Raw genomic sequence first — 113,286 nt, forward strand, 5'->3', positions numbered from 1 at the left:
GCGAACGATCCGGCTCCCCGCCTCCGTGGTGAAGCTACCCGCCGCTCCGCGCCAAAAAATCCGTTGGCCCAATCGCTTTTCAAGTTTTGAAATACGCGTACTAACCACTTGCTGGGAGACCCCCAAGTGTTGAGCGGCTTTATTCATCCCCCCGTACCGAACTACGGCAAGCACTGCATCAACTGTAAGCGCGTCGGGTACGTAACCGCGTGGGACTGGAAAAATTTCATCGCTACGGTTATTTGGCGTGGGGTACATTTTTTTATTGTAACCCCGATAGGTTTCTGCGCTCTCCCGCTTCGCCGAGGCAGTGCCTAGCCTGAAACCCATGTTAAAAATTCACGATGAGATAAAACTCCCACCTCTAGGCCCTGCCTGGGCTGGTTCACTCATGGGCCTATCGATCTCATCGACCCTTATCAACATTCATCTGACGCCAGTTGTGGGTAGGCTGCCCGCCGCATTCATGCTTGGGATTGCAACCTCTCTAGCCCTAGCGCTCTTGATCGGTTTCTTGAGAAACCGCGTTCCTGGATTTGACTCCACTGACATGCCAGCGTGGGGTATGGCTTCAATGGGCATCCTCGCCTTGGGGAGCGCCTACTCCAGTGTTTTCACTGCTTGGACAATCCATGCGCTGTGCTGGGGAGTAGGAACTGTCCTTGGCGTCGTTACCTGCCTTCGATTTCTCCATTTCCTTATCGTCACACGCCCCTCTGGGCCGGCATTTACCTGGGGATTACCCCTCGTAGCACCCATGGTGGCCGCCACGTCCTCAGCGCAATTGACACCACATGCTGGCGAGTGGGCTTCGGTAGTCCACGGTATCGGTGTGGCCTGCTTTGTACTGGCCTGGACTACCGCGGTACCCACGTTTACCTTCGTCTACCTGCGCACTTTTCCAAAGCTTCCCACCAGCTTCGCCGCCACTGCTTGGATCCCGCTCGGCTTGGTCGGCCAGTCCACCGCAGCTGCGCAGCTACTCGCTGGTGACAAATTGCTCACTGGTGATCAATGGCGCCTTCGAGCTGCGGTCTACGGCGCTGCGATGCTCAGCCTCGGCGTCCCGTTAGCGGTTTATGCCATCACCAAACACTGGGGGGCAGTCTTGGGTAGCACTTCAATGTCCTACAACCCCTCGTGGTGGGCCAGTACTTTTCCTGTAGGCACGTGTTGCCTCGGTAGCCATGCCGTGTCCACACAGAGCGCTCCGCTGTCGTGGAACGTGGAATGGTTGGATACTGTCAGCGCCGCCTTGCTAATTCTTCTTCTTGTTCACGTCATGTGGGCGACATTGGGTGCTGCCGCAATAACTTGGATGAGAACTCGCAGCTCGTAGCGTTAAGACTTCTACACCCCTAGACCACAACCATCCAAATAGCTACCATGTGCACCACCGCCGCGGCAATCGTCGCGGTGTGGAAGTGCTCGTGGTAGCCGTACCAGCGGGCGTTGCGCCCCGGCCACTTGAAGCCGTACATGAGCGCACCCACTGAATAGACCACCCCGCCAGCAAACAGCAGCCACACCACGGCCGGGCTCGCGGAGTGCCATAGGTTCGGCAACAGCGGCAGAATGAGCCAGCCCAGTACCAGGTAGACCACCACATCCAGCCACCGCGGGTGATTGATCCACACCAGGTTCAGGACAACACCCATGATGGCGCCTACCCACGCCGCGGTCAGCATCCATAGCGCCTGGGTCGGCTCCAAGACGATGGCACACAGCGGCGTGTACGTCGCGGCGATAAAGACGGAAATGGTGGCGTGGTCCGCCCGGCGCCACCACTGCACCGCCCGCATGGTCACCCACGGCCAGCGATGGTACAGCGCTGAGACCGCGAAGAGGCCCACGACGCCCACGCCGTAGACCGTCACCGCGAGCCCCTGCCACCACGGCAGCGTCATCCACGCGAAGGTGATGAGCACCGTGGAAGCAATCACGGACAGAATGGCCGCGAAGAAGTGTCCCCAGCCGCGCGTGAGCGGGCGCGGACCGCGGTCTGCCATCCAATAGCTCCGCTGGATGAGCTGCTCCATGGTGCTGTCCTGGCGCACAGGGGCTTCTGCAACGGGAGGTTCGTGCCTGGAGGAAATGTGAGTACTGGGTGCGTTCATAGTGAGGGGCCTTGCCTTGCCTGAGATGCGGGTCATGCGCATAACGCATTCACCCCCAAAACTTACGTAACCGTAAATATACGGCTGAGCGCCGCGGCAGACAAGGGCGAAGCGAAAGTTTCCACGAAATTTCCACCGATATTTAAAGTTCGCGGGTGCTAACCCCGTAAACTACGCACATTATGTTTTCCTCTGTCTCAATTTCTCGCCGCGCCGCGGCAGTGTGCGCGGCTGCCTTGGTGGCGTTGGGGGCGGCGTCGGCAAGCACCGGCTCTGCCGCCGCCCAGTCCAGCACGATCGGTGAGGCTTCCTCGCGCGTGACCAACCCGCAACCCTGGCTTGGCAACAAGCCTTTCATCACCTCAAAGCGCCACGTGCACGGCAACCACTGGGTGGTGGACGTGTGGTCCCCGGCCAACCGTGCGGTGATTTCCAATAACGTCCTCCTCCCCGCAGGTGATAAGCCCCGGCCCTCCTTCTACCTGCTGCCCGGCGTGGAGGGCGGCCAGGCGGGCATGAATTGGATGACCCACTCCGATATCGGCAGGTGGGCTGTGGGCAAAAACGTCAACGTGGTGATGCCACTCGGCGGTGCCTACTCCCTCTACACCGATTGGAACGCCGACGATCCCATCCTGGGCGTCAACAAGTGGAACACCTACATGACCACTGAGTTGCCGCCGCTTATCGACGCCGAATTCCACGGCACCGGCCGCGATGCCATCGGCGGCATTTCTTCCACCGCTGGTGCCGCACTCGACATCGCCGGCCATGCCCCGCAGCGCTACAAGGCCGCTGCCTCCTATTCCGGCTGCCCGGTGCGCTCCGGCGCGATTGGTTTCCCCACCTCCACCGCGATGATTGCCTACGGCGGCGGCTCCTCCCTCAACGCGTGGGGTCTGCCAGGCTCCCCGCAATGGCTGGACCACGACCCCAATGCTAACCCCGCTCGCCTGCGCGGCGTTGAAGTCTTCGTAGGCTCCGCCTCCGGAACGCCGGGCCCCATCGATGGCACCACCAACCCCGCCCAGTGGCTCGGGCCCCACGCGATAGAGATGGTGGCCAACCAGTGTTCGGAGGAATTTACACGCAACGCCCGCAAAGCCGGAGTGCGCGTGAACCGCTACTTCAGCCCCTACGGTTCACACACCTTCAACCTTTTCTCCCACCAGATGAAGCTGAGCTGGGATCAGACTATTGCCCGCGCTATCGGCGCCTAAGTTTTGACTGGTTGTCGCTTCACTGCAGACGCAAGCCCCCTTCATCACCACGACCACGGAATATACCCACTGTAGGTTTTGATTCCACTAACCCTCAGCTAAACAACTAGATCTTCAAAGTTCACGTTTGCCCGAAAAAAGGGATTGACGCATGTCAAGATTCTGCGGTAAAATTTTGGTTAATAGTTCATCCCGCCCGGTTCCCTTCGGAAACACGGAGTGGGCTGGATCTCTATTTGCGCAGTGTCGCCAACACTGTCGCCGTGGCAACACATCCCACCTCTAGATTGGCTTTTCATGTCTTCTACGCTCAAGCCAGCAGCGACCATTGGCGAACACATTCTTCGTCTTCAAAGCCGCGGCATGAAGATCGACAGAGGATCATGGCGCATTTGCTGCGGACCGTGTCTCCCGGAACCACGTGGCCTGAAAAAGTAGTGGCCTTGTTAAATGAGCACTTCCTCACCAATCCTCTTGTCGAAAAAGCCAGTATCGGTGTTCACGGCAACTGGGATGGAGAAACACTTTAGATGACTCAGAAAACGGAAAAAGCCCGGCCGAAGCCGGGCTGATGCAGCGTCAACGCTGCTGAGCGGAACTGTGTGTTTTACTCTACGACGGAGTTGGCACCCACCGCGTGACCAAAGAGCAGCGGCAAGGTAGCAGACCAAGCCTCGCGCAGCGCGGCGACGGCAATGGATTCTTCGCCGAGCTCCAACTCGCCCGTATCGGTGGTTTCACCGACGACGACGGCCGGCACGCCGCACTCCTCAGCGCGGTGCAGCAGGGTGTCGACGCGGTCTGCGGTCGTGGCGACGAGCACGCGGGAGGCGGACTCGGAGAAGGCCGCCACGAAGGCATCCTCATGCACCTTCGACAGGTCGAGCTTCAGGCCGGTACCGCTATTCTTTGCCATCTCAAACGCAGTGACGGCAAGGCCGCCCTCAGAAATGTCGTGCGCTGCGGTCACGCCCTCATTGCCCACGAAGAAGTCCGCGAGGCGCATCTCATTGGCCAGGTCCACCTGCGGCGGCAGGCCATTGAGTCCTGTATCCGTGTTGGCTTCATCGGCGCTGACCTGCTGCCAGATGGAGCCGCCGAATTCGTCCTTGGTTTCACCCAGCAGGATGAGAACCTCCGGCTCGTCCACGCGGCCGAGCTCGTTACCGATGGACTTGTGAACGTCATCGATAACGCCGAGGACACCCACGACGGGCGTCGGCAAGATCGGCTCCTCACCGGTCTGGTTGTAGAAGGACACGTTGCCGCCAGAGACGGGGATGCCGAGTTCCACGGCGCCATCGGCAAGGCCATGCACGGACTCACGGAACTGCCACATGACGTCCGGGTTCTCCGGGGAACCGTAGTTAAGGCAGTTGGTGATGGCGACGGGGCGGGCACCGGTCACAGCAACGTTGCGGTAGGCCTCCGCCAGCGCCAGGCGCGCGCCCATGTTCGGATCCAGCTTGGTGTAACGGCCAGACGCATCCGCGGAGACGGCCACGCCACGGCTGGTTTCCTCATCGATGCGCAGCACACCGGCGTTGGCGTGGTGGGACTGCACGGTGTTGCCGCGCACATAGCGGTCATACTGATTCGTGATGAAATCGCGCGAGCACAGCGCCGGGGAGGCCACGAGTTTCTTCAGGGTCGCGGTAAGGCCTTGCTTCTCGACGCCCTGGAATTCCTGCAACGCATCCTGCCATTCCGGACGGGCGTAGGGGCGATCATAAACCGGACCCTCGTTCGCAATGGTGTGGGCCGGTGCGTCGACGACGACCTCGCCCTGGTGGCGGATGATGAGGTGCTTGCCGGTGGTGACCTCACCAATCTCAGCGCAGGTAACGTCCCAGTGCGCACAGATTTCCTTGAACTTCTCCACGTTCTCCGGGGTCACCACGGCGCACATGCGCTCCTGGGACTCGGAGGCGAGGATCTCCGCGGCGGACATGTCCTTGGCGCGCAGCGGCACGTTGTCGAGGTTGATCTCCATGCCACCGTCACCGGAGGCAGCCAACTCGGACGTGGCGCAGGCCAGGCCCGCACCGCCCAAGTCTTGGATGCCGACGACGATGCCGGACTTGTACAGGTCCAGGCAGCACTCGATGAGGACCTTTTCTGCAAACGGGTCACCGACCTGCACGGCCGGCAGCTTACGCTCCGCGCCGTCCTCGAAGGTGTCAGAGGCCAGCACGGACACACCGCCAATGCCGTCCAGGCCGGTGCGCGAGCCGAAGAGCATCACCTTGTTGCCCGTTCCCGAGGCAAAGGCCAGTTTGAGATCCTCCACCTTCAGGGTACCCACACACAGGGCGTTAACCAGCGGGTTTCCAGCATAGGACTCGTCGAAGACGGTTTCACCACCAATGTTGGGCAGGCCCAAGCAGTTGCCGTAGTGCGAAATACCGTCGACAACACCGGGGAGAACGCGCTTGGTATCGGGGGCATCGGCAGCGCCGAAGCGCAGCTGGTCCATCACGGCAATGGGGCGAGCACCCATGGCCATGATGTCGCGGACGATGCCGCCCACACCAGTGGCCGCGCCTTGGTGCGGCTCCACGTACGAGGGGTGGTTGTGGCTTTCGACGCGGAAGGTCACGGCGTTGCCGTCTCCGATGTCGACCACACCAGCGTTCTCACCAATGCCAGCAAGAATCTTCGATCCCATCTCCTCGGTCATGGTTTCACCGAAGTAGCGCAGGTGCGTCTTGGAAGACTTGTAGGAGCAGTGCTCCGACCACATCACGGAGTACATGGTCAGCTCGGCGTCGGTAGGACGGCGGCCCAGAATCTCGCGGACGCGGGCGTACTCGTCGTCCTTGAGGCCCAGGTCGCGGTAGGGCTGTTCAATATCCGACTGCTGGGTAGCCTGCTCAACGGTGTCGTTGTGTACGGTCATGGTTTCTCCTTGTTCCCTTTCAGCCGCCGGCGATTTAGGCCCTGGCCAGGGTGTTGATGGCGGACACAAACAAGCCCAGACCGTCGGTGGACGGTCCGGTCAGCAGATCAATAGCGTGCTCTGGGTGCGGCATGAGGCCCACGACGTTGCCGGCCTCATTGGTGATACCCGCAATGTCATTGATGGAGCCATTGAAGTTCTCGGTGTAGCGGAAGACCACGCGGCCCTCGCCCTCGAGGCGCTCCACGGTTTCGGCGTCCGCCTGGAAGCGGCCCTCACCGTGCTTGGCGGGGATAAGGATGCGCTGGTTCTTTTCGAACTCGCTGGTCCACGCGGTTTCCGCGTTCGCCACCTCGAGGTACGTGTCCACGCAGTGGAAGTGCAGGCCCTGGTTGCGCGTCAAAGCGCCCGGCAGCAATCCGGCCTCAGTCAGAATCTGAAAGCCGTTGCAGATGCCGAGCACCGGCATGCCTTTATTTGCTGCATCGACGACCGCACGCATCACCGGAGCCAGTGCCGAAATCGCGCCGGAACGCAGGTAGTCACCGTAGGAGAAGCCGCCAGGAACCACGACGGCATCGACGCCGCGCAGGTCTTCATCCGCGTGCCACAGGGACACCATCTCGGCGCCGGCGGTGCGGGCGGCGCGGGCCGCGTCTACGTCATCAAGCGTGCCCGGGAAGGTAATAACGCCGATCTTCATTACTGGATGACCTCGTAGTCCTCGATGACGGTGTTCGCCAGCAGCGTGGAAGCAACCTTCTCCATCTCCTCGGCGCTCACGGAATCATCGACCTCGATTTCAAAACGCTTGCCCTGGCGTACGTCGCTGACCCCAGCAACCCCCAGGCGCCCCAGCGCGCGAACGACGGCCTGACCCTGCGGGTCCAAAATCTCGGCCTTGGGCATGACATTGACAACTACACGAGCCATGAAAATTTTGCCTTACTGTGCGTGAGTATGGGTGCCCTGCCAGTGTATCCCCCAACCCGGACAGTTTCGGAATCTTCAGGGGGTGAACACGCACTAAACGCCTCGAGAATTCTTGAGGAATCGCACCTTAACTCCCAGCTCGCTCTCAGCTCTCCGGTGTCGCACCAGCTCCCCAGCAGGTAGAACGAGATGCACAATCACTCATCTCCCCGACTCAAGGATTGTCTCATGCATCTCAAGCGAATTGGCTCGCTCGCCATCGCCGCGCTGGTTTCCACCTGCGTGGTAGTCCCTCAGGCCACTGCCGCGGTGGATGGCTCCACCGCTGTCATCTCCGAGGTCTACGGTGGCGGCGGCAACAAGGGCGCCCCCTTCACCAACGACTTCATCGAGCTCTACAACCCGACGGACTCTGCCATCGACCTCACCGGCTGGTCCGTGGAGTATTTCTCCTCCAAGGGCAACTCCGGCGGGAAGACCGCCCTGTCCGGCTCCCTCCCCGCCGGCGGCAACTACCTTATCCAGGAAGGTGGCGGCGGCAATGGCGATCCTCTGCCATCCCCAGATGCGGAGGGCAGCCTGAACATGTCCGGCTCCAAGGGCTCGGTCAAGCTGTACGACGCCTCCGGGGCCGAGGTTGACGTGGTGGGGTACGGCGCGGCGTCGATAAGCGAAGGCTCTCCCACCCCCGCCCTGAGCAACACGACCTCCGCACAGCGCAACGCAGCCGGCGCGGACACCGACGACAACTCCGCTGACTTCGGCACGGGCACCCCAACACCGAAGTCTGCAGGCGGCGACACAACCAACCCTGAACCGCCAGCCCCAGAACCACAGCCGGACCCGGTCGAGCCGGGCGCGACCGTGGCCATCCCAGAGATCCAGGGCACCGGCACGGAGTCCCCGCTCAAGGGCCAGAACGTCACCACCCAGGGTGTTGTCACCGCCGTGTGGCAGGGCGAGAAGTCCCTCAATGGCTTCACCATCCAGACCCCGGGAACGGGCGACGCCGCACCGGCAGACGCCTCTGAGGCTGTCTTCGTCTACACCGGCGGCACCGGCTTCTACCCAAAGATTGGGGAATCCGTCGAGGTCACCGGTTCCGTCGACGAGTACTACGGCCAGACCCAGGTGGTCCTGTCCTCGGGCTCCGTCCTCGAGACTGCACTCGATCCCGTAACCCCGCTTGCCATCGATGCCCTGCCGGAGGGCGACGAGGCTCGAGAGAAGCTCGAGTCCATGCTGCTCAAGCCGGGCGTGCACACAGTGACGGAAAACTACGGCCTTAACCGCTACGGCGAGTTGGGCCTGGCCCCGGGTACGGAGGCACTGCGCCAGCCCACCGACAAGTTCGCGCCTGGCTCCCCGGAGATGCACGCGCTCGAGGAGTCCAACGCTGCGAAGTACGTCATCCTGGATGACGGCTCCACCCGTGACTTCACCCGCGATGGCGCCTCCACCAAGCTGCCGTACATCATGCAGAACGGTTCGGATGTGAAGACCATCCGTACCACCAACCAGGTGGAGTTCGCCGAGTCTGGCGTTATCTTGGGCTACGGGCACGACCAGTGGCGCTTCCAGCCCACCACGCTGATTACCGGTGACTCCGCCACCGCTGACCTGCCCATTACCTGGGACCCAGCCCGCCCAGAAGCCCCGCAGGTAGCCGGCGATTACACCGTTGCTGCGTTTAACGTCCTCAACTTCTTCATTAACCTTGGTGAGGACAACGGTGCGAAATCCTACAAGGACCGCTTTGGCAACGGCGTGGGTTCTGACAGCGGTACGTTCCGCGGCGCGTGGTCTGCCTCCGCATTTGAGGACCAGAAGGGCAAGATCCTCACTGCGCTGGAAGGACTCGACGCCGATGTCATCGGCCTGTCTGAGATTGAGAACGCCGCCAACACCGTGGGCGGTTCCTACGATGACGCCGTGAAGTACCTCGTGGGCGAGCTCAACTCCCGCGCAGGTTCCGAGGTGTGGGATTACGTCAAGGCTCCGGCAAACTCCGCGGCGGACACGGATGTCATCCGCACTGCGATCATCTACAAGAAGGACCGCGTCGAGCCAGTAGGTGAGGCCACCTTGCTGGAGGACGAGCGTTTCAAAGGCACCGCCCGCACCCCGCTGGCTGCCGAGTTCGTGCCGGTGCAGGACAAGTGCGCTGCTGAAGGTCCGGATTCCTTCGTTGTGGTCACCAACCATTTCAAGTCCAAGGGTTCGGTAGCTAACGGCGACAAGGACACCGGCGATGGCCAGGGCAACAACCCCAACGTGCGCAATGCCCACGCCCAGGCTGTCCTCGATGGGTTGGCGAAGCAGCCGCAGTGGCAGGAGAAGGCCACCTTCGTCATGGGTGACCTGAACACTTACTCCAAGGAAGACGCCATCTCGATCTTCCGCAACGCGGGCTACACCATCCCGGTCGAAGAGCTGAACCCGGAGTCTGAGTGGCAGGCCGTCGCGTCCTATCAGTTCTCCGGCCGCATCGGCTCCCTCGACCACATCTTGGCCAACGAGCACGTCAACGCGCAGGCTGCGCAGACCTGGAACATCAACTCCGACGAGCCGATTGCCATGGAGTACTCTCGCCGCAACTACACCGGCGGGGACGTCTTTGAGTCCGATAACCCGTACCGCTCCTCCGACCACGACCCGGTCAAGGTGGGCTTCAACCTCGGCACCGTCGAGCGCTCCGCTGACCAGCTTCAGGGCTGCGACACTCCCGAGCCCAAGACCGTTGCTGACGTCGCCGTGCTTGACGACGGCACCCTCGAAGTCACCTACACCGACGGCACCACCAAGAACCTCGGCAGCGTCGCCGGCCCGAAGGGTGACAAGGGCGATAAGGGCGATGCTGGCAAGGACGGTAAAGACGGCCAAGACGGTAAGGACGGCGCCCAGGGTCCGAAGGGCGATAAGGGCGATAAGGGCGATGCTGGCAAGGACGGTAAAGACGGCCAAGACGGTAAGGACGGCGCTCAGGGCCCCAAGGGCGATAAGGGCGACGCTGGCCAAGACGGTCAGGACGGAACCGATGGCAAGGACGGACGTGGCATTGAGTCCGTAGCGACCGACGAGAACGGTAACCTCATCATCACCTACACCGACGACACCACTGTCAACGCCGGCAAGGTTGTTGGTGCCGACGGCAAGGACGGCGTCCAAGGTCCGAAGGGCGATAAGGGCGACGCCGGCCAGAACGGCAAGGACGGAACCGATGGCAAGAACGGCCGCGGTATTAAGTCCGTGACTACCAACGACGAGGGTGACCTCATCATCACCTACACCGACGACACCACCGAGAACGCCGGCAAGGTTTCTGGCCCGAAGGGCGACAAGGGTGAGCCGGGCAACGACGGCCGCGGCATCGAGTCTGTTCGCATCAACGACAAGGGTGAACTCATTGTGACGTTCACTGATGGCAAAGAGCAGAACGTTGGCAAGGTCGTCGGCTCCGATGGCCAGGACGGTAAGGACGGCGCCAACGGTAACGATGGCGACAAGGGCGACGCCGGCCAGGACGGTGCCGACGGTAAGGACGGTGCCGATGGTAAAGACGGTGTCGACGGTAAAGACGGTGCCGACGGTAAGGACGGCCGTGGCATCAAGTCCGTGACGACCAACGACAAGGGCGAGGTGGTCGTCACCTACACCGACGGCACCTCTGAGATTCTCGGTACCCTCGCCGGCGCGAAGGGCGACCAGGGCACGCCGGGCCGCGATGGCTTCGATGGCGCACCAGGCCGCGACGGCACCGACGGCCGCGATGGCGCAAACGGTAAAGACGGCAAGGATGGCCGCGGAATTAAGTCCGTGACCACGAATGCCGACGGTAACCTCGTTATCACCTACACCGACGGCACCTCAGAAACCGTCAAGTCCGGCGACAAGCCAGCCGCCCCAGCAGGTGGTTCCTCTGTGAGCGAGCGCTGCTTGCCGACGGTCCTCGGCCTCACCATCCCAGCAGCACTCGCCATTCCGCTGGCTTTCCTCGGCAGCTTCGGCGCAAAGCTCAACATCCCGGGACTTGAGCCGGTGAAGAAGCAGATTGAGTCGATCACTCGCAACATTCCACGCGAGGCTCAGTACGCTGCTGGTGGCATCGGCTTGCTCGCTGCCCTCGGCATCATCGCCGCAGCCTGTGCTCCAACCGAATCTGAATAAAGCGCTCTCCTGAGTTTAATGTGTGCGTTTTGTATGTAAGCCTTGGACTCAAGGGCATTTTTCTCCTCGCGTAACGGACATTTCGTGTGGATTTAGGAACGCCCGACCCAGCCTTTTCTTACGTCTAGGCTGGGGTTCCATTCGTTGTCGATGTGGGCGTCGTATGTGGCTGGTCGCCGTCTGGGTGGCCGCGCCGTTTGAGTTCTTCTTTCGCCCAGGCAGCGCGTGGTGCTTTTTCTCCTTGGCGTCCGAAGTCTTGTTACTTGGCTAACTCCAGTGGCGCTACAGGTTCTTCGGTGTGGGTATCGAGCCACCGGTCTGAAGGGTCCCAAGTTTTGTCGTCATGGATAAGCTTTAAAGTCATGCCCGGAGACAACACGTCCATATAGCTCCCGCAGAGAAAACCAACCCCGACTACCCCACCCACGAGGTTGGCAACCTATATAGGATCCCCAGCGCAGCCGGCCAGTCGGACCCGATGAAACAAGAGGCCACCCCTCCCCTATTTGGGGGAACACGAGGCAACATCAAACCGCCTGACGGTTGCACGGCCCTTTTCGATGCCTCATAATTCACTGCAAGGTGAATGGGAATTACCCCAGTTCACCCCACACATCATCATCTCTCACCTGCAAAGGACACTCATGAAGTTCTCTCTTCGGAAATCTACTATCACAGCAATAGTGGCTGCAATAACCTGTCTGTCCCCCACCGTAGCAAATGCTCAAACCCAAGCATTTCACGACTCTGTGGTGGGCGTGTCAGAAACAGGCGAGGAGCTATTCCTGCCAATTGCAACTGATAACGATGACCTCAACTCTGGCACGGAGGCAGTTGGACTTTCCGGATTTCCAAACACGGCGACCTCCCAAGACCGCGAAACCACGGTAGGGACTTACTCGATTATCGGTACCGATGATCGGCAAAAGGCATCTCCCAACCCGGCTATCGTCCAGATCCAGCGAGACGGCTTCAACCATTGTACTGGCTGGATGATTTCACCAGATACTCTCATTACGGCGGCCCACTGCCTTTACGACGTAGATGAGCAGAGATGGACTCCAAAGCTCATTTTCCGTCCATCCGATTGGAGCCAGTGGTCTTACACCTTTGCATCCCAAAAGTGGGTATCTGCCAAATACCCGACTACAGAGTCCGCCGATCATGACTGGGGAGTTGTAAAGTTCTCAAAGCCGATTTCTTCCAGCTGGTTTGGAATTAAACCGAGCGATACTTCTTCCGCTTTCTCCGGGCAAAAAGCAACTGTCACCGGATTTCCAGGAGAAAAAGGCGAGGGTCTGATTCGCGACTACGGACAACTGTGGACAATGAGCGGAATCCTTCAACCAGGGACCCAAACTCGACTCTGCTATAACTTGGACACCACGGGCGGACAAAGCGGTTCGCCGGTCTATACCACAGACAACGCTGCCATCGGCATTCACACGCATGGCATCAGCGATCTCGGCTGCCCTGAAAACAGTGCCCTACGTATCAGCCCAAGCATGCTAAATACCTTCAATGACATTAAGGAGATCCAAAACAATGCAACCACAGATCCCGGTTCCAGCTCAGGTTCAAGCTCTCATTAATAACCCCAGTAATCTTCTGGGACTCATTGGTACCGTTCTGGGCATTATTTCCCTAGTTGTTGCAATCAGTGTCGGCCAAGGTCTCCCCGACGATGGGCAGGCCACGCCTAATGAAGGAGAATCAACGATTCAAGTTGTAACCTCCAGTGGTAACCCGGCAGGCGAATGTAAGCTTATTGGTCTTTCGCAGGAAAAGGTACACACGACTAATGCCAATGGCGTGTACTTCTACGGGTTGGAGCCTGGTTCGCATACCATCAACGCATCTTGTTCAGGGCTTTCCAGCCTTTCCTCCGCGCGAGTGCTCGAGGGAAGTCAGGAAGTAACTGTGAATGACGAGCCGGTAATGGTAAAGATTGTTGTTAAGTAGATTGGCCCTAACTTTCTTGGTTCTAAAGAGCTAAGAGAAACACGCGTGTGCCCCCAGGGAAACCTCCTGGGGGCACACGCTTTCAATGAACCACACCTAATTTGAGAGGGAACCGTACTTTCGTACGCGCCCGTATGAGAAGCTGGCGCATTTAATGACAGCAGCAAAACAGCATTTTCAAACAAATGAACGCTTTTAAACCTCTGCCCCAAGAGCACCAAACGCTTATCTGCATGTGTTTACACGGGCAGTTGGCTGTAAACCTGTAAAGACCCCATCACCTTCAATGCACATCGCGATGATCTGTTTGAAGTTAGCCACAAGAACTGGCTTTTCCAAGTAGAAGTTGACGCAACACCACCGAGTCGTGGCGTCTCCAACACCCCATGTAGTACCGAGTACGCGCTAGACGCCGCCAACAGTGCAGCCAGACCCCCGCCAGCATTACTGACGGAGCTTCCTGCCACTTCCTCACTGACCCGCGACGCCGGAATACTCGCTAAGTTCGTACGCACAGCACAACGAAATCTATCTCAACAGCGGCCCCACAAATAACCCAGACGAACTTCTAGGCTTAGACACCAGTCTCAAAGAACGGCTGGAAGGCTCGTCTCTGTTCAGCCAGGTCAAGCCCCTCATCATGAGGGGCTTTTCTAATTCCGGTTGCGGGTGGGGACTAGAAACCTACGTCCACTAGATTGCGCTCGTGAAACGCGCAACCAGCACACCCGACCGGTTCGCACACTTACACCGCGTCAACGTCGGCCACACCCGCCTACCAGAAAGGGGTGGTGGGCTATTCTGTTGCGACCGGTTATTTGGTAGCAGTGTCGTGACTATCCGCGTAGTTGGTACCGGTGTTCCGCATACCCGGTACTGCATGGGGGTTTCGGGGTCAGGCCCTAGCTAAAGTCTAAGCCTCACTATGCAGGTGTAAAACAATGGCTAATCCAAGCCAATGTTACGGCCAAGATGTAGGCGCAACCCTGCGTAACTATAGGTCGTACCCGAAGGGGCGGGAGCCTAACCGGCAATTCGCTTATAGCGGAATACCTGGCGACAGTGATATCGACACGTAATCATTGGTCTTGAGTTTTCCCTCGTGGTCACTGTCCTTGATTCCGCGCCAGATCACCGACAGAGTTAATTCCGAGCGAGTATCCCGCTAGGCTGTATAACTAAGTGAAATAACAGTCATAGACTTAAATGGGTTAACTGATAGACTTGATTCGAACTATCCTTTTTCTCACGAGTCCCAGCAAACTGCTCCTACTAGATACCAAGGTCTTAACATCTGATGCAGATCACTCACCTCCGAATTAGTGGGTTTCAGTCTTTCGGCCCAGTACCGACCACTATCGAACTAAATGATCTCACGTATGTCCTTGGCCCAAATGGGGCAGGGAAGACGGCTGTTCTCGAAGCATTAGCACGGCTCTTCAGCCCGCTCCCTTCACAGCGCAAAATTCAGCGAACCGATTTCCATATTGAAAGTGGACGAAACGCGGTCGAGGTGCATGCTCAATCACCAGAGCTTTGGATTGAAGCCGATATTGAAGTATCAGAATCTGGGGACGAAGGTGACCACCCCTCAGTGCCTCCGAACTTCGCACATATGCGTGTCGTCTCCGAAGATGGGGTGCCCCAAATTCGTGTCCGATTAACGGCCAAGATTGCCGAGGACAATGTAATCGAAGAGAAGCTTGAGTATATCCTCGAGACAGATACGGATGGAAAGCCTACTCGACGAACCGACATGTCTAGGTTCGATCGTGCCAACATCGAGGTGCACTATTTGCCTGCCCGTCGAGACCCAGCTGAGCAGATTGTCTACACCACGTCATCGCTCTTGGGGCGAGCACTGCGAGCAGCAGATTGGACCACAGAACGTGACACGCTTGTAGATCTTTCCAAAGACTTAACTGATGAATTGACTGACAATGCAGCTGTCATAAGTATCGACTCGAAGCTTGCGGAACAGTGGTCAGGATTACATTCAGGAACCTTCCTTAAGGATCCCGCCGTTACTTTTGGTAACGGGGATCTCGAATCCGTCCTCCGCCAGCTAACAATATTATTCACGCCATCACCAGACGATTCTCCCGTGCCTTTCGATCGGCTTAGTGACGGCCAAAAATCGCTGCTTTACATTTCACTGGTACTGGCATGGCAGAAACTAGGGCGGGAAGTTCTGAACGGCAAAGAGACCGCATTTGATCAACATCGACTTCACCCACCTGTGCACACAGTTCTCGCACTCGAAGAACCAGAGAACAGCCTTGCTCCTCAGTATCTCGGCCGCATCATTCGGCAGATTCGTAATGCTACTGAAGGAAGGGATTTACAAGCTCTGATTGCTACACACTCACCATCCCTTCTTCGCCGCGTCGAGCCCGAAGATATCTGCTTCCTCCGCCTTGATGCCAAACAGCAATCCCAGGTACGACGAATTGTTTTGCCACGGACGGATGATCTGGCGGCAAAATATGTCCGTCAGGCCGTTTTAGCTTTCCCTGAACTCTATTTTTCGAGATTGGTAGTCCTGGGAGAAGGGGATAGCGAGCAAATTGTTCTTCCGCGCGTTCTAGCTGCTGCTGGTATTGCCGAAGATGATGCCTCTGTATCAGTGGTACCACTCGGTGGCCGTCACGTTAACCATTTCTGGCGTCTGCTAACGGAACTGCAAATCCCGCATGTAACGCTGCTGGATCTGGACTCAGGCCGTTACCAGGGAGGTTGGGGGCGCATTAAGAACGCCCTTAACAAGTACAACGAGTTCCACCCTGGAACTTTTGATGAAACAAAAATCAACAATCTCCCAGCATGGAATCATGACGTTGACTTCCCCGTTTTCGACGATTTCTCTTTTTCACGGGGCGAGGGGCCTGTCTATGCGCTTGAAGAGAAAGGGGTCTACTTTTCACATCCAGTTGACCTCGACCTAATGATGCTTGAATCGTTTCCTGATGTCTACGGAGTTAACAGCGCTACAGCCCCTGATGATGAAGTGATTACGGCGGTCCTTGGCAAGTCCCACGTTAACGAAAATCATCTCCCCTGTAACGTCCGTAACTTGTTCGAAAATTACCACCACTTTTTTAATCTTAAGAGCAAACCCGCCACCCACCTCGAAGCGTTAGCTGCGTTGACGGATGAACAACTTTTGGAAAACCTTCCTGAGGTACTGCAGCGTTTAATTTCGAAGGTGGAAAGCATTCTGGAAGAGCTTCCAGAATGATCCAGCCACACGATTGGACGCCCGTTGGCGGATTGCAACTCGAACCCAACGCATTAAAAGCCGTCAAAGAGACCACTACAAACGTCGTTGTGATGGCTGGGCCTGGTACCGGGAAAACAGAACTACTAGCTCAGCGCGCTGATTTTCTGTTCCGCACAGGAGCTAGCAGCTATCCAAAACGCATCCTCGCGATTTCGTTCAAAGTGGATGCAGCTCGCAATCTACAGAGTCGCGTCCGACTTCGGTCTGGTTCTCAGTTCGCGGCTCGGTTTGACAGCTTCACATTCCACGCGTTCGCTAAACGCCTCATCGACAATTTCCGACCAGTACTTACTGGGGCCGACGCGCTCAACGCTGACTACCGCATTGATGAAAACGAGAAGATCCTCCACACACAAATTACCTTCAACGACTTAGTTCCACTCGCGCTGACAATCTTGAAGAAAAGCGCGTATGCGCGCGGAGCGCTGCGACAAACCTATAGCCATGTCTTCATGGATGAGTTTCAAGACGCCACAGCGGACCAATACAACCTCTTGAAAAGCGCCTTTACTGATACCGGCGTACAACTCACCGGAGTTGGCGACACTAAGCAACGGATCATGGGCTTTGCAGGTGCACTCGAAGGCGTTATGGCAGATTTCGCTACTGATTTCAGCGCGACGACACTGCAGCTTTACCAAAACTTTCGATCGAAACCTCAACTTCGTCGGATGCAGAATCGGATGATCCGAGAGATGGAGCCGACGGCGGCCATTCCAGCAGCGCAGATTCTCGGGAAAGGAGGTGTCGTGAGAGTCTTTCGATTCCACGACGACGAGGAGGAAGCTGCCGCCGTTACCAATATGATTGGCCACTGGCTCAGTCAAGGAGTGCCCCCTAGTGAAATCGCAGTAATTGTACGACAACAGCCCCACCTTATTGCTGGACTCCTGGGGAAACACTTCACTGCAGACGGCATTCCCTTTCGCAACGACCAGCAGTCCCAGAATCTTACTGCTGAACCTGCCGCCGCTTTGATCCTCAACTTTTTGTATGTTGTCGCAGACGATGGGCGCCCCGATGAATATTCGACACTAATGCACATGGTCTCCCGCGGCGCCAGTGACAAAACTGATGGAGTGCAGGAAAGTAAATTACGGACATTCTTGAGCGAAGTGCGTGCGGAAATACGCACTACAGGATTCGATGCATCTAACTACTCCTCTTGGAGACTGCTCATTAATCGCTTTTTGGAATTCATTACGCGGCCAGCACTTATCGCACTCTCCCCGTCTTACCATCACGGACAACGGCTCAATGACGTTATTGACGAAATCTCTAATGCGTTCAAGCGTGAGTTGACGGTAGATGGCAGCCCCGTAGCAGGATTGAACCGCCTCTCGGAAAACAATGCGGTCCGGATACTGACTATCCATAAATGCAAAGGCCTCGAGTTTGAGAAGGTAATCACACTCGGAGTTGAAACCCAATTCTACCGGGGTTCAATCGAAACCGTGAGGTCTGAGTACTTCGTTGCGATCTCACGCGCAAAAGATGAACTTGTTCTAACTGCGACACATCATCGCCCTAAGCCTGATGGGGCAAACTTATATTGGAAAGAGAAATCGACGCCTTACAAAGAATTGCTGGAATACGCCGCTGGCCTATAAACAGATCATGAACAGACTTAAGGCTCTTAATGCCGGAAGTGACGCAGACTATTTATTCATTGCTTACGCTTGTGGCTCATGAACTCTCATAACCTAACTGACGAAAGTGGATCATCATACCTGACGCCCGCTTGGCAATGAGTATGAGTGCGCCAGACATATTTCAGATGTTACGCAAAGCCGGAGCGACCCTTAAAAGGCCCTTCCGGTTTACGGGTGTGTTTCCATACATGTTCATCGACTCCGAGGATGCGAACCCCGTCTAGGTGGCAGGGGTCGCTGTAGATAAGCTGGCGGCAGGCGTCCAGTGCGACTTTATTGACCAGGTCCCAGCCCACACCGAGTGCTTTGGCGGTAGCTGACACACTCATCCGGTCAATAGCAAGGCGCTGCAAGATCCAGCGGGTGACCCGGTGGGTGAGCTTGGCGCCGTCATCCGCGCAGGTTAAAGATTCTTGGAAGATCTTTCTCTTACATGAGGTGGCTGTGCACCGGAATCTAGGGACTTTTACGTGCAGCCTAGTGGGGAATCCGACGACAGGAAGATCAACGAGTCGACGGGTGGTGTGGTCGCGCAGCTTTCCTGGCTGTCCGCAGTCCGGGCACACGCCGATAACGGCTACTGGTGTGGCCTCAATGATGGTCAGTGGTCCGGCGTCAGCGGCACCGGTGATGGCAAGACCGATTTCCGCGGTACGGCAGATAGTGTCGGCGACGAGGTTTCCAGTAGGCTTCACAGTACGGGTCCCTGGTGGGTTTAGATGGTTGTGTAGGAACTTTCATCTTCACACCAGGGACCCCTATATGTTGTGGTGACCCGCTGAACCCGTCGTGTTTCTACTTCACCCCGCTACGCACCCCGAAACCGGAAGAGCCGCTTTGAGGTGTAGTCTAAAAATCCGACAAAACGACTGAATCGGGAAATCCGGCAGCGCACCGACGTTGTAGGAATCTCCCTTAACCGCAGTTCTGAAATCCGCCTGATCGGTTCTGTGCTAGCTGAACAGCAGGATGATTGGATCCAGCAAAAGCGCTACATGTCGCTGGCGAGCTTGGAACAAACCCGAAACCTCATAGCCGCCAACACCTTCAATGCTAGTAGTACGAAGACCGTCGAAGAAGCAGCCTAATGAACTGACACCAACCTCGAGTCGGACCCCAACACCGCCCCGGACACTATCCTCGATTTAGAAAGAACAAACACACTTCCACAGGCCTAACCCTCTGGCAACGCACAAACTATTCGGCGTGCGTAAAGACGGAATAATCAGCAGGACGAGCGCCTGCGGCAGCGGCCCGTTCGGCGGCCTTGAGGAAATCAGAGACGACCTTACGGTCATCGAGATTGCGGCCGGAAATCGAAAGGCGCACGGTATTGCCGCGCACGGCGGAGCGTTCCGCGGCGCGGATGATGTTGCGGCGCCACCACTTCGCCGAACCAAAACCCTCACCAAAGGACAGGTTGCGGGCTTGGTGGAGCTCGCCGGAGCGCAAGTCATGGATACCTCGGGTGGAGGCGGCGAAGTCGAAGTCAAACTCGGGAAGGACAGCGAGCGTGCCTTCCGACATGCGCCAGCGCGGCGGCGCAAAGATAGTGGGCTCGAAGCCAATCTTTGCCATCTGCCGCGTCGCCCCCTTCAGGCGCAGGCGTGCCTCGTGCGCATCCAGGTTGGCAAACTCCGCGCGGCGGCCCTGAACTGCTTGGTCGAAGCCGTTGAGAATGAGCACTCGGCCCGATTCAGCTTGCTCCCGCAACCACGACTGTGTCGCCGAATCCTTAGCCAAGTGCCAGTTGCCATCAATGTGCGGCGCCACAAGCAACGAAACAGGAATTGTGGCTTTATCGAGCTGCTTGAGCAGACCGGAGGCCTGGCTTCGGGTGTCATCAAAAATACTGGAAATCGAAACCAAAAGGTGGCCATGCATAAGAAAAATTATCGCACAGCCACCGCGCCGCCGCGCGCCGAGTGGGGGTGAAGCTTAAGCCTCCGCCCCCGTCGCTTGGTTGATGAGCCACGCATACTCAAACGCGCTCTGCTTCCACTTGGCATAGCGGCCCGATACACCGCCATGGCCGGCGGCCATCTCAGTCTTGAGGAGGAACTCGCCGCCGGTAGCGGTGCTGCGCAGCTGCGCCACCCACTTCGCCGGCTCCACGTAGAGCACGCGGGTGTCGTTCAGCGAGGTCAGCGCCAGAATATTGGGGTACTTCTGCGGCGCAATGTTCTCGTACGGCGAATAGGAAGCCATGTAGTCGTAGACCTCAGGGTCGTGGTACGGGTCGCCCCATTCTTCCCACTCCACCACGGTGAGCGGCAGCTCCGGCATGAGAATCGAGGTCAGCGGATCCACAAAAGGCACGTTGGCCTCGATGGCCTTGAACCTGTCCGGCGCCATGTTGGCCACCGCGCCCATGAGCAGGCCACCGGCGGATCCACCTTCCGCCACCAAGGTCTCCGGCGTGGTCACCCGGCGCGCGATGAGGTCATCGGCCACCGCGATGAAGTCAGTAAACGTGTTCTTCTTGGACAGCATCTTGCCGTCGTCGTACCAGGTGCGGCCCATCTCGCCGCCACCGCGCACGTGCGCCATGGCAAAAATCATGCCGCGGTCCATGAGGGACAAACGGAAGACCGAGAAGTACGGGTCCATGTTCGCCTCGTAGGAGCCGTATCCGTAGAGCAACGTCGGGTTCGGCTGCGTGCGGTCCAGGTCCGCGTGGTGCACGAGGGACACCGGCACCTGCGTTCCATCCGGCGCCTGCGACCACACGCGGTAGGCCACGTAGGAGTCCGTGTCGTAGCCGCCTGGGACCTCCTGCTCCTTGAGCAGTGTGTACTCGCCGGTGACCACGCGGTAGTCAAAGAGCTGCGCGGGCTGGATGAAGGAGGTGTAGCTCACGCGCAGCACCGGCGCATCCCACTCGGGGTTGCCGGCCACACCGACGGTGTAGAGCTCCTCGTTGAAGTGAAGCTCGCTAAAGCGCGCCCAACCTTCCCGCACGTCCATGACGGCCGCGCGGCCGATACCACCCCGGCGGTAGCCCACGACTATTTGGTCGCGGTAGCAATCTACGCCCTCGATGCGCACGGAGTCATCGTGCGGCATGAGGACGGTGAGCTCGCGCAGGGCCGGAAGCTCGTCAGACACGGCGCAGTAGCCCAGCTCAAAATTGGGGCCGGTGACGTTGTGGGTGACCACCCAATAGTCGGTGCCGCCAACCACCGCATGGTCGACGTCATAGTCCACGCCGGTCTCGCGTTCCCACAAAAGGCGGAACTTGCCAGTCGGGTCCTCTTGTTCCAAGACCCACGCCTCACTCGTCGTCTTCGACCCAGAGACAATCATGAGGTACTTATCGCTGCGCGTGGTCCCGATTCCCAGGCCGAAGCGCCCGTCCTCCTCGCGCATGACCACCACGTCCTCCGACTGCGGGGTACCCACGCGGTGGCGCCACACGGTGTCGGGACGCCAGGCATCATCAACCGTGGTATAGAAAATGAACTCCTCCCCTGCCCAGACGGCACCGTAGAAGATGCCCTCGAGACGATCCTCCAACAGCTCCCCTGTACGCAGGTCCTTGATAAACAGCTCAAAGCGCTCATCACCGGCCACGTCGACGGAATAAGCCAGCAGATCCCCGGAATCGCTCACCGTGGAGGCACCGAGGGCAAAGAAGTCATGGCCTTCGGCGAGCGCGTTGACGTCGAGAAGCACCTGCTCTGCCTCCGGCGCACCTTCCTCCGGGATGGTGGGTGGGATCCACGGATCGGAACCTTCCGATACCGGGATACGGCAGCTGTAACCGTATTCCTGGCCCTCCTCGGTGCGGCCGTAGTACCAGTACTTACCGCGGCGCTGAGGCACGGACATGTCCGTCTGCTTGATGCGGGACTTGACCTCAGTGAAGATGTTCTCGGTCAAGGTGTCCAGGTGCGCGGTTTGTTCTGCGGTGTAGGCGTTCTCCGCCTCGAGATATTCGCGGGTCTCCGGGGAGTCTTTCTCGCGCAGCCACTCGTAGTTGTCCACGAAGCTGCGGCCGTGGAACTCACGGGTGATGGGGCGCTGGGCGGCGATGGGCGGGGTCATCTACAGAGTCCCTCCAGACAGGCGCTCATAAGCCTCGATGTAGCGGGCGCGGGTGGCAGCGACGACGTCGTCCGGCAGGCGGGGCGGGGTGGACTCCTTGTCCCAGTCCGTGGAGGTTAGCCAGTTGCGCACGTACTGCTTGTCAAAGGAGGGCTGAACCTTGCCTTCCTCGTAGGAGTCGGCGGGCCAGTAGCGGGAGGAGTCGGGGGTGAGGACTTCATCAGCCAGGACGAGGGTGCCGTTCTTATCGACGCCAAACTCGAACTTCGTATCCGCCAAAATAATCCCCTTCGCCTCAGCGATGGCAGCGGCTTCCGAATAGATGCGCAGGGTGGCGGCGCGCAGCTCCTCGGCGCGCTCGCGGCCGAGCTTGTCCGCGACGACGTCGAAGGACACGTTCTCATCGTGCTCGCCCTGCTCCGCCTTGGTGGCCGGGGTAAAGATGGGCTCGGGCAGGCGAGAGGCCTCAACCAGCCCCGCGGGCAGCGCCACGCCGCACACGCTTGACGACGCCTCATACTCCCGCAGTCCCGAACCCGTCAGGTAGCCGCGGGCGACGCACTCGAAGGGCAGCATGTCGAGCTTGCGCACCACCATGGCGCGGCCGAGGACCTCCTCGGGGATGCGCTCATCATCGAGCGGCCCAGCGAGGTGGTTAGGGAAGTCGATGGCGTCGAAAAAGAACTTCGAGGTAGCAGTAAGCACGCGGCCCTTGTCTGGGATGGCGGGCTCCAGGGCGAAGTCGAAGGCGGAAATGCGGTCGGAGGCCACCATGAGCAGGGTGTTGTCATCGATGTCGTAGATGTCACGCACTTTGCCGGAGGCGATATGGGTGTAGGAAGAAAGTTCTGGACGCATGACATCCATCCTAGCCCCGTCTACACTGCATCCAGACACCTCCCTATCCCCGGTCCCCGAGGAGTTTTGCCTGTGCGCACCCGCATGATGTCCCTTGTTACCTCCGTTGCCGTCGTGTGCGGCGCTCTCTGCGCGCCCGCAGCGCAGGCAGCCGATACTTCCGTGCGGGAATCCGCCCACGGCCAATGGCTCTGCGCGGTGGAGCCCTCCGCTTCCGACCGCGCCCTGGCGCACGAGGTTCGCGAGAGCTACATCGACACCGTGCGGGCCACCTCGCAGCAGGTGCAGGCGCAGTTCCCGAAGCTGGACTTCTCCGGGTTCACCTCGCAAGACGTACGCAAGGTGCCGGGTTACACGGCGACGGTGGCCGCGCTGAGCAAGGCCGGCTACACCGGCGCGGACATGCTCATCATCCTGGTCGGCGCGACGGCCCCGGAGGCCCTGGTGCGAGACGAAGACGTGCTCGTCCCGGAGGGACGTGAGTACTCCCTCAACGCTGTCCTAGCGCGCGCCGAAGACGGGCCCGCGCCGTTGCTCTCCAGCGGCACGCAGTTCAGCCCACAGCTCCGCCAGGCGCTGCGGGACAACGAGGACCCCACCGCGGTAAACGCCTTTAACGCCGCGCAGGCCGGTGCCTTCGAGCAGTGTGCGCAGGACCTGCGTGCGCACGGTGCGAAGGAGGGCATTCAGCCGGTGCCGGAGCTGACCATCCCGGGCCAGACCACCCAGGAGCGCGGCTCCTCGACGGGTGCCGCAGTCCTCGGCGGCATGCTGGCGCTCGCCGTCGTTGTGGTCGGCGGCTACATGGTGATGAACGGGCAGGCCATCGCCCCATTCGGCGGCTTTGAGGTGCCGGTCCTGCAGATCCCGGGGCTGGGCTAGTGGGCCAGCCCGAGGACCCCGAGGACAACGAACTGGAGCTTCTCGTCAGCGACGAGGGCGCGCTCCTCTTAGGCCCCGAGGCCGCCCTCGCGCAGCTCAGCGATACCGAGTCCGCGGCCGCGCCGCGCGCCGTGTCGCCCACAGCACTTCGCCGCGCCCGCCAGGCGTGGGGCGCAACGCGCGGTGCGCTGGAGGGTGCTGCCCGGGGTGCTATCGAGGGCGCTAGTAAGGGAGCCGCCGACGCCGGCTCCTCCGGCGCCCACGGCCCCAACGAACGCTAGTGCACCGCTAGAGGATTTCGCCCGGCGTGTAGGCGGCGGCCTGCGGGTGCTGATCCGCCAGCGCCTTGATGCGCCCCAGCACGTGGTTGACCTGGGACTCGGCGGCGCCGATGAAGGCGTGCTTGTCCGCGAGGGCATCGGACAGCGCGGCGGCATCGAGCGGGAGGCGCTCGTCCGCAGCAAGGCGCTCAACCAGGTCCTGCTCCCCGCCGTTCTCGCGCATGTTGAGCGCCACGGCCACGGCGTTTTCCTTGATAACCTCGTGCGCGGTCTCGCGGCCCACGCCGGCACGCACCGCCGCCATGAGGATACGGGTGGTGGCCAGGAAGGGCAGGTAGCGCTCCAGCTCGCGGTCAATCATCGCCGGAAAGGCACCGAACTCCGCGAGCACGGTAAGGAAGGTTTCAAACATGCCGTCGATGGCAAAGAAGGCGTCGGGAAGCGCCACGCGTCGCACCACCGAGCAGAACACGTCGCCCTCGTTCCACTGCTGGCCCGACAGGTCCGCCACCATGGTGAGGTAGCCGCGCAGGATGACCTGGAAGCCGCACACGCGCTCGCAGGAGCGGGCGTTCATCTTGTGCGGCATGGCGGACGAGCCGACCTGGCCTTCCTTAAAGCCCTCCGTGACGGTCTCGTTGCCGGCCATGAGGCGAATCGTGGTGGCCAGGGAGGAGGGAGCCGCACCGAGCTCCACGAGCGCGGAGAGGGCGTCGAAGTCAAGGGAGCGCGGGTACACCTGGCCCACCGAGTTGAACACGCGGGAAAAACCGAGGTGATCCGCAATGCTCGTCTCCAACGCCGCCAGCTTGTCCTCGGAACCACCCATCAGATCGAGCATGTCCTGCGAGGTGCCCATCGGCCCCTTGATGCCGCGCAGCGGATAGCGGCCAAGGAGTGCTTCGACGCGCTCGATGCCGAGCAGCAACTCGTCGGCAGCCGAGGCGAAACGCTTGCCCAACGTCGTGGCCTGCGCGGCAACGTTGTGGGAACGGCCGGCCATCACCAGGGTCTGGTACTGCGCCGCGCGCTCGCCAATGCGCGCCACGACCGCAATGGCCTTATCGCGCACGAGCTCCAGCGAGCGCAGGATCTGCAGCTGCTCGACGTTTTCCGTCAGGTCGCGCGAGGTCATCCCCTTGTGGATGTGCTCAAAGCCAGCCAGGGCGTTGAACTCCTCGATGCGCGCCTTGACGTCGTGGCGCGTGACGCGCTCGCGCTGCGCGATGGAGTCCAGGTCGACGCGCTCCACCGCGGCCTCGTAGGCGGCGATGGCCTCAGCGGGGATGTCGACGCCGAGGTCCTTCTGCGCCTTCATCACCGCAATCCACAGCTGACGCTCCAGGATGATCTTGTGCTCTGGGGACCAGATCTCCGCCATGTCGGGGGAGGCGTATCGGGTGGATAGGACGTTAGAAATGTTCTTCTTTTCAACCACGCCGCCATTATTCCACGCCGCGGGGCGTGGATGGAACTAAATGCTGATTTCTCCGCGGGCGGCACGCGCGCCGATATCCGTACGGAAAAAGCCGCCCTCGAGCTCGATGCTATCGAGCACCTCGTAGGCCGCCGCTCGCGCCTGGTCCAGCGTGGCGCCGTGGCCAAGGACGTTGAGCACGCGGCCGCCGTTGGAGACCACCGCACCCTCCTTGAGGGCAGTGCCCGCATGCAGGATTCGCGTCGGATCCTGCAGGTCCGGGGAGGTGATGACGTCACCCTTACGCGGGGAGGCCGGGTAGCCCTCGGCTGCCAGGACCACGGTGACCGCGTAGCCCTCCTGCCACTCCAAGGGAGCAAGCTCCGCCAGGTGTCCCGTAGCGGTAGCGTTGAGGACTTGGCCCAGCGGGGACTTCAGCAGGGAGAGCACGGCTTGGGTCTCCGGGTCGCCGAAGCGGCAGTTGAATTCCACCACGGCCGGGCCCTCCGCGCCCCACGCCAGGCCGGCGTAGAGCAGGCCGGAGTACGGGGTGCCGCGGCGGACCAGCTCCCGGGCGACGGGGGTGCATACTTCGTCGACGATGCGCTGGACGCCTTCCTCCGGCAGCCACGGCAGCGGGGTGTAGGCGCCCATGCCGCCTGTGTTGGGCCCCTCGTCGTTGTCGTAGGCGCGCTTGTGGTCCTGGGCGGGCAGCAGCGGCACGACGGTCTCGCCATCCACGAGGCAGAACAGGGAGATTTCCGGCCCGTCTAGGAAGGATTCCAGCAAGACCGGGTTGCCGGCGGCCAGGACGGCGTCGACGTGCGCGCGGGCGGCGGCTCGGGATTCGGTGACCACCACGCCCTTGCCGCCGGCTAGGCCGTCGTCCTTGACCACGTAGTGCGGGCCAAAGCGGTCGAGGGCGGCCTCGATGTCTGCCTCGGCGGCGCCGGGCGCGATCTGCTCCGCGCGGGCGGTGCGCACTCCGGCGGCGGACATGACGTCCTTGGCAAAGGCCTTGGAGCCCTCGATCTGGGCCGCGCTTGCCGACGGCCCGAAGACCGCAATCCCGCGCTCCCGCAGCGCGTCCGCCACGCCGTTGACCAGGGGCACCTCGGGTCCCACCACGACGAGATCCGCGGCGATGTCCACCGCGAGCTCCGTCATTCGTGCGGGGTCGCCCACCTGGGAGTACTCCGGGTGCACGGTGGCCACCTGCGCGTGCGCCGGGGAACCGGGCGCGACGTGCAGGTCGGTCACGGATGGGTCTGCTTTCAGGCCGGTGAGCAGGGCGTGTTCGCGGCCGCCCGAACCGATAACGAGGATACGCATGCCGTCCATCTTAACGGGCGGTAGCCTAGGGGCCATGTCTTCCGTATTTACCAAGATCATCAACGGCGAGCTGCCGGCTCGCTTTGTCTACCGCGACGAGACCTGCGTGGCGTTTTTGTCCATCGAGCCCCTGCGCTACGGCCACACCTTGGTCGTGCCGGTGGCGGAAGTAGACAAGTGGACGGAGCTCGAGCCCGAGGTGTGGGCGCACCTCAACAGCATTGCGCAGGAGATCGGCAGCGCCATCAGCACCGCCTTCGACACGCCTCGCGCCGGCTACGTCATCGCCGGATTCGACGTGCCGCACACCCACATCCACCTCTTCCCCGCTGAGAAGATGGAGGACTACGACTTTGCCAAGGCCTTCGCGGCCGACGCCACCGACCCCGCCGCCATGGACGAGGCAGCCGCCCGCATCCGCCAACACTTGGGCACCGACGAGGACGGCCGCCGCAGCTAGGCCTCGGCCGACTTAGGCAGGCAGACGGTAAACACGGAGCCGCGGCCGAGCTCGGACTCCACGGAGATGGAGCCGCCGTGCTGCTCCACCAGAGATTTCACGATGGCCAAGCCCAGGCCCGAGCCGCCGGTGTCGCGGGTGCGCGAGGTATCCGCGCGGTAGAAGCGCTCGAAAATGTGAGAGGCGTCCTCGGGGGAGATGCCCTTGCCGTCATCGGCGACGTCGATAAGCACATGCTCCGCGTCGTCCCGCAGGGTCAGCGTCACCGACGCCTCCGGCCCGCCGTGGCGGATGCCGTTGGAGACCAGGTTGAGCAGGACTTGGTGCAGGCGGTCCGCGTCGCCGTCGACGATGGGGATGTCATCGGCGGCGTTGTTGACCTCGATGGTGCGCCCGGCAAAGGCCGCGTGTGCCGAGGAGCCCACGGACAGCACCAGCTCCAGCATGTCGACCTTCCGCATGTCCAGGCGCGAGCCCTCGGCGCGGGTCAGGGCCAACAGGTCCTCCACCAGCAGGGACATCCGCTTGGACTCCGCATCGATCTTTTCAAAGACAAACTCCGGGTCCTGTGTGGCGCCGGAGCGGTAGAGCTCGGTGTAACCGCGCAAGCTCGTCAGCGGGGTGCGCAGCTCGTGGGAAGCGTCACCCACGAAGCGGCGCATCTGCGCCTCCTTTTCCTGGGCGTTGACCACGGAGTTCTGCAGCTGGCCCAGCATGACGTTGAGTGCTGCGGCGAGCTGGCCCACCTCGGTATGCAGCGGCCACTCCGGCACACGTTTGTCCAAGTTGCCCGCCGCGATTTGGGAGGCTGTTTTCTCCACCACCCGCAGCGGCCGCAGCGCGCGGTGGATGAGCCCCATGCCCACCAGCGCGATGATGAGCAGCACCATCGCCGCGATGATGACCTGCACGATGGCTAGTCCCTTGAGGATGGAATTCTCCGTGGTCATGTTCTTGCCCACGACCACCACCGAGCCGTCCGGCTTCATCTGCGCCACCACGCGCCATTCGGTGTCATCCTGCGTCGAGCTCACCGACGTCGGCTCGCCGCCGATAAGCACGTCCTTGGAATCGGGGAGGTTCACCGTCGGGCCTGTGGACAAGATGGTGCCGTTGGGATAGTACGCAATGGCCACGTAATCCGTCGGTGGGCGGCGGCTGCGGTCCTGCGTGTAGAGGGCCTCGTCCAGGTTGCTGGCCCAGGAGTGGAGGGCGTCATTAAGCTCGGTGTCCACGCGGGTATAGAGCACGTTGCGCATGATCGACGACACTGCCAGCGCCGACGTGGCGAGGCCAATGCCGGACACCAGCACCATCAACACCAGCAGCCAGGTGCGCAGCGGGAGCGCCTTGGGGCCGCGCCGGCGCCGCTGGGGCGGCTCGACCGCGACGGCCGTGCCGGGGTCCGAGGATGCAGATTCGGGGTGGCTCATACTTGCCGAGCCTACGAGCGCGGCATGCGCAGCACATAACCCACGCCGCGGACGGTGTGGATCAGCGGGGTATCACCGGTGTCGATCTTGCGGCGCAGGTAAGAAATGTAGGACTCCACCACGTTGCCATCGCCGCCAAAGTCGTAGTGCCACACGTTGTCCAGAATTTTGGCCTTGGAGAGCACGACCTCGCGGTTCTGCATGAGGTAGCGCAGCAGGTTGAACTCGGTGGGTGAGAGCTCCACGATCTCACCGCCCTTGGTGACCTCGTGCGTGTCGTCGTTGAGTGTCAGGTCTGCGTAGGACATGGTGGCGCTGCCGTCCTGCTCTTCGGCGACACTGCCGCGGCGCAGGATGACGCGCAGGCGGGTGATGACCTCTTCCAGACTAAACGGCTTGGTCACGTAGTCGTCCGCGCCGATGGTCAGGCCGTGGATGCGCTGGTCCACGGAGTCCTTGGCGGTGAGGTACAGGACGGGGCCGTCGAGGCCTTCGCTGCGCAGCTTGCCCAGAAGCTCAAAGCCGTCCATGCCGGGCATCATGACGTCCATGATGTAGGCGTCCGGGTTAATCTCGCGCGCGATGCGCAGGGCCTCGTTGCCGGAGTTAGCGCTGTGCACGTCGAAGCCCTGGAACTTCAGGGATACCGTGAGCAGCTCTACAATATTCGGCTCGTCATCGACGACGAGTACCTTGACCTCTTTTGACTCTTCCATGGTCCCGCTTTAGTCCTTTCTCCGCCGCGCTCCGGGCACCTCATTGGGCCGCCCGTGGCGCGGGCTCTCTACAGAATTCTCACTCAGAAAGAAAAGTATGGCACTGCGCCTTCCCAGCCTACTGAGCGGAATCTGTACGTGTGCTGTGAACTCCGGAGGACGACGTCAGCGGGGGTGCTACTCCCACGCCACTGCGCTAAGGTCCATCCCCTCCGCCTTCGCTTGGGCCTCAATCAGCCGGCGCAGGTAGGCAGCATGACCGCGGTAGGCCTCATCGAAGCGCGGGTCCTCGCAGTACATGCGGGCCAGGATGACCTGCTTGGAGCGGGTGGCGGGGTACCACTGCGCGATAAACGCCAAGTGCTTATCGACGATCTCCCGCGCCCTCTCACTACCCTCTTCCACTCCAGCTTCGGCGGCGCCCTCGAGCTCGCGGGCGAAGTTCTCGTGGTTTACGGCCGCCTCGTCCCACTCCGCCGTTCCCATGTTCTCCGCGGTGGCGGCGCTAGCGGCCCACTCCGCACTGTTTCCCCACTTCTGACAGGCTTCCTCGCGCAGCTGCGGCCACTGCTGCCCCAGCTTCTCTACCTTCTGGCTCGCGGTGAGGTTCTTGTCCATCTCGGTCTCCTTGATTAGTCGGTTCACTGCCTGCAGCATCTCGTCGACGTCGGCACGCCGCTTCTGCAGAGCTGCTTGCTGAGCGCGGAGGCGATCCACGGCGGATGCGGCGGGCGCCTGCAACAGCTCAGCGATGTCCTTCAGCTCGATCCCAACGCTTCGATAGATCACAATGTCCATGCCGCGCTGCAGGTCATCCTCCGTATAGAGGCGGTGGTCCCCCACCGTGCGCCACTGGGGGCTCAACAGCCCGATACCGTCCCAGTGCCGCAATGTGCGAGTGGTGACTTTGAGGAGGGCGGCCGCCTCGCCGATGCTGTACTCGTTGTCGTCCGTGCTCATGACACGCAGCTTAGAAGTTGTCGTCGCGGCAGGTGCAAGGCGAGAGCTTTTAAGCATGACAAACCCCCGCCCGCCCACGGCAACACGTGCGCTAAGGGGCAAGGCGGGGGTTATCGACCGAATGCGTAAAGGGCCGCTTAGAAGTCCTGCGGACGCGGAATGTTGCGCAGGTTGGACTTTGCCATGGTGAGCATCTGGCCCACGCCACCGTCAAAGACGGTACGGGTGGCAGCCTTGGAGAAGCCCATGAGCTGCTCGAAGGTCAGCGTCGGCGGCAGGGAGAGGGCGTTGGGGTCCGTCACGACGTCGATCAGCGCCGGCCCGTTGTACGCCAGCGCCTGCTTGATCTGGCGCGGTGCGTCCTTCGGATCCTCGATGCGGAAGTGCTTGATGCCAGCGCCTTCTGCAATCTTGGCAAAGTTGACGTGCTCGTGGTCGGTCTCGTGCTCCGGCAGGCCCTGGACCAGCATCTCCAGCTTGACCATGCCGAGGGAGGAGTTGTTGAACACGAACATCTTCACCGGCAGGTTGTGCAGCTTCACGGTAAGCAGCTCACCCATGAGCATGGACAGGCCGCCATCGCCGGAGAAGGTGATGACCTGGCGGCCCGGGTTCGCAGCCTGGGCGCCGATGGCCATCGGCAGGGCGTTGGCCATGGTGCCGTGGCGGAAGGAACCGATCTGCTCGCGCTTGCCGTTGGCGGTGATGTAGCGCGCGCCCCACACGTTGCACATACCGGTATCCACGGTGAAGATGGCGTCCTCATCGGCGTTCTGGTCAATGAGGTCGGCCACGTACTCCGGGTGGATCGGGGTGTGCTTGTCCACGTTGGAGGTGTAGGCCTCCACGACGTGCTCCAGCTTGTCGTAGTGCTTCTTGAGCATCTTGTCCAGGAAGGAGCGATCCTTCTTCTCGTCGACGTGCGGGAGGATGTTCTCAATGGTGGCGGCAACGTCACCGGTCACCGGGTACTTGATGCGGGTGCGGCGGCCGATGTGGGAGCCGTCGATGTCGACCTGCGCCACGTTGGCATCCGGCAGGAAGTCGTTGTACGGGAAGTCGGTGCCCAGCATGATGAGCAGGTCAGCCTCGTGGGTGGCCTCGTGGGCAGCGCCGTAGCCGAGCAGGCCGGACATGCCGACATCGAAGGGGTTGTCGTACTGGATGTACATCTTGCCGCCGAGGGCGTGACCGATCGGGGCCTTGATCTTCTCCGCCAGAGCCAGGACCTGCTTGCGGGCGTTCTTCACGCCGGCGCCCACGAAGAGCGCAACGGTCTTGGCCTCGTTGATGGCCTGGGTCAGGGCTGCGGCCTCGGCCGGGTCCGGGAAGACGACCGGGGAGCCGGAGGAGATGACGGAGGAGGTGAAGGTGTCATCCTCTGCCTCCTGCATGGAGACGTCACCGGGGATAACCAGGACGGACACACCGTTGCCCGCCATGGTGGACTGGATGGCGTGGTGCAGGACAACGCCGCCCTGCTCTGCGGAGTTGACCATCTCGCAGTAGCCGGAGCACTCCTGGAAGATAGCCTCTGGGTGGGTCTCCTGGAAGAACTTGGAACCAATCTGGCGGGACGGGATGTGGCTAGCAATGGCCAGCACCTTGGCGCCGTTGCGGTGGGCGTCGTACAGACCCTCGATGAGGTGGGTGTTGCCCGGGCCGCAGGAGGCAGCACAGACGGCGAGCTTGCCGGTGGTCAGGGAGTCCGCCTCAGCGGCGAAGGCGGCAGCCTCCTCGTTGCGGACGTGAACCCACTCGATGGAGGAGCGGCGAACCGCGTCCACGATCGGGTTGAGGGAGTCACCCACGAGTCCGTAAATGCGCTCGACACCCTGGGCCACCAGAGTGTCGACAAACTGTTCAGCGTAGTTACCTGCCATGTTTACCTAACCTCGATTTCTAACTCTATTTCTTGAACACTCTCCAGTGTTCCCCTCCACAAGGGCATTTCGCCACCTTAACGCTCATTTCTCACGTTAGAAAATCTTTGTGACCTTAACAACAAACCGCGCGTTCTGGCGTTGAAACTGTAACGACCGTTCGCTATAGTTTCCGGCATGTCAGAGTCAGGAACGCCGCACACCACCCTGCCCCCGTCAGCCCACAGGTCCGCCCGCACCCGCACCTCCGCCGAGGCACTGCGCTCCTCTGCCCTGCGCCGCTGGTCCTTCTTCGGCGTCGTGTCGCTCGGCCTGCTCATGATTGGCCTGGATAACTCCATCCTCTACACGGCCCTGCCCACACTCTCGGAGCAGCTGCATGCCAGCTCGCTGCAGCAGCTGTGGATCATCAACGCCTACGCCCTCATGATCGCCGGCCTGCTCCTGGGCACCGGCACGCTCGGGGACCGCATCGGGCACCGCCGCATGTTCGTCATCGGCCTGTGGATTTTCGGCCTGGCCTCATTGACCGCCGCCCTCGCACCCGGCGCGTGGGAGCTGGTGGCCGCCCGCGCATTCCTGGGCATCGGTGCCTCCATCATGATGCCGGCCACCCTGGCCCTTATCCGGCTGACTTTTGAGGACGAGATTGAGCGCAACACCGCGATTGGCATCTGGGGCTCCATTGCCGTCGTCGGCGCGGCGGCCGGGCCCACCGTGGGCGGCTTCCTCCTCCAGCACTTCTGGTGGGGCTCTGTCTTCCTCGTCAACGTGCCCATTGTCCTCCTCGCGCTCGTGCTCACGCCTTTCCTCGCCCCGCCCAACGTGGCGAACCCGGACAAGCACTGGGATTTCCTGTCCTCCCTGTACGCGCTCATCACCCTGGCGGCACTGGTGCTGGTCATCAAGACCGCGGCCAGCTCCCACCCGCACCTCACGCTCATCGGCGGAGCGCTCGCCGTCTTCCTCCTCGGCGCCACTCTGTTTACCCGCCGCCAGTCTAAGCTCAGCGATCCGCTGCTCACCTTCGATGTCTTCCGCTCCCCCATCTTCACCGGCGGCGTCATCGCGGCGGGCGGCGCCATGTTTGGCCTCTCCGGGTTGGAGATGACCACCACGCAGAAGCTGCAATTGGTGGACGCGCATTCGCCGCTCGAAGCAGGTCTTATCATTTCCGTGATCGCGCTGGCGGCACTTCCCATGTCCGCCCTGGGCGGAGCGAACCTCCACCGTTGGGGGTTCCTGCCGATCATCTCGGGTGGATTCGTCCTCATGGCTGCCGGCGTATCCGGTGCAGTGTGGGCAGGACACCACGAGCACTTCGCGGTCTATCTTGCTTGCCTCTTTGCCACCGGTCTCGGGGCTGGGCTGGTCATGTCGGTCTCCTCCACCGCCATCATTGGCGCGGCGCCGGCTTCGCGCTCGGGCATGGCCGCGGGCGTGGAAGAGGTCTCGTATGAGTTTGGCACGCTGCTCTCCATCGCCGTGACGGGCTCTGTGGTCCCCCTCCTCTTCACCTCCAACGCCTCAGAGGAGGTGCGGCAGGTTGGTCTGGACGCGCTGCACGACCCTGCACTGCGGGAGACTGCTGCCGGCGCCTACACGGAGGCGTACCTGACCACCGCGGCCGGGCTGGCCGTGGCGATGCTGGTCTTCGCCGCGCTCACCGCCTGGTGCTTCCGCACCAACCCCACCTCGGGAGGTGCCAATGCCGCGCACTAGCAAGAAGGAAAATGTTCTCGACGCAGCACTGGGCATCATCGAGCAAGACGGCGTCCACGCGTTGACCTATGACTCCCTGGCGGCTGCCACGGGCATGAGTAAGTCCGGGCTGATCTATCACTTCCCTACCCGGCACGACCTGCTCGTGGACTGTCACCGGCTGTGCGCGCAGCGCTGGGAGGCGGAGCTAGTGGAGCTGTCCGGCGGCAAGACTGCAGACGAGCTCACGGAGCGCGAGCGCTACCGGGCGGCGATTACGTCGATGGGCAAGCACGATCCGCTCATTGAGCTGCTCATGACCATCCACGCCCAGTCGCACGCGGACTTCCAGGCGGTGTGGCGGGACGTCGATAGTCGCTGGCTTCCCAGCCCCGACACGGAGGATGAGTCCGTGCTGCTCGCGGCGGTGATTGGCAACGGCCTGTGGGTCTACGACCACCTCACCGAAAGGCCCCTGCCTAAGGGGAGGCGCCGGGCGCTTATCGACGTCGCCCTGGGACACCTCAACACATAATTTGAGCTGGAGACGAGACTTGAACTCGCAACCTACGCATTACAAGTGCGTTGCGCTACCAATTGCGCCACTCCAGCACCGCGGATGATCCGCTACCGGAATGGTACCCGAGCCACCCCCAAGCAGAGAAAGCCGGGGCACATTACGCCCCGTGCGCAGCGCAAAAGCTTACGGTCTCCCGCGCCTGTGGAGGGGGATAGTCACTGGCAGGTGCATAAATTGACGGCAGTTACTAAAGTGCTGGTTTACCTAGCCCAGAACTTGTAGAGGTCTTTCTTTTTCGTGTCTGTACTCTCCTCGTTGCGCCAGCGCCTTAAGAGCCGCTCGTCGCGCGTAGCCACCATTGACGCCGCCAAGGCCGCGCCGCCTCCTTCCCCGCTCGCCCCGGTCGACCTCACCGACCCCGCACAGGTGACAGGCGTTATGGAGATCGCGGCGCGCGTGGGCGAAATTCTCATCGCGGCGGGCACGGCCAACACGGACGCCCAGGCGCAGATCCACCTGGTGGCCTCCTCCTACGGTCTGCACTACTGCCATGTGTCGATCTTGATGAACACCATCACGATTCACACGTCGATGGGCACCGGCCCCCACCGCCGCAACCTGCACGTCTTCCGCGTCGCCCCGGGTATCGCGGTGGACTTCACCAAGCTCTCGGCCGTGGATCGCCTCATCCACTCCATCCACTCCGGCGCCACCCCGCCGGCGATGGCGGAGAAGATCCTTGATGACATCGACGCCATGCAGAACCCCTACTCCAAACCCACCATCATTACTGCGTGGGGAGCGATGGGCGGCTTCATCGCTGTCATGCTCGGCGGCGACCTGTTGGTCGGCGTGGTGACCTTCCTGATCACCATGCTGAGCATGGGAACAAACATGTTCCTGGCTAACTACCGCCTGCCGCCCTTCTATCAGAACATTGTGGGTGGCTTCCTCGCCGTGGTGCCAGCCGCCATCCTCTACAACGTGTTTGCGCAATTCGGCATCCAGATGCTTCCCTCCCAGATCATCGGTTCGGGCATCATCGTGCTGGTAGCGGGCCTTACCTTGGTGCAGTGTCTCGTCGACGGCATTACCCGCGCCCCCGTTACGTCCTCCGCCAAGTTCTTCGAGGCCATCATGGCCACCGGCGCCATCATCGCCGGCGTGGGCCTGGGCATTCAGGTGGCGGGGTGGCTGGGTTTTAGCCTGCCACCGCTGGCCACGCTGGCCCCGCCGGTCTATCACAAGATCCCACTGCTCGTGGTGTGCGGCGGTATCGGTTCTGCAGGCTTTGCGCTGGCCCTCGGCGCGCGGTGGTCTGAGGTCACCATCTCCGGGCTCACCGCTGCTGCCGGTATGGTCTTCTACTACTTCGTGATCGTGCCCTTCGGCGTCGGCCCAGTGGTCGCCTCCGGCATCTCCGCCGTGGCGGTGGGCCTGGCCGGCGGTTTGCTCTCCCGCCGCTACATGATGCCGCCGCTTATCACCATGATTGTGGGCTATACCCCGATGCTGCCGGGCCTGACGCTGTACCGCGGCATGTACGCCATGCTCAACGAGCAGATTGTTACCGGCCTGACCAACCTGGCCAGCGCCCTGGCAATCTCCGGCGCGCTGGCGGCTGGCGTGGTCTTTGGTGAGCGCGTGGCGCGCCGCCTGCGCCGCCCGCAGTACTTCCGCCCCTACACCGCCTTCAAGCGCCTGGGCACCTTCTCCTTCTCCCGGGCGACCCGCCTGGCGCAGCGCGCCCGCATTCCGCGCGTACCCATGTCGCCCTTCGCCCCGCGCCACAACCTGCCGGCCCCGCCGCCGGAGTACGGCCCCAAGCCGCCGACCCCGGCCCAGCAGGCACGCTTCCAGCAGGGCGACGCCGTCACGGAACCCATCACGGACATGTGGCCGGTCACCACTCAATTCCCGGCCCAGCAACCAGCGCAGTCACCAAATCAAGCTTCAGCACAGCGCCCCACCTATACGGTCCCAGGCAAGCCCGCCCCCACCACCCCTCCGGAGCAGCAATAGCGTAGAATGTCCGGTCTGAAAGCTTTCACACGTCATTCCAGGAGGACTCCGTGCCACCCAAGGTCACCGATACTCAGCCCGCAGCTGATCAGACCCACGCCGTTGAGGAAGAGACCGCCCGCGCCGCGCGCCGCGTCGTTGCCACCTATGCGGAGGATTTCCTCGATGGCGTAACGCTTATGTCGATGCTGGGCGTGGAGCCGGAGGGCTTGGTACACCGCAAGGTGCTGGCGGAGCAGGCGGATGCCGCCCCGAAGAAGAAGTCCACCAAGAAGGCATCGAAGAAGTCCACGAAGAAGGCGTCTAAGAAGTCGACCAAGAAGGCTACGAAGAAGGCGTCCAAGAAGTCGACGAAGAAATCGACCAAGAAGTCCACCAAAAAGGCCGCTAAGAAGTCGACCAAGAAGGACTAGGCATGTCGGGCCGCACCAACAGCTTCGTCGTCGTGGCCAACCGCCTGCCGGTGGATCTGGAGACCCACCCGGACGGCACTCGGGAGTGGAAGGCCTCCCCGGGCGGGCTGGTCACTGCGCTCTCCCCGGTTCTGGAGGAGCACCAGGGCTGTTGGGTGGGCTGGCCTGGCGTGGCCGATGCTGCCCCGGAGCCTTTCACCACCGACAACGGCGTGCTGCTCCACCCCGTCCGCCTCACCCAGGAGGACTTCGAGGCCTTCTACGAGGGCTTTTCTAACGCCACGCTGTGGCCGCTCTACCACGATCTCATCGTCACGCCCGTCTATAACCGCGACTGGTGGGACACCTACCGCGAGGTCAACCTCCGGTTCGCCAACGAGGTCGCGGCTGTTGCCGCCGAGAACGCTACGGTGTGGGTGCAGGACTACCAGCTCCAGCTCGTGCCAGGCATCCTGCGCCAGCTGCGCCCGGATCTGACCATCGGGTTCTTCCTGCACATCCCCTTCCCCTCCCCGGATCTGTTCCGCCAGCTGCCGTGGCGCGAGGAGTTGGTGCGGGGGCTTCTCGACGCCAACCTGATCGGCTTCCACCTCGAGTCCAATGCCCGCAACTTCCTCGAGCTGGCGCGCACCCAGGGCCTGCGCGTCGAGGGCGAGGTCAGCACGCGGGAGGTCACCGCGCACATCGTGACCTCCAGCGGCCACCGCGTCGGCGTGGCTGCCTTCCCCATCTCCATCGCCGCGGATGACTTTGGTGAGGGGGATAAGGGGGACGTCGAGAAGCTGCGCGCCGAGCTGGGGAACCCCAAGCACATCATTCTGGGCGTGGACCGCCTGGACTACACCAAGGGCATCCTGCAGCGCCTCATCGCGTTCGAGGAGCTGCTCGATACCGGTGCCCTGGACCCGGCCGAGGTCACGCTGGTGCAGCTGGCCACGCCGTCGCGCGAGCGCATCGACCACTACCGCGCCACCCGCTCGAAGGTGGAGGAGGCCGTGGGCCGCATCAACGGGCGCTTCGGCCGCTTGGGCGCTCCCGTGGTGCACTACCAGCACCGTTCCGTGCCCAAGGAGGTGCTCCGGCGCTATTACCGCCTCGCGGACATCATGCTGGTCACCCCGTTTAAGGACGGCATGAACCTGGTGGCCAAGGAGTACGTGGCCAGCCACGGCGATGGCTCCGGCGCGCTCGTTCTCTCCGAGTTCGCGGGCGCGGCGGCGGAGCTGACACACGCCAACCTGTGCAACCCGTTCGACATCGAGTCGATCAAGCGAGCGCTGCTGTCCGCCATCAAGGGCCTGGATGAGTCCCCGGACACCATGCGCGAGCGCATGGCGGCTATGAATTCCCAGGTCCGCGAGCACGACATCGCGCTGTGGTCACGTTCCTTCCTGGGCGCGCTCGATTCCCAGGAGGAGCAGGCATGAAGCGCTTTCTCGGCCGCCTCGCGGCCGCTGCCCTGTGCGCGGGCGCGCTTTCCGGATGCGGCGCGGACGACGCGGAGCCAACCGCACCTGGCGACGACACCGTGGTGGGCAAGCAGTGGCAGGTAGTCAACCTGTACACGACGCCGGATGCGCCGTCGGCGATTGCGAAGGACACCACTCAGGTGCCGCACCTGAGCTTTGGGGAACACACGATGGTCGGCTCCACCGGCTGCGTGCCCTTTACTGCCGATGTCTCCTTCCGCCAGGGCGAGAAGGACTCCACCATCTGGGACGCCGACTCCATGCACGTGGAGGACGTAACCTACGAGGACGCGGCCGGTGGGCCGGAGTGCACCGGGTCGCCCCAGCGGGTGGATTTTCTCCTGCGCAATCTCATTGCGACGGGCAACGACTTCTCCTTTGAGGTCAACGAGAACAACCAGCTGATTCTCACGCTGCGCACCGACGCCGTGGACTCCCCCATTATCCGCCTGGCCACGCTGTAGCCTGGGAATCATGATTGACTCCCTCGCCTCCGCCGAGCACCTGGCGGTTGTCTCTGATTTAGACGGCACGCTGGCTGCCTTCGCCCGCGACGCCTACTCCGTGCGCCCCGAGCAGCGCTCCGTGGACGCCCTGGCTGCGCTCTCCCAGCTTCCGAACACCACGGTGGCGGTGCTCTCTGGGCGCCACCTCGACGGTCTCAAGCAGGTCTTCCCGCTGCGCGAACCCATCTTATTTGGCGGCTCGCACGGCGCGGAGTCCTCGTGGGAGAGCTCCGCCCTAACCCCGGAGATGGAGGCCCACCTGGCCAAGAAGGAGGCGGAGATCCAGGAGATCATCGCCCGCCACCCCGGCGCGGAGCTGGAGGTCAAGCCTTTCCAGCGGGTGCTGCACCTGCGCGCGCTGGAGCTGCAGGACCCCGACGCGGCGGCGGCCGCCTACGCGGAGGGCGTGGCGCTCAGCGCCGATGGCTTCCCCAAGACCACCGGCAAGTGCGTGGTGGAGTTTTCCGCCACCCGCGCTACTAAGGGCACGTGGATTGAGGGGCTGCGTGCCCGGGTAGGCGCCACGGCGGTGGTCTTCTTGGGGGATGACACCACCGACGAGGACGGCTTCGCCGTACTCAACCAGCCGCCGGATGTCGGCGTCAAGGTGGGCGAAGGCGAGACCCACGCGCAGCTGCGCGTGCCCGACGTCCACGCGGTGTCGGACTTCCTGGAGCAGCTGGCCCGTGCCCGCGCGGCCCACGCCTAGCCGCGACCGGGCAGAAGCCGCTCGCCCCGCGGGCGTGCCACCGTGCGCCCGGAATGAAAGGACGTGCGCAGCAACTTATGCGGCGGCTCGGCCAGTTGTGTAGTACGCCCGCCGCGGGCCGCGTCGCGGTCGATGAGGTCTGCCAGCATGTGGCCGGCGGCCGCGCCCTTCGCCTTGTTCGGCTGCACCACGGTGCTTAAGCCCACCGCGAGTGCGGGGGCGATGCCGTCGAATCCGGTCACGGACAGCTGCTCGGGGACGCTGATGCCGTGATCACGGGCGTAGGCCAGGACGCCGAGGGCCATCGAGTCCGTCGTGCACAGCACCGCCGTGAGATCCGGGTGCGCGGTGAGCAGCTCTTCGGCGGCAGCGTAGGCGGTACGGGAGTCATTGATGTGGCGGGTGACCACGGGAACGCCCTCGATCCCCGCCGCGCACAGCACCTCGAGGGCACCTTGGACGCGAGCGCGCTGCACGTGCATGTCCGCGGCAGCCAACTGCGCGGGTGAGACCTCGCCGTCGTGCCGCTCGCGGTGCAGGCGGATGGACAGGATGCCGATGCGGGCATGGGCGGAGTCGATAAGCGCCTGCGCCGCGGGGGCAATCGCGGAGTGATCGTCGATGCCCACGAAGGGCAGACCCGAATCCGTGGGCTGGTCGCACACCACGACGGGCAGGCCGCGGCGCTGCACGGCCTCCAGGTACGCGTCACCCGCCGCCACGGAGTAGACCACAAAGCCATCGACGGCGGCGGAGCTGACAAGCTGGGCCGCGTGGGCGTCGTCCGGCGCACCCACCGTGTCGGGGCCGGCGGGAATGAGCGTCAGGGTGGTGCTCGCGCCTGCCGAAGCCTCCGCCATCCCCGCCAAAAAGTCCACCGAGGCCATGTCCTCGAAGGCATAGGACAGGTGCTCGGTGAGCAGCACCCCCACCGAGCCTTGGCGGCGAGTACGCAGGCTCCGCGCTGTGGGATCGGGGCCGGCGTATCCACGGGCAGCGGCTGCGGCAAGGATGCGCTCGCGGGTGGCGGGGGCGAGCTGGTCCGGGCGGTTATAGGCGTTGGACACCGTGGTGCGAGAGACCCCCAGTTCGGCGGCGAGGGAGGCCAGCGTCGTGCTGCGTTTCGACATGCCGGTAACCCTACCCGTTTTCAACTCATTACCATTTGGCAACCTTTTTCATTACTGGTTAGGATATTTCGCATGACCACATCTTTCTCACGCCGGGCACTCCTGCGCCCCACCGCCGCTGTCTTCGCCGCCACCCTCGGCGCCGCAACTCTCACCGCCTGCAGCTCCGACGGCAGCAGCGCCGACGGCTCTGACGGCAGCTCCGACAAAGACACCATCCACGTCGTCGCCTCCACCTCCATCTGGGCTGATGTGGCCGAGGCCGTGGTGGACACCGCCCAGACCGACGTCAACATTGATGTCGAGGCCATCGTCACCGGCAACGGCGTCGACCCGCACCACTTCGAGCCCACCGCCGCGGACATTGCAAAGGCGAACGAGGCCGACGTCATCATCGCCGGTGGCGGCGGCTACGACGCGTGGCTCTACCAGGCCGTGGAGAACCAGGACGAGATCATCCACGCCCTGCCGCTGACGGAGCACCACCACGACCACGGCCACTCCCACGACGAGGGCCACGGACACTCCCACGACGAGGGCCATGAAGAAGGCCACGAGCACGGCGACGAAGAGACCGTGACCATGGATGAGGCCAAGAAGATTGCCCAGGGCGATCCTTCCCAGATCACCAACATCGACGGCAACGAGCACGTCTGGTACGACGCCGCGGCTATCGAAAAGGTAGCCTCTGACGTCGCCGACATGGTCAACGAGACCAACCCGGACGCCAAGGCCTCCGCGGACCCGCTGGTCAAGCGCGTGGAGGAGATCAAGCAGCGCGTCGAGAAGCTGCCCCAGCGCAACTACGCCCAGACCGAGCCGATCGCGGACTACATCTTCAAGTACACCGACAGCACCGACGCCACCCCGGAGGGCTACCGCAAGGCGACCGTCTCCGAGGGCGAGCCCACCGCGGCCGACCTCGCGGCCTTCCTGGAGGACATCAAGTCCGGCAAGATCGACCTGCTCGTCTTCAACCCGCAGACGGAGACCGACATGGCCACCCGCATCCGGGACGCCGCGAAGGAGCAGAACATCCCGGTGGTCGAGATTGGTGAAACCCCGCCGGAGAACACCAACTTCCTTGACTACTACGACGAGGCCGTCTCCGCACTCGAGGCTGCCCAGTAGTGCTTCTATCCTTTAACAATGCCGCAGTTGAACCGCTGTGGTCCCAGATGAACCTCGCCGTTGACCGCGGCGAGTTCATCGCCGTTTTGGGGCCCAACGGCGTGGGTAAATCCACGCTCCTCGGTACCATCCTGGGCACCCGCCAGCTCACCGCCGGAAGCGTTGACGTCAACTGCCGCGTCGGCTTTATCCCCCAACAGCGCATGTTCCCCCAGGACCTGCCGCTGCGCGCCCGCGATCTGGTTTCCCTGTCGCTGGCACACGGCGCCGTCCGCCACCGCCGCGTGGGCCGCGGGCGTGTCGACGAGCTCCTCGCAGAGGTGGGCGCCACCGGCATTGCCAACCGCCGCGTGGGCCAGCTCTCCGGTGGCCAGCAGCAGCTCATCCGCCAGGCCCAGGCTCTGGCGAACGACCCCGAGGTCATCCTCGCCGACGAGCCGCTGCTCTCCCTCGACCCGGCGCGCCAACAGGCCACCGTGGCCAAGCTCGACACGTGGCGGAGTGAGCGCGGCACCTCCATTATCTTCGTCACCCACGGCATCAACCCAGTGCTGGGCGTGGTGGACAAGGTGCTCTACATCGCCCCGAACGGCCACACGTTTGGCGCGGTGGAGGACGTCATGCGCTCCGAGGTACTTTCAGAGCTCTACGGCTCAGACGTCACCGTTATCAACGTCGATGGAAGGCTCATCGTTGTCTAAGTTCTTCGAAGACACCCAGTACCTGCTGGGCGTCGATTTCGTGCAATCCTCCCTGATTGCCTGCGCCCTGCTGGGCATCCTGTCCGGCGTGATGACCTCTCTTATCGTGCTGCGCCAGATGTCGTTTTCCGTGCACGCCACCTCGGAGCTGGCTCTCATGGGTGCGGCCGCGGCACTGCTGTTCGGCCTCAACCTCGGCTTCGGCGCCATCGCCGGGGCCATCGTGGCGGCCATCATCCTGGCGGTGCTGGGCCTCAAGGGCCAGCAGGATAGCGCCATCGGCGTGGTCATGAGCTTCGGTCTAGGCCTATCCGTGCTGTTCCTGCACCTCTACCCCGGCAACGCCAACACGGCGATGACGCTGCTGACCGGCCAAATCGTGGGCGTATCTTCTGCCTCCGTGTGGCTGCTGGCGGCCACCATGATCATCGTCGTCGCCGTGGTAGCAATTTTCTGGCGCCCGCTGCTCTTCGCCTCGGCCGACCCGGTCATGGCGCAGGCTGCCGGCGTGCCGGTCAAGTTCCTCTCGGTGGGCTTTGCCATCCTGGTGGGGCTCACGGCCGCGCAGTCGGTGCAGATCGTCGGCTCGCTGCTCGTCATGGCGCTGCTCATCACGCCGGGCGCGGCCGCGGTGCAGATTACCTCCTCTCCGCTGCGGGCGGTGGTGTGGTCCACGGTCTTTGCGGAGGTCGCGGCCGTCGGCGGCTTCGTCCTCTCCTTGGCCCCGGGCCTGCCGGTCTCGGTGTTCGTTACCACCATTTCGTTCGTCATCTACCTGGTCTGCCGTCTCATCGGCTGGCTGCGCGGGCGCACCGCGGTGCGCGATGACATCGCGGCCGCACGCTTCCACCGCGAGCACAAGACCCCCGCGGAGGAGCACCACACCAGCACACACGACGAAAACTGCGCGCACCCTGACTAAACTGACGGGCTGTGAAGGAATCCCTGGAACTTGATGGCCGCACCCGCACCTTTGTCACCGTAGAGCCGGAAACCCCCACTGGGGAGCTGCTGCTCTTCTTCCACGGCTCGTTGCAGTCCGGCAGCGTGATGCGGCGGTTTACGGCGAATACGTTTGATGAGATGGCTCGCCGCACCGGCCGCGTCATCATCTACCCGGAAGGCGTGGACCGCCACTTCAACGACGCGCGCGGTACCCTGCCGGTGAAGGCCAGGGAGCTGGGCATTGATGATGTCTCCTTTGCCCACGCCCTCGTCGAGCTCGCGCGGGAGCGCTACGGCATTGAGCGCACCAGCGCGTGCGGCTACTCCAACGGTGGACAGATGGTGCTGCGCCTGCTTTTCGACGCCCCCGGGCTCCTCCACTCCGCCTGCGTTTTCGCCTCCACCCTGGGTGCGGGGGCCAACCACGCGCCGAGCAACCCGGATTCGGCATACCTTCCTACGCCGGTGCTGCTCATGCACGGCACGGACGATCCGCTAGCGCCTTACGAGGGCGGGGTGGCCGGGCTAGACGCCACGCGAACTCGCGGCGAGGTGACCTCCGCGCCGTGGACCGCGGCGCGCCTGGCGGATCTCAACCATGCCGCCGGGCCAGAGCGCACCCACCTTTTCCCCGACACCGTTGTCGACCGCTGGGAGCCGGCAGACGCCACCGGCGCGCCGGTCGAGCTCGTGAGCGTCGAGGGCATGGGCCACGTCATCCCGTCGGGCAACGAGCTGGACCCACGCCTGGGTAAAAACACGGATTCCTTCATCGCTGCCGAGCTCGTGGAGGAATTCTTCGGGCTCTAGACTGCACGTGCGCCCCATCGTGTCTCACTCCACTCAGCCCCAACCTCGGGTCGAGGCCGTTCGTAGGTGAGCGTCGAGAAGCAATAATTGTGGATTACCGACCAGTGCTTTAGCGATTCCTAGATGCTGTTTCATACCGAGCGAAGCATGCTCGCAGGAAACACTGTGGTGCAATGAAAGGCCTACAAGGGATAAAAGATCCTTCAGTTCATCATTCAGTGAACCTTGTTGTAGTGGTCGGCAATGTCGTTGACGATCGCGTAGAGGTCGCGTTCCATCGCGTAGGTTTTCTTTTCTCGCGTACTGACTAATCACACTTTCGACCCTTTGTTATCTAGAGAATTATTACGTCCCAGCGTGATGTTGCACACGTCTGTGCATGTATGCACTCTCGATGTCACGGTTTGCTGGCGAAGATTCTTCAAGTTACCCGCAGCTGAATCTGTGCAAGGTGAAAACTCTCAACCGAAAGGAATGCGTCACCATTTCAAATAAGACTATTTACATATCAGGAAAGGGTATTCTTATCCGGATCAGTCAATTGGCAACGAAATTATAGACTCGTGGACCGGAAAGGATAATGACTGGATAAAGCGCAAAACTGGAATAGAAAACCAATACAATTGTGCAGATTTGACTCACCTCGATGAATCTGGGGACGAAGCTGCACTATCTACAATTGAAGACGCGGGGCTAACGATTGATGATATTGATGGAGTTGTGTGCTCTACGAGCACTGCAACCCAAACAATCCCCGCGACCGCGTCGTTAATCGCACGGCGCCTAGGTATCCAGCGGCATGCTCCAGCGCTAGATATTAATGCTGTTTGTAGTGGATGGGCTTACTCAGTCGCCGTAGCTCAAGGCTTCTTGCCCTCGCAGGCAGAGCTAAAAAATATTCTTGTTGTTTCCACAGATGCTTACTCGAAAATTATGAATCGAGATGACCCAACAACTATAACTCTATTTGGTGATGGAGCAGCCGAGAGCATTGTATCTTCGTCGGACGTGCTTCATAGTGTGCACGGTCTGAAAATGAGGAATGCAGCTGAAATGGCTGATGCGGTTAAGACGCAAGGAACTCTCACCACGACTTCTGAAGCAGGGGAATATGTGCCTCGACCGAATTTTTCGATGGATGGAAAGACTGTACTGACAACTGCCAATGAGGTTATTCGGCACACGCACGCAATCTGAATGTTCAAGATGTGAAGTACTGGCCAGCAACCAAGAAGTAAAGATCGCCATCCAGCTTTCTCGGCCCTGAATCTAGCATCCGGAGGTGTAGAGAAACTCACGCAACGACTGAAACGCCAGCGTCTGTGTCACGTCGCGCAGCTCAAGGAAGAACCCATCTTCTGTAATTTCAACAATCCGCGCACCGGGGATGGCTGCCACAATCGGCGAGTGCGTCACCACGATGAACTGCGCACCCGCCTCCGCGGCGCGATGGATTTCCGCCATGAGCGTCATCTGCCGCACGAGCGAAAGCCCAGATTCCGGCTCGTCGAGGATGTAGAGCCCGCGCCCATCAAAGGAACGCTGCACGACGTCCATGACGGACTCGCCATGCGACATCGCGGTCGAACCAACGTTGTAGTGCGCCTCCGCGCGCAGGAAGTAGCCGTCCTTGGGTGCGGTACCTAGCCGCAGGCTCGCCCACCTCCGGAGGGGATTGATGGGACCGGCGGAGCGCTGCACACCCCATATCCCACCGCGCTCAGGAAAGCCGTACTCGAAGGCAATGCCCTCGGCGAGCGTCGACTTTCCCACCCCGTTGTCCCCGGTCAGCACGGTCACCGGCGCACGCAGGTCCAGTCCTTGGCGTCGCAGCGCCACGAAACCAGGAACGGAGGACACCCACTCAGGTCCGTGGCCGCCGTCCAGCGCGGCATAGGCGTCGACATAGAAGTCTCTCATTCGCCCTCCCCAATAAGAAACGCGGCGGTCCCCAATGGATCGGCAAGGAACTCGCGCGCGGCGTGGACAGCTTCCGTCGCTTCGGGAGCGACGGGCGCAATCCCCTTGTCGCCGAACGTGTAGACGGTCGCGCCTTGCATGCTGAGGAAGACTGGCGAGTGCGTCGCGAGGATGACCTGCGCGCCCCGGGCGGCGAGGCGCTCGAGCTGCGTGACAACCTCGACCTGCCGGGGATAGGACAAGCCGTCTTCCGGCTCGTCGAGAATGATCATTCCGTCAGAATGGAAGCGTCTCTCGACGAGGGCGAGCAGACCCTGGCCGTGGCTGAGAAACGGCAGGTCACTGAGCGGATCGGGATTCTCCGGGCTGTGGATCTGGTGGTGATACTCGCTCAAGTTGAGGAAGGTCTCGCCGCGCAAGAAGTACACGTCGCGCGGGTTGTGCGCCCGCGAGCAGATGAGCCACTCGGGATAGTCCTCGTCGCCGGTGGCAAACCGGGCGTGGCGCGAGCCGCCCTCGGGATTGACCCCAAGCCCCACGGCGATGGCCTCGAGCAGCGTGGATTTTCCGGCGCCGTTATCCCCCACGACGACGGTCACGGGCGTAGGCAAACGCAAGGCGCCGCCGGGCAGCGCTGCGATGAGCACGCCCAGGCGGCGCATGTGTTCCGGCACGCCGGGCAGTCCCTCCCCAATAAGCTCCGGGGCGGGACGCACACTCGTGAGGAACATGGCGGCGAAAGCGTGAGCCTACTGCTGGGCCGCGCGGCGCTGGCGGGCAAACTCCGAGAGCACAGCGCCCGCCGCCACGGAGGCGTTGAGGGACTCCACCCAGGCGGTCATGGGGATGGACATGATGGCATCGCAGTTCTCGCGCACAAGGCGGGAGATGCCCTTGCCCTCCGAGCCGATGACGATGACCACCGGGTCAGTGCCGCCGTTGTATGTGTCGAGGGTGTGCTCGCCGCCGGCGTCGAGGCCCACCACCTGGTAGCCGGCCTTCTTAAATTCCTGCACGGTGCGAGTCACGTTGGTCACCCGCGCCACCGGTAGGCGGGCCGCGGTGCCCGCGGAAGTACGCCAGGCCACCGCCGTGACGGACGCGGAGCGGCGCTCCGGGATGATGACGCCGTGGCCGCCGAATGCGGCGACGGAGCGGATGACCGCACCGAGGTTTCGGGGGTCGGTGATGTTGTCCAGGATGACGAACATGCCCGGCTCTTGCGCGTCGCGGGCGCGGTCCATGAGGTCGTGCACGTCGGCGTACTTGTACGGCGGAATCTGCAGGCCGATGCCCTGGTGCATGCCGTTACCGGTCATGCGGTCCATCTCGTGGCGCTGCACCTCCAGGATCGGGATGTTGCGGGTGTTGCACATGGCCACGGCCTCGGAGAGGCGGGCGTCGTTGCGCGTGCCCTGCACGATGTAGAGGGAGGTGGCCGGCACCTTGGCGTGGAGGCACTCGATGACGGGGTTGCGGCCCACCACCATCTCCGCGGTCTCCTTCTGGTGGCGGCCGGAGTTGCGGCGCTCGCGCTCCAACTTCGCCTTGTGCTTAGCGTGGTAGACGCGGTCCTCCGCCTTCGGCGTCGGCCCCTTGCCTACCAGGCCCTTGCGCTTCTGACCGCCGGAGCCCTTGGTGGCGCCCTTCTTGTTGCTCTTGCGGATTCCCGCGCCGCCGCGGCCGTGGGTGCGTGCCATTGTTCTTACTCCTTATGTTGTCCTCGGCGGATGCCGCAGACGTTAGTCCGCCAGGGACCAGGTGGGCCCGTCGGCAGTGTCGGTGATGGTAATACCCGCAGCGGCCAGGCGGTCGCGCACGGCGTCCGCAGTGGCCCAGTCCTTCTCTGCGCGGGCGGTGGTGCGGCGCTCGAGCTCAGCCTGGACCAGGATGTCCAGCGCCGTGTCGGCGCCGCGTGTATCGCCACCATCTTTCCACTGTTCATCCATCGGATCAAAGCCAAGCACCGCGGCCATGGCGCGCACGGCGCCGGCGAGGCGCTCGGCGTCGTCCCGGCGGCCTTCCGCCAGCGCCTTGTTGCCGGCGCGCACGGTGGTGTGGATTTCCGCCAGCGCCTTCGGCACCGCGATGTCATCGTTCATCGCGTCCTCGAAGCCCTGGGTCCACTCGCCCTTCTCGACGCCCTCGAACTTGCCCACGAAGTCCTCGATGCGGCGGTAGCCCACCGCGGCCTCCTTAAGCGCTTCCTCGGAGTACTCCAGCACGGAGCGGTAGTGCGCGGAGCCCAGATAGTAGCGCAGCTCCACCGGGCGGACAATCTCCAGCATGTTGGCGATGGAGAGCACGTTGCCCAGGGACTTCGACATCTTCTCACCGGACATGGTCACCCAGTGGTTGTGCATCCAGTAGTTGGCAAACTTATCCCCCGCCGCGTGGGACTGGGCAATCTCGTTCTCGTGGTGCGGGAACTGCAGGTCCAAGCCACCGCAGTGGATATCGAACTCGCCGCCCAGGTAGTAGGTGGACATGGCGGAGCACTCCAGGTGCCAGCCCGGGCGGCCACGACCCCACGGGGTGGGCCAGGACGGCTCGCCCGGCTTCGCGGCCTTCCACAGGGCGAAGTCCTGCGGGCTGCGCTTGCCGGCGTTGTCCGACTCGCCCTGTTCCATATCCTCGACGCGGTTGCCGGATAGCGCGCCGTAGTCGGAGCCCTCCGCGGCGTTCCAGGCGGCGACGTCGAAGTAGACGGAACCGGCGTCCTCCCCCGCCGGGCCGCCGGGCACGGGGTAGGCAAAGCCGGCGTCGATAAGCCGCTGCATGTACTCCACCATCTGCGTGACAAAGCCCGTGGCGCGCGGCTCCACGGACGGCGGCAGCACGCCCAAGGTGTTGTAGGCCTTGGTGAATTCGCGCTCGTAGGTCGAGACCCACTCCCACCAGGGGCGGTTGTTCTCCGCGGCCTTGGTGAGGATCTTGTCATCGATATCGGTCACGTTGCGCACCAATGCCACGTCATAGCCCTGCGCCAGCAGCCAGCGGCGCAGGATGTCAAAGGCCACACCGGAGCGCAGGTGGCCGATGTGCGGCTGGGATTGCGGGGTGGCGCCACACAGGTAAATCGAGGCGTGGCCGGGGCGGACCGGCTCAAAGTCGCGTTGGGTGCGGGTGGCGGTATCAAAAATGCGCAAAGTACTCACCCGGCCTAGTCTAATTGACCCTCCGGTGGGAATTCACCACGGCCGATGTCCCCGCGCGTCAGTACTAAGTGCCGTGCCTTTCCTTTCGACGGTGTACCCCATTTCTCGTAATACTTGCGCAGCGACCTCTTGATTATCGGCTACCGCGCCACGTAACTGATCATCCAGCCACTTTTCTCGGCTCTGCGCAAGAAAGCTTTTCCAACCGGGACGTGAACGAAAGCCACACTCCATAAAAAGAAAGAAAAAATAATCCTCCAGGGATACCCGGAACCGACGGCCGCCAATAGGAAAATGTATGTCCTCAATTCGGCCCTTCTTTCGAGGGTTTTTCACCCCAGAAAAGTTCTTCATAAGTGCGGGACTCAACAGTCCGGCCACCCCTGAGTGGTGAATGTGGGCTGTCGGAGCAGTGCGATTCTCTCGCTCATATTCGAAACGGACGCCTGGAGCAGTTCCTACACGCAGCTCGAATTTACACTGAGAGATGATTCATCAGACGACAGGGACGTGTGAAAACGAACAACGGATTCGAAAAGGTCGCTATAGGAAACCTGATCGCTAGCCTGGCTTCCTACCCCATAGACCAACGGTGCGTGCATTTCCAACAATCCAGTGCCATCGTCTGGATTGAGATCTGTCCACACGCGGATGTCGGCAACTTCATTGAGGGGCAAAACCTTCACATGCACAGCATGCACCCAGTTGAAAAATTCCGCTGTCAGATGTTCCCCTAGTCCCCCCATGTGCACCGCCATTTAGCGTTCAAGCATCAGCTCTACGCGACGGAGTTCGTCATAAAGGTCGCGCTCTTCCGTGGAAAAACGGCCGGATTCTGCGAGCATACGCAGATCTTCAGAACTAAGGTTCGCCCCAATGGCTACTTCTAAGGCATGCAGGAGTTCCCCATACCGAGCCCGCAAAGCTTCGGTATTCATAATTCGCATTGTCAATGCCATGGCAGCCTCCTTTCCCTTGACTTTACGTCAGGAGTTGGGGGCCTGCCAGACCACGGCGGTGGCCACGGCGGCGCGGCCCTCTTTGCGGCCGGTGAACCCCAGGTGATCCGTGGTGGTGGCGGAGACGGATACCGGCGCACCAAGGATCTCCGTCAGGACGGCCTCTGCTTCCTCGCGGCGCGGGCCCATCTTCGGGGACTGCCCGACGAGCTGCGCGGCGGCGTTGCCGATGGTGAAGCCGTTCTGCTCCAGCAGCTCCCGGCACTCGCGCAGCAGCTGTGCACCGGACACGCCATCGTATTCGGGGCGGCCCACGCCCACGAAGGACCCGAGGTCGCCGAGGTGGGAGGCGGACAGTAAAGCGTCGACAAGCGCGTGCGCCACCACGTCCCCGTCGGAGTGGCCCTCGCAGCCATCCACGCCGTCGAAGAGGAGGCCGGCGATTGAACACTCCTTGCCGGGCTCGATCTGGTGGGCGTCGGTAGCGATGCCAACGCGGGGGATGATGGGGTTAGTCACTGGGTACCTCGAAGATGGTCGGCTCGGCCTCATCCGTCACGGCCTGAGCCAGGACGAGGTCGATGGGCGTGGTGATTTTAAACGCAAAGGTATCACCCTGCACCGTCTCCACGCGCTCGCCATGCCATTCCATCAGGCTGGCATCGTCCGTGGCGGTGAAATCGGGGTTCTGTTCCCAATAGTCCAGGTTAGCGCGGCGCAGCGCGGCCAAAGAGAAGCCCTGCGGGGTCTGCACGGCGCGCAGGCGGGAGCGGTCCGGCGTGGACACCACGGCGCGGCCCTCCACCTCCTTGATGGTGTCCGCCACGGGCAAGACGGGGACGACAGCGGTGGCACCGTCGAGCACACGCTTGGCGACGCGTGCGACCATCCCCGGCGGAGTCAGCGCCCGGGCGGCATCGTGGATCAGCACCACGGCGTCTTCCTCCGGAATTGCTTGCAGCCCGGCCCACACGGAGTCCGCGCGCTCGCCGCCGCCGTGCACGAGGCGAAGCGGGATGTCGGCGTCAACGCGCCCGAGAATGCGCTCGGCGAAGTGTTCCATCGCCGGGCTGACCAGCACTATCACCTCATCGACCATGCCGGAGGTCACCATCGCCTGCACGGACCGCTCCAGCAGGGTGCTCCCGCGCAGCTCGACGTAGGCCTTGGGCACGTCCGCCCCCAGGCGCGTGCCCTGCCCCGCCGCGGCAACGAGTGCGATGACGCGGGGTTTAGTCTTCGTCGTCGAAGGAGAGGTCATCAAGATCGATGTCATTGTCAATGTCGGTGGTGATGGACTTGTCCTCCACCAGGCCGGCGGCGCGGTGGCGCTCGATGGTGGCGTCAATCTCCTCCATCATGGTGTCCGCCTTCTTCTCATCCACCGGGGTGGCCAGGGAGAGCTCACCAACGAGAATCTGGCGCGCCTTGGCCAGCATGCGCTTCTCACCGGCGGACAGGCCGCGGTCTTGGTCGCGGCGCCACAGGTCACGGACGACCTCAGCGACCTTGTTGATGTCACCGGAGGCCAAGCGCTCCTGGTTGGCCTTGTAGCGGCGGGACCAGTTGCCGGCCTCTTCGACGTCCACCTCGCGCAACACGGAGAAGACTTTCTCCAGGCCCTCCTTGCCCACGACGTCGCGCACGCCGACCATCTCGACGTTCTTGGACGGCACGCGCACCACCAGATCGGACTGGTTGATCTGCAACACGAGGTACTCGAGGGTCTCGCCACCCATCTCGCGGGTTTCGATCGCCGCAATCTTGGCAGCGCCGTGGTGGGGGTAGACGACGACCTCTCCGACCTTAAATTCCATTGCCACTCCTTTATTGAGTACCCATCGCGTGCCCACTGCGTGGGGCGTATATACAGGGAGCTTATTCTAGCACGCTGGCCTTTACCCCCGCCCCGGCGGGCACCGCCCACGCGCTCTACACCACGAAGGCCACGCGGCGCAGCACGGCTACCCCCGGTTTACCCAAGAGGTTGGGGACTAACTGTGTGCTTTCCCCGAAGAGGGACTAGGCTAAAGCGTTGATAAGCTTTGTGATCGCAATTCTATGGAGGACACTCACAGTGCAATCCCTGAAGTCCGCCGCGCGCCGCGGTGCCATCATGTCAGTTACCGCCCTCTCCGCGCTGGCGCTGGCTTCCTGCTCGGCTGGCCACGTTGCACAGACCGCTGAGAAGGTCGCTGCTGTTGACGGCGCATCCGCCAGCACCGAGGACGGCAAGGTGTCCGTCCGCGACGTCACCATCCAGGTAGAGCCGGACAGCGGTGAGACCTCCCTGAAGTTCCTCGCCATCAACGAAGGCTACGAGATCGGCGATGTCACCCTAGAGTCCATCACCGTGGACGGCCAGCCCGTCACCATTGAGGGCGCTGAGCCGATTGCCCGCAATCAGTCCCTGTACGGCGACTCCGCCGCCAACCTGGAGGATCTGCCGAAGGACGAGAAGGACAAGAACGTCACCTACGTCACCACCTCCCTGAACAACGAGGAGTTCGGCTTCGGCGGCGCCCGCCCGGTCACCTTCACCTTCAACACCGGCACCATCGAGGTTGACGCCGCCGTGGCGGCCTCCCCGCTGCAGTCCGGCAAGTACGACCGCGACCCGGAGTCCACCGAGGGCTACACCGAGAACTAATACGTAGCCGCTCCAAGCCGCGCTACCGCTCCCCCACGCCTCCCTATACCGAAGCCTGCTGGGCTTCGCGGGGAGGCGTTTCGCGTTTTTACTGCTGAGCGGCAACTCTTGTCGGCGTGACGTGCGTGTCCGCGGCAATTACTAGAGTGTTGGGCATGGCAAAGAAGGTTCGTCCCGTCCACACGTGTTCCGAATGTGGTTTCGTCTCCCCGAAGTGGCTCGGCCGCTGCCCCGAGTGCGGTTCGTGGGGAACGCTGCAGGAGACTGCGGCACAAGAAGGCGGTAGTGCCGCCCAAGCCGCCGTGTCGGGGCGGCGGCCCACGGGGCTGACACCGACGAGTCCGGCGGTGCCCATCACGAAGATTGGGGCGACGCAGACCAAGGCAATCAACACGGGCATTGGGGAGCTGGACCGCGTGCTGGGCCGCGGCATCGTGCCCGGATCGGTGGTGCTCATGGCGGGCGAGCCGGGCGTGGGCAAGTCCACGCTACTGCTGGAGGTGGCCTCCCGCTGGGCGCAGCTCGGGCGCACCGCGCTCTACGCCACGGCGGAGGAATCGGCAGGACAGGTACGCGCCCGTGCCGAACGCACCGGTGCCTTGCACGAGACGCTGTACCTCGCCGCGGAGTCCAACCTCGACGTGGTCTTCGGCCACGTAGAACAGCTCAAACCCAGCCTCATCATCGTGGACTCGGTCCAGACCATGCATGCGGCCGGGGTTGAAGGCGTCGCCGGCGGCGTAGCACAGTCCCGCGCCGTGACCGCCGCTCTCACCACATTGGCCAAGACCACCGGAATCCCGATTCTGCTGGTGGGCCACGTGACCAAGGACGGCAACGTGGCGGGCCCGCGCGTGCTGGAGCACCTCGTGGACGTCGTCCTCAACTTTGAAGGCGACCGCCAGTCCTCGCTGCGCCTGCTGCGCGGACTAAAGAACCGCTTCGGCGCCACGGATGAGATGGGATGCTTTGAGCAGACTTCGGGCGGGATTAGAGAGGTGGCCGATCCCTCAGGCCTCTTCCTCTCCCACCGCGGCAGCACCCCGGACGGCTCCGCGGTAACGGTCGCCATGGACGGCGTGCGCCCCATCCTGGCGGAGGTCCAGGCGCTCACCGTGGATCCGGTGGCGAAGAACCCGCGCCGCGTCGTCACGGGGCTCGATTCCAACCGCGTGCCCATGGTGCTCGCGGTGCTGCAGGCTCGCGCCGGCGAACGCACCAACGACAAGGACGCCTACGTGGCCACCGTGGGCGGTATGAAGATCCAGGAGCCCGCGACGGATCTGGCGGTAGCACTTGCCACCTGGTCCTCCTTGCACGAGCGACCATTGCCACCCAAGACGGTAGTGATTGGGGAGGTGGGCCTCGCCGGCGAGGTGCGCCGCGTGCCCAATCTGGACCGCCGCTTGTCGGAGGCCGCGCGCTTGGGCTACCGCCGCGCCATCGTCCCGCCCGGGGAGGTCGAGGTTTCCGGGATGCGCGTCACGCACGCCGCAACAGTCAGTGAGGCTATCGCGGCACTGAGCTAGGCGGTTGGCCTACGCCGGGGTGTGCCTTACACCAAGTTGAAGGGGAGCGCCGCGGAGTAGTTCTCCCCGATGACGGTGTGCAGGAAGTACGCGCCTGGTTCTGCCTCGGGGCGGTCGGTGCACACACCGGGCTCGGAGCGCTTCCGGGACCAGTCCGCCTGGAAGTAGCGGGTCTCGCCCGTCTTGAAGGTCTGCTCGCCGGTCTCTACTGAGGCATAGCAGTCGGTATCCGCCCACACGCGCTCGTTGCTGCCCATCTTGTAGACCTCAAAGCGCAGCTGCTGCTCATCCAGGTTGATGGTGCAGTCCTTCGTGGTCGGGTTGAAGACCTCCATGTAGAACGTGGGCATCTTGCCTGCCGGGACGTTCTCCTCATTGGTCTTCGCCATGACCCTCAGGTCCTCGAGGGAACAGGTGGTCTTCGCCGGATCCACCGCCAGCTTCTCGGGGTCAGCGGGCTGGTTTTCTTCAGAGCTGGGCTCCTCGCTGGAGGGCTGCTCCGATTCGGAGCCATCCTTCGTGTCCTCGGACTTGCCTACGGGCGCGGCGGCCTCCGGAGAGCCCGATTCTGTGGAGCCCTCAGCGCTCTCCGGCGCCGCCGTGGTGCTGGTTTCCTCAGTCATGCTGGTGGATGCCGCGGCGGGCTGGGAGCCGTCCTGCTCTTTTTTCGAACCGCCAAACATCATGGTTGCCGCCACGATCAGGGCAACGACAAGCGCCAAAATCACCACGAGCGCGGCGATGCGGCGCCGGACATAGATTTCTCGCGGCAGCGGCTTCGAAGTGCGGGTTGGCTCAGTCACACCACCAATTTTAGGGTGCCTAGGCGCGAACTCCTACCAGCCGCCCGCCGCGTGTCTCGCCTGACCGGGATAATCTGGCTATGCGGCTACTGCACGCCGTGGAGGACCACGGTTTCAACGCTGGAGTCCTCCAGGAGGTAGCGCAGCCCCACCACGCCGAGGGTTCCCTCATCCAGCAGGCGGCGCGCGGCCGGGACATCTGAGACGATCTGGGACACCGTCTGCGCGGTGTGTTCCCGCTCAAAGTCGGCGGTCTCATCGCGGTTATCGCGCTTGGCCACCATGGCGGAGGCCGCCACCTTCTCAATAATCGGACGCTGCAGTCCCTTGGGCAGCTCCCCGCCGGCGAGGAACCCGGACGCCGCCGCCACCGCGCCACAGGATTGGTGGCCCATGACGACGAGCAGGTTGGCTTGCAGGTTTTCCAGAGCGTAATCCAGCGAAGCCAACACCGCGTTATCCAGGATGTGCCCGGCAGTGCGGATGACAAAGGCATCGCCGAAGCCAATGTTGAACACGTGCTCAATCGGCGCGCGTGAATCCGAGCAGGACAGGACAATGACGCGCGGGTCTTGCCCCTGGGTCAGCCCGGCGCGCAGCTTGGCGTCCTGGTTGACGGCGATGAGGTTTCCGGTAACGAGGCGCTGGTTGCCCTCCTGGAGGGCCTCCCACACCTTTTGCGGATCTTGAGGTACGTGTCGAAGAGGCATGATTCACACTCTAGTCCCCTACCCCCTACACTGTGAGCCTTATGGATACCCAAGCTGTCGTGGAGTGGTTTGACGCCAACGAGCGGCCCCTGCCGTGGCGCCGCCCCGGGACCTCCGCGTGGGGTGTGCTGCTCAGCGAGGTCATGAGCCAGCAGACCCCGGTCGCGCGCGTGGCCCCGCAATGGGAGGAATGGATGCGGCGCTGGCCCACCCCGGCGGATCTCGCGGCAGCCTCCAAAGCGGACGTGCTGCGCGCGTGGGGCAAACTGGGATACCCGCGTCGCGCGCTGCGCCTGTGGGAGTGCGCGAAGGAGATTGGTGCGGGGGAGGTCCCCGGGGACGTCGCCAAGCTGCTGGCGTTGCCGGGCATCGGTGACTATACGGCCCGGGCGGTGGCGTGCTTCCACTATGGGCGAAACGTGCCGGTGGTGGATACCAATGTGCGCCGCGTGTACGCCCGCGCAGTCGACGGCACCTTCCTGCCGCCCACCCCGTCCAAGCGCGAATTGGCGCAGGTGGAAGCATTGCTTCCGGAGGAGAACGGCCCGCGCTTTTCGGCCGCTCTCATGGAGCTCGGCGCGCTGGTGTGCACCGCCAAGAACCCGGACTGCGCGGCCTGCCCGCTGAAGTCCACGTGCGCGTGGCAGCTGGCGGGGTGCCCCGAGCCCAGCGCGGAGGAGACGGCGCGTGCGAAGAAGCGTGTGCAAAAGTTCGCCGGTACGGATCGCCAGGTGCGGGGCCTGCTTCTCGACGTCCTCCGGGACTCTCCCCACCCCGTCCCCCAGGCCGACCTCGACGCGGTGTGGCCGGACGCCGCGCAGCGCTCGCGCGCGCTAGCTTCCTTGCTGGAGGACGGCCTTATGGAGCAGGACGCGCAGGGGCTGTTTCATCTGCCTCACTAGGCCCACCCGCTGCGCTAGGAACATGCGAAAAGTCAATGAGCCGCCCCAGCGTCCAGTCACGGTCCGTGAGCAGGCGCGCGAGGATGAGGCCGCAGCCAATGGCCGCCACAGCCATCGAGGCGGTGGCAAAGTTACTCAACGCCTGATCCATGTTGCCCACGTTGAGGTGATAGGCGGTGCGGAACATGGAGGTGCCCGGGATCATGATGACGGAGGCCGGCACCGTCGTGGTGATACGCGGCAGGTGCGCGCTCTTGGAGGCCACCGCGCCCAAAAGCCCCACGATGAGACCGCCGGCAAAGGCGCCGACGTAGCTCGTGGCCCCGACTCCGATGAGGATCAGGCGCACGAGGTTGGCCACCGTTCCCACCGCGGCCGCCACGAGCACCATCCGGCGCGATGAGTTAAAGAGGAACGCGAATCCCGAAATGCCCAAGAAGCTCGCCGCCGCGGCGGCGAGGTACCACACCGGTTCATAGTCCGGGATGCCCGGTTCCGGGGTGAGCTCCGTGGTCCAGCTGACCAGCGCCACGGTAAACGTGGCGGCGGTGATCACCGTCAGCGCGTAGGTCAGCCGGGAGAGCCCGGCCTCAAAGTCGAAGCGCGCCAGGTCAATGAGCGCGGAGAACAGCGGGAAGCCAGGAATGAGGAAGAGGACCGCGGCCACGTAGCCCGAGGAAAACTCCGAGGGGTCCGCCACCCCGGCGGCCGCCACGGCCTCGGTGGTGAAGAAGTACACGAGGCTGGCCACCGTTCCGGCCGCCACGATGCAGCCCAGCTGGTGCACGTGTTTGCCGTGCAAGACCGCGCGAGTGAGCTGGCCGCAGAAGGCGGCGAGGGCCACCAGCAGAATCGCCGGCGCGGTAAAGAAGTTCAGGACCGCGAACGAGGCGCACGCAATTGCCGCCGCCGCTGCCAACAGCCACCGGTTCCATCGCTTGACCACGTTGGCCTCGATGACGTCGAGCATCTCCGTGAGCTCTTCCGCCGTAATGCCGGCGTACAGCCGGTGGTGGGTCAGGTCCTCTAAGGCCTCGATCCGGGAGGCATCCACCGCGGGGGAATGCTGCTGCGCTACTACCGTGCGGAAGTCACGGCCGCGGTGGAACGTACAGGTGATCTGTGTGACGCCGACGTTGGCGTCAAGGCGATCAAACCCGAGTGCGCGGGCGGCTCGCTTCATGCCTCGCAGCACGCGGTAGCCCGATGTGCCCGCCCCCATCAGCATCATGCCTAGGCGCAGCACCACGTCGGCCTCGTACCCCATGCGGACGTAGTCAGTGCTGGGGCGTGAGCTCATTAGCGCCAGCGCCCCCGGAAGTTCAGACCGCCCGGCAGGTTAACCCACATGCCGCCACGAGAGTTGAAGGTGACTGGGCCGACCTTGGTCGACATCGACGCACCGGAGCCAGAGAGGTTCACCCAGCTGTTCTTTCCGGTCTTCTTGCGCTTGCGGAAGTAAATACCCATGACGGATAGCTTAGCGCGAGAAACTGCAGCGCCGTACACGAGAAAGATTTAGTATTGCCTCATGAAACTAGTTTCCCGTGCAGTCCTCGCCGCCGTTGCAGCGCTGACTACCGCTGTTGCTCCTGCCACCGCCGCGGCCGACCCCGGCGCTGTTACCGCCTCCCAGCCCATCTCCCACGCTGCCGCGATGACCGGCGTGCGCGCGGAAAAGATCTCCTACGAATCCACCCTCATGGACGGCTCCCCCACCACCGTCACCGGAGTCATCTACGAGCCTTCCGCACCGTGGAACGGGCCAGGCGAGCGCCCCACCATCATCTTCGCCCCGGGCACCCGCGGGGCGGGCGACCAGTGCGCGCCCTCCAACGCGGACCAGGCAGTGGGCAACCTAGCTGTGGGCCCGGCCCAGCAGGTCACGCTCAACATGAACTACGAGTACGCCTTCTACCAGTACGCTGCGCAGCAGGGCGTGCGAGTGGTCACCACGGATCTCGTAGGTCTCGGAACGCCCGGCCACCACTCCTACGTCAACCACATCGAGGAGGCCCACGCGGTTCTCGACACCGCCCGGGCCACCCTCCGCCACGCGCACGCCCCCGCCAACGCCCCGGTCGGGTTCGCCGGCTATTCCCAGGGCGGTGGTGCGGCGGCAGCGGCCGCCGAGTACGCGGCCACTTATGCCCCGGAGCTCAACGTCAAAGGCACCTACGCGGGCGCACCTCCTGCTGACCTCTTTGAGGTCATGGATGCTGTCGACGGCTCCTCCATCGTCCACGTCTTGGGCTACGCCATCAACGGCTACGCCGAGCGCAGCCCGGAGTTCTACAACGAGATCGTCACTGAGATGAACCCGCGCGGCATGCACTACCTGGCCAGCGCCGCGGACGCCTGTATCGGCGATTCCATCGCTACGTGGGGCTTTACCCGTACCAGCCAGCTGACCAAGACGGGTGAGTCCTTCGGCGAGCTCATCCACCGCAAGCCAGTGGCCGCGCAGATGATGGCGGAGCAGCGTCTGGGCCAACACCCGCTCAACGCGCCCCTGCTGGTCATGAATTCCCCCACGGATGATCTCATTCCCTACGAGCAGGCGCGCACCATGGCCGGAAACTTCTGCGCGCAGGGTGGCAGCGTCCAGTTTGAGGCTGCCGACCCTGTCGATGTCTTCCGCACCGCCGGCGCGAACCACGCGCTGCCGATGGTGACCTCCATCCCGCGCGGCGTGAACTACCTTCTGGAACGCTTCCGGGATGTGCCGGCTCCCACCAACTGCCAGGCTTCCTAAGGCCTAGTGCAAACCGTCCAACGGTGAGAATGGCTCCTCGGCTTGGATGTCATGCAACGGCACACGCACCCAAGGCGAATCACTGTGTGCGAGCAGCTCGGTGAGCCGTTGCGATTGGTCCTTCATCGCAGCGGCGACGTCGGGCTCGCCGTCACTCGCCCAAACCATTCGGCCCCACCAGAAGCTTGCGGCAACGTCAGCCCACGACACGAAGTAGCGCTGCAGCGCCGCCACGGCTTTATCCGAAATCTGAAGGAACTCTTCTGGAGAGATCCAACCCAGCTCCGTTGCCGGGCCACCAACGTTGTGAATTCGGATAATGTCCCATGCGCGCGTAGTGGTGGGCAATGCCGGGGCAGCTGCTTTGGCAAAGCCCTCCGAGCGCAACATCCTTACGAGGTAGCGGAACTTATGTTCTCCACGACGTGGATCCGCGCCTTGGGCAACAAAGAAGTCTTTGAGGAACTCGACCTTTTCCTCCACTTCCGCATCTAGCTCACGCTCGGGGACGTCCTTCACGGCGTATGCGAGCGGCAAAATAAGATCATTTTCCACGTGCTGACTGCCTTCGAGCATGGCATCAATAAACTGGTGCACCTCCTGGGCACCGGTGACGCCATAGCTTTGCTCGAGAAATGATTTGTACTGCTTGGCCGTCCTTGCATTGATGTCCTCTGCCCCTAGCGGGGTCGCAAACGCCTTATTGCTCTTATACATCATTCCCCACGAGTGGCGGCGCACTTCATCTTTGCTCGGCGCCGGTTCCGGCCACGGGAACTTTGTAAGGCGGTAGATCCAAGTATCATCAAACTTTGCTGGCGTGAACGTTGAGCTCATACCCACACAACGTACCGAGGTTTTCTGGCACGGTTCCATGGTGTCCCACCCAACACCCCTATACAGGGGGTGATCTATGCCATAATTCAGCACACCCAGTCACAGTTTTTGATGTGTTGTTAGTCTCGTGTGCATGACAGGACCCCAAATTGCATTGACAGACCGGCCAGATCTCGGTGCCGCACTTAAACGTGCTGGTGATTCCGAGACTGTGCACGCTGCCGCCGCAGCCGTTATAGAAGGCCTTGGTGTCGACGAGATTGTGCTGGAAGCCGCCGCCACGAAAGCAAGTGGGGTGGATGGTGCTGCGTTTGTCACCAACCGCAGGATCCTCGTGACCGCCGATAAGAAGAATCCATCCCATTTTGAGTTCCTTGAACTTGACAACCTGGGCAACGTCACAGTTCTGCCTTACAAGGATGGCTGGGCCGTCGTGGCTCAGCTCTACAGCACGTACAAAGTATGGAGCGGGTTCACGGAAAAGGCCGCGCGTCGCGTGCAGTTTGCCGCCCAGTGGGCCCTGACTGCAGGCAGGGAGGCACGAACGGAGGCCTCGCGCGCGGTGTCTTCGGAGGAGCTCTTTAAGCGATGGAAAGAAAACAAGCATCGCCTCAATCGCGACAGCGTGGAAGCGCGCGTTGAGTCGATGCACTCCCTGTATTCCGACATTGATTCACGGTGGTGGACTGAATAATGAGCCGACTTGCATACCCGGGTTCGCCCGATCACTTTAACGGGGCAGAAGACACATCACACATCAAAGAAGGCCAGGTAATTGCGGATAGTGGCTATCGCCATTTCATCAAGCACGGCTCACTACTAGACCCAGGCGCGGCTTCGAAGAACGCATCGGGCACCGCCTCCCCCTCGTCGAACCCCACCGCGGGCACGTCAGGTACCCACACCGATGGCCCGAAGCAAGGCCTCAGTGTAAAGAAGCAGCTATTGCTCCTTCCGCTAGTGATCGCTGTGATAGTGGTGGTAGCGATTGGCTACGTTGCACTTAAAAACGCGCTCTTTGGTGATAAATCAGAGGAATCTGCTGCTCCCGAACAACCGACCGCTGAGGCGCCTGCCGATTCTGGGGCTTCCAGCGGTGGCACTACCGGCGCGACCGGCGGCGATAAGGCTGGCGACAGTCAAAGTGGCCTCACCCCTGCCGGCCAAACACCTGAGCCGATTGCTGACTTCGTGGAAGCTTGCACGGATTATGAAGTGGTGTTCAGCTACTACGACGCGGATAACTCCCCTGCCCCAGAAGCAATGGGCACCAACTGTTCCGTGGATACTACGAAAGCACCCGAGGTTGGTTACGTAGTCTTCACCGATGACCCTGCCGCCACCGCCGCCGTCCGTGACGGCAAGCCCGTCCTGGACAGCATTGAGATTCCGGCAGAATCAACGCGCGATTCCACGTTCAAGGCACAGCGAGTGGAATCCCTCATCACTGTTCAGGAAATCCTCCCAGATGATAAGGGAATCGTTGAGTACATGATCAAAAGTGATGACCCTGAGGTGGCTAAGAAAGCTCTGGTAGACCTCGGCGTGGCCAAGTAAAACCGCAGCGATTCGCCCGCCACTGTCCATTTTCATTTTATTGTCAATAAGCGCTGGCGGCGATAAGCTGAGTGCATGGCACACGAGCATCACGACCACGATCACTCCAGCACACCGCTGCGCGCGCTCCTGGCTGCCCTCAGTATTACTGGCATCGTCTTCTTCGCGGAACTGATCGGCGGCTGGTTGGCGGGGTCCATGGCGCTGATGGCGGATGCGATGCACATGCTTTCCGACGCCGCGGGGCTCATCATCGCGGTGATCGCAGTGCTGGTGGGACGGCGCCAAACATCAGCCCAGGCCACCTACGGCTATCGACGGGTGGAGGTGCTGGCGGCGCTAGCCAACGCGGTGATGGTGCTGGCGATCTCAGTGTGGATTGTCGTCGAGGCGATGCGCCGCCTGCAGAGCCCGGCCGAGGTACAGGGCAAGGCGATGCTGCTCATCGCGGTAATCGGCCTGGTGGCGAATGCGCTGTCAGCGTGGGTGCTGCACCGACACCGCGAGTCCTCAATCAACGTGGAGGGCGCGTTCTTGCACGTGCTGGTGGATTTGCTCGGCTCGGTCGCGGTGATCGTAGCGGGCATCGTGGTACTGACCACGGGGTTTGTGGCGGCGGACGTAATCGCCTCCCTAATTATCGCCGCAATGGTGCTCCCACGCGCGTGGCAGCTCATGCGGTTGTCAGCGAGCGTGCTGCTCGAGCAGGTTCCAGCGGGCTTCGACGCCAGCGTGATCGAGCCCGTGCTGCGTCGGCTCGAAGGTGTTGCCGACATCCACGACCTGCACCTGTGGAGCCTGGACGGAGTCAACGTTCTCACGACCGTGCACATCGTGCGCGACGGCACCGTCGACACCGGTCCGCTGTTAGATGCCGCCCAGTACGTCCTGCGCGAACACGGCATCGAGCACTCCACCATTCAGATCGAGCCCCCGGAGCACGAATCCCACGAGACGGTGTGCTGATTCCTTTCTAATGGTGGGCGAGCCATCCCGCCCACCGGGCCATCCCGCCCACCGGTCGCGCAAAGAAAGCCCCGAACCGCACGGAGCGTCACTCGCATGCGGTTCGGGGCTAATCCTTATGGTCCCAGCGCGGGGCCCAAGTCAGCGCTTAGAGCGGCTGGCCAGCACCGGCACCAGCCGGCGGCGGATTTCCGTCATCACCATCGTTGTTGTGGGATTCATCGGCGGAGTCGCTACCGGACTCGTCGAGGACATCCGGGGTGACGGTGTCAGGGCCATCGGAATTCGGACCGTGGGATCCTTCATCGATCTCGGTGGCTAGTTCCTCATCGGCCTCGCGCACGGCGGTGTCCTCGAGCTCCTTGTCGAAGGTATCCTCCGGCAGCGGGCGCGGACGCGGGGTGAAGGTGAAGGTAGCCGAGGAGTTATCCTTGGACTCGCCGTCCCAGCCCTCAACGTCCACGGTAATGATTTCACCGGCGCCGATTTCACCGAAGAGGATCTTCTCGGAGAGCTGGTCCTCAATTTCGCGCTGGATGGTACGACGCAGTGGACGGGCACCAAGAACCGGGTCGAAGCCGCGCTTGGCCAGCAGGTCCTTGGCCTTCTGTGTGAGCTCAATGCCCATGTCACGCTCGGAGAGCTGCTTCTCCACGCGTCCGATGAGCAGCTCCACCATCTCCACAATCTGCTCCTGTGTGAGCTGGTGGAAGACCACAATCTCGTCGATACGGTTGAGGAACTCAGGGCGGAAGTGCTTCTTCAGCTCATCGTTGACCTTGTTCTTCATGCGCTCGTACTGAGCGTCCGAGTCGTTCTCCGAGGAACCGGAGAAGCCCAGGCCCACAGCCTTCGAGATGTCCTGAGTACCCAAGTTCGAGGTAAAGATGAGGACCGTGTTCTTGAAGTCCACGATGCGACCCTGGCCATCAGTGAGGCGGCCATCCTCCAGCACCTGCAGGAGAGTGTTGTAGATCTCCTTGTGGGCCTTCTCAATCTCGTCGAACAGAACGACGGAGAATGGCTTGCGGCGGACCTTCTCGGTCAGCTGACCGCCCTCTTCGTAGCCAACGTATCCCGGAGGGGCACCGAAGAGTCGGGAGGCGGTGAAGCGATCATGGAACTCACCCATATCGATCTGGATGAGATCATCATCCGAACCGAAGAGGAAGTTAGCCAGAGACTTCGACAGCTCCGTCTTACCCACACCGGACGGGCCGGCAAAAATGAAGGAGCCAGACGGGCGGCGCGGGTCCTTTAGACCTGCACGGGTACGGCGGATAGCACGGGATACGGCCTTTACGGCCTCCTCCTGACCAATGATGCGCTTGTGCAGCTCTTCCTCCATGTTGAGGAGGCGGTTGGATTCCTTTTCGGTGAGTTTGAGCACCGGGATGCCGGTCCAGTGCGCTAGGACCTCAGCGATCTGCTCCTCACCAACCTCGGCGATCTCCTCAAGGTCACCGGAGCGCCACTGCTTTTCCTTCTCCGCGCGCTCCTCGCCGAGCTTGCGCTCTTGATCGCGAAGGCCAGCGGCCTTCTCGAAGTCCTGAGCGTCGATCGCGGCTTCCTTTTCCTTGCGGACCTCAGCAATGCGGTCATCGACCTCACGCAGGCCCTCCGGAGCGGTCATGCGCTTGATGCGCATACGAGCACCGGCTTCATCCAAGAGGTCCACTGCCTTGTCCGGCAGGAAGCGGTCGTTGATGTAGCGGTCCGACAAGGAGGCCGCGGCCTTGAGTGCCTCATCGGTGTAGGAGACGCGGTGGTGCGCTTCGTACTTATCGCGCAGGCCCTTGAGGATCAGCACGGTGTCATCCAGGGAAGGCTCTTCCACCTTGACCGGCTGGAAACGGCGCTCCAGGGCGGCGTCCTTCTCAATGTGCTTGCGGTACTCATCCAGGGTGGTGGCACCGATAGTCTGCAGCTCACCACGGGCCAGCTTCGGCTTCAGCAGCGAAGCTGCGTCAATCGCGCCTTCTGCCGCACCGGCACCAACCAGGGTGTGAATCTCATCGATGAAGAGAATGATGTCTCCGCGCTGGTTGATCTCCTTGAGCACCTTCTTCAGGCGTTCCTCAAAGTCACCGCGGTAGCGAGAACCCGCCACCAGGGAGCCCAAGTCCAGGGAGTACAGCTGCTTATCCTTGAGCGTTTCCGGAACCTTGCCGTTGACGATGTCGAGCGCCAAGCCCTCGACGACGGCGGTCTTACCCACGCCCGGCTCACCAATGAGCACCGGGTTGTTCTTGGTACGGCGAGACAGCACCTGCATGATGCGCTCCACCTCAGACTCACGGCCGACTACCGGATCAAGCTTGCCGTCCTTCGCAGCCTGGGTGAGGTTGCGTCCAAACTGGTCCAGGACCAGGGAGTTGGAGCGCTCGCCAGATCCACCCGGCGCGGTGCGACCACCCTGGCCGGCACCTGCACCAGCACCCACCGGGCCAGAGCCCTGGGACTGGCCGTTGCCTTCGCCCTCGCCGCCTTCGTAGCCGGAGAGCAGCTGGATCACCTGCTGGCGCACGCGCGGTAGGTCGGCGCCCAGCTTGGTCAGCACCTGGGCGGCCACGCCGTCGCCCTCACGGATGAGGCCGAGGAGCAGGAACTCGGTGCCAATGTACTTGTGGCCCATCTGCAGGCCCTCGCGCAGAGAGAGCTCCAGGACCTTCTTGGCGCGAGGGGTAAACGGAATGTGGCCGGTATGCGGCTGGGAGCCGTGACCGATGATCTCCTCCACCTCACGGCGGACGTCCTCCAGCGAGATGCCCATGGATTCCAGGGCCTTGGCGGCAACGCCCTCACCCTCGTGGATAAGCCCCAGGAGGATGTGCTCGGTGCCGATGTAGTTGTGGTTAAGCATGCGTGCTTCCTCCTGCGCCAAGACGATGACGCGGCGAGCACGGTCAGTAAACCTCTCGAACATTACCTCTACCTTTCGCTATTAATGTGTCACCCACTCTAACGCGCGCGGACGACACTCCTTCCACTGTTTTCCTTCCCACCGGCCCCAAACCCCGATAATTTCCCCGTTTTAGCTGCTCACAGCACTGTACGCCGGTAGCGAACAGGACCAGCGCGATGGTCAGCATCCGGAGAGACCTTCCCCACTATTGGCTGAAATTATGGACACCCCTGATACTGTTAATGGCGCTTTTCGCTCCCTACCGAAGAGCTGCCTTCTCTCTCACCTAAGGAAATGGCTCTCATGCCTTTCAATGGCAAATTCCTCGACGACCTCCCCACATCCTCGGCAGCGTTCTAGCCATCCTGACCTTGCTAGGGACGATCTTCGGCGTCACGAGCCTGGCGTCGTTCTTCTAGTACCCTTCGAGCTTCCCTCTAGTTTCTCCGCCTCCCCTGCAACGCCCGTGCAGTAAACTTACTGCTGTTACGTCAGCGAGGGAGGAGTCGGTCACGATGCAACCACACCACGGCGCCCTGCTGGTCAATGACCTCATTGGCCATACGCGCCTCCTCGATGTCTCCGAGTCCGCCACCCTGGGCCGCCAGGGCGATATTCTCCTAGCCTCGGACGATCCTGCCATGCACCGCACCTTCCTCCAGGTGTGGTCCAACGGCGCGCAGTGGTTCATCAAGAACATCGGCGGTTTTATCGCCGCCACCATCCAGCCGCCAGCCGCGTGCGGCTACGGCCGGGCCATTGTCAGCCCCGGCAGCATCGAGGTCCTGCACCCGGGCACGTCCACGGTGTACTTTTCCACCGCCACGATGAACTACGAGTGCGAGCTCACGGTGATGCAGCCCCTGCGCAGCCCGGAGCCCAGCCTCCCGCCGGACGGGCCTTTTACCACCCATGTCTTCGAGCCGAACGAGGAGCAATGCCTCCTCCTCAAGGCCCTGGCCCAGCCGCTGCTGGACAATCCGGCCGCGGAGCCGCGCGTGGCCGTGGGCACCCAGCGCGAGCTGGCGGAGTCTTTGCACTGGACTGAGAAGAAGGTGGAGCGCAAGATTCAGACGCTGGCGGAAACCTTGCAGAAGCTGGGTGTTCCGCAGTTCCAGCCGGGCCAAAAGATCTCGTGGCGGATTGTGCTAGCGCAGTTCGCGGCGGCGCACCCGCAGTACTACGCCCACCTGTAGCACCCCCATATAAGCGAAGAGAAATATCTTATTCTCTTCTAACTACAACACGCATGCTGTTATTCTTTGACTACTTCTGTTTCTGCTTCTCACCGCTGCAAGGATTAGTCGCTCCGCATGTCCGCCTTAGCTTCCCTGCGCCTGCTGGCCCCTGTGGGCCTAGCGCTGGTGACGCTTTCCGCGTGCAGTCAGACTGCGGAGAAGGACGCGGCCGATGATGCCCCGAAGTTTACGGTGAGCGGCACCACCACTCTGTCGGCCCGTCCGGCATCAGGAGGCAGCCCCACAGACCCCAGCCCGGAACCTGGGAACGCCTCCCACCTGCGCAACGAGGACGGCACCTACATGCTCACCGAAAAGCTCCCAGGCCCCGGGGCTGTAGACGAGATCGTGGCGAACTACTCCGGGCTGGAGAATTTTGGCTACCAAAACCTGCGCGCAGAGCTGGATAACCGCGGCTTCGATTCCGTGGTCAGCGGTTCCGCGCCCACCGGGGTGCTGCAGTGGGCAGTCGGCGGCATTTTGATTCTCAACACCCAGGCGTTGAACTTAAGCGGCGACGAGGCAGATTTGGAAAACAACGCCGAATGGCACGTCGCGGTGCTCGACACCGACGGCCACAACCACCTCAACCAGTCCGAGGATACCGAGTTCACCTGCTCCTTCGGCGTGTGCACCCTGGCTGCTGAGCTGCACGACGCAGGCAGCTTCAACGCCGAAATCACCATCCGCCAGGCTGGCTACGAGCCGTTTGTAATCCGCCAGCCCATCCTCGTCGCCGAGTAAAACACCATGACCGCCCAACCCACCGCCTCCGGCTTGCCCCTGGATCTGGAGCCTGAGCTCACCGCCAAGGGCTATTCACAGTTCCACCAGATCGGGGCCGGCGGCATGGGCACCATTGTCTATGCCCGCAAGGAGAGCCTTGACCGCGAGGTGGCCATTAAGGTCATTGCCCAGCACGCGGCCGGCGACCAGGAGGAGGTGCGTCGGTTCATGGCGGAGATGCGCACCGTGGCAGCACTGGAGCACCCGGCTATCGTGCCGATTTATGACGGCGATATCACCCCGGGCGGCGTGCCGTACTTCGTCATGAAGTTTCTCTCCGGCCCCAGCCTGGAGGCACTGCTCAACCGCCGCATTCTGGAGGGATCTAAGTTCACGGTTGAAGGAACCGTGCAGGTGCTCCGGCCCATCGCGGAAGCACTGGACTACTTGGCGGATCTGCCGTCCCCGGTGATTCACCGCGACATCAAGCCGGCGAACATCATCGCGGATGACTGCACCGTGATGCTGGCGGATTTCGGCATCGCCCTCAACGGCGAGAACACCCGCCTGACCCGGGAGGGGCTGCGCGTGGGCACGGATGCCTACATGGCCCCGGAGCTCTACCCCACGCAGTTGGCGCAGCAGCCGCCGCAGCCCACTGCCGCGAGCGACCGCTACGCGCTAGCACTCATCGCACTGGAGATGCTCACCCTGGTGAATCTGCGCCGGGCTACCAGCCCCCAGCAGTGGACGCACAGCCGCGTTATCCCGCAGCTGGCCGCGCACAACCTAGCGGACAAGGATGCCCCGCGGGCCGCCGCACTCAACGCCTTCTTCGCCACCGCGCTGAACCCTGACCCGCAGGCACGCTTTGCCACCTCCGCCGGGATGATTGAGGCGCTGGCAGGGGTCGGTGAGGTGGGGGCCGGGGAGGCGTCGCCAAGCACGGCATCCTCCGTCCCCGTCTCCGTCGCGGAGGCAGGCCACAGTTCCCAGCGCCGGCGCCTGACCCTCCTCGGCGGTGCTCTGGCGGCGGTGCTGTGCCTCGTCGGTATCACCGGCGCCCTGGCGCTTCGCGGGGCCGGGTGGGACGAGGAAGATTCCACCCTGGCGCAGGAATTCCCCAACCTGCTGCCTACCCACCCCGGCCGCGGACCGTGGAAGAACCTGGATTGCCGCTCCGTGGAGCCGGAGGAAGGACAGCGCTCGCGCATCCTCTGTGAGGGTGGGGACCTGATCCTCGTGGCCGCGGACTTCGGCACCGAGGACAGCCGCAACGAGATTCTGCCGAGCGTGATGGAAGAGCTCATCAGTGAGGCGTGCACCATCACCTCCGCAGAGATCCCCAACCAGCCGGGTACTTGGGGTGTCTACCCCACCGGGGTCTCCGCGCGCTTCGCTTTTGTCCTTGCCGGCCCGGACGCGGAGCAAGCCCGCCTCAGCATTCCAATTTGTTGAGGTTAAAGGGCTGTCCCGGGGTTGTCTCCGGCGCTGATTCACATAAGATGTCAGTAGCACTCGAGCATTCGAGCACCCGGCCGCGCGCCCCGCTGCCTCTCTTGCACACCCTGCCTCCTATCTCCCCCAAAGGATTTCCCACCGTGTCTTTGCTTCCCCAGTTCTTCACCACCCGGCACCAACTGCGCGAAGTAGCGGTGCTGGACCAGGGCTCGGAATCGTCCCTCTTCCTCGTAGAAAAGCCCAACGGCGAGCAGCTACTGGTGGAGCTGTTCAACGCCGAGACCCGCGGCGCCGTGCAGGAGGCACAGAACGGCAACCAGCCACAGCACCGCTACATCGCCCCACTAGACGGCGGCGGCACCACGGACGACGGGCAGGAGTTCCTTGTGCGCCGCAGCATGCCGGGCGAGCAGCTGTCTAACTACACGGCGTCGGGAGTAGGCGCGCGCCACCTCTCCCCGCGCGAAGCCCAGTCGATCTTCGGCGCGCTGGCCCAGAGCGTGGACCTCCTCCTGGAGCGCAACCAGGCCGGCTACGCGCTGCGCGCGCTCAACCCGCGCCGCATCGTTCTCACCTCCAACCGCTCCAGCGGGTACTTCGCGGCGGTGGGCCCGGTGGCGCACGACGCGTCCTCGGAGGAGGTTATCGACCGTTTTGCCCAGCTCGTCTCTGCAGCCTGCCCGTCTTTCAGAAACGGCGGGAACTATTCCAGCGCCGCTGCCGTCGTCGAGGCCTTGCGCACCGGCCCCACTCAGCAGCCCCACGGCTTTGGCCAGGCGCAGCAGCAGTCACAGCCGCAGCAGTACATGCCGCCGCAGCAGCCGATGCCGCAGCAGCAACAGCAGAGCAGCTTCGGACACCCGCAGCAACAGATGCCGCAGCAGGGCTACGGCCAGCAGCAAGGTTATGGCCAACAGCAGAGCTCTGGCCAGCAGCAGTACTACGCGCAGCAGGACCAGAAGCCACAAGACCAACAGCTACAGGGCACCGCTGAGCCGGCCAAGAAGAAGTCCAAGACTCCGCTCATTGTCGGCAGCATCCTCGGCATCCTCGCACTCATTGCGGTGGCGGCCGCGGCATACTTCTTCCTGTCCAAGCCCTCCTGGAGCGACGAAGAGCAGAATCTGGCGGAAGCCTACCCGCAGCTGGTGAGCGACCGTCCGGACGGTCGGGCTTTTGCCGATGCCAAGTGTTCCCCCCGCGAACCGGAAGAGGGCCAGACTGCCAAGATCACGTGCGTGGGTGAGGACTTCTCCTACTCCGTAGCAGGCTACGAGGATGTGGATCAGCGTGCGGCAGCCGGGCCCGATACTGAGGGCGAGAAGCTCTCCAACGGCCAGTGCACCATGCGCAAGTACACCGTGTCCGAGGACGACAACACGTACTACCTCGCCGTAGAGGATTCCCCGAACGCCCTCCTGGTGTGGGGCGAGGCTGCTTCGGAGCAGCTCTACACTCTGCCCGTGTGCTAAACCTGTTATGTCCATAGGGTTTTTGGACATGGAGTCCGGTGTCTTCTTGGACACGGAATCCATGGAGTTCTTGGACACTTCTAGCGGTTTATGGTTATGGCCTGCGTTTCGGCCGGGGTTTGGATAGTTTCGGGTTCATCCGCGGTGGTTGGCGATGTTTCATTCCTTCAACGAGGTTGATGTTGATCTGGCCACCTGGTGGCCTGTGGCTCAACGTGATTGGCAGCGGCACGCTGAAGAGGAATTCACCGTCATGGGCCGTGTAAAACTCCGCAACGTTATCGGCTGTGACCGTGGAGTAGAGCCTGCGGTTTTTAAACCTCAGACCAATGTAGAGACCGAAGCCGCACACGCGTACAACGCCATCTTTGCTCACGCAGAGCTGGTCTGGGATGCCCCAATGGTTTGTTGAATTTGTCGTCGGCACCGTTAGTGTGGGGGTATCGGTGGAAGGTATGCCCTGCTGAGCTGCCATGTCATCGGTGCTGGCCTCGTGTGAAGTTGCCGCTTCCACGGGGCCGTTTAGCATTTCGGGTACAGCGTGTGGATTGTGAGCCTGGTTGTAGGCGACTACGCGGGCCCAGACCTGCTCAGGATCGAGTGGATGCGTAGGCGACGGTGCCTTGGGGAAGGTATCGAAAGCCTGGCGTGGTGTGATGTGCATTTTGCCGACCAGCAGTGATTGATGCCGTCGTCGCTCGTTGTACACCTGGCGATATTCAGCCAGATAGGCGTTGACCTCAGCAAGGCTAACTGGGTGGCGTGCATCGAGGAACTGGGTCAACGTGCGGTGAGAGCGCTCGTCTTTTCCCTGGGTTGTCGGGGCGAAACCAGCAATAGCAAGAACGCCTTGGCTGGCGAGCCAAGTTTCAGTAGCAGAGAGAAAACCACGGTGATAGGTGGCAAACGCATCGCCATTGTCGGAAAGGATTTCTTGGGGCTTGCCGTAGGCGGCGAACGCTGCGGCCAGCACAGCGCGCGCATCAGTACCGTTTTCTGGCAGAGCGAACGCTGTGGTTCCGACATCGAACCTGCTGGCATCATCGATAACCTGGTAAATCGTGACATGTGTGTGGGCGTGGTCAAAGAGGCGATAGACCAGTCCATCGATCTGCCAGAGTTCACCGACGAGAGCGCGGGCGAAGCGCTTATAGGAGCTGCGTGGCCGTTTGCGGGCGTTGGCATCAACGAATCCCAGCTCATGAAGCCACGAGGCGATTGTAGAACGCGACGGTGTGGAATCTGGACCTACAGTGTCGAACAAGAAGTAGTAGATCGACCAAGGCCCATAATCCAAGCCTTGCTCCATCAACTCCTGCCTGGCGTGGACGACTGCGATTTTGTCGGCCTCGTGGAATTTCTTAATCGGATTCTTCGGGGCAGTCGAATCCGGCACAATGCCTGCCCGACCCTTCTGCGCTATCCGGCTTTTGATGTTGTGGTACGTCTGCCGCGAGATTCCCAATTCTTTGCAAAACTGTGTGACCGTCTTGCCGTCACGAACGGGATCGAAATCTGCGACCTTTCTACGCTTATGCAATGGAATAGCCATCCGGCTATTCCACCGCCGCAAACGTCCAAAAAGCCACTAGACATCCCGTCCAAAAACATCCTGGACTCCGTGTCCAAAATGTCGCTAGACATCACACCCGTGTGCTAAACCCGCCGGGCTAGTCCACCCGCTTCAGCAGCGGGGAGATGACTGCAATAGCAATTCCGGTGATGCCGGCAAAGAGGAAGGCCCAGTGCGTTCCCTGCGCCGTGGCCGCGGCTGGGCTCAAGCCCGCCTCGGCGCCGGCCACCGTACCGCGGGTTAGGAAGACCACCAGGAACGCCGTGCCCATCGCTCCGGCAAGCTGCTGCAGCGTATTCATGATGGCGGAGCCGTGGGAATACAAAGTATCCGGCAGCGAGGACAACGCGGTGGTCATCAGCGGGGTCATCATCAGACACATGCCCAGGGAGAACAGCACGTGCATGCCTACCACCATCCACAGCGCGGATGATTCGCCCAGGGTCGCCATGAGCCAGAGGCTCGCCACCATGAACAGCGAGCCGGGGATCATCAAGGGGCGCGGGCCGTACGCATCGAATACGCGCCCCACAATCGGGGACAAAATGGCCTGCAGAATTCCGCCAGGCATGACTGCAAGGCCGGTGGCAAAGGCGGTGACCCCCAGGGTGGTCTGCAGGTAGATCGGCAACACCGTGACCATGCCCAGCATCAGACCGAAGGACAACAACATAACCAGCACGGCCAGGGTGAAGTTACGTACCAGGAAAGGCCGCAGATCCATCAGCGCGCGGTCATCGCGAGCCAGGCGCTGCTGGCGCAGGACGAAGATCACCAGCGCCACCGCACCCACGACGGTCACTGCGATTTCCACCACGGCGCCGCCCTCTAGCATCTTCTCAATCGAGGACAGCCCGTACACCAGCCCGCCGAAGGCGAACGCGGAGAGAATCACCGACAGGGCATCGAGCGGCGTGTCCCGGTTCTCACCCACGTTGCTCAGGCGCCACAGGCCGGCAAGCAGGATAAGCACCATGAGCGGCAGCATAGCCCAGAAGATGACGTGCCAGGTGAAGTGGTTGAGGATGGCCCCGCCTACGGTCGGTCCCAGAGCCGGGGCCACCGAAATCACCACGGAGATAATGCCCATCACGGTGCCGCGGCGCTGCGGCGGAACCAGCGTCATGGCCACCGTCATAAGCGTGGGGATCATCAGCGCGGTGCCGCCCGCCTGCAGCACACGGCCGATAAGCAGCACCACAAAGCTCGGCGCCAGCGCCGCGACGACCGTGCCGACGAGGAAGAACCCGGAGGAGGCCGCGAAAATCTGGCGGGTGGTGAGCCGCTCCAGCAGGAAGCCGGTAGTGGGAATCACCACCGCCATCGTGAGCATGAAACCAGTCAGCAGCCACTGCGCGCTGGTGGCGGGAATCCCGTAATCCGCCATGATGGCCGGCAGCGCCACGGAGAGCGACGTCTCATTGAGGATCATGACCATCGCGCCCAACACTAGGACGCTGAGGTTGATAATCACCTTCGCGGGGATCTCTGCGGACATGCTCGATACGTCTCCTTTCCTAACCTAAGCAACCTGCTTAGAGTAGCCGTCCCCGCGGCCACACGCCACAGCAGCCCAGCGGGTGCCACTCCCCAAGAATCCCCCGCTGAGCAATCTGGAAATGAGACCCTATAGGCCATATTGCCCGCTAGAGAAAGGCCAACAGGATGCCGCGGGATCTCCTCCTCTCCAGCCCCGACGGGGACAGCGCTGTCGTGCGCCCAGGGCAACAGGTGGTGGCCGGCCGCGCGGGTGACTTTCCTTTGGCCCCCGATGATGCCGCAATGCACCGCCACTTCCTGCGCTTCTGGCAGCGGGAAGAGGACTGGATGGTGAGCAACGTGGGCAACTTCCTGGCTGCGGAGTTATCGTCCCCGCTGATCCGCACTAACGGGCCGATCCGGCTGCTCCCCAACTCCACCGCGGCCATCCCGGTGGGCACGTCGATGCTGTGCTTTTCCACGCCCTCCGGGTCCTACGAGCTCACCGTCGCCTACGCCTAGGCACCTGCGCCGCCTGCTGGCAGCGCCCACATCGCTTAAGGCAGCCGGGCGATGGTCTCCGGTGTCAGGAGCACGACCGATCCCCCGCTGTCCAGGCTGCAGCCGAGAAGACGATTCTCCGGGATATCCTCCCACTTCTTCGGCGCGCCCGTACTGCACGTCCCGCCGTCAAGGGGGATGATGCCACGGCTTCCGCCCTCGCCCGGCGCGGCGTCGTAGTTCGTGTAGTCCTCAACCAGCTTCATGGCATCGTTACAGTTGGTGCCGTCCTGCTGCACATAAAGTGCGCCGGACTCACCGGACTTCGTCTCCACGGTCCCACAGATGGTGCCGGTGGCTGCTTTTCCATCCGCACCCGGCTTGGCGGGGTAGGTGTCCGAATAGAACCGTCCGTCGTCCTTGATGGTGAAGTAGTGATCTTCGAACTTCATCGTGATCTCATTGGCACTGGGTGCTTCGATTATCATGCCCGCGTAGGAGACCTTTTCGCCCTCGTTCAGGGTCTCTGCCTCCAACTCGTGGAACTTGGGCCAATAGACGGGGTGGAATCCGCGCTCAATGGTGTAGAAAACGCCGTTGGACTTCCACGTCTCATTGTCTGGCTGCGGATCAATGGGCGGATCCGCAAAGTCCACCATGCACGAGGGCGTCCTGCCCTCCTCATAGAAGGTGCACTGGACGCGCCCGTCTTGGCTCACCAGCGCGGGAATGCCCTCGCCTTCCTTACCTCCCGGGAAGAAATCCTTGGGCTCGCGCTCTGTGAGCTCAACGGGCTTAGTGCTCACCGAATTCTCCGAGTTCTCCACGGCCTCCTGAAACTTCGGCTCATCGCCGGCGCCATTGCCACCCGCGGAGCAGGACCCAATCGCCAGGGAGAACGTCACGGCTAACAGACACGACGCAAGTTTTTTCATGCACGGCCCTCCTTTAAAGAAGGTTCTTCATGTTCTCGGGCGTGAGGACAACGACCGAGCCGCCACTATCCGGGCTGCAGGTGAGAAAGCGGTATTCGACTTTGTCTCCCCACACCTTCGGGGCTTGATATCCACAGGTCCCGAGCTCCATGGACATCTCGCCGCGGTCTCCTCCCTCACCTGGCTCCCAATCGTCGTTCACATACTCCTCGAGCAGCTTCATGGCGTCATTGCAGTTCGTGTTGTCTTCTTGCACGTAGACCGTGCCGCTAGCATCACCACGGGTAGCGCCCTGACCGCATACTGTTCCAGTGTTGCCGACACCGTCCGCACCCGGCTTCGCGGGGAAGGTATCCGAGTAGTACTGGCCATCATCCTTCAGGGTGAAGCTATGGTCGCCGTTCTTCACCGTGAACTCCTTGGCGCCGGTGGCTTCAAATGTCGTATCGCCGAAGGACACCTTCTCACCCTCGTTGAGGGACGCGACTTCAGTGGGCTGATAGAACTCGATGGCCCACACGGGGAAGAACCCACGCGCGTTACGGAAGCTCACCGCGTTGGACTTCCAACTTTGCCCCACCGGGCTGGGGTAAATCGGCGGATCCGCAAACTCGACCTTGCACATGGGCCCCTCTGTTTCCTCGTAGATAAGGCAAATAGAGCGCCCATCGGGGCTCTTGACCGCCGGAATGGGATTCGGAATAGTCGCCAGATCTCCGCCCGCCATGAAGTCCTGCGGATCGCGCTCCTTCACATCGGTCGGCTTATCCCCCTTCGCCGACTCATCGCCGCTCTGCGCCGCGGTGTTGGAGGAGCTGCCGGACGCGGAACCAGACTCGGAGCTGGCAGTACCAGCCGAGTCCTGCTGGAACATCGGCTCGTCGCCGACAGGCTCACTGGATGAGGAGCAGGACGCCAGGGTACATGCCACAAGAGAGGCGGAGAGGATAGAAAGAAGCTTCTTCATACAGAGCATCGTTCCACGAATCTGCCCCGCGCGCGAGCACTACCGAGTTTTCCTCGGTCACAGGGGCAAGGCTAAACGATGGCCTAACTTTAGAGAGTGGCCACCGCCCCTCGAGCCATCAATACGGCATAAGATCCGGAACGTTTGGTTTGTCAGCATTAAAGAGAATAACTCTGCTTATTCCGGAAAGGTCCTGGCACTTGAGGCGCCGAGCATCCGGATCCGGCATTTGAAGCATATCCGGCTCAGTTACCGAGCACTTCCACCCATCGATTTTCAGGAGTCCACGGGAGTTCATTTCCTCCATCGTCCACTCATGGTTGACATACTGGTCGAGGACATCCATAGCCTTGCGACAATTAGTGCCGTCCACCTGGGCATACACTTTCTGTCGCCCCAGTTTGCCAGCTTCGAGCTCCCCGCAGACGGTGCCGACTTGTCCATAGCCGTTCGAGTCCTGTTCAAAGGGGTATGTATCTGAGACAAATTCGCCCTTGTCATTAACAGTGAACTGATGCCCCTTGAATGTGACAGTGAATTCTCTTTCGCTCGGGGCCTCAAAGGTCATGCCTTCGATGTCTACCCTCTCTCCGGCGTTAAGGGCGGTAGTCGGGACGGCATCGCCACCATCGATCAAAGATGCGGGGACGAACCCCACCTTTTCGTCGTACGTCGCAATATTCGCCTTCCACGGCAGTTTTTCAGGATCGGGGAGAATTGGTGGACTATCAATCCTCAAATAGCAGGACGGTATTTCAGAATCTTCATACAAACCGCAGCCCACCTTATTGTCTGGACTTGCGACGCCCCAGGCAACCATGCCGGACTGTTCGAACCTGAAACCGGTAGCCCGGAAATCCTCGGCATCGCGCTCTTTCAGCTTCGAAGATTTTCCCTTGGACGAGGAGTCGGAGTCAGAGTCGGATTCGCTGGACTGTACATCGCTCGATTCGTCAGCGCTGGAGCCCGTCGACGTGCCCTCGGCACCGGACTCCGGCACGCGCTCAAACGTTGGGGTGGCCTCGGTTCCTTCGTCGGAGGAACACGCAACCAAACCGGCTGCCAACAGAGGCAGTAAGAGAAGAGAAAGTAGCTTTTTCATGCTTTGCATTCTTCCACGTGAGCTGGCAGCAGGCTGATCGTTGGCGCGATGGGGGTATAAGAAATGCCGCCAGCCTCCCTAGGGGCTGACGGCTTGTGCGGGCGCGGGGGATTACTTCTCCGGCTTCACAATCGGGAAGAGAACGGTCTCGCGAATGCCCAGTCCGGTCAGGGCCATGAGCAGGCGGTCCATGCCCATGCCGGTGCCGGCTGTCGGCGGCATGCCCTGCTCCATGGCGGCCAGGAAGTCCTCATCCAGCACCATGGCCTCGTCGTCGCCGCCGGCGGCCAGGCGGGCCTGGTCCTCAAAGCGCTCGCGCTGGATGACCGGGTCAACGAGCTCGGAATAGCCGGTGGCCAGCTCAAAGCCGCGGACGTAGAGGTCCCACTTCTCGGTCACGCCCGGCTCGGAGCGGTGCTGGCGGGTCAGCGGGGAGGTCTCCACCGGGAAGTTCTTGACAAAGATGGGGCCCTCAAGCTGATCCTCGCAGAGCACCTCCCAGATTTCTTCCACCAGCTTGCCGTGGCCCCAGCCGCCGTTCTTCGGAACCTCGAGCCCGATGACGTCGGCAATGCCCTTTAGTGTGTCCACATCAGTGTCGATGGTGACCTCGGGCTGGCCCGGGAACTTGCGCTGCAGTGCCTCGTTGAGGGACGGGTACATCTCGATCTCCGGCCATTCCTCGCCGCCGAAGTCGTATTCCGTGCCATCCGCCAGGGTGACGGTGGTGGAGCCGAAGACGGCGCGCGCCACGGCCTGGATGGACTCGCGGGTGGTGCGAGCGCAGTCGTTGTAGTCCCCCCACGCGGCGTAGGTCTCCAGCATGGCGAACTCCGGGGAGTGGGAGCGGTCCACGCCCTCGTTACGGAAGTTGCGGTTGATTTCAAAGACGCGGTCGATACCGCCCACCACGGCCCTCTTCAGGTACAGCTCCGGGGCGATGCGCAGGTAGAGGTCGATATCCAGGGCGTTGGAGTGGGTCACGAACGGGCGGGCAGCCGCGCCGCCGTGGAGGGTCTGCAGCATCGGGGTTTCGATCTCCACGAAGCCCTCGTCCTCTAGGTAATTGCGCAGCGCGCGCATGACCTTGACGCGGGTCATGGCGTTCTCACGAGCCTCCTTGCGCACGATGAGGTCGTTGTAGCGCTGGCGCACGCGGGTCTCCTCGTTCATGTCCGCGAAGGACACGGGGAGCGGGCGGAGGGACTTAGCAGCCATGGTCCACTTCGTGGCCATGACGGACAGCTCGCCACGGCGGGAGGCAATGACGCGGCCGCGCACGGAGATGAAGTCACCCAAGTCAACGTCGGACTTCCAGGCGGCCAGGCGCTCCTCGCCCACCTCGGCGAGGGACAGCATGGCCTGCACCTGGGTGCCGTCGCCGTCCTGCAGGGTGGCGAAGCACAGCTTGCCGGTGTTGCGCATGAAGATAAGGCGGCCGGCGATAGCCACCTCGACGTCCGTCTCGTCGCCGGCGTTGAGGTAGGTCACGCCCTCTTCGCCAGCGGGCTGCTCGTCCTCAGCCACCACCTGAAACTGCTGACGCAGGTCCTTCATGGAGATGGTGCGGTCCACGGTCACCGGGTAGGCGTCGGTGCCGGATTCCAGCAGGCGGGTGCGCTTCTCGCGGCGGATGCGCAGCTGCTCGGGGACGTCGGTTGCTTCATTAACTGGGGTATTCTTCTTCTCGCTCACGGTTGTCTAGGGTAGTCGATCCCCATATGCTGGCGCGATCTCGGTTTACAGACTGTTCACCCAGCAGACACAGTCATTCAACCGCGCGGCCACCTTTGCAGTATTTACTCAGAACGTCCGTTGCGACATCTCAACGCAGCCCATACCGACGAATTCTGGAGTACACCCACATGGCACTCAACGGCCGCAATCTCTTGACCAACATGTTCGCCTCCTCCCGTTCTTCTCTTACCTGCACCTACAAGTGCGGTAACGCCTGCTTCGGTGAGTGTGACAACCCCTCCGATAACGCTTACTTCGGTGACCAGTTCTCCCGCCGTACCGCGCTGCGCGCCGGCGGCCTGGCCGTCGTTGCAGTTGGTGGCTCCTCCGCCCTGGCTGCCTGCTCCGCCCCGGAGAGCGAGGATGCTGCAGCGGGTTCCTCCGCCGCCGGCAAGACCTCCGAGGTCGGTTCTTCCGACATCGAGCTGACCTCCGCGGAGGGCATGAAGTTTGAGAAGGTTGAGCCGAACACCAAGGATGAGGTTGTCATCCCGAAGGGATACGAGCAGTCCGTGCTCATCGCTTGGGGTGACCCAGTCATCGAGGGCGCTCCGGAGTTCGACGTCAACAACCAGACCGCCGCCGATGCCGAGAAGCAGTTCGGCTTCAACAATGACTTCGCCGGCCTCATCGAGCATCCGGACAACAAGGACCGCCTCATCTACGTCTGCTCCCACGAGTACACCACCGAGCCGATGATGTTCCCGGATTACGATCCGGAGAACCCGACCGAGGAGCAGGTCAAGATTGGTTGGGCCGGCCACGGCCACACCATCCTTGAGGTTTCCAAGTCCAAGGATTCCGGTGAGCTCAAGCGCGAGTTCGGCCCGCTCAACCGCCGCATCACCGCCACCACCCCGTTCACCCTGGTCGGCCCGGCCAAGGGCTCCGACCTGGTCAAGACCTCCGCTGACCAGAAGGGAGAGAAGGTCCTGGGCACCCTCAACAACTGCTCCGGCGGCATCACCCCGTGGAACACCATGCTCTCCGGCGAGGAAAACTTTGACCAGTACTTCGCTGGTGGCGACATCAAGGATGACACCGCCAAGGAGTCCCTGAAGCGCTTCGGCATCAAGGAAGGCCCGTCCGAGCGTAAGTGGGAGAAGTATGATGACCGCTTCGACGTCACCAAGGAGCCGAACGAGCCGAACCGCTTCGGCTGGTTGGTAGAGATCAACCCGCTGGACCCGAAGTCGACTCCGATCAAGCACACCGCTGTGGGCCGCTTCAAGCACGAGGCCGGCAACATTCACATTGCCAAGGACGGCACCGTGGTGTGCTACTCCGGCGATGACTCCCGCTTCGAGTACATCTACAAGTTCGTTTCCACCAAGCAGTACAAGGAAGGCGACATTGAGCACAACCTGACCATCCTGGACCACGGCACCCTGTACGTGGCCAAGATGGAGGGCAACTCCCCGGAGAAGGAAATCGATGGCTCCGGCGTCCTGCCGGAGGACGGCGCCTTCGACGGCAAGGGCACCTGGGTCAAGCTGCTGACCTCCGACACGGAGAACAACAAGTTCGAGTCCCACGTCGACGGCATGTCCGCCGAGGAGGTCGCCGTCTTCACCCGTGAGGCCGCCGACAAGGTGGGTGCTACCAAGATGGACCGCCCGGAGGACGTCCAGGTCAGCCCGAACAACGACAAGGTTTACGTGGCCCTGACCAACAACTCCTACCGCGGTGCTACCGGTGAGAACGCCAAGAAGAACAAGGAAGACGCCAAGGAATGGGCTCCGATCAAGGAGAACAAGAACGGCCTCGTCATGGAGATCGAGGACGATCACGCGGGCGAGGAGTTCACCTGGAACCTCTTCCTGGTCTGTGGTGACCCGAAGGAAGCCAACACCTACTTCGGTGGCTTCGACAAGGAGAAGGTCTCCCCGATTTCCTGCCCGGATAACCTGGCCTTCGACAGCCACGGCAACCTGTGGATCTCCACCGACGGCAACGCCCTGGATTCCAACGACGGCCTCTACGCCGTGACTACCGACGGTGAGACTCGCGGCGAGCTCAAGTGCTTCCTCACCGTCCCGGCGGGCGCTGAGACCTGCGGCCCGATCGTCGATGACGAGCGCGTCATGGTCAACGTCCAGCACCCGGGCGAGGCGGACGACGCCAAGTTCGACGAGCCGGCTTCCCACTGGCCCGACGGCGGCAACTCCACCCCGCGCCCGGCCGTGGTCGTGGTCTGGAAGAAGGACGGCAACATCGGCACCGAGTAATCCCCGTGCCCAGCTCGGCCTAGGCCGAGCGTAGTTGGGCTTCGAGCACCTCCTGCGCGAAGTCCCACAGCGGGGTTGTGACCCCGGCCTGGACGCCCATGCGTCGGATAGCTCCGACCTGGGCGTCCAACTCATTAGGCAGGCCCGCCTTGATGTCGCGCTGCATCGAAGACGTGTTGTCCGGGTGCTGCTGGCGGGCGAACTCCATGGTCTGCTCCACCACGTCGGCCGGCAGATCCACGCCCATGCCGCGCCCGACGGCCTCAACCTCCCGCATGAAGGCCTCCAGCTGACCCGGGATTTCCTGGCACAGGTAGCCGATGGGCTTGTCGACGAGCGCGCCCAGGGTTCCGGTGGTGGTGACGAACATGGCCTTCGACCAGACGTCGACAAGCGCTGCGTCGTGGAACCTGCTGTGTGCGCCCGCCTCCTGCAGTGCTTCCTCCAGCTGCTGCCCCACCTGGCGCAGCGACGCCGGCGCGTGGGCGCTGAGCGGGCCGAACGACAGGGACAGCGGCCCCGGGTTGCGCCTGATGTGGGCCGGGCCCACGCGCGTGGCGTACACGCGTGCAACACCGGCCAGGATGTTCTCTTCCCCGAATTCCTCTGCGGCAAGATAGGGGATCTCCACCGAGTTGTGCGTGGTTACCACAGGAATTCCCTGCAGCGCCTCGCGATCGTGGGCACTGCCAAAGGTCTCGTTCCCCGGCAACGCCTTGGTGGCGATAATCGCCACGTCGAGCCCACCCAGCAGGTCCCCCACCTCCGCGAAGGAACCCGCACCGGGAGCCTTGACGATCTCGGTGGTGGTGGGCTCACGGTGGGCGTCGACCAGCGTCACGCCCGTCTCCTCCAGCACCTTGAGGGTCTCACCGCGTGCCACGAAGGCGACGTCGTGGCCTGCTGCTTTCAGTATTCCGCCGAAGTAGCCGCCGATGGCGCCGGCGCCCAGAATTCCAATCTTCATGCCCTCCAACCTAGCGGGCCAAGCCGGGTGGGGCGGGAGCTTTTATTCCTGTTGGTCCAAGTTCTTGAACCCGATGCCCAGCGGCACGCCGGCGTTATCGGTCAGCCGCACCCCGCCGATGGTGGCGGCGACAAAGAGGCGCGCCTCACCCTCCGCGGGCGGTTCTTGCAGGTCGCGGCCGCGCAGCTCGACGTACTCGGGCTCCACACCCGCAGCATCCAGCACCTCGCGCGCGACGCGCACGACCTCCTCGGCCCCAGATTCCGCGGCATAGGCACCGGCGGTCAGTGCTGCCGACAACGCGCTCGCCTGCTCCCGCGCCGCGGGGTCAACGCCTGCGTTGCGCAGGCTCATCACCACGCCGTCCGGCATGCGCACCGGCGGCACGCCCTGCACGCGCGCGCCGATGTTGAGGTCCGTAAAGGCCTGCTGGGTGGCCACGAGCAGCTCGTAGTCCTTCTCCCCCATCACCACATCACTCGGGCCCAGCGCACAGGTCAGCGCCACAATGCGGGTCAGCTCAGCGCTGACGTCTTCCATTCCGTGATCGGGTGCCAGGATCCGCGTGCGCTGGCTCTGCTCGCCGTAGCGCCACACCACGTCGACACCGTCGAGTGCAGCGATGTCCGTCTCCGGTTCCACCGCCACGACAACCACGCCGCCGCGCACGCGCCGCGCCGCCTGCACCAGGGCCAAGTGACCCGCATGGATGTCACGGCCCAGCGGCACGAGCACCACGCGCTTGCCCGTCTTGCGGTAGGCACTGCCCACCATGCGGATGCGCTCGATGTCGTCGACTAGGAGTTGTTCTGCCACGGCGCTTCCTTTCTTACTGCCCACAGTTCCAGTTCTTCCATATTCTTCTTCTCACCCACCATGCGGGCGACGTCGCGGTAGTTGCGCGCCATGCCCAGCTCCACGGCGGCGGGGTAGGCATCGATGATGTCTCCGGCATCAAGGTCGAAGGAGCTGCCCATAAAATCTTCGATAATCCCCGCCTTTATCGCCGCCCACGCGCTGAGTACACCGAGCATTTCCGCGTAGTACAACCGCGCGGCTCGCTCGGCACGTTGTGCCTCCGGCACCGTTTCTGCGGTCTGGTGAATCTCCGAAAGCAGCAGACCAATGACGGTCTCTGCTACCTCATCGAGAGCGCCCACCGCGTAGGAGTCGCCCAGGGGAGCTGCGGCAATCGTCAGGCACCCGCGCGTTTCCAGATCATCGAGGGCTTCCACCCCGGCGAGCAGTGAGGTATGAATGACAATCTGTCTCGGGCGCACGTGCGGGGCCACCTCCCCCACAGCTGCCTCCAGCTCCCTCGCCGTCGCGGCGAGAATCAGCGCATCGAAGCGGCCCAGCTCGGCGGGGTCCTCAAGGTATTCGATGGTGTGGCCAGCCATCTCCAGACGGTGGGCAAAGTTAATGCCGGCTCGGGAGCTACCCCACACCGCCACGCGCATACGTGGTGCCGGCATCCTACCTCTCCTTCTTGTCCTTCTGGCGCTTCTTCATCTCCGCCATCAGCTCTGCCACAGAGACCGCACCGTCGCGCTTCTCGTCGCTGCGGCGGCGACCGCGGGAGGTCTCAGCCGCGGCGCTGCGGGCGCCGCCGACTGACTGCTGCCCCTGGTGCTGTGCCTGCTGGGAGGCTGGGCGCGGCACGGCCTGCTTCTGCGGTGCATCCTCCTCCGGCTTGCGGTGGCGGTGGGGCGCTGCCGAGGATGCCGATGCCGCTGGCGACTTCGGCGATGCAGCCTCGGACGCGCCCTGGTTCCAGCGAACGGCCTGGAAGCTATCGGTCTTGAACTCCGGTTGCTTCGGCTGCTCCGGTTGCTTCTGCTGCTTCGGCTGGGCTGACTGTGCAGGTTGAGCCGGCTTCGTCGTTTTAAACGACGGCGCGGCAGGCTTCTGCGGTTGCTGGGGCTGAGTGTGCTGCGGCTGACGCTGCGAAGGCTGCTCCTGGGGCTGCGCCTTGGGACGCGGTTGCTGGGCCTGCTGGGTCGGCTGGACCGGCTGGGGCTGCTGCGCGGTCTTGGCCTGACCGGCACTGTCCGCGAGCAGACTGTCGAGCGTGTTGTGCGTCGGGTGCGTGGGCTGGGAGCCCAGGCGGCCCGCCACGGCGTCGGCAGTAGGGGCACCGCCGGACTTCTGGGTGAAGTTGGACGCAGCGGAGTCGCCGAAGTGTGCCGCACTATCCGCGCTGCTGGCCTTGCGCTCCAGCTCCTGGATGCGACGCGCCTCCGCGTAGAGCGCAGCCGGCTCGTAGACCCACTCGCGGCCGGAGAGCTCCTCAATCTGGGAACGGATGGACTCCAGCTCCGCGCGGATGTCCGCGAGTACCTTGCTGTTATCCGCCGGTGCAGCGGCCGCCGCTTGCGTGTGGGAGGACGCCGCGTGTGCGCGCTCCACGGCCAACAGCTCGGTGGCCTCATGGGCCTGGCGGCGGTAGCGCACCACCAGGAAAAAGCCCAGCACCGCGGCCCACAGCGAGGCCAACAGGGCAATCTTCAGCGCGTTCGCCGAGCCCGAAATGAGCATGACCAGGCTGGCAATCACCGCCAGGATGACCAGGATGATGAGGCCAATGGAACCGGCATCCGCCTTGGAACCGGTGGTGGAACCAGACGAGGGTTCCTGCCGGGATGCCGGCGCCGGTGCGTGCTGGGGCTCAGGTGCTGCGTTGTGCGGGCTCGTCATGCCCACTAACTTACCGCCTGTGCCCCATCAGGTGGAGGTGGAGCCTCACAGTGTCGCTCCAGGACCACGCCAGCCACGCACATCGCGGCCCCGCCCAGCGCGGAGGACACTACACCCGCCACGTCCCCGGACGCGGCCACCAATTCGCCCGCCTGCGGGAGGACGTAGACCGCAATGCCGGCATAGGCACCACCCACAATCGCGCCCGTCCACGCCGAGGCCTTTCCCACGAGCAGGAACTGGGCAATCGTCATCGGATTGAGCTGCGAGTTATCCAGCCCAATGCCATGCTCGTCGTTCTTGGCGGAGCGCACCTTGAGGATGAGGAGGACGCACACCAGGGCCATGGCCCACAGGGAAATCGATACCGTCGCCGGGATGGCCAGCATGGAGCCGTAGAAGCGCGCGGTGAGGATGGCGGCCGCCGCGGCCACGAACAGGGCGGTGCCCACGAGCGCGCTTAACGACGTCCTCGTCATCGCCTACCCCACTTCCTTCACCGCGGCCACCTCAGTGCTGTCCAGGCTAGCGATAAGTTCACTCACCGGGGTGCCGTTGAGCTCCGCGTGCGTATCCGCTGCCAGCCACGGCACGAGCACGAAGGCGCGCTCGTGGGCGTAGGGGTGCGGGAGGGTGAGCTCCGGGTCTGTCGAGGTCACCCCGTCAATCTGCACGATATCCACGTCCAAGGTGCGCGGCCCCCAGTGGCGCACGCGCACGCGCTCGGCGGCCTCCTCCACCTTCTGCCCGCGGCGCAGCAGCTCCAGCGGGCTTTCCTCCACGTCGACGATGAGGATCGCGTTAAGGAACTCGTCCTGGTCAGTCACTCCCCACGGCGGGGTAGCAAAGACCGGGGAGGCAGCGACGGTCTCTGCGGCGAACTCGTCGAAGACGGTCTGCAGCAGCGCGCGGCGATCCTCCATGTTGGAGCCGATGGACAGCACCGCGCGCATTAGCCAGCCATCCGCTTGCGGGAGCGACGCGCCACCACGGCCACATCCGCAAAGGTGCGCGGGATGGGCGCCTTCGGCTTGTGGATGGTCACCTCGATGGCGTGAAGAATCTCAAAGCGCTCCATCGCGGTCTCGGCGACCTCCGCGGCGACCGTCTCGATGAGGTCGCGGGAGGGGCCTTCGACGATGTCCGCGGCGACGTCGGCAAGCTCGGCGTAGTTGACCGTACGGTTCAGATCATCCTCGATGCCCGCGGTGTCTAGCCAGCACGTCACGTCCACGAGGAAAGGCTGGCCGGTCTGCTTCTCCTCCTCGAAGACGCCGTGGTAGCCAAAGCACTCCAGTCCGGTGAGCTCGATGCGATCTGCCATGGTTTTAAGCCCTCCCCAGAGACGTCGAGACCACGGTGCCGCCGTCGGCGCCGTTGGCGTAGCTGCCGGAAGCATGCGCGCCGCCGGTATAGGCCGCGCCCGCGTTCCAGGCGGCGGCCACATCCACGGCGTCGCGGGAGACATCCACCTCGTGCACGCGCACGCCCCACGCGCCCATCTGCGCGGAGATGGCAGTCACGGCCGCGGTGGCGGGATCCGCCAACAGCGGGCTGGATTCGGCCCCGCGGTCCTCCCGGATGGCGGCCAGGAAGCGCTTGCGGGACGCGCCCACGAGCAGCGGGAACTCGCCGTCGAGGAACTCCGGAAGGGATTTAAGCAGCGCCCAGTTATCCTGCGGGGACTTGGCAAAGCCCAGGCCGGGATCGACCACGATGTTGTCGTGGGTAACGCCGGCGGCCAGGGCGGAATCCGCCAACGCCGCCAAGGAATCGTGCACATCGCGCACCACATCGCCGCCGTGGTCCGCCACCCCGGCCGCGCTGCCGAACTGGACGGTGCGCCAGTGCATGAGGCACACCGGCAGACCAGTAGCGGCCATGATGCGGTACATGTCCGGGTCGGCGGCGCCGCCGGAGACATCGTTGATCATGTCCACGCCGGCCTCCGCGGCCGCCGCGGCAACTGAGGCCCGCATCGTATCCACCGAGGTCTTAATCCCCTCCTCGTGCAGCGCCTTAATGACCGGCACCACGCGGCGCTGCTCCTCCTCGGCGGCCACGCGCACCGCGCCCGGGCGGGTGGACTCACCGCCGACGTCAATCATGTCTGCGCCGGAGGCCACCAGGTGCCGGGCGTGGGAGATGGCGTCGTCGACGTTGATCCAGCGCCCGCCGTCAGAGAAGGAATCCTCCGTGACGTTGACAATGCCCATGACCAGCGTGCGGCCGGGGACGGTGAGGTTGCTGACTGCCATGGTGGAATTTAGCTCCTAATCAGGCTCATGACCTCCGCACGGGAGGCCGCGTTCTTCTTGAAACCGCCGCGCACCGCGGACGTCGTGGTAGTCGCCCCCGGCTTGCGGATGCCGCGCATGGCCATGCACAGGTGCTCGCACTCGATGACCACGATGACGGACTGGGCGTGGAGGACCTCCACCAGGGCGTTAGCGATCTGGCTGGTAAGCCGCTCCTGCACCTGCGGGCGCTTGGCGTACATGTCCGCCAGGCGGGCCAGCTTAGACAGGCCAGTGACGTGGCCGTCGGGACCCGGGATGTAGCCGATGTGTGCCTTGCCGTAGAAGGGCACGAGGTGATGCTCGCACGTGGAGTAGATGGGGATATCGCGCACGAGGACGAGCTCCTGATGCTCCTCGGCGAAGGTCTTGTGCAGGACCTCGGTCGGGTCCTGGTGCAGGCCGGCGAAGACCTCCGCGTAGGCGCGGGCCACGCGGGCCGGGGTTTCGCGCAACCCCTCGCGGTCCGGGTTCTCGCCCACGGCGATGAGCAGCTCGCGCACGGCGGCTTCCGCGCGCTCCTGGTCAAACTCGCGCTGCGCCGGGATGTTATCGCTCATTGCTGCGGCCGTCCTTGGGGGTGATGTCGTTCGTGTACGGGTTGTTGCGGCGCTCCGCCTCGCCCCAGCCGGGTGCTCCCCAGCTGTTGTTGCCCTGGGTGCCCTGGGCGTCCTGACCCCCGTGGGTTTCTGGGCTGTCTGGCTTGGCGTGACGCCCGCGCCGCCCGGGCTGGCGCTGCGGCTCCGGAGCATCCACGACGCGCGGAATTTCCTGGGTCTCAGCGTGGCTCAGGCCACCCTGGGCGTTGTGCAGTTCCTGCTCCGGGACCTCCTGCTCGTGGCCTGCGGCGTCAGTGACGGGCTCAGCATCCTGCTGGGAGGCGGGCTGGGCGTGAGCGTTGGTATCCGGCTCGCCGAAGAAGGTGTTGCCCTTGTCCGGGTCCACGTTGTCGCCGGCATGCTGGCCAAAGCTGAAGCCGATTTCCTCCGCGGTTGCGTTCGGCGCCGGCTGCCCGTTCTCCTGGGCGGCGAGGCGACGCTCGCGGGCGGCCCGGGAGGCGTCGAGAAGCGTCATGCGCTTCGGCAGCCCCTCACCGCGCTCCTTGGCCAGCTCCACCGGGGTCTTCACCGGCTCGCGGCCGGCCTGGCGCGGGAAGCGATCATCCTCGTGCGGGAAGACATCGAAGGCCTCGCGCGGCTCGATGCCCTCGAAGATGCCCTCCAGATCCGGGCGACGCAGGGTCTCCTTCTCCAGCAGCATCTCCGCCAGCTTGTCCAGGTAGTCGCGGTTGGCGGCCAGAATATCGTAGGCCTGCTGGTGCGCGCGGTCGAGCAAGTAAGCCATCTGCTCATCGATCTTGGCGGCCACGGCGTCCGAGTAATCAATGGATCCGCCGCCGCCCATCTGGCTAAAGGGATCGCCCTGCTCCTGGCCGTACTTCACGGTGCCCAGGTCCGGGGAGAAGCCGTATTCGGTGAGCATGGAGCGCGCAATCTTCGTCGCGTGCTCAATATCGGAGGACGCACCCGTGGTCGGGGCGCCGAAGACCAGCTCCTCCGCGGCGCGTCCGCCCATGGCGAAGACGAGGCGCGCGAAGAGCTCATCGCGGGTGTACATGCCCTTGTCGTCTTCCTGGGAGGTCATGGCGTGACCGCCGGTGCGGCCGCGGGCCAGGATGGTGACCTTGTACACGCGCTCAATGTCCTTGAGCGCCCACGCGGACAAGGTGTGGCCGCCCTCGTGGTAGGCGGTGACCTTCTTCTCATGCTCGGAGATGATCTTGCCCTGGCGGCGCGGGCCACCCACCACGCGGTCGGTGGCCTCCTCCAAGGCGTCGTAGGTAATGACGTTGCCGCCGATGCGCGCGGTGAGCAGGGCGGCCTCATTGAGCACGTTGGCCAAGTCCGCGCCGGACATGCCGGCGGTGCGCTTGGCCAGCTGGGTCACGTCCACTTCCTTAGCCAGCGGCTTGTCCTTAGCGTGCACGCGCAGGATCTGCTCGCGGCCGGCCAGGTCCGGGTTGGTCACCGGGATCTGGCGGTCGAAGCGGCCCGGGCGCAGCAGCGCCGGGTCCAGGATGTCCGGGCGGTTGGTGGCGGCGATGAGAATAACGCCCTCGCGGTCACCGAAGCCGTCCATCTCCACGAGCAGCTGGTTCAGGGTCTGCTCGCGCTCGTCGTGGCCGCCGCCGGTGCCGGAGCCGCGCTGGCGGCCCACGGCGTCGATCTCGTCCACGAAAATGATGCAGGGGCTGTTTTCCTTGGCCTGCTTGAACAGGTCGCGCACGCGGGAAGCTCCCACGCCGACGAACATCTCCACGAAGTCGGAGCCGGAGATGGAATAAAACGGCACGCCGGCCTCGCCCGCCACGGCGCGCGCCAGCAAGGTCTTACCGGTACCCGGCGGGCCGTAGAGAAGCACGCCGCGCGGGATCTTCGCGCCCAGCTCGTGGTAGCGCTCCGGGTCATCGAGGAAGTCCTTGATCTCCTGCAGCTCGTCCACGGCCTCATCCGCGCCGGCGACGTCCGCGAAGGTGTTGGTGGGCATGTCCTTCGTCAGCTCCTTGGCCTTGGAGCCGCCGATGCCGAACATGCCGCCCGCGCCCTGCTGCATGCGGGACATCATCCAGAACAGCAGCGCGAAGAGCACCAGCATCGGCAGCAGGAAGCTCACCATGGAGCCGATGAAGGAGTCCTGCGTGACCTTGGTCTGGTACTTCTCCGCGCCGGAATCCTTCACAGCGTTAAAGACCTGCTCGGAGGCGCGTGCCGGGTACTTGGCAATGACCTCTTCCACGCCCTCTTGCTTGTCCACCGTCACCGGATTCTTCAGCTTGAGGCGCAGCTGCTGCTCGCGGTCGTCGATCTGCGCTTCCTCGACGTTCTTGTCCGTCAGCTGCTCCATGGCTACCGACGTCTCCACCTGCTTGAAGCTGCGGGCATCGTTGGTGAAGAACGTGAAGGCGTACAGCAGGATGAGGACCAGGCCCGCCAGCGAGCCGTAGCGGATGATGTTCTTGTTTTTCATTAATTACCTTGCAAGTATGCGGCTGGTGCCGAACCAGAACGTCCTAAACTTATGCGCGAGCCTAAGCCTGAGAGCTGTAGACCGACGGGTGCAGAGTACCGACCCAGGGCAGGTCGCGGTAGCGCTCGGCAAAGTCCAAGCCGTAGCCCACGACGAACTCGTTGGGGATGTCAAAGCCGACGTCGAAAAGCTCCAGCTCCGCCTTGACCACCTCCGGCTTGCGCAGCAGGGTGACCACCTCCAGCGAGCGCGGCTGCCGGCCCTGCAGGTTGCGGATGAGCCAGGACAGGGTGAGGCCGGAGTCAATAATATCCTCCACAATCACCACGTCGCGCCCCTCAATGTCACGGTCCAGGTCCTTGAGGATGCGCACCACGCCGGACGAGGACGCGGAGTTGCCGTAGGAAGACACCGCCATGAACTCCAACTGGGAGGGGATGCTCAGCTTGCGGGCGAAATCAGTGAGGAAGAAAACCGCACCCTTGAGCACGCACACGAGGATGAGATCCTCCTCCGTGTCGCGGTACTTCTCAGAGATGCGATCCGCCATCTCCTGGATGCGCACCTGCAGATCTTCCTCCGTGACGAGGACGGCTTCGATGTCCTCGCCGTAGGGGTGTGCAGGGACGGCTTGATTATTCGTGTCGTGCACGCGCGTGCTCCTTTGTTGACCGAGGCAATAGTGACAGTGTGCCACCAACCCGTAAGACTTCCAACCTCCGGCCATCGCCATCGGTCCCCGGCACCGCCACGCCACCCTGGCCATGCCAATCCACACATAGGTTGTCCACGCCCTGCACTGCCTGGCGGGTGACCTCCACGCCCTTCTCCCGCAGCCAGGCGGCGATGGCGCGGCGGCGCTGCGGCTCGGGCAGCTGGGCCAGTTCTGCGCAGCTCGCGGTAGGTGGGGTGCGCAGGTAGGCGTGGTCCAGTGCGGCGTCGTGGGCGGCCTGGGCCAGGGCCGGGACGGGATCGCCGCCCACGATATCCGCCAGGCGTGGGAGGATGTCGCGGCGCAACGCCACGCGCCGGAAGGCCGAGTCCTGGTTCTGGGGATCGTGCCAGACCTCAAGTCCCAGCTCGGCGCAGGCGGCCACGGTCTGGGCGCGGCGCACGCTGAGCAGGGGGCGCAGCACGCGCACACCCTCCACCTCGGCGCGCTCAAGCATTCCGGTCACCCTCCCCCGCAGCGCGCCCAGCAGGAGTGTCTCGGCCTGGTCGTCGGCGGTATGGGCCACGGCCACCTCACCCCAGTCGGCGAAGGCGCGGTAGCGGGCGGCGCGGGCGGCGGCTTCCAGGGAGCCATGCTTGGCGACGTCCACCCGTACCACCTCCGCGGCAGCCCCCATCCCCCTCGCTTGCTCGGCAGCCCGGCGCGCCTGCGCGGCCGAGCCAGATTGGAGACCATGGTCAACGCACAGCGCGGTGACCTCGTGGCCTTCCGCCACGAGAGCGGCGGTCAGCGCCAGGGAATCCGCGCCACCGGAGAGCCCCACCGCGATCGGCCGGGGCGCATCCCCCACGACCGCGCGGGCAGCCACGCGGCAGGCTAGGAAGTTGGGGCTGCGCCGGGGCCAGAAGGGGGTTCTAGAAGTCATGGAGCGCGGCAGCGAGAGCGTCCTGGGCCTGGCGGGCGGAGTTGACGTCGCCGTCGTTGACCAGGAAGGCGAAGGCGAAAACGTTTCCGGACTGACCCTGCGCGGTGCCGGCCAGGGCCGAGGTGCCGGTCAGCGTGCCGGTCTTAGCGCGCACGAAGCCGCGGGCGGGCGAGCCGGTGTAGCGCTGGTAGAGGGTGCCCTCGCCGCCGGCCAGCGGGAGGTAGCCCATAAGCGGGCGCAGGTCCTCTTCGCTGGCTGCCTTATCCAGGATGTGAGCGAGCAGTCCGGCGGTGATGCGGTTGTCGCGCGAAAGGCCCGAATTGTCCTTAATGGTAATTCCGGCGGTGTCGAAGCCGTGGCCCTGAAGCACGTCGAGCGTGGCCTGTGCCGCGCCCTCGAAGCTGGCCTCCTGGTGTTGGCTAAGCGCCACCTCGCGGGCGATGGCCTCCGCCATGACGTTGTCCGAATCCTTCGCCGCCTCCTGGGCGCGGACGGCCAGCGGATCCGAGTCGGTGCTGGCGAGGCTCTCCGCGCCCGCGGGTGCGGTGGCCATGTCCGCCTTGTCCGTGCCCAGCCGCCCGGCCAGGGCCCGGGCCACGTTGAGTGCCGGCTCGTGGGAACGGGGCACATCCCCCGTCTTCTCCCCCAGGCGCCCGCCGTAGAGCATGGCCGGCTGGATGGGGGCAACGTAGCCGCCATCGATATTGTCGTCGTCCCAGCCCGGCGCCTGGTCGGGGCCGGACCACACGGACGTATCGATGGACACGCGCTTAACGTCTCCCGCCTTAGCCTTGATCTGCTCTGCCAGATCGTCCAAGCGCTCGTCGGTCAGCCAGACATCGCCTGCCGCCTTGATGACCACCTCGCCGTCCTTCTCCCCGCGGACCACCTGGGTGGTGATGGTCTCCTCCTCATCGAGGGCCAGGGTGGCCGCCGCCAGCGTGAGCACCTTGGTGGACGAAGCCGGGGTCAGCGGCTTGGCGGGCTCGCGCTCCCACACCACCTCGTGGGTGCGCGCATCAATAACCTGCCCGCCAAAAGTAGCCAGGGCCTTGTCCTTGCCCAGCTCATCCAGGCGCGCGGTGAGCGCTGCGGCGTCGTACTGCCCCGCCTGTGCCGGTTCCACCAGGGTCTCCGGCGCATCCTGCGCATAGGGCTCGCCGTGGTCCAAATGATCGTAGGTGCGCTGGATCTCTACCCCCAGCGCCGCCGTTGCCGCCACGACTCCGGCCGTGACCACGGCCGCGACACTCCACCACACTTGCTTCGCTTTCATCGCCCTTTACCCTAGCGCGGTAGACTGAGCGGAGCACGTAGCAACCTATAAGTTATGGAGGAATCAGCCGTGAGCGTTGAAGTAACCATCGAGATCCCCAAGGGCTCCCGCAACAAGTACGAGGTCGACCACGAGTCCGGCAAGGTCTACCTGGACCGCTACCTGTTCACCCCGATGGCCTACCCGGCTGACTACGGCTTCATCGACCACACCCTGGGTGAGGACGGCGACCCGCTCGACGCACTGGTTATCCTCCCGGAGCCGGTCTTCCCGGGCGTTGTGGTTGAGGCTCGCATCGTCGGCGTGTTCAAGATGACCGATGAGGCCGGCGGCGACGACAAGCTCCTCGCTGTTATTGATGACCCGCGCTGGGAGCGCTACCAGGACATCAACGATGTGGAGCAGCACATCAAGGACGAGATCGAGCACTTCTTCGTCCACTACAAGGACCTGGAGCCGAACAAGGAAGTCTCCGGTTCCGGTTGGGGCGATAAGGCTGAGGCAGAGAAGATCCTCGAAGAGGCTAAGGCTCGCTTCAAGTAAGCCTTCGTGCTTCCGCGTGCCAGCGGAACCACTGTCAGGTACGTTTTGGTAAATAAGGGCTGAAAACCGGCCGGTTTTTCGCCACTATTTGCGAAAACGTACCTTTTTCGTTCCGGGGGGAACATTGATTGAGATTTATCGGGGGCGCGATGTCTCTCGCGAGGCTCGGCGCAAAGGCGCCATCAAGATTGCCAATGGCTTTTATCTTTCGCAGGAGCCCACACCGCTTCAGTTAGCGCAAATCATGTCACGTGAATGGCCTGACTTAGCGCTTGATGGATACTCCGCCGCGCGCCGGTACTTAGAACAGCCCCTTCAATTCCCGCTCGAGTTCATTCGCGGCTCCACTCTCCCATCAAGCACGTATTTCCGCAGCCGGCGGGCACGCCCGAAAGCGCTGGGCAGCATGGACGGGGTGAATGTGTGCAGTCCGCTGCAGATCATTGAGACCATGGCCCACGGGGATGCGGTGGCCTTCATCGAGGCCTTCTTTGCTGGAGTGCATGGGCCTTCGCGCATCGAGGCCGAGCAGTTGGACTTTCGCCGCCTTTCGAAGCACACACGTGAGGTGCTGGAGAAGGCCATCGTGGGAGCGGATAGTAAGCCGGAGCGCGACCTGACGCGCGGACTTGAGCCGCACGTTAAGGTGCGCAACAACCTAAAGATTGGGCCCTACCGCTGGGACTTGGTGCTCGAGGAGTGCAAGGTGGCCATCGAGGTGGACGGCTACGCCTATCACAATGGCGAGAACCGGCAGCGCTTCGAGATTGACCGCCAGAAGCTTAACGACGCCGTCCAGCGCGGCTACCAGCCCCTCCATTTCACTGCCGCCACGATTGAGCACCATCTCGACGTGGCTGTTCACCAGGTCCTCGCGGTGGTGCGCGGACGAGGCGAGTTTGTGGAACCGCCGTGGAGGTGGCACCACTACTGGCGGTGGGAGCGTTGCGGCTAGACAGCCGCAACGTGCTTAGGAGCCGCAGTGGGTGGCAAGCCAGCCCTCGAGCTCGGATTCCGGCGCGTCAGGAGCGATGGGGTCCTCAGCGAACTCCTCGCCCGTGCGCGCCTTGTCCTTGGCGGTGGTGAGCATGAGCGAGCGGCCGTCCGGGTAGTCCAAGACCACGTTGGCGGAGGCGTAGCCGGCGGTTGGCTCACCGAAGGTGCGCACGTTGTCCAGGCCGCGGAAAGCCAGGAGGGTGGCTTCGGCGGAGGAGGCGGTGTCGGCGTCGGTAAGCACGGCAACGGGGACCGAAAGTTTCCCGCCCTTTGTCGTGGTGGGGGTGCCGCCGCCGGTGACGGAGTTGCCGTCGATGGTGACGTCAGTAGTGCCCATGCGGCTAACGAAGGAGAGCGCGGTGCCGTCCGGCAGCAGCGGGCTGAGCCCCGCGTACATGGGCCCCATGTCACCGCCGCCGTTGCCGCGCAGGTCCACCACGGCAGCGCACGCCTCCGGGTGGGCAGTCAGGCCTTGAGCCAAGGTATCGGCATAGGCCTGGCCGTCATTATGGCGGCCAATCGACGGCACGGTGGCGCGCAGGACGCCGTCGTCAAAGTCGACGGAGGGATCGGTGCCCTCGATGGCCTTTTCTTTTTCGGTGCTAAAGACGTTGGAGTGCTTGCCGCCGGCGGCGTCGATGGCGGCATCGAGGAGCCCCGCGTTGGTCGGATCCTCCTCAAAGGCCTCACGGGCGCGCTGGAATTTATCGCTGTCGCCGTAGATGCCGGTAAGCGCCGCGGTATCCACCATCGCGGTGTTGATGCGCTTTTCGCTGGCGTTGAAGAGGAATACGGGTTTGCCCGCAAACGCCCCGCCATAGGAGGGGCCGAAGAAGTACACGGCCGCGACCACGGCGATGAGAGCAACGACGAACAGGCCACCGAAGATTTTCAGTACCGTTTTCATTCTTTTCGCCGTCCCGTGCGCAACACGTAACCGCGGAGAGGCTCCACAATCACGATGGCAAGGAGCGTAACCAGCCAGCCCACTGCCAAGAAGCCGAAGGCCATGAGCAGGCGGGCGAGTACATTGACGTCGCTTGACTCGACGCTGGAGAAGAACATCAGCGAGGCAATCCCGCCGCCAAAGAGGAAGCCGAAGAAACTCAATCCCACGACGGGCCCCATGACCGCAAGCGCGCCGGACCGGAACTGGAAGCCGCGCGGCACGCCCATCAAATCCAGGGAACGGATGAGCTCCTTGTCCTCGAAGATGCCGGACACCTGGCCCAGGATGATGGACATGGTGGTCAGCGTGAAGCCGAAGACGAGGGTTAATACAACGCCGGTGGAGATGTCCTTGAACACCACGTTCATCCCGGGGTCTTCCTTGAGCACCAGAGCCAAGGCATCGGAGCCCAACGGCGCGGCGACGAGGAAGCCGGCCAGGTAGCCGAAGAAGCCGATGGCAGCACTCCGCCGCCAGGCGGGGCGCGCATTACCTGCCACTCGCTGGCAGGCCACGAAGTGCGCGGTGCCCGGGAAGAGGGACAAGATGTGCGCGCCAAGCTGCAGGATGAAAGGCGCGATGAGGTTGATGCTCATCAGCATGCCGAACATGACCACGATGACCATGGCGGTCGGCGGGCCCGCCTTGCCGGAGAGGAAAACCCCACCGGCCGCCACGATGATGACAAAGACGATGGCGCGCCACCAGCGGTAAGCCGCGGGCATCTGACGCTTGGCCACGCCCAGCGGGCTCACGCGCACGCGCTGCATGCCGACGAGTGCGGCGCCGATGGCCAGCAGGAAAAGCACACCCGCCACGGCGAGGTAGCCCCACCACGGGAGGAGAAGCTCGGACAGAGCGATGGGGCGCATCTGGAAATCCAGCTGGGTGAAGACCGGCGCGACGAGCAGGCTGATCAGCCCACCGAGCACGATGCCGATCACCGCCTGGAGGCCGGTCTCCACAATGGCCATGCGCTCCACCTGCCGGGAGCTCAGCCCCAACAGGCGCAGGGTGGCTAGGCGGTGCTCCCTGCCGGACGCACCCAGGACGGCTGCTTGGGCTGTGAGGTTAAACAGCGCCGGAAGAATGAACGCGCAGGCAAAGAGGGCCAGGGCGAACCAGGGATAAAGGAAGCCCTCCATCTCGTTGCCAAAGGTCTCCTTGAGAGCCGGCGCGGCGTCCTCGACGTGCTGGGCGCGCTGCCAGAACATCCAGGTACCACCCGCAACGAGGAAGGCGATGGCGGAGCCAATGGTCAAGCTCACAATCGCCAGCATCGAGACGATTCCCGTGCCCGAGCGCGCGCGAATGGATTCGCGCTGCAGGTCATAGACCAAGGTGGCGGTGTTCATCGAATCACCCCAAGGCGGCGGTCGTCGTGGATGATGCCATCGCGAATCTCCACGCGGCGCTGCATCCAGTCGGCCACCTTCGGGTCGTGCGTGACCATGACCAGGCTGGCACCCGACTGGCGCACGATGGTGGTGAGCATCTGCATGACCTCGTGTCCGGTGGACTGATCCAGCGCACCAGTCGGCTCGTCGGCGAAGACAACGCCCGGGTTCGCCACCAGCGCACGCGCGATGGTCACGCGCTGGGCCTGGCCACCGGAGACCTGCGCCGGGCGGCGGTCCGCCAGACCACCCAGGCCCAGCTGATCAAGAAGCTCCATCGCACGCTTGCGGGCCGCACCGCGCCCCATACCGTTGAGCATGGCCGGCAGCGCCACGTTGTCCACGTTGCTGAGCTCCGGCAGGAGCTGGCCGTCCTGGAAGACGAAGCCGAAGTTGCGCAGGCGGGTGCGGGAGCGGGGGGCGTCGGAAAGCGCGGAGAGCTCCTCGTCCCCGTAGCGCACGCTACCGTGCGTGGGGGTGAGCACGCCGGACATGCAGTGCAACAGCGTGGACTTGCCGGAGCCAGAGGGCCCCATAACCGCCACGAGCTCGCCCGGTTCAATGTCGAGGGAGATTCCGGCGAGCACCGGGCCGCCGCCGAAGTCCTTGGTGATGTCTGTCAGGGAAAGTGTCTGTGCCATGTCTCTCATTCCACCGTGCCGGGCCCGCGGAAAGAACAGCCCTAGCGTTGCTCTTTAAGGTAGTGCCAGCACTACCCCTGTAGTTCGGGGCGCCCGTTATGCTGTGAATCGTGTTCCGTAAAAAGCCCCAACCCACCACGCACGAGCAGCAGCAGGCGCAGCAAATTGCGCAGCTCACGGCCTCGCGGCGCGCAATCGCGGACGCCTACGAGGTGGAGCGCGCCCGCATCGAGCGCGACCTGCACGACGGCGCGCAGCAATACCTCGTGGCCGCGAGCATGAAGTTGGGGGAGGCCCTTCTCGACGCCCCCGCTCCCCTCACCGAGCTCCTCACCGCCGCCAAGCAGGACGTGGACCGCGGCCTGAATTCCCTGCGCGCCACGGTGCACGGTATCCACCCACAGGTGCTGCAGGATCACGGCCTGGTCGCCGCGCTTGCCGACGCCGCCTCCTCCCACGGCCCCCACGTCAGCGTCTTCGCCCCGCATCCTTTGCCTGAGCTCTCCGCCTCCGTGCTGGCCTGCGGCTACTTCTTCGGTGCGGAGGCGTTGACCAACGCTGCCAAGCACGCGCCGGGCGCGCCGGTATCTGTTTTAGTGACCGCGGATGCCTCCTTGAAGATTGCGGTGGTGGATGAGGGCCCCGGCGGCGCGCAGGTCGTCCCCGGGCACGGCCTGGCGGGGATGGCCGAGCGCCTCGCTGCCTTCGGCGGAGAAATGACCTTGTCCTCGCCGCCCGGCGGGCCGACCCGGGTGGCCGGGTCCATTCCCCTTCTTCTCGATCGCGGACAGCCAGGAGTGTAGAAAATGAGCTTAAGGATTGTAGTAGCGGATGACTCCGCCATTCTGCGCGAGGGCCTGGCCGGCCTGTTGGAGCGCCGCGGGTATTCGATAGTGGGCCAGGCGGATTCCGCCCCGGCGCTTGAGGCCGTGGTGGATAAGCTGCGCGATGAGCTTCCGGACATCGTCATCACGGACGTGCGCATGCCGCCGGGCATGGGCGATGACGGCTTGAAAGCCGCCGTGAACTTGAGAAATGCATACCCGGGCTTACCCGTCATGGTGCTCTCCCAGTACGTGGCCCCGGCCTACGCGGTGGAGCTCTTCGACTCCCCTGAGGCCGGCACCGGCTACCTTCTCAAAGACCGCGTCTCCGAGGTACGCGACTTCCTGGCCAGCCTGGACGTGGTGGCCCAGGGCGGTACTGTCATCGACCCCACCGTGGCGCAAGCTTTAATGAGCTCCGGGCGCAGCGGCCTGGGCGAGCTCACCCCGCGCGAGCGCGAGGTTCTCGAATTAATGTCGCGCGGCAAGTCCAACAAGGACATCGCCGCCGAGCTCGTTTTATCCGCCGCCGCGGTGGCCAAGCACGTCTCCAATATCTTCACCAAGCTGCGGCTGGACCCCAGCGAGGACAACCGCCGCGTCAAGGCGATTCTGGAGTACCTCTCCGCGCACCGCTAAAACGCGCTCACCGGCCTGCGCGGGGCCAGCGCCGTGTGCGTCACTTTGGCTTCATGCTTCCCAGAAGAACCGCCGCGGGCCGCCCGCACGACGCTCACGAACCGACGAGCCACGTGCCACGGCCAGTTCCGCGGCTTGCGCCTGCGTGTTCTTCGCCACGACTCGTTCTTCAACACGACACATCACGCGGTCCTTCGCATCCAAATTCTGAGCAGTCGTGGCCTAACTTTCTGGCCGGTTCGTGCTCTGATTCAGCAGAATGCGGGTGCGAACCTTCACAAGGTTGAGATTCCACAGTCGGGCCTCATCGACCATAGCGAATTCGGTGGTGTCCTCATCCGAGATGTCGACTTCGATGGTTACGGCATTGTCTGCGGAAGAAATGATGGTGTAGTTAAGCCCTTCAAGCCTGTCAATTAAAGTGGTGACCGCTTCGCTTGTCGGGGAGGCCATACCTGAAGGCGCAGTAGCAATATCAACGAGCTTCTTTTCATCGGGTGCTTCATCACCACTGTCAATGAAGCAATATTGCTGAATCGGCGATCCACCCTCTGCAGGGGCAATGAAATGATCTTCCGCTGAACCAACTTTCGTAACCGTAAGCGTCCCAGTGACGTCCTCAAAAGCTAGCTGCTCGCGTGGACTGCGGTTGTTGCAGGCAAAGTGGATGGTGTCGCCGTCCCTCTTGGTAATAACAATCCCAGCATCGCCGGTCATGTATTCATAGGCAGGTTCTACATCTCCCCACGGACTGTGGAGGTATTCGTTGAAAACGTTGAGTCTGCCCGATTCTTGTCCGGTTCGAAGGAGAAAGCTTGCGCTATTGCTAACGCCGTCGGTGAGACGAATGCTGTTTTCTGTCTCGTTATCAAAGAGTACGAACTCAGCGTCTAAAGCCTTAATCCTCATCGCGCTGGGAGCTGTTCCTTGACGAACTGCAAATTCGAGGCTCAGGTTATATTCGCTGTGTGGCTCGAGGTCCATACCGATAAGGCTTTTGATGGTGATGCCGTCGATTTCAAGCGTGCCTTGTCGAAGCTCTGTCCGCATGCATGTAAGACTTTGCATTAAAAAATTTTGCCTTTCAATTCAGATGAGTATTGAAAAAGTGGTGGAAAACCCGCTTTCGCTATGAAGAGAAAGCCGAAACACCGGATTCCTATGCCGCCCAAAGTACATGCCCAAAATCTCATACGTTCGGCGCATTGGCTTGGGCGACATCCATCCTTCACGGGTTCCGTTGATTGTCCTGTTCCAGCGCACTCCCAGCAGCCGCTCAGGCAGATGTGATCCAGATCGCCTACGATCGCTTTCAGCCTCAGCACAACAACCCCGGAAGGACCCCACCACTATGGAGCTGCAGCTCAACTTCGTGCACGTCGACGCCGACATGATCTCGGATCATGATTTCCTGTTGAACTCACTTCAGAGCCAGGGGCTGGATGCTTTTCGGACCTTCGACCCGAAGATGGAGGAGGTTGCGGCGGCACTGACGGAAATCTTCGGTCAGGAATTCCCGGCGCATTCGGCCATTACGGTAACGGTGGAATCGGGCAACCTGGAGCTGCAGGACCAGCTCACCAAGTTGGCTTACCTGCACGGCCTCGTTGTCTTCCTCGGGACCACGGACATCCTGGTCAACGCGACGGGCATCGACATCAGTAGCGACGGGCTCGCATCGATGACCAACTCCATGGGCACGGTGTGGCGGCAGGTCAGCAGGGAAACGGTGGACCGCGCGTTCGAGGATGCGCTTCGCCTTCCCGTCGGCGAGCAGACCTGGGTGCAGGTCATCAACCACGGCTCGGACTCCTACGGCTACGGGGTGGACATGTCCATGCGCCTGCTAGCAAACGGGCGCTGTGAGATGGTGTGGACCAGCCTTCCCGCCGCGGATGCTGCCCCGGTATTCCGCAGTCTTACTGTCAGCACCTACGAGGAGGCCCGGGAACTCCTCCTATCTTTCAGTGACCACAACCCGCTGATTGCGGAGCTCGACTGGGCGCCTCTGGCCCAGCGCCCGCAGAAGAACTTCCTTGACGCCGGGTTCCGTCACGAGCTTCCGTGGCGCCGGCTGGACGCGGTGAAGGAGCTTCCTGCGGGCGTGATGGTCCACCTGCATGCCTGGCCCACGATGTCGCTGGCGTACGGTCGGAATGCACAGGGACAGTGGGCGGCAAAGGCCTACGATCACCTGGGCACCGAGAACGTACAAACGTTTGACATCGCAGACGAGGCCATCGCGGTAGCGGAACACTATCTAGGCGGGAACGGAGAGACCTTTTTCGAGATTTTCCCCGCCTCGTCGGTCTCCGATCCGGCACCGTACACCACGGTCACTGCCATGGAGCTGCCTGAGCGCGAAGAGCAGTGGACTGAAGCATCGCTCTGCATGATGCACCGCATCCGCGCTGACCACAATGACGAGCCCAGCCCCCGGATGCAGCAGTTTATTTCTGCGGTAAACGCCAAGCTGGGAAGTGAAATCCTGCTCGCCGAGGAACACGTCGAGCCCCATGCCCTCACCCGGTTGCTGATCCCCGCTGAGGTCACTGCGGTCACCCTAGAGCGGCTTACCCACGTGGCCTCGAACTACGGCGTCTCCCTGGTGGTGGATGAGACCATGGCGCTGTACAACCCATCGGGGCGGGCATTGCCTAATGCAGAGAAGTGCACGTTGACGCTGCTATCCGGGAATCGCTACGTCAATAGTTGGGAGGCCACTACGCCGGCGGCCGTAACGGAAGCGGCGCTGCGTCTGTTCCCGGGCTGGAAGCTTAAGGTCATGTCCGGGCGGAATGTGGACTTTCAGGAGCGCTACGCTCTCGAAGTGCAGCAGCAGGATGGGGGATTTGAAGTAAACCTGGCCGCCCCCGACGGCGGCTTATACGCAATTCCCGATATCCCTCTCCCCTACGCGTTAGAGATGATTGTTGAGTTCACCTACGGTCCGGCGCAGATGGTTGACAAGGTCAATTGGGAGCGCAGCCACTCGCCCGCAGATGTGAGCGAAGATGAGCGCTTCGTGCTCAGCGGCACTCTAACTGGCCGAAACCCGTACTTCTTTGACGACAGGCTTCTTAACGCCGTCCGGGGCGAGGGCCTCTCGGAGGTCGGCACCTGGGCAGTGGTCCATGACCGGCTGGTCCCGGGCGATTACTGCCAGGTCGACCGTGTGGAGCCCGCAGAGAGCGGTGCGGCGCGCTACCTCGTGGAGTGGGGCCACAACAACGGTGAGGAGGAAAACTTCCAGATGCTCCTTGAGGACATCGACCAAGCCCTGTCCCTCCTTCATTGGTTTGCACAGGGAAACCGCGCAGAGTTTGAAGCCCTTCCCTGGACGCGGCGAGTGGAGGAACAGCACTAGTCCCGGCGCGTGACTAGGGTATGGGGCATGAGAAACGTAACGCCCCAGGAAGTACCAGAGAACGCCCAGCTTATCGACGTCCGCGAGGACCACGAGTGGAACACCGAGCACGCCCAGGGCGCCACGCACATCCCGATGGGAGACCTCGTCGAGCGCCTCGACGAGATTGACTCGGACCAAGACATCTACGTCATCTGCCACCTAGGCGGACGCAGCATGCAGGTGTGCCAGTACCTGGAGCACACCAAGGGCTGGGACGTCATCAACGTCGACGGCGGCACGGATGCGTGGAAGGCCCTGGGCGGCCCCATGGTTTACCCCAACCAGTAGTGGTACTATTTTCGGTACCATTCAAGTGTGGTATCCAAGATACAAAAGATCCTCACAAATAGGCACTTCATGAACCTCGCAGACAAATACACCTACCAAACCGCTTGGTCCGAAGAAGACGGAGAATTCGTTGCCACCGTTCTAGAGTTCCCCTCCCTGTCATGGCTCGACGCGTCCGCAGCCACCGCAGAATCTGAGTTGCGCAGTGTCGTCGAGGAAGCGCTAGAAGATATGCAGCGCAACAATGAGCAAGCCCCAGAGCCGTTTGGCCAGCGCAGCTTTTCGGGGAAGTTCAACCTTCGCATCCCACAATCGCTCCATCGAAACCTCACCATCGAAGCCGAACGAGAGGGCGTGTCCCTCAATACTCTCATCGTCCAGAAGTTAGCCTCAGCATGAAACTAGTGGGATTCCACCCATGATTTAGAATTTCGACGGTAGGCGGGATAAAATCATCGGCATGTCTTCATCAAATTCTGTTACTATCCCGACCGCCCTGCTGGAATCCCCGTCCTTCCAGCTGGAGCGCCTCCGCCGCCGCACCCGCGACGGCGTGGAGGCCGCCCTGCAGACCAAGCAGACCACCCTGCGCGAGTACTGGGTGCTCACGTGCCTCGTGGAAGAGGCCGCGTCGTCCCAGTCCGCGTTGTCGGAGACGCTGGCCATCGACGCCTCCGATATGGTGCGCCTGCTCGATTCGCTGGAGTCCCGCAACTGGGTCAAGCGCGAGCGCGACGCCAAGGACCGCCGCCGCCAGATCATCGCCGCCACCAAGAAGGGCGTAAAGGCCCACAAGGAGCTGGCGGAGCTCGTCGCCGCTGCCGAGGACGAGGCCCTGGATGAGTCCACCAACAAGCAGCTCAAGCACCTGCGCAAGCTGGCCAAGGCCATCATCGCCGCCGACGCCGCGCACGATAACAACGATGGCGCTGCCGCGACTGGGGACGATGCGTAAATGACAGAGCCCGATACACACGCAGCGACGAACCCCATACCGCCGCAGTACCTCCTCGGCTCCGAGGCCGCGCCGGAGCGCACCTTGTGGGACATCGTGCGCACCACGGCGGAGCACTATCCGGACGCGGCAGCGCTCGATGACGGCGAGATCCTGACCTACGCCGAGCTGCTTGCCGACGTCTCCGCGTGGGCCTCCGAGCTCCACGCCAACGGTGTGCGCCGCGGCGACCGCATCGGCATCCGCATGACCTCGGGCAAGCGGGAGCTCTACCTGGCTATCTTGGCCACGCTTGCCGCCGGCGCCGCCTACGTGCCCGTCGACGCCGACGACCCGGACGAGCGCGCCGAGATGGTCTTTGGTGAGGCCGACATCGACGGTGCATTCACCGACGACGGTTTCCGCATGGTGCGGGAAGGCGGGCCGCGCATGGCGCGCCCCACGTTCGACGAAAAGGACGATCGAGACGGCGCACTTTTCGAGGAACCGCGGCCCGAAGACACCGCGTGGATCATCTTCACCTCCGGCTCGACGGGCAAGCCCAAGGGCGTGGCGGTCAGCCACCGCTCCGCGGCCGCCTTCGTCGACGCTGAGGCCGCCCTCTTCCTGGCCGATAGCCCCCACGGCCCCCTCGGTCCCGACGACCGTGTGCTGGCCGGCTTGTCCGTGGCCTTTGACGCCTCGTGTGAGGAGATGTGGCTGGCCTGGGGCCACGGCGCCTGCCTGGTCCCGGCGCCGCGTTCGCTCGTGCGCTCCGGCATGGACTTGGGCCCCTGGCTCATCCGCCGCGACATCACGGTGGTCTCCACCGTGCCGACCTTGGCCGGACTATGGCCCGCCGAGGCCTTGGACAACATCCGACTCCTCATCGTCGGCGGCGAGGCCTGCTCCCAGGAGCTGGTGGACCGCCTGGCCACCGAGGACCGCGAGATGTGGAATACCTACGGCCCCACTGAGGCCACCGTCGTGGCCTGCGCGCAGCGCATGCTGCCGGGCCAGCCGGTATCGATTGGTCTGCCGCTCAATGGGTGGGACCTGGTGGTCGTCGGCAAGCATGGCGTCCCCGTTGCCCTCGGTGAGGTGGGCGAACTCGTCATCGGTGGCGTGGGCCTGGCCTCCTACCTGGACCCGGTCAAGGACGCGGAGAAGTACGCGCCGCTGGAGTCCCTGGGCTGGGAGCGCGCCTACCGCACCGGCGACCACGTGCGCCTGGAAGAGGACGGTCTGTACTTTGTCGGCCGCGTCGATGACCAGGTCAAGATTGGTGGCCGCCGCATCGAGCTCGGTGAGGTCGAGGCCAACGTGGCGGCCCTTCCCAACGTGTACAACTCCGCCGTGGCCGTGCAGAAGACGCCGGGCGGCGAGTCCGTGCTCGTGGGCTACGTCTCCCTAGAGGACCCGGACCTGGGGTTTGACCACGAGGCCGCGCATGAGCGCCTGGCGGACACCATGCCCGCTGCCCTGGTGCCGCGCATCTGCGTCATGGAGGAGCTGCCCGTGCGCACCTCCGGCAAGGTGGATAAGAAGGCCCTGCCGTGGCCGCTGCCCGGCGTGGGCGTGGAGGCCTCCGGTCTCAACGACACCGAGCAGTGGCTGGCGGAGCTGTGGGTGGATACCCTCGGCGTGTCTGTTGACGACGTCAATGCTGACTTCTTCTCCCTCGGCGGCACCTCGCTGGCCGCCGCCACGCTGGTGGGCCGCATCCGCGAGCGCTTCCCCACCGTGGCCGTGCGCGATCTCTATGACCACCCGCGCCTGGGTTCGCTGGCAGAACAGCTCGCCGGGACTGAGTCCGTCGAGGACGCCGGGCCTGTCCGCGAGGTCAAGCCCGTGGGCGCAGGCACGCGCATCGCGCAAACACTCATTCAGATCCCGGTGATGACCATGGCCGCCACCAGCTGGTTGGCCTGGCTGCTGCTGGGCTCCAACGTGGCCAACGCTCTGGGCCTGGAGTGGGCCATGACCACGCCATGGTGGCTGGTGGCCGTACTACTCGTGGTCTTCGTGACTCCGGTCGGGCGCATCCCGCTGGGCGGTTACGGCGCGCGGCTTATCACCGCCGGCATCACGCCCGGCGAGTACCCGCGCGGTGGCGCTACCCACCTGCGTGTGTGGGCGGCGGAGCGCTGGGCCAACGCCACCGGTGCGAGCTCCCTGGCCGGTGCTACCCGCGTCAACAACTACGCCCGCGCCCTGGGCGTGAAGATTGGCCGCGGCGTGGACCTGCACTCGCTGCCGCCGGTGACCGGCCTGCTCAAGCTGGGCAAGCACGCTGCCATCGAGCCGGAGGTCGACTTGTGCGGCTACTGGCTGGACGGCGACGTCTTCCACGTCGGCGCTATCGAGGTCAAGGAAGGCGCGCGCGTGGGTGCGCGCTCGACGCTGCTGCCGGGCACCGTCGTGGGCAAGTACGCCCACGTGAGAGGCCGGCTCCACCGTGACCGCGCGCAAGAAGATCAAGGACGGGCAGCGCTGGTCCGGCTCGCCGGCGATGAAGGTGGGCCGCTCCAAGCACCGCTTCCCGTCCCACGCCCCGAAGCGCCGCCCGCTGTGGGTGCCGGTGTACGACGCCACCGCGGTGCTGCTCGCGCTCCAGCCCATCGTGGCGCTGGGCGTTGGCGCCGCCGCGGTGATGGCGCTGGTGCAGCTTACCGACGGCGCCCCGGCCGTCGGCGCCATCTTCTTCGCCCCGGTGGGCGCGCTGGTGGCGTTTGCCACCTACATGCTGCAGACCTGGTTGGGTGTGCGCGTACTATCGCTGGGGCTCAAGCCCGGCATCACCGCGGTGCGTTCCTTCGCGGGCTGGCGCCTGTGGGCCATCGAGCGCCTCATGGATGAGGCTCGCACGAAGCTCTTCCCGCTCTACGCCTCCCAGCTCACCCCGACGTGGCTGCGCTCCCTGGGCGCGACGATTGGCAAGGACGTGGAGATTTCCACCGCCGTCATGGTGCCGAAGTTCACCGAGGTCAAGGACGGCGCGTTCCTGGCGGACGACACCATGATTGGCGGCTACGAGCTCGGCGGCGGCTGGATGCTCGCCGGCGAGTCCAAGGTGGGCAAGCGCTCCTTCGTGGGCAACTCGGGTATTACCGGCCCGGGCCGCAAGTTGTCGAAGAACTCACTGGTGGCCGTGCTCTCCTCGACGCCGAAGAAGACCAAGGCCGGCGCGAACTGGTGGGGTTCCCCGCCAGAACGTATGCGCCGCGTGGAGGCGCACGTGGATGGCGTGCAGGGCGAGTCCCTCACCTACTCCCCCGGCTTCGGTGTCAAGGCCGCCCGCGGTCTCATCGAGACGATGCGCCTCTTGGCCCCCATGGCCTCGGCCATGCTGCTGGCTGGCACCCTGGTGGCGCTCTACGCCCTCGCGAACACCCTGGGCGTTGCGCTGACCTGGCTGCTCGGCGGACTAGTCCTCATGGCCGCCGGCGCCATCTCCATCGCCGTCACTGTGGCGGTAAAGTGGATCTGCGTGGGCAAGCACACCCCGGGTGACCACCCGCTGTGGTCGGCCTTTGTCTGGCTCAACGAACTGCAGGATACCTTCGTGGAGGTCCTCGCCGCGCCGTGGTTCTTCAACCACACCGCCGGCATGGGCGAAATCAACCAGGGCCTGCGCGCGCTCGGCGTGCGGATCGGCCGGGGCGCGTGGATTGACTCCTACTGGTTCCCGGAGACCGACCTCTGCGCCGTGGGCGCGGGTGCCTCCGTCGGCCCCGGCACCGTGGTGCAGACCCACCTGTTCCAGGACCGCGTCATGAGCCTGGACACCGTGACCATTGAGGCCAGCTCCACGCTGGGTTCACACTCGGTGGCGCTGCCGGCCTCCCGCATCGGCGCCGCCGCCACCGTCGGCCCGGGTTCCCTGGTCATGCGCGGCGACCAGGTGCCCCGCAACTCCGTGTGGCAGGGCAACCCCATCGAGCCCTGGAAACGCTCATAGAACTTTCCGGCTAAGCCCCGGTAGCCCCCGCTTGTCGATGTGTGCACCCCATACATCGTTGAGCGGGGGTTTCTGTTTCGCCAGCATCGTGTAACCGCGAAAGAAGCCCAGCGCACCTACCACCTGGGTGCTATTCTGAGGACGAAACTGGAACATTGACAAACCGTTCGCGGTGATACGAGGCTTTCGGTTTCATGCTGTCCCTCTAACGAACAAGGAGTTTACAAACAATGATCAGCACGATCCTCTCCTCCTACGGTCTCTACAACGTTCTCACCCGTCTGGGTCAGATGGCAGAGATCCCGGCCATCGAGAACTTCGTCCAGTCCTTCCACGTCTAGAATTCCCCCGCGTTCCAATCTAACTCTTTCAAGGAGACATTTATTATGGGCACCGTAGCAACCATCATCACCTCCATCATCGGTTCCTTAAGCGGAGCCGTTACCCTTGGGCTTTCTTCCTTTGGTCTGTACGACCTCCTGCTGGAAACCGGCCACATCGCGCCGATCGCTCAGATTGAGGCCCTCTTCTAAAACTGGCCAACGCCAAATGCCCTAGCCCCACAGTGGGGCTAGGGCATTGCTCGTATTCGGGGACAGGGCCAGGGGTTATGAGTTAGGCCCTTCCCGCAAAACGTAGGTCCTAATCGTCGATCTGGTCGCGACCGCGCTTGACAATCTTGTCATCCACCTGGCCCACCAGCTCGTGGTCCTTGCCCGTGTACTCGAACTTGGAGAGCACGTAGCGCATGGCGTTGATGCGGGCACGCTTCTTGTCGTTGGACTTAATGGTGATCCACGGCGACTCATCCGTATCGGTGTAGCGGAACTGCTCTTCCTTGGCGCGGGTGTAATCGTCCCACTTGCCCAGGGAGGCCAGGTCCATCGGGGACAGCTTCCACTGGCGCACCGGGTCAATCTGGCGGATAGCGAAGCGAGTGCGCTGCTCCTTGCGGGTCACGGAGAACCACAGCTTGGTCAGCGAAATACCGGAGCCCAAGAGCATGTTCTCCAGCATTGGCACCTCACGGAGGAACTCTGCGTGCTGCGACTCGGTGCAGAAGCCCATGACGCGCTCGACGCCAGAGCGGTTGTACCAAGAGCGATCGAAGAAGACGATCTCGCCGCCGGACGGGAAGTGCTCGATGTAGCGCTGGAAGTACCACGAGGTGGACTCACGCGGGGACGGCTTCTCCAAGGCGACGGTACGGGCACCGCGCGGGTTCAGGTGCTCGTTGAAGCGCTTGATGGTACCGCCCTTACCGGCGGCGTCACGGCCCTCAAAGATAATGATGTGGCGCTGGCCGGTTTCCTTGGTCCAGTTCTGCCACTTCAGCAGCTCGATCTGCAGGGCGCGCTTCAGAGGGTCGTACTCCTCACGCGTCATGCGCTCCTCGTACGGGTACTTCTCACGCCACGTCTCCACGGGCGAGCCGTCCGGCATGATTAGCGCCGGGTCGTCTTCATCAGTGTCATCAACGACGTAGCCGTCGGTCTGTGCAAGGTCGATCTCGGGGAGTTCGTCGTCTTTAATATCAGCCATGCCGCTAATTCTAACTGTGAACCACAGATCTGGCGCGCTAAATATTTCCGGTGGATCCCAATTCACCCCCACTTTCGGAGCCGTGGCAGACTACGGCGGAATTTACCGGTTTTGGATACGCGAAACCCCGCTGCCCAAAGCGGGTCAGCGGGGTTAAGGCTTAGTACTGCGTGAGCAGTGCAGTCTTACGGCAGCAGGCCGATCAGCTTGGAAGCGCCGGTAGCAGCGTCGCCGAGACCGTAAAGAACGTTAAGGATGACACCGAGAACGCCGGTGGAAGAAAGGGTACCCATTTTAAAACTCCTTGGGATTGAAAGTATGAAGTGGTCTTATTACGCCGTTAGGCGAATGTTCTTACTTGGAGGACATCCAGTCGAACTGCTCGGTCTTCGGAGCAGCCTCGAAGTCGTCGCCCAGCTGGACAGCGCCAGCAACGGTGTCGAAGGCCTTAGCGAAGCCGGTGAACAGCTTCTTGATGCCCTCGGCGAAGGTGCCGAAGTTGCCGAGCTGCTCGCCAATGAAGTTAAGATCCATTATGGTCTCCTCATGTGAAGTCCGGGTAAAGAATTTGCCCGGAGGGGTTTGCGGTTTGCAGACACCCTCTGCGGGCGTCACAAGACGTAATTTTGCCACACCTGCCCAACATTGCAAGCCCCAACGCCCAATTGTTGTGCCGTGATTTTTGCCGCTAAAGCACCCATAAAATAGCAATGTAATGTTAACCAAACGTTAACCTGACCAGCGGGAACGCTGTTAGCTGGTAAAACGCGGCTGTGTCGATATAATTTCACGGAATTCTTTGGCTCATACGTAACGCGCACCCCAGCGCCGACGATGATTATGTCTTTACAGGCTGAAAATTGAACCCGAAGTTTTCGGGCACACTCCCAAATTTACCCCTATGTGGGGCTACTTTTCCCGCCCGGAAGGTTTCAAGATCGCAACAGCTCCCCACGGCACCGCCGCGGGGAGCTGAAGTTCTGCTATGGGTACGAGCGCTTAGAAGCCCATGCCGCCCATGGCGTCAGCATCCGGCATCTGCTGAGCACCGGCCGGCTCCGGCTTGTCAGCCACAACCGCCTCAGTGGTCAGGAACAGCGCCGCGATGGAGGCCGCGTTCTGCAGAGCAGAGCGGGTAACCTTCACCGGGTCATTGATGCCCTCGGCCATGAGGTCCACGTACTCGCCAGATGCAGCGTTGAGGCCCTGGCCAGCCGGCAGGGACGCCACCTTGTCAGCAACCACGCCAGGCTCCAGGCCAGCGTTGTGCGCGATCTGCTTCAGCGGTGCGGACAGTGCCTCGCGGACGATCTTCACGCCGGTGGCCTCGTCACCGGTGAGGTCGGAGAGGGAATCCAGGACGTCGGCAGCCTGCAACAGGGCCACGCCACCACCGGCGACGATGCCCTCCTCCACGGCAGCCTTAGCGTTGCGCACAGCGTCCTCGATGCGGTGCTTGCGCTCCTTGAGCTCGACCTCAGTAGCAGCACCAACCTTGAGGACTGCGACGCCGCCGGCCAGCTTGGCCAGGCGCTCCTGCAGCTTCTCGCGGTCGTAGTCGGAGTCGGAGTTCTCAATCTCGGCACGGATCTGCTTGATGCGGCCGTCGATCTGATCTTGGGAACCGGCACCCTGGACGATGGTGGTCTCATCCTTGGTCACAACGACCTTGCGGGCCTGGCCCAGGTACTCGATCTCGGCGGTCTCGAGGGAGAGGCCGACCTCCTCGGAGATGACCTGGCCGCCGGTGAGGATGGCCATGTCCTGCAGAGTGGCCTTGCGGCGGTCACCGAAGCCCGGTGCCTTGACGGCCACGGACTTAAAGGTGCCGCGGATCTTGTTGACCACGAGAGTGGACAGGGCCTCGCCCTCGACATCCTCGGCGATAATGAGCAGCGGCTTGCCGGTTTGCATGACCTTCTCCAGCAGCGGGACGAGGTCCTTGATGTTGGAGATCTTGGAGGAGACGAGCAGGATGTACGGATCCTCCAGGACAGCCTCCTGGCGCTCCATGTCGGTGGCGAAGTAGCCGGAGATGTAGCCCTTGTCGAAGCGCATGCCCTCAGTAACCTCGAGGTCCACGCCGAAGGTGTTGGACTCCTCCACGGTGATGACGGAGTCCTTGTTCACGGAGCCGTTGCCCACGGTGTACATCGCCTCAGCGATCTTCTCACCGATAGCCGGGTCCGCGGCGGAGATGCCAGCGGTGGTGGCGATCTGCTCCTGGGTTTCTACTTCCTTGGCGGAAGCCAGCAGGGAGTCCACAACCTTCTTGGTAGCGGTCTCGATGCCGCGCTTGATGCCCATCGGGTTGGAGCCGGCGGCGACGTTGCGCAGGCCTTCGCGAACCAGTGCCTGTGCCAGGACGGTAGCGGTGGTGGTGCCGTCACCCGCGACGTCATCGGTCTTCTTGGCAACTTCCTTGACCAGCTCAGCGCCGATCTTCTCGTACGGGTCCTCGAGCTCGATCTCGCGCGCGATGGAGACACCGTCGTTAGTAATGGTCGGGGCGCCCCAGGACTTCTCCAGGACGACGTTGCGGCCCTTGGGGCCGAGGGTGACCTTGACGGCGTCGGCCAGCGTGTTCAGACCACGCTCGAGGCCGCGACGTGCCTCTTCATCGAAGGCAATGATCTTTGCCATGTGTTTGTGCTCCTTAAGCTTTGTTGAGGACGACACTCACGTCGGATCTATGACGGACGCCCGCGACGGCACGGCTGGCGAGTGTTCTCCAGCCCCAACCACATAGATGACTCTGATTTATTTCTGGCACTTGCCACGTGGAAGTGCTAGCGACCATTCTGGCACTCTCCCCCACCGACTGCAAGGTTCAACACGAACGCTATAAGCGAACGGGCGGTGCTTGCGCACCGCCCGCGACTACCTCCGACGAACAACCGGCATGGGTATGTGAGTAGGTATGTGAGTTAAGGGAATAGAAGAGGTTGCCTTACTTCTCCGCAACTGCCTTCTTCGAGGTCCACTTGTAGGACACCGTGATAGCGGCGATGAAGAGCACGACGCCGATCACCTTGGCAGAGGTTCCGCCCTCAAAGATTTCCAGCGGGGACTCGCCGCCAGAGGCCGCGATGATGGCCGCGTTGACCACGCCAAAGAGGGACTCACCCACGATGAGGCCGGTGGCCAGCAGCGTGCCCATGCGCTTGACAAAGTCCGGGTTGGACTGGCGGGCCGACCAGCGGTTGTACACGTAGCCCAGGATGGCACCAATAGGCACCACGATGGTGATGGCGGCCGGCAGGTACATGCCCATGCCCACGGCCAGCGGGGACAGGGAGTACTTGTCCGTGAACTTGCGCAGGCACTCATCGATCACGATGATGACGGCGCCAATCGCCGCGCCTAGGCCGATGAGGTCCCACGGCAGAGAGCTATCGAAGATGCCGGAGGCCACCGAGGACATGAGCGCTGCCTGCGGGGCGGCCAGGGCATCCTCGCCGGCGCCCTCCATGCCCTGGAAGCCGAAGCCGGTGAGCATGACCTGCAGGATCGGCGGGATAACCAGGGAACCGAAGATGACGCCAATGATGAGCGCGACCTGCTGCTTCCAGGGCGTAGCCCCGACCAGCTGGCCGGTCTTGAGGTCCTGGAGGTTGTCGTTAGAGATGGTGGCGATGCCGAAAACAATCGCCGCGGTAAACAGCGTGTAGGCCA

General features: G+C 63.0%; 101 protein-coding genes, 1 tRNA gene and 4 pseudogenes (2 of these 106 running past the window's edge). 46 read left to right on the top strand and 60 right to left on the bottom strand.

What is annotated here, in order from left to right; all coding sequences use genetic code 11:
• On the bottom strand, positions 1-174 hold the 5' end (the start) of the coding sequence (locus tag ACLI1P_RS11015; protein WP_411708860.1) for a LysR family transcriptional regulator. The gene continues 747 nt to the left of window position 1, outside the view; only the first 174 of its 921 coding nucleotides appear in the window; the start codon lies at positions 172-174; the stop codon falls past the left edge of the window.
• Positions 175-328: 154 nt separating this feature from the next.
• Here ACLI1P_RS11015 and ACLI1P_RS11020 point away from each other — a divergent pair, with 154 nt between their 5' ends.
• Positions 329-1,339 (top strand): TDT family transporter, encoded by a 1,011-nt coding sequence (locus tag ACLI1P_RS11020; protein ID WP_408932549.1) that lies wholly within the window; start codon positions 329-331, stop codon positions 1,337-1,339.
• Between the two features lie 19 nt (positions 1,340-1,358).
• Here ACLI1P_RS11020 and trhA read toward each other — a convergent pair whose 3' ends face one another.
• Positions 1,359-2,039, bottom strand: a complete 681-nt coding sequence (trhA, locus tag ACLI1P_RS11025; RefSeq protein WP_408929556.1) for a PAQR family membrane homeostasis protein TrhA — start codon at positions 2,037-2,039, stop codon at positions 1,359-1,361.
• 260 nt (positions 2,040-2,299) lie between these two features.
• On the opposite strand from trhA, the gene ACLI1P_RS11030 reads away from it, so the two are divergent.
• Complete coding sequence (locus tag ACLI1P_RS11030) at positions 2,300-3,337, top strand: alpha/beta hydrolase (RefSeq protein ID WP_411708861.1); 1,038 nt, start codon at positions 2,300-2,302, stop codon at positions 3,335-3,337.
• Between the two features lie 607 nt (positions 3,338-3,944).
• Here the strand turns inward: ACLI1P_RS11030 and purL are convergent.
• From purL to purS, 3 genes are read right to left on the bottom strand one after another with little or no spacing between them, the layout of a single operon-like run.
• Positions 3,945-6,236 carry a phosphoribosylformylglycinamidine synthase subunit PurL gene (purL, locus tag ACLI1P_RS11035; RefSeq protein WP_411708862.1) on the bottom strand — a complete coding sequence of 764 codons (2,292 nt, stop codon included), beginning with the start codon at positions 6,234-6,236 and terminating at the stop codon, positions 3,945-3,947.
• A 34-nt stretch (positions 6,237-6,270) separates the two neighbouring features.
• Positions 6,271-6,939: a phosphoribosylformylglycinamidine synthase subunit PurQ gene (gene purQ / locus ACLI1P_RS11040; protein ID WP_042532233.1), complete on the bottom strand. Its 669-nt coding sequence runs from the start codon at positions 6,937-6,939 to the stop codon at positions 6,271-6,273.
• On the bottom strand, positions 6,939-7,169 hold the full coding sequence (gene purS, locus ACLI1P_RS11045) for a phosphoribosylformylglycinamidine synthase subunit PurS (RefSeq protein ID WP_411708863.1): 231 nt from the start codon (positions 7,167-7,169) through the stop codon (positions 6,939-6,941). Before purS ends, purQ begins: the two co-directional genes overlap by 1 nt.
• Positions 7,170-7,397: 228 nt before the next feature.
• Here purS and ACLI1P_RS11050 point away from each other — a divergent pair, with 228 nt between their 5' ends.
• Complete coding sequence (locus tag ACLI1P_RS11050) at positions 7,398-11,336, top strand: ExeM/NucH family extracellular endonuclease (protein ID WP_411708864.1); 3,939 nt, start codon at positions 7,398-7,400, stop codon at positions 11,334-11,336.
• 92 nt (positions 11,337-11,428) lie between these two features.
• Here ACLI1P_RS11050 and ACLI1P_RS11055 read toward each other — a convergent pair.
• A pseudogene (locus ACLI1P_RS11055) lies at positions 11,429-11,655 on the bottom strand (IS256 family transposase); the annotation flags it as partial.
• 325 nt (positions 11,656-11,980) lie between these two features.
• Between ACLI1P_RS11055 and ACLI1P_RS11060 the strand changes: the two are divergent.
• The 4 genes from ACLI1P_RS11060 to ACLI1P_RS11075 all read left to right on the top strand — a co-directional run bounded on the left by ACLI1P_RS11060 (position 11,981) and on the right by ACLI1P_RS11075 (position 18,188).
• On the top strand, positions 11,981-12,928 hold the full coding sequence (locus tag ACLI1P_RS11060; RefSeq protein WP_239181172.1) for a trypsin-like serine peptidase: 948 nt from the start codon (positions 11,981-11,983) through the stop codon (positions 12,926-12,928).
• Positions 12,882-13,298 (top strand): hypothetical protein, encoded by a 417-nt coding sequence (locus tag ACLI1P_RS11065; RefSeq protein WP_239181173.1) that lies wholly within the window; start codon positions 12,882-12,884, stop codon positions 13,296-13,298. The genes ACLI1P_RS11060 and ACLI1P_RS11065 overlap by 47 nt, the downstream gene beginning before the upstream one ends.
• 1,297 nt (positions 13,299-14,595) lie before the next feature.
• Entirely contained in the window at positions 14,596-16,536 is a 1,941-nt protein-coding gene (locus tag ACLI1P_RS11070; protein WP_411708865.1) for an ATP-dependent nuclease, read from the top strand.
• A complete protein-coding gene (locus ACLI1P_RS11075; RefSeq protein WP_411708866.1) occupies positions 16,533-18,188 on the top strand; it encodes a UvrD-helicase domain-containing protein in 1,656 nt (551 codons plus the stop codon). Before ACLI1P_RS11070 ends, ACLI1P_RS11075 begins: the two co-directional genes overlap by 4 nt.
• A 200-nt stretch (positions 18,189-18,388) precedes the next feature.
• On the opposite strand, the pseudogene ACLI1P_RS11080 reads toward ACLI1P_RS11075, so the two are convergent.
• Positions 18,389-18,925: pseudogene (locus tag ACLI1P_RS11080) on the bottom strand (transposase family protein); the annotation flags it as partial.
• Positions 18,926-19,078: 153 nt separating this feature from the next.
• On the opposite strand from ACLI1P_RS11080, the pseudogene ACLI1P_RS11085 reads away from it, so the two are divergent.
• Positions 19,079-19,318: pseudogene (locus ACLI1P_RS11085) on the top strand (transposase); the annotation flags it as partial.
• A gap of 109 nt (positions 19,319-19,427) precedes the next feature.
• On the opposite strand, the gene ACLI1P_RS11090 reads toward ACLI1P_RS11085, so the two are convergent.
• The 3 genes from ACLI1P_RS11090 to ACLI1P_RS11100 are packed head-to-tail and all read right to left on the bottom strand — an operon-like array spanning position 19,428 to position 23,135.
• Positions 19,428-20,114, bottom strand: coding sequence for a DUF2334 domain-containing protein (locus ACLI1P_RS11090; protein ID WP_411708867.1), 687 nt, complete (start codon positions 20,112-20,114; stop codon positions 19,428-19,430).
• A gap of 54 nt (positions 20,115-20,168) precedes the next feature.
• Positions 20,169-22,277, bottom strand: coding sequence for a S9 family peptidase (locus ACLI1P_RS11095; protein ID WP_411708868.1), 2,109 nt, complete (start codon positions 22,275-22,277; stop codon positions 20,169-20,171).
• Positions 22,278-23,135: a phosphoribosylaminoimidazolesuccinocarboxamide synthase gene (locus ACLI1P_RS11100; RefSeq protein ID WP_411708869.1), complete on the bottom strand. Its 858-nt coding sequence runs from the start codon at positions 23,133-23,135 to the stop codon at positions 22,278-22,280. It lies immediately after the preceding gene.
• A 72-nt stretch (positions 23,136-23,207) separates the two neighbouring features.
• On the opposite strand from ACLI1P_RS11100, the gene ACLI1P_RS11105 reads away from it, so the two are divergent.
• Together ACLI1P_RS11105 and ACLI1P_RS11110 are read left to right on the top strand one after the other, a co-directional pair.
• Positions 23,208-24,017, top strand: coding sequence for a serine/threonine protein kinase (locus ACLI1P_RS11105; protein ID WP_411708870.1), 810 nt, complete (start codon positions 23,208-23,210; stop codon positions 24,015-24,017).
• Positions 24,017-24,298, top strand: coding sequence for a hypothetical protein (locus tag ACLI1P_RS11110; RefSeq protein ID WP_411708871.1), 282 nt, complete (start codon positions 24,017-24,019; stop codon positions 24,296-24,298). Before ACLI1P_RS11105 ends, ACLI1P_RS11110 begins: the two co-directional genes overlap by 1 nt.
• Before the next feature lie 7 nt (positions 24,299-24,305).
• Here the strand turns inward: ACLI1P_RS11110 and purB are convergent, their stop codons facing one another.
• Together purB and purD are read right to left on the bottom strand one after the other, a co-directional pair.
• Entirely contained in the window at positions 24,306-25,736 is a 1,431-nt protein-coding gene (purB, locus tag ACLI1P_RS11115) for an adenylosuccinate lyase (protein WP_411708872.1), read from the bottom strand.
• Positions 25,737-25,772: 36 nt separating this feature from the next.
• Positions 25,773-27,047, bottom strand: a complete 1,275-nt coding sequence (gene purD, locus ACLI1P_RS11120; RefSeq protein WP_411708873.1) for a phosphoribosylamine--glycine ligase — start codon at positions 27,045-27,047, stop codon at positions 25,773-25,775.
• Between the two features lie 34 nt (positions 27,048-27,081).
• Here purD and ACLI1P_RS11125 point away from each other — a divergent pair, with 34 nt between their 5' ends.
• A complete protein-coding gene (locus ACLI1P_RS11125; RefSeq protein ID WP_411708874.1) occupies positions 27,082-27,507 on the top strand; it encodes an HIT family protein in 426 nt (141 codons plus the stop codon).
• Here the strand turns inward: ACLI1P_RS11125 and ACLI1P_RS11130 are convergent.
• The 4 genes from ACLI1P_RS11130 to ACLI1P_RS11145 form a co-directional block, all read right to left on the bottom strand.
• Positions 27,504-28,940, bottom strand: coding sequence for an ATP-binding protein (locus tag ACLI1P_RS11130; protein ID WP_411708875.1), 1,437 nt, complete (start codon positions 28,938-28,940; stop codon positions 27,504-27,506). The two genes, ACLI1P_RS11125 and ACLI1P_RS11130, sit on opposite strands and share 4 nt — an antisense overlap.
• An 11-nt stretch (positions 28,941-28,951) precedes the next feature.
• On the bottom strand, positions 28,952-29,656 hold the full coding sequence (locus ACLI1P_RS11135) for a response regulator transcription factor (RefSeq protein WP_296132698.1): 705 nt from the start codon (positions 29,654-29,656) through the stop codon (positions 28,952-28,954).
• A 177-nt stretch (positions 29,657-29,833) separates the two neighbouring features.
• Positions 29,834-30,616 carry a MerR family transcriptional regulator gene (locus ACLI1P_RS11140; RefSeq protein ID WP_411708876.1) on the bottom strand — a complete coding sequence of 261 codons (783 nt, stop codon included), beginning with the start codon at positions 30,614-30,616 and terminating at the stop codon, positions 29,834-29,836.
• Positions 30,617-30,753: 137 nt separating this feature from the next.
• On the bottom strand, positions 30,754-32,499 hold the full coding sequence (locus ACLI1P_RS11145; protein ID WP_306507103.1) for a pyruvate dehydrogenase: 1,746 nt from the start codon (positions 32,497-32,499) through the stop codon (positions 30,754-30,756).
• Between the two features lie 177 nt (positions 32,500-32,676).
• On the opposite strand from ACLI1P_RS11145, the gene ACLI1P_RS11150 reads away from it, so the two are divergent.
• Both ACLI1P_RS11150 and ACLI1P_RS11155 read left to right on the top strand, forming a co-directional pair.
• The gene (locus ACLI1P_RS11150; RefSeq protein WP_306507102.1) at positions 32,677-34,221 is read left to right on the top strand and encodes an MFS transporter; all 1,545 of its coding nucleotides are present in this window, start codon (positions 32,677-32,679) and stop codon (positions 34,219-34,221) included.
• Positions 34,208-34,735, top strand: a complete 528-nt coding sequence (locus ACLI1P_RS11155; protein WP_411708877.1) for a TetR/AcrR family transcriptional regulator — start codon at positions 34,208-34,210, stop codon at positions 34,733-34,735. The genes ACLI1P_RS11150 and ACLI1P_RS11155 overlap by 14 nt, the downstream gene beginning before the upstream one ends.
• A gap of 4 nt (positions 34,736-34,739) precedes the next feature.
• On the opposite strand, the gene ACLI1P_RS11160 is transcribed toward ACLI1P_RS11155, so the two are convergent.
• Positions 34,740-34,812 (bottom strand) — tRNA-Thr (locus ACLI1P_RS11160).
• A 205-nt stretch (positions 34,813-35,017) separates the two neighbouring features.
• On the opposite strand from ACLI1P_RS11160, the gene thrE reads away from it, so the two are divergent.
• The 5 genes from thrE to otsB are packed head-to-tail and all read left to right on the top strand — an operon-like array spanning position 35,018 to position 39,839.
• The gene (gene thrE / locus ACLI1P_RS11165) at positions 35,018-36,742 is read left to right on the top strand and encodes a threonine/serine exporter ThrE (RefSeq protein ID WP_411708878.1); all 1,725 of its coding nucleotides are present in this window, start codon (positions 35,018-35,020) and stop codon (positions 36,740-36,742) included.
• 50 nt (positions 36,743-36,792) lie between these two features.
• Positions 36,793-37,155 (top strand): hypothetical protein, encoded by a 363-nt coding sequence (locus ACLI1P_RS11170; protein ID WP_411708879.1) that lies wholly within the window; start codon positions 36,793-36,795, stop codon positions 37,153-37,155.
• 2 nt (positions 37,156-37,157) lie between these two features.
• Positions 37,158-38,582, top strand: coding sequence for a trehalose-6-phosphate synthase (locus ACLI1P_RS11175; RefSeq protein WP_411708880.1), 1,425 nt, complete (start codon positions 37,158-37,160; stop codon positions 38,580-38,582).
• Complete coding sequence (locus tag ACLI1P_RS11180; RefSeq protein ID WP_411708881.1) at positions 38,579-39,088, top strand: hypothetical protein; 510 nt, start codon at positions 38,579-38,581, stop codon at positions 39,086-39,088. Before ACLI1P_RS11175 ends, ACLI1P_RS11180 begins: the two co-directional genes overlap by 4 nt.
• 10 nt (positions 39,089-39,098) lie before the next feature.
• Entirely contained in the window at positions 39,099-39,839 is a 741-nt protein-coding gene (gene otsB, locus ACLI1P_RS11185; RefSeq protein ID WP_411708882.1) for a trehalose-phosphatase, read from the top strand.
• Here otsB and ACLI1P_RS11190 read toward each other — a convergent pair.
• Positions 39,836-40,969: a LacI family DNA-binding transcriptional regulator gene (locus ACLI1P_RS11190; RefSeq protein ID WP_411708883.1), complete on the bottom strand. Its 1,134-nt coding sequence runs from the start codon at positions 40,967-40,969 to the stop codon at positions 39,836-39,838. The two genes, otsB and ACLI1P_RS11190, sit on opposite strands and share 4 nt — an antisense overlap.
• Positions 40,970-41,041: 72 nt before the next feature.
• On the opposite strand from ACLI1P_RS11190, the gene ACLI1P_RS11195 reads away from it, so the two are divergent.
• The 4 genes from ACLI1P_RS11195 to ACLI1P_RS11210 are packed head-to-tail and all read left to right on the top strand — an operon-like array spanning position 41,042 to position 44,556.
• Positions 41,042-42,100 carry a metal ABC transporter solute-binding protein, Zn/Mn family gene (locus ACLI1P_RS11195; RefSeq protein WP_411708884.1) on the top strand — a complete coding sequence of 353 codons (1,059 nt, stop codon included), beginning with the start codon at positions 41,042-41,044 and terminating at the stop codon, positions 42,098-42,100.
• Positions 42,100-42,801 carry a metal ABC transporter ATP-binding protein gene (locus ACLI1P_RS11200; protein ID WP_411708885.1) on the top strand — a complete coding sequence of 234 codons (702 nt, stop codon included), beginning with the start codon at positions 42,100-42,102 and terminating at the stop codon, positions 42,799-42,801. Before ACLI1P_RS11195 ends, ACLI1P_RS11200 begins: the two co-directional genes overlap by 1 nt.
• Positions 42,779-43,723 carry a metal ABC transporter permease gene (locus ACLI1P_RS11205; protein ID WP_411708886.1) on the top strand — a complete coding sequence of 315 codons (945 nt, stop codon included), beginning with the start codon at positions 42,779-42,781 and terminating at the stop codon, positions 43,721-43,723. The genes ACLI1P_RS11200 and ACLI1P_RS11205 overlap by 23 nt, the downstream gene beginning before the upstream one ends.
• A gap of 11 nt (positions 43,724-43,734) precedes the next feature.
• On the top strand, positions 43,735-44,556 hold the full coding sequence (locus tag ACLI1P_RS11210; protein WP_411708887.1) for an alpha/beta hydrolase family esterase: 822 nt from the start codon (positions 43,735-43,737) through the stop codon (positions 44,554-44,556).
• 33 nt (positions 44,557-44,589) lie between these two features.
• Here ACLI1P_RS11210 and ACLI1P_RS11215 read toward each other — a convergent pair whose 3' ends face one another.
• Positions 44,590-44,871 carry an ATP-binding cassette domain-containing protein gene (locus ACLI1P_RS11215; protein WP_296132139.1) on the bottom strand — a complete coding sequence of 94 codons (282 nt, stop codon included), beginning with the start codon at positions 44,869-44,871 and terminating at the stop codon, positions 44,590-44,592.
• 318 nt (positions 44,872-45,189) lie between these two features.
• Between ACLI1P_RS11215 and ACLI1P_RS11220 the strand changes: the two genes are divergently transcribed.
• Positions 45,190-45,753 carry a 3-oxoacyl-ACP synthase III family protein gene (locus ACLI1P_RS11220; protein ID WP_411708888.1) on the top strand — a complete coding sequence of 188 codons (564 nt, stop codon included), beginning with the start codon at positions 45,190-45,192 and terminating at the stop codon, positions 45,751-45,753.
• Between the two features lie 72 nt (positions 45,754-45,825).
• Here the strand turns inward: ACLI1P_RS11220 and ACLI1P_RS11225 are convergent, their stop codons facing one another.
• The 8 genes from ACLI1P_RS11225 to ACLI1P_RS11260 all read right to left on the bottom strand — a co-directional run bounded on the left by ACLI1P_RS11225 (position 45,826) and on the right by ACLI1P_RS11260 (position 52,410).
• The gene (locus tag ACLI1P_RS11225; RefSeq protein ID WP_296132144.1) at positions 45,826-46,476 is read right to left on the bottom strand and encodes an AAA family ATPase; all 651 of its coding nucleotides are present in this window, start codon (positions 46,474-46,476) and stop codon (positions 45,826-45,828) included.
• Entirely contained in the window at positions 46,473-47,207 is a 735-nt protein-coding gene (locus ACLI1P_RS11230) for an AAA family ATPase (RefSeq protein WP_296132146.1), read from the bottom strand. The genes ACLI1P_RS11225 and ACLI1P_RS11230 overlap by 4 nt, the downstream gene beginning before the upstream one ends.
• Before the next feature lie 18 nt (positions 47,208-47,225).
• On the bottom strand, positions 47,226-48,176 hold the full coding sequence (rlmB, locus tag ACLI1P_RS11235; RefSeq protein ID WP_411708889.1) for a 23S rRNA (guanosine(2251)-2'-O)-methyltransferase RlmB: 951 nt from the start codon (positions 48,174-48,176) through the stop codon (positions 47,226-47,228).
• A gap of 42 nt (positions 48,177-48,218) precedes the next feature.
• Positions 48,219-49,634, bottom strand: coding sequence for a cysteine--tRNA ligase (gene cysS, locus ACLI1P_RS11240; RefSeq protein WP_411708890.1), 1,416 nt, complete (start codon positions 49,632-49,634; stop codon positions 48,219-48,221).
• 758 nt (positions 49,635-50,392) lie between these two features.
• Positions 50,393-50,593, bottom strand: a complete 201-nt coding sequence (locus ACLI1P_RS11245) for a hypothetical protein (RefSeq protein ID WP_411708891.1) — start codon at positions 50,591-50,593, stop codon at positions 50,393-50,395.
• Between the two features lie 27 nt (positions 50,594-50,620).
• Positions 50,621-51,112, bottom strand: coding sequence for a 2-C-methyl-D-erythritol 2,4-cyclodiphosphate synthase (ispF, locus tag ACLI1P_RS11250; RefSeq protein WP_411708892.1), 492 nt, complete (start codon positions 51,110-51,112; stop codon positions 50,621-50,623).
• Positions 51,105-51,854 carry a 2-C-methyl-D-erythritol 4-phosphate cytidylyltransferase gene (gene ispD, locus ACLI1P_RS11255; protein ID WP_411709722.1) on the bottom strand — a complete coding sequence of 250 codons (750 nt, stop codon included), beginning with the start codon at positions 51,852-51,854 and terminating at the stop codon, positions 51,105-51,107. The genes ispF and ispD overlap by 8 nt, the downstream gene beginning before the upstream one ends.
• The gene (locus ACLI1P_RS11260; RefSeq protein WP_411708893.1) at positions 51,826-52,410 is read right to left on the bottom strand and encodes a CarD family transcriptional regulator; all 585 of its coding nucleotides are present in this window, start codon (positions 52,408-52,410) and stop codon (positions 51,826-51,828) included. The genes ispD and ACLI1P_RS11260 overlap by 29 nt, the downstream gene beginning before the upstream one ends.
• 260 nt (positions 52,411-52,670) lie before the next feature.
• On the opposite strand from ACLI1P_RS11260, the gene ACLI1P_RS11265 reads away from it, so the two are divergent.
• Together ACLI1P_RS11265 and radA are read left to right on the top strand one after the other, a co-directional pair.
• Positions 52,671-53,243, top strand: a complete 573-nt coding sequence (locus ACLI1P_RS11265; protein ID WP_411708894.1) for a hypothetical protein — start codon at positions 52,671-52,673, stop codon at positions 53,241-53,243.
• 155 nt (positions 53,244-53,398) lie between these two features.
• The gene (gene radA, locus ACLI1P_RS11270) at positions 53,399-54,772 is read left to right on the top strand and encodes a DNA repair protein RadA (RefSeq protein WP_411708895.1); all 1,374 of its coding nucleotides are present in this window, start codon (positions 53,399-53,401) and stop codon (positions 54,770-54,772) included.
• Positions 54,773-54,798: 26 nt separating this feature from the next.
• Here radA and ACLI1P_RS11275 read toward each other — a convergent pair whose 3' ends face one another.
• Together ACLI1P_RS11275 and ACLI1P_RS11280 are read right to left on the bottom strand one after the other, a co-directional pair.
• Complete coding sequence (locus tag ACLI1P_RS11275) at positions 54,799-55,575, bottom strand: hypothetical protein (RefSeq protein ID WP_411708896.1); 777 nt, start codon at positions 55,573-55,575, stop codon at positions 54,799-54,801.
• Positions 55,576-55,661: 86 nt separating this feature from the next.
• A complete protein-coding gene (locus ACLI1P_RS11280; RefSeq protein WP_411708897.1) occupies positions 55,662-56,285 on the bottom strand; it encodes a carbonic anhydrase in 624 nt (207 codons plus the stop codon).
• Between the two features lie 41 nt (positions 56,286-56,326).
• Between ACLI1P_RS11280 and ACLI1P_RS11285 the strand changes: the two genes are divergently transcribed.
• Complete coding sequence (locus ACLI1P_RS11285) at positions 56,327-57,187, top strand: A/G-specific adenine glycosylase (protein WP_408929594.1); 861 nt, start codon at positions 56,327-56,329, stop codon at positions 57,185-57,187.
• Here ACLI1P_RS11285 and ACLI1P_RS11290 read toward each other — a convergent pair.
• Both ACLI1P_RS11290 and ACLI1P_RS11295 read right to left on the bottom strand, forming a co-directional pair.
• Positions 57,144-58,487 (bottom strand): threonine/serine exporter ThrE family protein, encoded by a 1,344-nt coding sequence (locus ACLI1P_RS11290; RefSeq protein WP_411708898.1) that lies wholly within the window; start codon positions 58,485-58,487, stop codon positions 57,144-57,146. The genes ACLI1P_RS11285 and ACLI1P_RS11290 overlap by 44 nt on opposite strands.
• A complete protein-coding gene (locus ACLI1P_RS11295; protein ID WP_296132186.1) occupies positions 58,487-58,657 on the bottom strand; it encodes a DUF4236 domain-containing protein in 171 nt (56 codons plus the stop codon). The genes ACLI1P_RS11290 and ACLI1P_RS11295 overlap by 1 nt, the downstream gene beginning before the upstream one ends.
• A 61-nt stretch (positions 58,658-58,718) precedes the next feature.
• On the opposite strand from ACLI1P_RS11295, the gene ACLI1P_RS11300 reads away from it, so the two are divergent.
• Positions 58,719-59,942: a lipase family protein gene (locus ACLI1P_RS11300; RefSeq protein ID WP_411708899.1), complete on the top strand. Its 1,224-nt coding sequence runs from the start codon at positions 58,719-58,721 to the stop codon at positions 59,940-59,942.
• A 3-nt stretch (positions 59,943-59,945) separates the two neighbouring features.
• Here ACLI1P_RS11300 and ACLI1P_RS11305 read toward each other — a convergent pair whose 3' ends face one another.
• Entirely contained in the window at positions 59,946-60,779 is an 834-nt protein-coding gene (locus tag ACLI1P_RS11305; protein ID WP_411708900.1) for a DUF1266 domain-containing protein, read from the bottom strand.
• Positions 60,780-60,912: 133 nt separating this feature from the next.
• On the opposite strand from ACLI1P_RS11305, the gene ACLI1P_RS11310 reads away from it, so the two are divergent.
• The 3 genes from ACLI1P_RS11310 to ACLI1P_RS11320 all read left to right on the top strand — a co-directional run bounded on the left by ACLI1P_RS11310 (position 60,913) and on the right by ACLI1P_RS11320 (position 63,302).
• A complete protein-coding gene (locus tag ACLI1P_RS11310; protein WP_411708901.1) occupies positions 60,913-61,473 on the top strand; it encodes a hypothetical protein in 561 nt (186 codons plus the stop codon).
• Positions 61,473-62,336: a hypothetical protein gene (locus ACLI1P_RS11315; protein ID WP_408932514.1), complete on the top strand. Its 864-nt coding sequence runs from the start codon at positions 61,473-61,475 to the stop codon at positions 62,334-62,336. The genes ACLI1P_RS11310 and ACLI1P_RS11315 overlap by 1 nt, the downstream gene beginning before the upstream one ends.
• A 75-nt stretch (positions 62,337-62,411) precedes the next feature.
• A complete protein-coding gene (locus tag ACLI1P_RS11320) occupies positions 62,412-63,302 on the top strand; it encodes a cation diffusion facilitator family transporter (protein ID WP_296132200.1) in 891 nt (296 codons plus the stop codon).
• 148 nt (positions 63,303-63,450) lie between these two features.
• Here the strand turns inward: ACLI1P_RS11320 and ACLI1P_RS11325 are convergent, their stop codons facing one another.
• Positions 63,451-66,228: an ATP-dependent Clp protease ATP-binding subunit gene (locus ACLI1P_RS11325; protein WP_411708902.1), complete on the bottom strand. Its 2,778-nt coding sequence runs from the start codon at positions 66,226-66,228 to the stop codon at positions 63,451-63,453.
• Positions 66,229-66,722: 494 nt separating this feature from the next.
• Between ACLI1P_RS11325 and ACLI1P_RS11330 the strand changes: the two genes are divergently transcribed.
• The 4 genes from ACLI1P_RS11330 to ACLI1P_RS11345 all read left to right on the top strand — a co-directional run bounded on the left by ACLI1P_RS11330 (position 66,723) and on the right by ACLI1P_RS11345 (position 71,104).
• Entirely contained in the window at positions 66,723-67,403 is a 681-nt protein-coding gene (locus tag ACLI1P_RS11330; protein ID WP_296132204.1) for a hypothetical protein, read from the top strand.
• 117 nt (positions 67,404-67,520) lie between these two features.
• Positions 67,521-68,189 carry a hypothetical protein gene (locus tag ACLI1P_RS11335; protein WP_306508360.1) on the top strand — a complete coding sequence of 223 codons (669 nt, stop codon included), beginning with the start codon at positions 67,521-67,523 and terminating at the stop codon, positions 68,187-68,189.
• A gap of 6 nt (positions 68,190-68,195) precedes the next feature.
• The gene (locus ACLI1P_RS11340) at positions 68,196-69,629 is read left to right on the top strand and encodes a serine/threonine-protein kinase (RefSeq protein WP_411708903.1); all 1,434 of its coding nucleotides are present in this window, start codon (positions 68,196-68,198) and stop codon (positions 69,627-69,629) included.
• 143 nt (positions 69,630-69,772) lie between these two features.
• Positions 69,773-71,104: a serine/threonine protein kinase gene (locus tag ACLI1P_RS11345; RefSeq protein WP_411708904.1), complete on the top strand. Its 1,332-nt coding sequence runs from the start codon at positions 69,773-69,775 to the stop codon at positions 71,102-71,104.
• A gap of 94 nt (positions 71,105-71,198) precedes the next feature.
• Here the strand turns inward: ACLI1P_RS11345 and ACLI1P_RS11350 are convergent, their stop codons facing one another.
• Both ACLI1P_RS11350 and ACLI1P_RS11355 read right to left on the bottom strand, forming a co-directional pair.
• Positions 71,199-72,656 (bottom strand): integrase core domain-containing protein, encoded by a 1,458-nt coding sequence (locus ACLI1P_RS11350; RefSeq protein ID WP_408929761.1) that lies wholly within the window; start codon positions 72,654-72,656, stop codon positions 71,199-71,201.
• A gap of 118 nt (positions 72,657-72,774) precedes the next feature.
• Positions 72,775-74,175, bottom strand: a complete 1,401-nt coding sequence (locus tag ACLI1P_RS11355) for an MDR family MFS transporter (protein ID WP_411708905.1) — start codon at positions 74,173-74,175, stop codon at positions 72,775-72,777.
• A gap of 167 nt (positions 74,176-74,342) precedes the next feature.
• Here ACLI1P_RS11355 and ACLI1P_RS11360 point away from each other — a divergent pair, with 167 nt between their 5' ends.
• Positions 74,343-74,678 (top strand): hypothetical protein, encoded by a 336-nt coding sequence (locus ACLI1P_RS11360; RefSeq protein ID WP_411708906.1) that lies wholly within the window; start codon positions 74,343-74,345, stop codon positions 74,676-74,678.
• Positions 74,679-74,713: 35 nt separating this feature from the next.
• Here ACLI1P_RS11360 and ACLI1P_RS11365 read toward each other — a convergent pair whose 3' ends face one another.
• The 4 genes from ACLI1P_RS11365 to lysS form a co-directional block, all read right to left on the bottom strand.
• Complete coding sequence (locus ACLI1P_RS11365) at positions 74,714-75,592, bottom strand: hypothetical protein (RefSeq protein ID WP_411708907.1); 879 nt, start codon at positions 75,590-75,592, stop codon at positions 74,714-74,716.
• A gap of 13 nt (positions 75,593-75,605) precedes the next feature.
• Positions 75,606-76,559 carry a hypothetical protein gene (locus ACLI1P_RS11370; protein WP_411708908.1) on the bottom strand — a complete coding sequence of 318 codons (954 nt, stop codon included), beginning with the start codon at positions 76,557-76,559 and terminating at the stop codon, positions 75,606-75,608.
• A 118-nt stretch (positions 76,560-76,677) separates the two neighbouring features.
• Entirely contained in the window at positions 76,678-77,661 is a 984-nt protein-coding gene (locus ACLI1P_RS11375; protein WP_411708909.1) for a hypothetical protein, read from the bottom strand.
• Between the two features lie 111 nt (positions 77,662-77,772).
• Positions 77,773-79,356: a lysine--tRNA ligase gene (gene lysS, locus ACLI1P_RS11380; RefSeq protein ID WP_296132233.1), complete on the bottom strand. Its 1,584-nt coding sequence runs from the start codon at positions 79,354-79,356 to the stop codon at positions 77,773-77,775.
• A 170-nt stretch (positions 79,357-79,526) separates the two neighbouring features.
• Here lysS and ACLI1P_RS11385 point away from each other — a divergent pair, with 170 nt between their 5' ends.
• The gene (locus tag ACLI1P_RS11385) at positions 79,527-81,626 is read left to right on the top strand and encodes a PhoX family protein (protein ID WP_411708910.1); all 2,100 of its coding nucleotides are present in this window, start codon (positions 79,527-79,529) and stop codon (positions 81,624-81,626) included.
• Between the two features lie 19 nt (positions 81,627-81,645).
• Here ACLI1P_RS11385 and ACLI1P_RS11390 read toward each other — a convergent pair whose 3' ends face one another.
• The 13 genes from ACLI1P_RS11390 to dacB form a co-directional block, all read right to left on the bottom strand.
• A complete protein-coding gene (locus tag ACLI1P_RS11390) occupies positions 81,646-82,593 on the bottom strand; it encodes a 2-dehydropantoate 2-reductase (RefSeq protein ID WP_411708911.1) in 948 nt (315 codons plus the stop codon).
• Between the two features lie 42 nt (positions 82,594-82,635).
• Positions 82,636-83,409 (bottom strand): pantoate--beta-alanine ligase, encoded by a 774-nt coding sequence (locus ACLI1P_RS11395; protein ID WP_411708912.1) that lies wholly within the window; start codon positions 83,407-83,409, stop codon positions 82,636-82,638.
• Positions 83,391-84,068, bottom strand: coding sequence for a hypothetical protein (locus tag ACLI1P_RS11400; protein WP_411708913.1), 678 nt, complete (start codon positions 84,066-84,068; stop codon positions 83,391-83,393). The genes ACLI1P_RS11395 and ACLI1P_RS11400 overlap by 19 nt, the downstream gene beginning before the upstream one ends.
• 1 nt (position 84,069) lies before the next feature.
• The gene (locus ACLI1P_RS11405; protein ID WP_411708914.1) at positions 84,070-85,290 is read right to left on the bottom strand and encodes a DUF6779 domain-containing protein; all 1,221 of its coding nucleotides are present in this window, start codon (positions 85,288-85,290) and stop codon (positions 84,070-84,072) included.
• Between the two features lie 5 nt (positions 85,291-85,295).
• Positions 85,296-85,769: a DUF3180 domain-containing protein gene (locus tag ACLI1P_RS11410; protein WP_296132245.1), complete on the bottom strand. Its 474-nt coding sequence runs from the start codon at positions 85,767-85,769 to the stop codon at positions 85,296-85,298.
• Positions 85,770-85,772: 3 nt separating this feature from the next.
• Positions 85,773-86,243 carry a 2-amino-4-hydroxy-6-hydroxymethyldihydropteridine diphosphokinase gene (gene folK, locus ACLI1P_RS11415; RefSeq protein ID WP_296132247.1) on the bottom strand — a complete coding sequence of 157 codons (471 nt, stop codon included), beginning with the start codon at positions 86,241-86,243 and terminating at the stop codon, positions 85,773-85,775.
• Complete coding sequence (folB, locus tag ACLI1P_RS11420) at positions 86,243-86,614, bottom strand: dihydroneopterin aldolase (RefSeq protein WP_296132250.1); 372 nt, start codon at positions 86,612-86,614, stop codon at positions 86,243-86,245. The genes folK and folB overlap by 1 nt, the downstream gene beginning before the upstream one ends.
• A gap of 4 nt (positions 86,615-86,618) precedes the next feature.
• A complete protein-coding gene (gene folP / locus ACLI1P_RS11425) occupies positions 86,619-87,548 on the bottom strand; it encodes a dihydropteroate synthase (protein WP_411708915.1) in 930 nt (309 codons plus the stop codon).
• Between the two features lie 8 nt (positions 87,549-87,556).
• Positions 87,557-88,147, bottom strand: coding sequence for a GTP cyclohydrolase I FolE (gene folE, locus ACLI1P_RS11430; RefSeq protein ID WP_411708916.1), 591 nt, complete (start codon positions 88,145-88,147; stop codon positions 87,557-87,559).
• Positions 88,137-90,614, bottom strand: coding sequence for an ATP-dependent zinc metalloprotease FtsH (gene ftsH, locus ACLI1P_RS11435; protein ID WP_411708917.1), 2,478 nt, complete (start codon positions 90,612-90,614; stop codon positions 88,137-88,139). The genes folE and ftsH overlap by 11 nt, the downstream gene beginning before the upstream one ends.
• Positions 90,615-90,675: 61 nt before the next feature.
• Positions 90,676-91,266, bottom strand: a complete 591-nt coding sequence (gene hpt / locus ACLI1P_RS11440; protein WP_411708918.1) for a hypoxanthine phosphoribosyltransferase — start codon at positions 91,264-91,266, stop codon at positions 90,676-90,678.
• On the bottom strand, positions 91,250-92,212 hold the full coding sequence (tilS, locus tag ACLI1P_RS11445; RefSeq protein WP_411708919.1) for a tRNA lysidine(34) synthetase TilS: 963 nt from the start codon (positions 92,210-92,212) through the stop codon (positions 91,250-91,252). The genes hpt and tilS overlap by 17 nt, the downstream gene beginning before the upstream one ends.
• On the bottom strand, positions 92,202-93,488 hold the full coding sequence (dacB, locus tag ACLI1P_RS11450) for a D-alanyl-D-alanine carboxypeptidase/D-alanyl-D-alanine-endopeptidase (RefSeq protein WP_411708920.1): 1,287 nt from the start codon (positions 93,486-93,488) through the stop codon (positions 92,202-92,204). Before dacB ends, tilS begins: the two co-directional genes overlap by 11 nt.
• Positions 93,489-93,557: 69 nt before the next feature.
• Here dacB and ACLI1P_RS11455 point away from each other — a divergent pair, with 69 nt between their 5' ends.
• Positions 93,558-94,031 (top strand): inorganic diphosphatase, encoded by a 474-nt coding sequence (locus ACLI1P_RS11455; protein ID WP_200289009.1) that lies wholly within the window; start codon positions 93,558-93,560, stop codon positions 94,029-94,031.
• Positions 94,032-94,437: 406 nt separating this feature from the next.
• A complete protein-coding gene (locus tag ACLI1P_RS11460; protein ID WP_411708921.1) occupies positions 94,438-94,986 on the top strand; it encodes a DUF559 domain-containing protein in 549 nt (182 codons plus the stop codon).
• A gap of 15 nt (positions 94,987-95,001) precedes the next feature.
• Here the strand turns inward: ACLI1P_RS11460 and ACLI1P_RS11465 are convergent, their stop codons facing one another.
• From ACLI1P_RS11465 to ACLI1P_RS11475, 3 genes are read right to left on the bottom strand one after another with little or no spacing between them, the layout of a single operon-like run.
• Positions 95,002-95,934 carry a S41 family peptidase gene (locus ACLI1P_RS11465; protein ID WP_411708922.1) on the bottom strand — a complete coding sequence of 311 codons (933 nt, stop codon included), beginning with the start codon at positions 95,932-95,934 and terminating at the stop codon, positions 95,002-95,004.
• Positions 95,931-97,331, bottom strand: a complete 1,401-nt coding sequence (locus ACLI1P_RS11470) for an FtsX-like permease family protein (protein ID WP_411708923.1) — start codon at positions 97,329-97,331, stop codon at positions 95,931-95,933. Before ACLI1P_RS11470 ends, ACLI1P_RS11465 begins: the two co-directional genes overlap by 4 nt.
• Complete coding sequence (locus ACLI1P_RS11475; protein ID WP_411708924.1) at positions 97,328-98,014, bottom strand: ABC transporter ATP-binding protein; 687 nt, start codon at positions 98,012-98,014, stop codon at positions 97,328-97,330. Before ACLI1P_RS11475 ends, ACLI1P_RS11470 begins: the two co-directional genes overlap by 4 nt.
• 110 nt (positions 98,015-98,124) lie before the next feature.
• Between ACLI1P_RS11475 and ACLI1P_RS11480 the strand changes: the two genes are divergently transcribed.
• Together ACLI1P_RS11480 and ACLI1P_RS11485 are read left to right on the top strand one after the other, a co-directional pair.
• Positions 98,125-98,817, top strand: coding sequence for a sensor histidine kinase (locus ACLI1P_RS11480; RefSeq protein WP_411708925.1), 693 nt, complete (start codon positions 98,125-98,127; stop codon positions 98,815-98,817).
• Positions 98,818-98,820: 3 nt separating this feature from the next.
• The gene (locus ACLI1P_RS11485) at positions 98,821-99,477 is read left to right on the top strand and encodes a LuxR C-terminal-related transcriptional regulator (RefSeq protein WP_411708926.1); all 657 of its coding nucleotides are present in this window, start codon (positions 98,821-98,823) and stop codon (positions 99,475-99,477) included.
• A 222-nt stretch (positions 99,478-99,699) separates the two neighbouring features.
• On the opposite strand, the gene ACLI1P_RS11490 is transcribed toward ACLI1P_RS11485, so the two are convergent.
• Complete coding sequence (locus tag ACLI1P_RS11490) at positions 99,700-100,527, bottom strand: hypothetical protein (RefSeq protein ID WP_411708927.1); 828 nt, start codon at positions 100,525-100,527, stop codon at positions 99,700-99,702.
• A gap of 301 nt (positions 100,528-100,828) precedes the next feature.
• On the opposite strand from ACLI1P_RS11490, the gene ACLI1P_RS11495 reads away from it, so the two are divergent.
• From ACLI1P_RS11495 to ACLI1P_RS11520, 6 genes and pseudogenes are all read left to right on the top strand, one after another.
• A complete protein-coding gene (locus tag ACLI1P_RS11495) occupies positions 100,829-102,844 on the top strand; it encodes a hypothetical protein (RefSeq protein ID WP_411708928.1) in 2,016 nt (671 codons plus the stop codon).
• 27 nt (positions 102,845-102,871) lie between these two features.
• The gene (locus ACLI1P_RS11500) at positions 102,872-103,174 is read left to right on the top strand and encodes a rhodanese-like domain-containing protein (RefSeq protein ID WP_411708929.1); all 303 of its coding nucleotides are present in this window, start codon (positions 102,872-102,874) and stop codon (positions 103,172-103,174) included.
• Positions 103,175-103,243: 69 nt separating this feature from the next.
• Positions 103,244-103,573, top strand: coding sequence for a type II toxin-antitoxin system HicB family antitoxin (locus ACLI1P_RS11505; RefSeq protein WP_408929634.1), 330 nt, complete (start codon positions 103,244-103,246; stop codon positions 103,571-103,573).
• A gap of 61 nt (positions 103,574-103,634) precedes the next feature.
• Positions 103,635-104,129, top strand: a complete 495-nt coding sequence (locus tag ACLI1P_RS11510; RefSeq protein WP_411708930.1) for a MarR family winged helix-turn-helix transcriptional regulator — start codon at positions 103,635-103,637, stop codon at positions 104,127-104,129.
• A pseudogene (locus ACLI1P_RS11515) lies at positions 104,130-108,069 on the top strand (Pls/PosA family non-ribosomal peptide synthetase).
• 386 nt (positions 108,070-108,455) lie between these two features.
• The gene (locus tag ACLI1P_RS11520; protein WP_411708931.1) at positions 108,456-108,602 is read left to right on the top strand and encodes a hypothetical protein; all 147 of its coding nucleotides are present in this window, start codon (positions 108,456-108,458) and stop codon (positions 108,600-108,602) included.
• A gap of 109 nt (positions 108,603-108,711) precedes the next feature.
• Here ACLI1P_RS11520 and ppk2 read toward each other — a convergent pair whose 3' ends face one another.
• From ppk2 to ACLI1P_RS11540, 4 genes are all read right to left on the bottom strand, one after another.
• The gene (ppk2, locus tag ACLI1P_RS11525; protein WP_296133092.1) at positions 108,712-109,611 is read right to left on the bottom strand and encodes a polyphosphate kinase 2; all 900 of its coding nucleotides are present in this window, start codon (positions 109,609-109,611) and stop codon (positions 108,712-108,714) included.
• 354 nt (positions 109,612-109,965) lie between these two features.
• Complete coding sequence (locus ACLI1P_RS11530; RefSeq protein ID WP_306507636.1) at positions 109,966-110,145, bottom strand: PorH family porin; 180 nt, start codon at positions 110,143-110,145, stop codon at positions 109,966-109,968.
• Positions 110,146-110,610: 465 nt separating this feature from the next.
• A complete protein-coding gene (groL, locus tag ACLI1P_RS11535; RefSeq protein ID WP_296133090.1) occupies positions 110,611-112,254 on the bottom strand; it encodes a chaperonin GroEL in 1,644 nt (547 codons plus the stop codon).
• Between the two features lie 307 nt (positions 112,255-112,561).
• Positions 112,562-113,286 carry the 3' portion of an OPT family oligopeptide transporter gene (locus ACLI1P_RS11540; protein ID WP_296133089.1) on the bottom strand. It continues 1,255 nt past the right edge of the window, so 725 of the gene's 1,980 nt are visible here — the last part of the coding sequence; its start codon lies beyond the right edge, outside the window — the gene reads right to left on this strand; the stop codon is at positions 112,562-112,564.

It is taken from the genome of Corynebacterium tardum, assembly GCF_046717785.1.
Taxonomy (GTDB): domain Bacteria; phylum Actinomycetota; class Actinomycetes; order Mycobacteriales; family Mycobacteriaceae; genus Corynebacterium.

What these genes read in the sequence shown, in the direction of transcription:
- ACLI1P_RS11370 (WP_411708908.1), bottom strand. Translation starts at nt 76,559, where the DNA reads ATGAAGAAGCTTCTTTCTATCCTCTCCGCCTCTCTTGTGGCATGTACC.
- ACLI1P_RS11245 (WP_411708891.1), bottom strand. Translation starts at nt 50,593, where the DNA reads ATGGCATTGACAATGCGAATTATGAATACCGAAGCTTTGCGGGCTCGG.
- folE (WP_411708916.1), bottom strand. Translation starts at nt 88,147, where the DNA reads ATGAGCGATAACATCCCGGCGCAGCGCGAGTTTGACCAGGAGCGCGCG.
- trhA (WP_408929556.1), bottom strand. Translation starts at nt 2,039, where the DNA reads ATGGAGCAGCTCATCCAGCGGAGCTATTGGATGGCAGACCGCGGTCCG.
- ACLI1P_RS11505 (WP_408929634.1), top strand. Translation starts at nt 103,244, where the DNA reads ATGAACCTCGCAGACAAATACACCTACCAAACCGCTTGGTCCGAAGAA.
- radA (WP_411708895.1), top strand. Translation starts at nt 53,399, where the DNA reads ATGGCAAAGAAGGTTCGTCCCGTCCACACGTGTTCCGAATGTGGTTTC.
- folK (WP_296132247.1), bottom strand. Translation starts at nt 86,243, where the DNA reads ATGCGCGCGGTGCTGTCCATCGGCTCCAACATGGAGGATCGCCGCGCG.
- ACLI1P_RS11190 (WP_411708883.1), bottom strand. Translation starts at nt 40,969, where the DNA reads ATGTCGAAACGCAGCACGACGCTGGCCTCCCTCGCCGCCGAACTGGGG.
- ftsH (WP_411708917.1), bottom strand. Translation starts at nt 90,614, where the DNA reads ATGAAAAACAAGAACATCATCCGCTACGGCTCGCTGGCGGGCCTGGTC.
- ACLI1P_RS11405 (WP_411708914.1), bottom strand. Translation starts at nt 85,290, where the DNA reads ATGACGAGCCCGCACAACGCAGCACCTGAGCCCCAGCACGCACCGGCG.
- ACLI1P_RS11410 (WP_296132245.1), bottom strand. Translation starts at nt 85,769, where the DNA reads ATGACGAGGACGTCGTTAAGCGCGCTCGTGGGCACCGCCCTGTTCGTG.
- ACLI1P_RS11065 (WP_239181173.1), top strand. Translation starts at nt 12,882, where the DNA reads ATGCAACCACAGATCCCGGTTCCAGCTCAGGTTCAAGCTCTCATTAAT.
- ACLI1P_RS11100 (WP_411708869.1), bottom strand. Translation starts at nt 23,135, where the DNA reads ATGCGTCCAGAACTTTCTTCCTACACCCATATCGCCTCCGGCAAAGTG.
- ACLI1P_RS11050 (WP_411708864.1), top strand. Translation starts at nt 7,398, where the DNA reads ATGCATCTCAAGCGAATTGGCTCGCTCGCCATCGCCGCGCTGGTTTCC.
- ACLI1P_RS11500 (WP_411708929.1), top strand. Translation starts at nt 102,872, where the DNA reads ATGAGAAACGTAACGCCCCAGGAAGTACCAGAGAACGCCCAGCTTATC.
- folB (WP_296132250.1), bottom strand. Translation starts at nt 86,614, where the DNA reads ATGGCAGATCGCATCGAGCTCACCGGACTGGAGTGCTTTGGCTACCAC.
- purS (WP_411708863.1), bottom strand. Translation starts at nt 7,169, where the DNA reads ATGGCTCGTGTAGTTGTCAATGTCATGCCCAAGGCCGAGATTTTGGAC.
- purQ (WP_042532233.1), bottom strand. Translation starts at nt 6,939, where the DNA reads ATGAAGATCGGCGTTATTACCTTCCCGGGCACGCTTGATGACGTAGAC.
- ACLI1P_RS11070 (WP_411708865.1), top strand. Translation starts at nt 14,596, where the DNA reads ATGCAGATCACTCACCTCCGAATTAGTGGGTTTCAGTCTTTCGGCCCA.
- ACLI1P_RS11350 (WP_408929761.1), bottom strand. Translation starts at nt 72,656, where the DNA reads ATGGCTATTCCATTGCATAAGCGTAGAAAGGTCGCAGATTTCGATCCC.
- ACLI1P_RS11355 (WP_411708905.1), bottom strand. Translation starts at nt 74,175, where the DNA reads ATGTCCGCAGAGATCCCCGCGAAGGTGATTATCAACCTCAGCGTCCTA.
- ACLI1P_RS11060 (WP_239181172.1), top strand. Translation starts at nt 11,981, where the DNA reads ATGAAGTTCTCTCTTCGGAAATCTACTATCACAGCAATAGTGGCTGCA.
- ACLI1P_RS11475 (WP_411708924.1), bottom strand. Translation starts at nt 98,014, where the DNA reads ATGGCACAGACACTTTCCCTGACAGACATCACCAAGGACTTCGGCGGC.
- ACLI1P_RS11470 (WP_411708923.1), bottom strand. Translation starts at nt 97,331, where the DNA reads ATGAACACCGCCACCTTGGTCTATGACCTGCAGCGCGAATCCATTCGC.
- ACLI1P_RS11365 (WP_411708907.1), bottom strand. Translation starts at nt 75,592, where the DNA reads ATGAAAAAACTTGCGTCGTGTCTGTTAGCCGTGACGTTCTCCCTGGCG.
- ACLI1P_RS11290 (WP_411708898.1), bottom strand. Translation starts at nt 58,487, where the DNA reads ATGAGCTCACGCCCCAGCACTGACTACGTCCGCATGGGGTACGAGGCC.
- ACLI1P_RS11295 (WP_296132186.1), bottom strand. Translation starts at nt 58,657, where the DNA reads ATGGGTATTTACTTCCGCAAGCGCAAGAAGACCGGAAAGAACAGCTGG.
- ispD (WP_411709722.1), bottom strand. Translation starts at nt 51,854, where the DNA reads ATGACCTCTCCTTCGACGACGAAGACTAAACCCCGCGTCATCGCACTC.
- dacB (WP_411708920.1), bottom strand. Translation starts at nt 93,488, where the DNA reads ATGAAAGCGAAGCAAGTGTGGTGGAGTGTCGCGGCCGTGGTCACGGCC.
- ACLI1P_RS11330 (WP_296132204.1), top strand. Translation starts at nt 66,723, where the DNA reads ATGCAACCACACCACGGCGCCCTGCTGGTCAATGACCTCATTGGCCAT.
- ACLI1P_RS11390 (WP_411708911.1), bottom strand. Translation starts at nt 82,593, where the DNA reads ATGAAGATTGGAATTCTGGGCGCCGGCGCCATCGGCGGCTACTTCGGC.
- ACLI1P_RS11335 (WP_306508360.1), top strand. Translation starts at nt 67,521, where the DNA reads ATGTCCGCCTTAGCTTCCCTGCGCCTGCTGGCCCCTGTGGGCCTAGCG.
- ACLI1P_RS11155 (WP_411708877.1), top strand. Translation starts at nt 34,208, where the DNA reads ATGCCGCGCACTAGCAAGAAGGAAAATGTTCTCGACGCAGCACTGGGC.
- ACLI1P_RS11125 (WP_411708874.1), top strand. Translation starts at nt 27,082, where the DNA reads ATGTCTTCCGTATTTACCAAGATCATCAACGGCGAGCTGCCGGCTCGC.
- rlmB (WP_411708889.1), bottom strand. Translation starts at nt 48,176, where the DNA reads ATGGCACGCACCCACGGCCGCGGCGGCGCGGGAATCCGCAAGAGCAAC.
- ACLI1P_RS11485 (WP_411708926.1), top strand. Translation starts at nt 98,821, where the DNA reads ATGAGCTTAAGGATTGTAGTAGCGGATGACTCCGCCATTCTGCGCGAG.
- purL (WP_411708862.1), bottom strand. Translation starts at nt 6,236, where the DNA reads ATGACCGTACACAACGACACCGTTGAGCAGGCTACCCAGCAGTCGGAT.
- ACLI1P_RS11280 (WP_411708897.1), bottom strand. Translation starts at nt 56,285, where the DNA reads ATGCCTCTTCGACACGTACCTCAAGATCCGCAAAAGGTGTGGGAGGCC.
- tilS (WP_411708919.1), bottom strand. Translation starts at nt 92,212, where the DNA reads ATGACTTCTAGAACCCCCTTCTGGCCCCGGCGCAGCCCCAACTTCCTA.
- ACLI1P_RS11530 (WP_306507636.1), bottom strand. Translation starts at nt 110,145, where the DNA reads ATGGATCTTAACTTCATTGGCGAGCAGCTCGGCAACTTCGGCACCTTC.
- ACLI1P_RS11320 (WP_296132200.1), top strand. Translation starts at nt 62,412, where the DNA reads ATGGCACACGAGCATCACGACCACGATCACTCCAGCACACCGCTGCGC.
- purD (WP_411708873.1), bottom strand. Translation starts at nt 27,047, where the DNA reads ATGCGTATCCTCGTTATCGGTTCGGGCGGCCGCGAACACGCCCTGCTC.
- ppk2 (WP_296133092.1), bottom strand. Translation starts at nt 109,611, where the DNA reads ATGGCTGATATTAAAGACGACGAACTCCCCGAGATCGACCTTGCACAG.
- ACLI1P_RS11150 (WP_306507102.1), top strand. Translation starts at nt 32,677, where the DNA reads ATGTCAGAGTCAGGAACGCCGCACACCACCCTGCCCCCGTCAGCCCAC.
- ACLI1P_RS11130 (WP_411708875.1), bottom strand. Translation starts at nt 28,940, where the DNA reads ATGAGCCACCCCGAATCTGCATCCTCGGACCCCGGCACGGCCGTCGCG.
- ACLI1P_RS11075 (WP_411708866.1), top strand. Translation starts at nt 16,533, where the DNA reads ATGATCCAGCCACACGATTGGACGCCCGTTGGCGGATTGCAACTCGAA.
- ACLI1P_RS11260 (WP_411708893.1), bottom strand. Translation starts at nt 52,410, where the DNA reads ATGGAATTTAAGGTCGGAGAGGTCGTCGTCTACCCCCACCACGGCGCT.
- ACLI1P_RS11225 (WP_296132144.1), bottom strand. Translation starts at nt 46,476, where the DNA reads ATGAGAGACTTCTATGTCGACGCCTATGCCGCGCTGGACGGCGGCCAC.
- ACLI1P_RS11145 (WP_306507103.1), bottom strand. Translation starts at nt 32,499, where the DNA reads ATGGCAGGTAACTACGCTGAACAGTTTGTCGACACTCTGGTGGCCCAG.
- otsB (WP_411708882.1), top strand. Translation starts at nt 39,099, where the DNA reads ATGATTGACTCCCTCGCCTCCGCCGAGCACCTGGCGGTTGTCTCTGAT.
- ACLI1P_RS11090 (WP_411708867.1), bottom strand. Translation starts at nt 20,114, where the DNA reads ATGCATGGCCACCTTTTGGTTTCGATTTCCAGTATTTTTGATGACACC.
- folP (WP_411708915.1), bottom strand. Translation starts at nt 87,548, where the DNA reads ATGGCAGTCAGCAACCTCACCGTCCCCGGCCGCACGCTGGTCATGGGC.
- ACLI1P_RS11285 (WP_408929594.1), top strand. Translation starts at nt 56,327, where the DNA reads ATGGATACCCAAGCTGTCGTGGAGTGGTTTGACGCCAACGAGCGGCCC.
- ACLI1P_RS11175 (WP_411708880.1), top strand. Translation starts at nt 37,158, where the DNA reads ATGTCGGGCCGCACCAACAGCTTCGTCGTCGTGGCCAACCGCCTGCCG.
- ACLI1P_RS11300 (WP_411708899.1), top strand. Translation starts at nt 58,719, where the DNA reads ATGAAACTAGTTTCCCGTGCAGTCCTCGCCGCCGTTGCAGCGCTGACT.
- ACLI1P_RS11310 (WP_411708901.1), top strand. Translation starts at nt 60,913, where the DNA reads ATGACAGGACCCCAAATTGCATTGACAGACCGGCCAGATCTCGGTGCC.
- ACLI1P_RS11465 (WP_411708922.1), bottom strand. Translation starts at nt 95,934, where the DNA reads ATGAAAACGGTACTGAAAATCTTCGGTGGCCTGTTCGTCGTTGCTCTC.
- ACLI1P_RS11315 (WP_408932514.1), top strand. Translation starts at nt 61,473, where the DNA reads ATGAGCCGACTTGCATACCCGGGTTCGCCCGATCACTTTAACGGGGCA.
- ACLI1P_RS11095 (WP_411708868.1), bottom strand. Translation starts at nt 22,277, where the DNA reads ATGACCCCGCCCATCGCCGCCCAGCGCCCCATCACCCGTGAGTTCCAC.
- ACLI1P_RS11400 (WP_411708913.1), bottom strand. Translation starts at nt 84,068, where the DNA reads ATGCCGGCACCACGTATGCGCGTGGCGGTGTGGGGTAGCTCCCGAGCC.
- ACLI1P_RS11180 (WP_411708881.1), top strand. Translation starts at nt 38,579, where the DNA reads ATGAAGCGCTTTCTCGGCCGCCTCGCGGCCGCTGCCCTGTGCGCGGGC.
- ACLI1P_RS11305 (WP_411708900.1), bottom strand. Translation starts at nt 60,779, where the DNA reads ATGAGCTCAACGTTCACGCCAGCAAAGTTTGATGATACTTGGATCTAC.
- ACLI1P_RS11460 (WP_411708921.1), top strand. Translation starts at nt 94,438, where the DNA reads ATGGACGGGGTGAATGTGTGCAGTCCGCTGCAGATCATTGAGACCATG.
- ACLI1P_RS11340 (WP_411708903.1), top strand. Translation starts at nt 68,196, where the DNA reads ATGACCGCCCAACCCACCGCCTCCGGCTTGCCCCTGGATCTGGAGCCT.
- ACLI1P_RS11325 (WP_411708902.1), bottom strand. Translation starts at nt 66,228, where the DNA reads ATGTTCGAGAGGTTTACTGACCGTGCTCGCCGCGTCATCGTCTTGGCG.
- ACLI1P_RS11520 (WP_411708931.1), top strand. Translation starts at nt 108,456, where the DNA reads ATGGGCACCGTAGCAACCATCATCACCTCCATCATCGGTTCCTTAAGC.
- ACLI1P_RS11495 (WP_411708928.1), top strand. Translation starts at nt 100,829, where the DNA reads ATGGAGCTGCAGCTCAACTTCGTGCACGTCGACGCCGACATGATCTCG.
- ACLI1P_RS11030 (WP_411708861.1), top strand. Translation starts at nt 2,300, where the DNA reads ATGTTTTCCTCTGTCTCAATTTCTCGCCGCGCCGCGGCAGTGTGCGCG.
- groL (WP_296133090.1), bottom strand. Translation starts at nt 112,254, where the DNA reads ATGGCAAAGATCATTGCCTTCGATGAAGAGGCACGTCGCGGCCTCGAG.
- ACLI1P_RS11230 (WP_296132146.1), bottom strand. Translation starts at nt 47,207, where the DNA reads ATGTTCCTCACGAGTGTGCGTCCCGCCCCGGAGCTTATTGGGGAGGGA.
- ACLI1P_RS11195 (WP_411708884.1), top strand. Translation starts at nt 41,042, where the DNA reads ATGACCACATCTTTCTCACGCCGGGCACTCCTGCGCCCCACCGCCGCT.
- ACLI1P_RS11360 (WP_411708906.1), top strand. Translation starts at nt 74,343, where the DNA reads ATGCCGCGGGATCTCCTCCTCTCCAGCCCCGACGGGGACAGCGCTGTC.
- ACLI1P_RS11385 (WP_411708910.1), top strand. Translation starts at nt 79,527, where the DNA reads ATGGCACTCAACGGCCGCAATCTCTTGACCAACATGTTCGCCTCCTCC.
- ACLI1P_RS11510 (WP_411708930.1), top strand. Translation starts at nt 103,635, where the DNA reads ATGTCTTCATCAAATTCTGTTACTATCCCGACCGCCCTGCTGGAATCC.
- ACLI1P_RS11490 (WP_411708927.1), bottom strand. Translation starts at nt 100,527, where the DNA reads ATGCGGACAGAGCTTCGACAAGGCACGCTTGAAATCGACGGCATCACC.
- ACLI1P_RS11135 (WP_296132698.1), bottom strand. Translation starts at nt 29,656, where the DNA reads ATGGAAGAGTCAAAAGAGGTCAAGGTACTCGTCGTCGATGACGAGCCG.
- ACLI1P_RS11375 (WP_411708909.1), bottom strand. Translation starts at nt 77,661, where the DNA reads ATGAAAAAGCTACTTTCTCTTCTCTTACTGCCTCTGTTGGCAGCCGGT.
- ACLI1P_RS11140 (WP_411708876.1), bottom strand. Translation starts at nt 30,616, where the DNA reads ATGAGCACGGACGACAACGAGTACAGCATCGGCGAGGCGGCCGCCCTC.
- ACLI1P_RS11020 (WP_408932549.1), top strand. Translation starts at nt 329, where the DNA reads ATGTTAAAAATTCACGATGAGATAAAACTCCCACCTCTAGGCCCTGCC.
- ACLI1P_RS11205 (WP_411708886.1), top strand. Translation starts at nt 42,779, where the DNA reads ATGGAAGGCTCATCGTTGTCTAAGTTCTTCGAAGACACCCAGTACCTG.